Origin of the sequence: Streptococcus sp. 2342, assembly GCF_013276795.1 — a bacterium.
Lineage (GTDB): Bacteria > Bacillota > Bacilli > Lactobacillales > Streptococcaceae > Streptococcus.
Map to the genome: position 1 here is coordinate 518,665 of NZ_VMLR01000003.1, position 115,343 is coordinate 634,007.

91 protein-coding genes and 4 pseudogenes (2 of these 95 only partly in view) are annotated in these 115,343 nt (G+C 41.0%); 82 read left to right on the forward strand and 13 right to left on the reverse strand.

The annotated features are described in order from the left end of the window. Positions 1-862, forward strand: partial view of a sucrose-specific PTS transporter subunit IIBC gene (locus tag HT689_RS05005; RefSeq protein WP_173226837.1) — the 3' portion only. It extends 1,025 nt beyond the left edge of the window; the window shows 862 of its 1,887 coding nt (coding positions 1,026-1,887); its start codon lies beyond the left edge, outside the window; the stop codon is at positions 860-862. A gap of 254 nt (positions 863-1,116) precedes the next feature. Continuing rightward, positions 1,117-2,004, forward strand: coding sequence for a fructokinase ScrK (scrK, locus tag HT689_RS05010; RefSeq protein WP_000164316.1), 888 nt, complete (start codon positions 1,117-1,119; stop codon positions 2,002-2,004). Positions 2,005-2,046: 42 nt separating this feature from the next. On the opposite strand, the gene HT689_RS05015 is transcribed toward scrK, so the two are convergent. Continuing rightward, positions 2,047-2,664, reverse strand: coding sequence for a TVP38/TMEM64 family protein (locus tag HT689_RS05015; protein WP_000076168.1), 618 nt, complete (start codon positions 2,662-2,664; stop codon positions 2,047-2,049). 147 nt (positions 2,665-2,811) lie between these two features. On the opposite strand from HT689_RS05015, the gene HT689_RS05020 reads away from it, so the two are divergent. The 19 genes and pseudogenes from HT689_RS05020 (at position 2,812) to ugpC (ending at position 27,249) form a co-directional block, all read left to right on the forward strand. Beyond that, on the forward strand, positions 2,812-5,802 hold the full coding sequence (locus tag HT689_RS05020; RefSeq protein ID WP_173226835.1) for a type I restriction endonuclease subunit R: 2,991 nt from the start codon (positions 2,812-2,814) through the stop codon (positions 5,800-5,802). 400 nt (positions 5,803-6,202) lie between these two features. Further along, complete coding sequence (locus HT689_RS05025; RefSeq protein ID WP_173226833.1) at positions 6,203-6,964, forward strand: DUF6261 family protein; 762 nt, start codon at positions 6,203-6,205, stop codon at positions 6,962-6,964. Positions 6,965-7,106: 142 nt separating this feature from the next. Further along, on the forward strand, positions 7,107-8,180 hold the full coding sequence (locus HT689_RS05030) for an SIR2 family protein (protein WP_173226831.1): 1,074 nt from the start codon (positions 7,107-7,109) through the stop codon (positions 8,178-8,180). Beyond that, positions 8,180-10,042 (forward strand): ATP-binding protein, encoded by a 1,863-nt coding sequence (locus tag HT689_RS05035; protein ID WP_173226829.1) that lies wholly within the window; start codon positions 8,180-8,182, stop codon positions 10,040-10,042. The genes HT689_RS05030 and HT689_RS05035 overlap by 1 nt, the downstream gene beginning before the upstream one ends. Then, positions 10,026-11,399 (forward strand): SIR2 family protein, encoded by a 1,374-nt coding sequence (locus tag HT689_RS05040; RefSeq protein WP_239683538.1) that lies wholly within the window; start codon positions 10,026-10,028, stop codon positions 11,397-11,399. Before HT689_RS05035 ends, HT689_RS05040 begins: the two co-directional genes overlap by 17 nt. Before the next feature lie 91 nt (positions 11,400-11,490). After that, positions 11,491-12,651 (forward strand): annotated as a pseudogene (locus tag HT689_RS09955) (restriction endonuclease subunit S); the annotation flags it as partial. A 7-nt stretch (positions 12,652-12,658) separates the two neighbouring features. Further along, positions 12,659-13,252 (forward strand): hypothetical protein, encoded by a 594-nt coding sequence (locus HT689_RS05050; RefSeq protein WP_084925704.1) that lies wholly within the window; start codon positions 12,659-12,661, stop codon positions 13,250-13,252. A 37-nt stretch (positions 13,253-13,289) separates the two neighbouring features. After that, on the forward strand, positions 13,290-14,891 hold the full coding sequence (locus HT689_RS05055) for a type I restriction-modification system subunit M (RefSeq protein ID WP_173226827.1): 1,602 nt from the start codon (positions 13,290-13,292) through the stop codon (positions 14,889-14,891). A gap of 94 nt (positions 14,892-14,985) precedes the next feature. Next, the gene (locus HT689_RS05060; protein WP_173226825.1) at positions 14,986-15,390 is read left to right on the forward strand and encodes a YbgA family protein; all 405 of its coding nucleotides are present in this window, start codon (positions 14,986-14,988) and stop codon (positions 15,388-15,390) included. Next, positions 15,374-15,736: a TIGR02328 family protein gene (locus HT689_RS05065; protein WP_173226823.1), complete on the forward strand. Its 363-nt coding sequence runs from the start codon at positions 15,374-15,376 to the stop codon at positions 15,734-15,736. The genes HT689_RS05060 and HT689_RS05065 overlap by 17 nt, the downstream gene beginning before the upstream one ends. 244 nt (positions 15,737-15,980) lie before the next feature. Next, a complete protein-coding gene (gene metE, locus HT689_RS05070; protein WP_173279004.1) occupies positions 15,981-18,230 on the forward strand; it encodes a 5-methyltetrahydropteroyltriglutamate--homocysteine S-methyltransferase in 2,250 nt (749 codons plus the stop codon). A 61-nt stretch (positions 18,231-18,291) separates the two neighbouring features. Next, the gene (gene metF, locus HT689_RS05075) at positions 18,292-19,158 is read left to right on the forward strand and encodes a methylenetetrahydrofolate reductase [NAD(P)H] (protein ID WP_173251329.1); all 867 of its coding nucleotides are present in this window, start codon (positions 18,292-18,294) and stop codon (positions 19,156-19,158) included. A 428-nt stretch (positions 19,159-19,586) separates the two neighbouring features. Then, positions 19,587-21,800: a polyribonucleotide nucleotidyltransferase gene (gene pnp, locus HT689_RS05080; RefSeq protein ID WP_173226820.1), complete on the forward strand. Its 2,214-nt coding sequence runs from the start codon at positions 19,587-19,589 to the stop codon at positions 21,798-21,800. 15 nt (positions 21,801-21,815) lie between these two features. Beyond that, positions 21,816-22,433: a serine O-acetyltransferase gene (gene cysE, locus HT689_RS05085; protein WP_050973752.1), complete on the forward strand. Its 618-nt coding sequence runs from the start codon at positions 21,816-21,818 to the stop codon at positions 22,431-22,433. A gap of 11 nt (positions 22,434-22,444) precedes the next feature. After that, on the forward strand, positions 22,445-23,329 hold the full coding sequence (locus HT689_RS05090) for a GNAT family N-acetyltransferase (protein ID WP_173226818.1): 885 nt from the start codon (positions 22,445-22,447) through the stop codon (positions 23,327-23,329). Between the two features lie 81 nt (positions 23,330-23,410). Beyond that, a complete protein-coding gene (cysS, locus tag HT689_RS05095) occupies positions 23,411-24,754 on the forward strand; it encodes a cysteine--tRNA ligase (protein ID WP_173226816.1) in 1,344 nt (447 codons plus the stop codon). Next, a complete protein-coding gene (locus HT689_RS05100) occupies positions 24,747-25,133 on the forward strand; it encodes a Mini-ribonuclease 3 (protein ID WP_173226814.1) in 387 nt (128 codons plus the stop codon). The genes cysS and HT689_RS05100 overlap by 8 nt, the downstream gene beginning before the upstream one ends. Before the next feature lie 3 nt (positions 25,134-25,136). Further along, positions 25,137-26,006, forward strand: coding sequence for a PucR family transcriptional regulator (locus HT689_RS05105; RefSeq protein WP_173226812.1), 870 nt, complete (start codon positions 25,137-25,139; stop codon positions 26,004-26,006). A gap of 112 nt (positions 26,007-26,118) precedes the next feature. Further along, entirely contained in the window at positions 26,119-27,249 is a 1,131-nt protein-coding gene (ugpC, locus tag HT689_RS05110; protein WP_173226810.1) for a sn-glycerol-3-phosphate ABC transporter ATP-binding protein UgpC, read from the forward strand. A 96-nt stretch (positions 27,250-27,345) separates the two neighbouring features. Here ugpC and HT689_RS05115 read toward each other — a convergent pair whose 3' ends face one another. From HT689_RS05115 to HT689_RS05135, 5 genes are all read right to left on the reverse strand, one after another. Then, positions 27,346-28,536 (reverse strand): ferric reductase-like transmembrane domain-containing protein, encoded by a 1,191-nt coding sequence (locus tag HT689_RS05115; protein ID WP_173226808.1) that lies wholly within the window; start codon positions 28,534-28,536, stop codon positions 27,346-27,348. A 294-nt stretch (positions 28,537-28,830) separates the two neighbouring features. After that, entirely contained in the window at positions 28,831-29,490 is a 660-nt protein-coding gene (locus HT689_RS05120) for an amino acid ABC transporter permease (RefSeq protein WP_000443883.1), read from the reverse strand. A gap of 9 nt (positions 29,491-29,499) precedes the next feature. After that, on the reverse strand, positions 29,500-30,177 hold the full coding sequence (locus HT689_RS05125) for an amino acid ABC transporter permease (protein ID WP_173227252.1): 678 nt from the start codon (positions 30,175-30,177) through the stop codon (positions 29,500-29,502). 12 nt (positions 30,178-30,189) lie between these two features. Continuing rightward, positions 30,190-30,984, reverse strand: a complete 795-nt coding sequence (locus HT689_RS05130) for a transporter substrate-binding domain-containing protein (RefSeq protein ID WP_173227254.1) — start codon at positions 30,982-30,984, stop codon at positions 30,190-30,192. 10 nt (positions 30,985-30,994) lie between these two features. Continuing rightward, a complete protein-coding gene (locus tag HT689_RS05135) occupies positions 30,995-31,753 on the reverse strand; it encodes an amino acid ABC transporter ATP-binding protein (protein WP_173227256.1) in 759 nt (252 codons plus the stop codon). A gap of 175 nt (positions 31,754-31,928) precedes the next feature. On the opposite strand from HT689_RS05135, the gene recJ reads away from it, so the two are divergent. The 8 genes from recJ to HT689_RS05175 all read left to right on the forward strand — a co-directional run bounded on the left by recJ (position 31,929) and on the right by HT689_RS05175 (position 42,901). Further along, positions 31,929-34,151, forward strand: a complete 2,223-nt coding sequence (recJ, locus tag HT689_RS05140; protein WP_173227258.1) for a single-stranded-DNA-specific exonuclease RecJ — start codon at positions 31,929-31,931, stop codon at positions 34,149-34,151. Positions 34,152-34,324: 173 nt separating this feature from the next. After that, positions 34,325-35,986, forward strand: a complete 1,662-nt coding sequence (locus tag HT689_RS05145) for a ribonuclease J (RefSeq protein ID WP_000065626.1) — start codon at positions 34,325-34,327, stop codon at positions 35,984-35,986. A 77-nt stretch (positions 35,987-36,063) separates the two neighbouring features. Beyond that, complete coding sequence (locus HT689_RS05150; RefSeq protein ID WP_173227260.1) at positions 36,064-36,843, forward strand: alpha/beta hydrolase family protein; 780 nt, start codon at positions 36,064-36,066, stop codon at positions 36,841-36,843. Between the two features lie 111 nt (positions 36,844-36,954). Further along, a complete protein-coding gene (gene murM / locus HT689_RS05155; RefSeq protein ID WP_173227262.1) occupies positions 36,955-38,175 on the forward strand; it encodes a peptidoglycan bridge formation alanyltransferase MurM in 1,221 nt (406 codons plus the stop codon). Between the two features lie 4 nt (positions 38,176-38,179). Then, positions 38,180-39,412, forward strand: a complete 1,233-nt coding sequence (murN, locus tag HT689_RS05160) for a peptidoglycan bridge formation alanyltransferase MurN (RefSeq protein ID WP_173227264.1) — start codon at positions 38,180-38,182, stop codon at positions 39,410-39,412. 78 nt (positions 39,413-39,490) lie between these two features. Then, positions 39,491-40,192, forward strand: coding sequence for a M57 family metalloprotease (locus tag HT689_RS05165; protein ID WP_173227266.1), 702 nt, complete (start codon positions 39,491-39,493; stop codon positions 40,190-40,192). Between the two features lie 38 nt (positions 40,193-40,230). After that, the gene (uvrC, locus tag HT689_RS05170; protein ID WP_173227268.1) at positions 40,231-42,078 is read left to right on the forward strand and encodes an excinuclease ABC subunit UvrC; all 1,848 of its coding nucleotides are present in this window, start codon (positions 40,231-40,233) and stop codon (positions 42,076-42,078) included. Continuing rightward, positions 42,068-42,901, forward strand: a complete 834-nt coding sequence (locus tag HT689_RS05175) for a metallophosphoesterase family protein (RefSeq protein ID WP_173227270.1) — start codon at positions 42,068-42,070, stop codon at positions 42,899-42,901. The genes uvrC and HT689_RS05175 overlap by 11 nt, the downstream gene beginning before the upstream one ends. A gap of 179 nt (positions 42,902-43,080) precedes the next feature. Here the strand turns inward: HT689_RS05175 and HT689_RS05180 are convergent, their stop codons facing one another. Beyond that, entirely contained in the window at positions 43,081-43,881 is an 801-nt protein-coding gene (locus tag HT689_RS05180) for an amino acid ABC transporter substrate-binding protein (RefSeq protein ID WP_101781471.1), read from the reverse strand. Positions 43,882-44,051: 170 nt separating this feature from the next. On the opposite strand from HT689_RS05180, the gene HT689_RS05185 reads away from it, so the two are divergent. From HT689_RS05185 to rplA, 11 genes are all read left to right on the forward strand, one after another. After that, entirely contained in the window at positions 44,052-44,657 is a 606-nt protein-coding gene (locus HT689_RS05185; RefSeq protein WP_173227272.1) for a nitroreductase family protein, read from the forward strand. A gap of 13 nt (positions 44,658-44,670) precedes the next feature. Further along, positions 44,671-46,071 (forward strand): dipeptidase PepV, encoded by a 1,401-nt coding sequence (gene pepV, locus HT689_RS05190; RefSeq protein ID WP_173227274.1) that lies wholly within the window; start codon positions 44,671-44,673, stop codon positions 46,069-46,071. Positions 46,072-46,124: 53 nt separating this feature from the next. Then, a complete protein-coding gene (locus tag HT689_RS05195; protein WP_173227276.1) occupies positions 46,125-46,703 on the forward strand; it encodes a uracil-DNA glycosylase family protein in 579 nt (192 codons plus the stop codon). A 3-nt stretch (positions 46,704-46,706) separates the two neighbouring features. Beyond that, positions 46,707-46,988 carry a hypothetical protein gene (locus HT689_RS09730; protein ID WP_240148128.1) on the forward strand — a complete coding sequence of 94 codons (282 nt, stop codon included), beginning with the start codon at positions 46,707-46,709 and terminating at the stop codon, positions 46,986-46,988. Positions 46,989-46,998: 10 nt separating this feature from the next. Continuing rightward, positions 46,999-47,286 carry a rhodanese-like domain-containing protein gene (locus HT689_RS05205; protein WP_173227278.1) on the forward strand — a complete coding sequence of 96 codons (288 nt, stop codon included), beginning with the start codon at positions 46,999-47,001 and terminating at the stop codon, positions 47,284-47,286. 171 nt (positions 47,287-47,457) lie between these two features. Beyond that, positions 47,458-48,783, forward strand: coding sequence for a branched-chain amino acid transport system II carrier protein (gene brnQ / locus HT689_RS05210; protein WP_173280846.1), 1,326 nt, complete (start codon positions 47,458-47,460; stop codon positions 48,781-48,783). Between the two features lie 250 nt (positions 48,784-49,033). Next, a complete protein-coding gene (locus HT689_RS05215) occupies positions 49,034-50,071 on the forward strand; it encodes a M42 family metallopeptidase (protein ID WP_173227281.1) in 1,038 nt (345 codons plus the stop codon). Between the two features lies 1 nt (position 50,072). Next, the gene (locus HT689_RS05220) at positions 50,073-50,543 is read left to right on the forward strand and encodes an HIT family protein (RefSeq protein ID WP_173227283.1); all 471 of its coding nucleotides are present in this window, start codon (positions 50,073-50,075) and stop codon (positions 50,541-50,543) included. 2 nt (positions 50,544-50,545) lie between these two features. Then, a complete protein-coding gene (gene ldcB, locus HT689_RS05225; protein ID WP_173227286.1) occupies positions 50,546-51,262 on the forward strand; it encodes an LD-carboxypeptidase LdcB/DacB in 717 nt (238 codons plus the stop codon). A 122-nt stretch (positions 51,263-51,384) separates the two neighbouring features. Beyond that, on the forward strand, positions 51,385-51,810 hold the full coding sequence (gene rplK, locus HT689_RS05230; RefSeq protein ID WP_001085807.1) for a 50S ribosomal protein L11: 426 nt from the start codon (positions 51,385-51,387) through the stop codon (positions 51,808-51,810). A gap of 97 nt (positions 51,811-51,907) precedes the next feature. After that, complete coding sequence (gene rplA / locus HT689_RS05235; protein WP_001085675.1) at positions 51,908-52,597, forward strand: 50S ribosomal protein L1; 690 nt, start codon at positions 51,908-51,910, stop codon at positions 52,595-52,597. A 125-nt stretch (positions 52,598-52,722) separates the two neighbouring features. Here the strand turns inward: rplA and HT689_RS05240 are convergent. Next, a pseudogene (locus tag HT689_RS05240) lies at positions 52,723-52,947 on the reverse strand (ISL3 family transposase); the annotation flags it as partial. A gap of 384 nt (positions 52,948-53,331) precedes the next feature. Here HT689_RS05240 and HT689_RS05245 point away from each other — a divergent pair. Both HT689_RS05245 and HT689_RS09735 read left to right on the forward strand, forming a co-directional pair. Next, entirely contained in the window at positions 53,332-59,466 is a 6,135-nt protein-coding gene (locus HT689_RS05245) for a ZmpA/ZmpB/ZmpC family metallo-endopeptidase (RefSeq protein ID WP_173280848.1), read from the forward strand. A gap of 198 nt (positions 59,467-59,664) precedes the next feature. Further along, complete coding sequence (locus HT689_RS09735) at positions 59,665-60,045, forward strand: hypothetical protein (protein WP_240146928.1); 381 nt, start codon at positions 59,665-59,667, stop codon at positions 60,043-60,045. 63 nt (positions 60,046-60,108) lie between these two features. On the opposite strand, the pseudogene HT689_RS05255 reads toward HT689_RS09735, so the two are convergent. Then, positions 60,109-60,364, reverse strand: a pseudogene (locus HT689_RS05255) (ISL3 family transposase); the annotation flags it as partial. Positions 60,365-60,894: 530 nt separating this feature from the next. Here HT689_RS05255 and HT689_RS05260 point away from each other — a divergent pair. From HT689_RS05260 to whiA, 16 genes are all read left to right on the forward strand, one after another. Continuing rightward, on the forward strand, positions 60,895-68,577 hold the full coding sequence (locus HT689_RS05260; protein ID WP_173280850.1) for a YSIRK-type signal peptide-containing protein: 7,683 nt from the start codon (positions 60,895-60,897) through the stop codon (positions 68,575-68,577). A 461-nt stretch (positions 68,578-69,038) separates the two neighbouring features. Then, on the forward strand, positions 69,039-69,797 hold the full coding sequence (locus HT689_RS05265; protein ID WP_173280852.1) for a class I SAM-dependent methyltransferase: 759 nt from the start codon (positions 69,039-69,041) through the stop codon (positions 69,795-69,797). 85 nt (positions 69,798-69,882) lie between these two features. Beyond that, entirely contained in the window at positions 69,883-70,395 is a 513-nt protein-coding gene (locus HT689_RS05270; RefSeq protein WP_001049318.1) for an adenine phosphoribosyltransferase, read from the forward strand. 182 nt (positions 70,396-70,577) lie between these two features. Further along, positions 70,578-71,522 carry a homoserine O-succinyltransferase gene (metA, locus tag HT689_RS05275; protein ID WP_049544343.1) on the forward strand — a complete coding sequence of 315 codons (945 nt, stop codon included), beginning with the start codon at positions 70,578-70,580 and terminating at the stop codon, positions 71,520-71,522. Positions 71,523-71,530: 8 nt separating this feature from the next. Next, a complete protein-coding gene (locus HT689_RS05280) occupies positions 71,531-72,208 on the forward strand; it encodes a DnaD domain-containing protein (RefSeq protein ID WP_173226800.1) in 678 nt (225 codons plus the stop codon). Between the two features lie 97 nt (positions 72,209-72,305). Beyond that, complete coding sequence (tpiA, locus tag HT689_RS05285; protein ID WP_138702052.1) at positions 72,306-73,064, forward strand: triose-phosphate isomerase; 759 nt, start codon at positions 72,306-72,308, stop codon at positions 73,062-73,064. Between the two features lie 33 nt (positions 73,065-73,097). Beyond that, a complete protein-coding gene (gene lytC / locus HT689_RS05290) occupies positions 73,098-74,588 on the forward strand; it encodes a choline binding-anchored murein hydrolase LytC (protein WP_138702053.1) in 1,491 nt (496 codons plus the stop codon). A gap of 237 nt (positions 74,589-74,825) precedes the next feature. Further along, a complete protein-coding gene (locus HT689_RS05295; protein WP_050107673.1) occupies positions 74,826-75,344 on the forward strand; it encodes a Dps family protein in 519 nt (172 codons plus the stop codon). A gap of 130 nt (positions 75,345-75,474) precedes the next feature. Continuing rightward, positions 75,475-75,981, forward strand: a complete 507-nt coding sequence (locus HT689_RS05300) for a dihydrofolate reductase (RefSeq protein ID WP_173226798.1) — start codon at positions 75,475-75,477, stop codon at positions 75,979-75,981. Continuing rightward, a complete protein-coding gene (locus HT689_RS05305; RefSeq protein ID WP_000442260.1) occupies positions 75,981-76,151 on the forward strand; it encodes a hypothetical protein in 171 nt (56 codons plus the stop codon). The genes HT689_RS05300 and HT689_RS05305 overlap by 1 nt, the downstream gene beginning before the upstream one ends. Positions 76,152-76,187: 36 nt before the next feature. Then, positions 76,188-77,420: an ATP-dependent Clp protease ATP-binding subunit ClpX gene (gene clpX / locus HT689_RS05310; protein WP_012972566.1), complete on the forward strand. Its 1,233-nt coding sequence runs from the start codon at positions 76,188-76,190 to the stop codon at positions 77,418-77,420. Positions 77,421-77,428: 8 nt separating this feature from the next. Next, positions 77,429-78,016, forward strand: coding sequence for a ribosome biogenesis GTP-binding protein YihA/YsxC (gene yihA / locus HT689_RS05315; protein ID WP_000422605.1), 588 nt, complete (start codon positions 77,429-77,431; stop codon positions 78,014-78,016). Positions 78,017-78,025: 9 nt separating this feature from the next. Then, entirely contained in the window at positions 78,026-78,406 is a 381-nt protein-coding gene (locus HT689_RS05320) for a RidA family protein (protein WP_001140420.1), read from the forward strand. 51 nt (positions 78,407-78,457) lie between these two features. After that, the gene (rapZ, locus tag HT689_RS05325; RefSeq protein WP_173226794.1) at positions 78,458-79,348 is read left to right on the forward strand and encodes an RNase adapter RapZ; all 891 of its coding nucleotides are present in this window, start codon (positions 78,458-78,460) and stop codon (positions 79,346-79,348) included. Next, positions 79,345-80,322, forward strand: a complete 978-nt coding sequence (locus tag HT689_RS05330; RefSeq protein WP_172929042.1) for a YvcK family protein — start codon at positions 79,345-79,347, stop codon at positions 80,320-80,322. The genes rapZ and HT689_RS05330 overlap by 4 nt, the downstream gene beginning before the upstream one ends. Next, positions 80,319-81,230, forward strand: a complete 912-nt coding sequence (gene whiA, locus HT689_RS05335) for a DNA-binding protein WhiA (RefSeq protein WP_172929044.1) — start codon at positions 80,319-80,321, stop codon at positions 81,228-81,230. The genes HT689_RS05330 and whiA overlap by 4 nt, the downstream gene beginning before the upstream one ends. A gap of 207 nt (positions 81,231-81,437) precedes the next feature. Here the strand turns inward: whiA and HT689_RS05340 are convergent, their stop codons facing one another. Next, positions 81,438-81,863, reverse strand: a complete 426-nt coding sequence (locus HT689_RS05340) for a hypothetical protein (protein WP_226373187.1) — start codon at positions 81,861-81,863, stop codon at positions 81,438-81,440. Between the two features lie 699 nt (positions 81,864-82,562). Then, positions 82,563-83,531, reverse strand: a complete 969-nt coding sequence (locus HT689_RS05345; RefSeq protein ID WP_173226792.1) for an NAD(P)/FAD-dependent oxidoreductase — start codon at positions 83,529-83,531, stop codon at positions 82,563-82,565. Positions 83,532-83,666: 135 nt separating this feature from the next. Between HT689_RS05345 and cdaA the strand changes: the two genes are divergently transcribed. From cdaA to HT689_RS05385, 8 genes are all read left to right on the forward strand, one after another. Beyond that, positions 83,667-84,524, forward strand: coding sequence for a diadenylate cyclase CdaA (cdaA, locus tag HT689_RS05350; protein ID WP_050089436.1), 858 nt, complete (start codon positions 83,667-83,669; stop codon positions 84,522-84,524). After that, on the forward strand, positions 84,511-85,290 hold the full coding sequence (locus HT689_RS05355) for a CdaR family protein (RefSeq protein WP_084358166.1): 780 nt from the start codon (positions 84,511-84,513) through the stop codon (positions 85,288-85,290). Before cdaA ends, HT689_RS05355 begins: the two co-directional genes overlap by 14 nt. A gap of 23 nt (positions 85,291-85,313) precedes the next feature. Beyond that, positions 85,314-86,666: a phosphoglucosamine mutase gene (gene glmM / locus HT689_RS05360; protein ID WP_173226790.1), complete on the forward strand. Its 1,353-nt coding sequence runs from the start codon at positions 85,314-85,316 to the stop codon at positions 86,664-86,666. 73 nt (positions 86,667-86,739) lie between these two features. Next, a complete protein-coding gene (locus tag HT689_RS05365) occupies positions 86,740-87,114 on the forward strand; it encodes a DUF1149 family protein (RefSeq protein ID WP_001050088.1) in 375 nt (124 codons plus the stop codon). A 1-nt stretch (position 87,115) separates the two neighbouring features. Next, positions 87,116-87,964 (forward strand): DegV family protein, encoded by an 849-nt coding sequence (locus HT689_RS05370; RefSeq protein ID WP_173226788.1) that lies wholly within the window; start codon positions 87,116-87,118, stop codon positions 87,962-87,964. A 163-nt stretch (positions 87,965-88,127) separates the two neighbouring features. Further along, the gene (gene dapB / locus HT689_RS05375) at positions 88,128-88,895 is read left to right on the forward strand and encodes a 4-hydroxy-tetrahydrodipicolinate reductase (RefSeq protein WP_173226786.1); all 768 of its coding nucleotides are present in this window, start codon (positions 88,128-88,130) and stop codon (positions 88,893-88,895) included. Beyond that, positions 88,892-90,091: a CCA tRNA nucleotidyltransferase gene (locus HT689_RS05380; protein WP_345789541.1), complete on the forward strand. Its 1,200-nt coding sequence runs from the start codon at positions 88,892-88,894 to the stop codon at positions 90,089-90,091. The genes dapB and HT689_RS05380 overlap by 4 nt, the downstream gene beginning before the upstream one ends. Then, entirely contained in the window at positions 90,088-91,959 is a 1,872-nt protein-coding gene (locus HT689_RS05385; RefSeq protein WP_173280855.1) for an ABC-F family ATP-binding cassette domain-containing protein, read from the forward strand. Before HT689_RS05380 ends, HT689_RS05385 begins: the two co-directional genes overlap by 4 nt. A gap of 36 nt (positions 91,960-91,995) precedes the next feature. Here HT689_RS05385 and mntE read toward each other — a convergent pair whose 3' ends face one another. After that, positions 91,996-93,180, reverse strand: a complete 1,185-nt coding sequence (gene mntE / locus HT689_RS05390; RefSeq protein ID WP_173226782.1) for a CDF family manganese efflux transporter MntE — start codon at positions 93,178-93,180, stop codon at positions 91,996-91,998. A gap of 303 nt (positions 93,181-93,483) precedes the next feature. On the opposite strand from mntE, the gene HT689_RS05395 reads away from it, so the two are divergent. The 5 genes from HT689_RS05395 to yaaA all read left to right on the forward strand — a co-directional run bounded on the left by HT689_RS05395 (position 93,484) and on the right by yaaA (position 99,351). Further along, on the forward strand, positions 93,484-96,180 hold the full coding sequence (locus HT689_RS05395; protein WP_173226780.1) for a cation-transporting P-type ATPase: 2,697 nt from the start codon (positions 93,484-93,486) through the stop codon (positions 96,178-96,180). A gap of 117 nt (positions 96,181-96,297) precedes the next feature. Next, the gene (locus HT689_RS05400; RefSeq protein WP_173226779.1) at positions 96,298-96,708 is read left to right on the forward strand and encodes a peptide deformylase; all 411 of its coding nucleotides are present in this window, start codon (positions 96,298-96,300) and stop codon (positions 96,706-96,708) included. A gap of 11 nt (positions 96,709-96,719) precedes the next feature. Continuing rightward, positions 96,720-98,315, forward strand: a complete 1,596-nt coding sequence (locus HT689_RS05405) for a hypothetical protein (RefSeq protein WP_173251765.1) — start codon at positions 96,720-96,722, stop codon at positions 98,313-98,315. Positions 98,316-98,379: 64 nt separating this feature from the next. Continuing rightward, positions 98,380-98,544, forward strand: a complete 165-nt coding sequence (locus HT689_RS05410) for a YczI family protein (RefSeq protein ID WP_057487076.1) — start codon at positions 98,380-98,382, stop codon at positions 98,542-98,544. Positions 98,545-98,622: 78 nt separating this feature from the next. Beyond that, entirely contained in the window at positions 98,623-99,351 is a 729-nt protein-coding gene (yaaA, locus tag HT689_RS05415; RefSeq protein ID WP_173226777.1) for a peroxide stress protein YaaA, read from the forward strand. A 125-nt stretch (positions 99,352-99,476) separates the two neighbouring features. On the opposite strand, the gene HT689_RS05420 is transcribed toward yaaA, so the two are convergent. Further along, the gene (locus tag HT689_RS05420; protein ID WP_173226775.1) at positions 99,477-100,025 is read right to left on the reverse strand and encodes an NADPH-dependent FMN reductase; all 549 of its coding nucleotides are present in this window, start codon (positions 100,023-100,025) and stop codon (positions 99,477-99,479) included. Positions 100,026-100,446: 421 nt separating this feature from the next. Between HT689_RS05420 and HT689_RS05425 the strand changes: the two are divergent. The 11 genes and pseudogenes from HT689_RS05425 to HT689_RS05475 all read left to right on the forward strand — a co-directional run. After that, a pseudogene (locus tag HT689_RS05425) lies at positions 100,447-101,642 on the forward strand (MFS transporter). Between the two features lie 291 nt (positions 101,643-101,933). Continuing rightward, entirely contained in the window at positions 101,934-102,422 is a 489-nt protein-coding gene (locus tag HT689_RS05430) for a DUF5590 domain-containing protein (protein ID WP_049512551.1), read from the forward strand. After that, positions 102,419-103,606 carry a pyridoxal phosphate-dependent aminotransferase gene (locus HT689_RS05435; RefSeq protein WP_173226771.1) on the forward strand — a complete coding sequence of 396 codons (1,188 nt, stop codon included), beginning with the start codon at positions 102,419-102,421 and terminating at the stop codon, positions 103,604-103,606. The genes HT689_RS05430 and HT689_RS05435 overlap by 4 nt, the downstream gene beginning before the upstream one ends. Then, a complete protein-coding gene (locus tag HT689_RS05440; RefSeq protein WP_173226769.1) occupies positions 103,599-103,964 on the forward strand; it encodes a VOC family protein in 366 nt (121 codons plus the stop codon). Before HT689_RS05435 ends, HT689_RS05440 begins: the two co-directional genes overlap by 8 nt. Positions 103,965-103,979: 15 nt before the next feature. Beyond that, positions 103,980-105,326, forward strand: a complete 1,347-nt coding sequence (gene asnS, locus HT689_RS05445) for an asparagine--tRNA ligase (protein ID WP_173226802.1) — start codon at positions 103,980-103,982, stop codon at positions 105,324-105,326. A gap of 595 nt (positions 105,327-105,921) precedes the next feature. Next, on the forward strand, positions 105,922-112,692 hold the full coding sequence (locus HT689_RS05450) for a YSIRK-type signal peptide-containing protein (protein WP_173280857.1): 6,771 nt from the start codon (positions 105,922-105,924) through the stop codon (positions 112,690-112,692). A gap of 163 nt (positions 112,693-112,855) precedes the next feature. Then, positions 112,856-113,146 carry a 30S ribosomal protein S6 gene (gene rpsF, locus HT689_RS05455; RefSeq protein ID WP_166731100.1) on the forward strand — a complete coding sequence of 97 codons (291 nt, stop codon included), beginning with the start codon at positions 112,856-112,858 and terminating at the stop codon, positions 113,144-113,146. Between the two features lie 11 nt (positions 113,147-113,157). After that, the gene (gene ssbA, locus HT689_RS05460) at positions 113,158-113,628 is read left to right on the forward strand and encodes a single-stranded DNA-binding protein SsbA (RefSeq protein ID WP_112444282.1); all 471 of its coding nucleotides are present in this window, start codon (positions 113,158-113,160) and stop codon (positions 113,626-113,628) included. Between the two features lie 31 nt (positions 113,629-113,659). After that, positions 113,660-113,899 carry a 30S ribosomal protein S18 gene (gene rpsR, locus HT689_RS05465; protein ID WP_000068664.1) on the forward strand — a complete coding sequence of 80 codons (240 nt, stop codon included), beginning with the start codon at positions 113,660-113,662 and terminating at the stop codon, positions 113,897-113,899. A 266-nt stretch (positions 113,900-114,165) separates the two neighbouring features. Then, positions 114,166-114,669, forward strand: coding sequence for a GNAT family N-acetyltransferase (locus HT689_RS05470; RefSeq protein ID WP_173225478.1), 504 nt, complete (start codon positions 114,166-114,168; stop codon positions 114,667-114,669). An 81-nt stretch (positions 114,670-114,750) separates the two neighbouring features. Beyond that, a protein-coding gene (locus HT689_RS05475) for a bifunctional Cof-type HAD-IIB family hydrolase/peptidylprolyl isomerase (RefSeq protein WP_100104449.1) crosses the window boundary here: on the forward strand, positions 114,751-115,343 show its 5' portion. The gene runs 808 nt beyond the window's last position; only the first 593 of its 1,401 coding nucleotides appear in the window; the start codon lies at positions 114,751-114,753; its stop codon lies off the right edge, out of view.

The following is a 115,343-nucleotide window of genomic DNA, read 5'->3' on the forward strand; positions in this document are numbered from 1 at the left end:
TGTTGCGGTTGGTGTCAAAACTAAAAATCCAAAACTAAAAACACTTGCTTTCCCAGCTGCTCTTTCTGCCTTCCTCGGTATTACAGAGCCTGCTATCTTCGGGGTGAACTTGCGCTTCCGTAAACCATTCTTCCTTTCATTGATTGCTGGTGCAATCGGTGGTGGATTGGCTTCAATCCTTGGGCTTGCTGGTACTGGTAGTGGTATCACTATCATCCCTGGTACAATGCTTTATGCAGGTAATGGACAACTTCCACTATACCTTCTTATGGTAGCTGTATCATTTGCCCTTGGTTTTGCTCTTACTTACATGTTTGGTTATGAGGATGAAAAAGAAGTTGCTACTGAAGTAGAGACAGAACGTTTGGTCCAAGAAGAAACAACTGGTAACATTCCAGCAGCTCTTCAAAATGAAACACTTGTAACTCCTATCGTCGGTGACGTTGTAGCTCTTGCTGATGTCAATGACCCAGTCTTCTCAAGTGGAGCTATGGGACAAGGTATCGCTGTGAAACCTAGCCAAGGTGTGGTCTATGCACCTGCTGATGCTGAAGTTTCAATTGCATTTCCAACAGGACACGCTTTTGGTTTGAAAACAACTGATGGTGCTGAAGTTTTGATCCACGTTGGTATTGACACTGTATCTATGAATGGTGAAGGTTTTGAAGCAAAAGTTGCTCAAGGTGACAAGGTTAAAGCGGGCGATGTTCTTGGAACATTTGACTCAAACAAAATCGCTGCAGCTGGACTTGATGATACAACAATGGTTATCGTTACAAATACAGCTGACTACGCTTCAGTAGCTCCAGTCGCAACAGGTTCAGTTGCTAAGGGGGATGCTGTGATCGAAGTGAAAATCTAATACTCTTCGAAAATCAAATTCAAACCATGTCAGCTTCGCCTTGCCGTACTCAAGTACAGCCTTCGGCTAGCTTCCTAGTTTGCTCTTTGATTTTCATTGAGTACAATATTCCCTCTCACAATGAAAACGAACAAATGACATGTTTGTTCGTTTTTGCTTGAATGGTAAGATTTACAGAGGAAAATCTAAAAAATAGAGAAATTTAGACTTTCGAAATATGCTATAATAAAGAAAATAAAAACAAGAGGTTTATCATGACAAAATTATATGGAAGCTTGGAAGCGGGCGGTACAAAGTTTGTTTGTGCTGTCGGTGATGAAAACTTTAACGTTGTAGAAAAAACACAATTTCCAACAACAACTCCAATCGAAACAATCGATAAAACCATTGAGTTCTTCTCAAAATTTGACAACCTTGCTGGTCTTGCAGTCGGTTCGTTTGGTCCGATTGATATTGATAAAAACTCAAAAACTTATGGCTTTATCACAACGACTCCAAAACCAAACTGGGCAAATGTGGACTTACTTGGTGCCCTTCGTCGCGCCCTCAACGTGCCAATGTACTTCACTACAGACGTAAACAGCTCTGCTTATGGTGAAGTGGTTGCCCGTAATAATGCTGGTGGCCGTATCGAAAACTTGGTTTACTACACAATCGGTACAGGTATCGGTGCAGGTGTCATCCAACGTGGTGAGTTTATCGGTGGTGTGGGTCACCCTGAAATGGGTCATTATTATGTTGCTAGACACCCAATGGATATTGAAAAAGAATTCAACGGTGTTTGTCCTTTCCATAAGGGATGTCTGGAAGGCTATGCAGCTGGTCCAAGTTTGGAAGCTCGTACAGGTGTACGTGGGGAAAACATTGAACTCAACAACCCTGTTTGGGATGTTCAAGCCTACTATATCGCTCAAGCTGCGGTTAATGCAACAGTGACTTTCCGCCCAGACGTGATTGTCTTTGGTGGAGGGGTCATGGCTCAACAACACATGTTGGACCGTGTCCGTGAGAAATTTACATCTCTTCTTAATGGCTACCTACCAGTACCAGATGTGCGTGACTACATCGTCACTCCAGCAGTCGCAGGAAATGGTTCTGCTACTCTTGGAAACTTTGTCCTTGCAAAAGAAGTTTCAAAATAAAGCACAAAATCCGCTTGGGAAACCAAACGGATTTTTTATGTGTCAAAGCATTTGCCAGAAGAAGTCGATAATATAGGTCAGACCGTAGGTATAAACCACGAGGGTAAAGGGTTTGGTCAGAATGATGATGGTCATATAGCGCTTGAAGCTCATCTTGGTTAAGGCAGCCAGCATACAGAGAAAGTCAGCTGGACTAATGGGCCAAATCATCATAAAAATAAAGAAACGGTCAAAACGATTGCCCTTATCCAACCAGCCGATATACTTGTCATAGGTGCGCTTGCTGACGACGGACTGGACAAAGGCAGCTCCATAGAGGCGCACCAGATAAAAGATAATGGCACAGCCAATCACAATCCCGATATAGTTGTAGATAGTCCCGATGATGTGGCCGTAGATAAAGACCCCAGCCACCGAGGTCAAGGCTCCTGGAATGATAGGGACGACCGTTTGTAAAATCTGTAAAAAGATAAAGAGGGGTGGCCCCCAGATACCTGCCTGCTGGATAAAGGCAGAGAGGGTTTCCTTAGACTGTAAAATCCCAGCCTGATAAGCCCAAATACAGAAAATCAAACTCCCAACCCCACCGACAATCGATGAGATATTGATAACTTGCTGCAGAAGGGGAGAAACAGCTTTCATTTGTTTATCCTGTGACATGTAAACTCCTCATAGATAGTATAACTCTACTATACCATATTTTGGAGGAGAAAGGGGGAATGAGTCTTTTTGATATGGGAAGAGTGATGGAATTTGAGCTTAAACATGCTATAATAAAGGAAGCAGACAAGTAGCAAAGGAGAGAGTATGATGCAGGTAAAACCAGAACTGGAGATAGAAAAACAACTGATCAACCAACTGGTAACTGGGGAAAGTCAATGGACTTACAGAGATGACCTTAAAACTGAAGAACAATTATGGGAAAACTTCTTTGAAAAGCTAGCCCAGAACAACGTGACTCTATTGGCAGATTATCCTCTAACAGAACAGGAAAAACGCCAGATAAAGAATCAACTGAACTTTGTTAGCTACTATGATGCGGCCAAGTGGTTGGTCGGCGAAAATGGCATTGCCAAGGTTGAGGTTCAGAGAGAAGATGCTAGTTTGGGGACTATCCGTTTATCTGTCATTTGGCGAGACAATATCGCAGCTGGTAAGTCCAGTTATGAGGTTGTCAACCAAGTCGAGAGAGATAAGATAAATCCTCAGGATCAAGACCGCAGGCTAGATGTGACCCTCTTGATCAATGGCCTTCCAATGGTTCAGATCGAGCTTAAAAGTCCCAGAGTTGCTTTTCTAGATGCCTTTCATCAAATCAAAAAGTATGACCGTGAAGGCAAGTTCCGTGGCATCTACTCTAGCTTACAGATGTTTGTTGTGACTAATAAGGTAGATACACGCTATATCGCTGCAGCTAGGGAAAATAAACTCAACAAGCAATTTCTAACCAAGTGGGTGGATAAGGACAACCAACCTATAACGAGCTTGACCAGTTTTGCCCACGAAGTCCTTTCCATCCCTCGTGCTCATCAGATGGTCATGCAGTATTCTGTCCTTGATGATAGCAAGAAGACTCTCATCCTCCTGCGTCCCTACCAGATTCACGCCATCGAAGCAGTGCAAGAAGCCTCTCGCCAGCAAGCATCAGGCTATGTCTGGCATACGACAGGTTCAGGGAAGACCCTGACCTCCTATAAGGTAGCTCGGAATCTCCTCCAGATTCCATCTATCCAAAAGACGATTTTTGTCGTTGACCGCAGGGACTTGGACCAACAGACCACTTCATCTTTTCTCTCTTATGCGACCAATGATGTCATTGATATTGATGAGACGGATAATACCCATGATTTGGTCAAGCGACTAGGAAGCAATGATAAGCGTGTGGTGGTAACGACCATCCAGAAAATCACCACCATGATGCGCAAGTTTGAACAAGGTCTTTACCAAAGAGATGCGGACAAAATCAAGGATCTTCGAGTGGCCTTTGTCGTGGATGAATGCCACCGTGCCGTAACACCTCAAACACAAAAAGACATTAAGGCCTTTTTCCCACAGTCTCTCTGGTATGGTTTTACAGGCACACCTATCTTTAAGGAAAATAAACGCCAGCAGGTCGGTGACCTAGCTCAAACCACCCAGCAACAGTACGGTGACCGTCTCCATGAGTATACAGTCAAGGAAGCCATCCATGATGGAGCAGTTTTAGGTTTTAAGGTAGATTATCGCAATACCCTCATCACGGATAAATCTGAAAATGACATACCAGATACTGTCTACGAAGATGAAGAGCATATGCTGGAAGTCTTGGATGCCATTATCAATAAATCCCGTCAACAGCTAGGATTCCAAAAAGGAGTTGGTAAGACCTACAATGCCATCCTAACCGTTAAATCCATCCCTCAAGCCCAAGCCTACTATGACCTCCTCAAACGAGTCAAGGCTGGGGAGACGAGGGTTAAGGTATCGGAAAGGGTCAAGCAGGTCCTTCCTGACTTTCCAAAGGCGACCATCACCTACTCGGTCACAGAAAATGAAGAAGACTCAAGAGCCAATCAAGACCACATGAAGCAGGTCTTAGAGGACTATAACCAAGAGTTTGATACCCATTTTACCATGGCGGATCTGCGTGGTTTTAATACGGATGTCAATAACCGTCTAGCTCGAAAGCATGACAAATACCTCTATCGAAATGAACAGTTGGACTTAGTCATCGTAGTCAATCGTCTCCTAACGGGATTTGATGCCCCTTGTCTATCAACTCTCTTTATTGACCGCAAGCCCATGCAACCGCAGGACTTGATCCAAGCCTTTAGCCGAACCAATCGTATCTTTGATTCTAGTAAGACCTACGGTCATATCATCACCTTCCAAAAGCCCCTAGCCTTTAAGGAAGCAGTGGATAATGCCCTCAAGCTCTACTCAAATGGTGGTGAAAACGAGGTCCTAGCCCCTAGCTGGGAAGAGGAAAAGAGGAACTTTTTACGGAGTTGCAGTGATTTCCAAAATCTCATCACCGATGATCCTGAGGAAGGACTCCAAATCGAGCAAATCTCTACACCTGAGTTGAGGAAACTAGCTAAAACCTATCAAGCCTTTGATAAATATTTAGCCTCTATCCGAGTGTACAAAGAGTATGATGAGGAAGAACTTTACAGTCAGACGGGACTTGATGGAGAGAAGTTGGAAAGGTATCTGGGACTTTATCGAAATGTCCTTGCAGAATTAAAAAGCCGAGTAGAGGATGATGACGATGGAGAGCCACTTGATATCCACTATGAACTGGAGTCTATCCAAGTGGACGAAATTAACTATGCCTATATCTTGACCTTAATCCAAAGCCTGATTGAACAAGGTCAGAGTCAAGAAAAGAACCTAAGCGCTCAAGATAGGGAAGCCGTGGATAACTATATTCAGAGTCTTGAGAAGACCAATCCCAATCTTGCTCAGATCATCACTGAACTTTGGAGAGAGGTACAAGAACATCCGAAAAGCTATCGTGGTCAGTCTATCGCAAATATTTTGGATCAGATGATTGAGGCTGTCATCCAGCAACATATCAAAGTCTTTAGCAAGCGCTGGTATGTCGGTGAGGATGAACTCCGTTACTATGTCGAACACTACCGTAAGGGAGCGAAAAAACAACTAGGAGAAAGTCAGCTGACCAAGAGCCAGCGCTATCAGGACTATAAGCTAGAGGTGGCGGATGCCCTCAATCCTCTCCTCTATAAAAAACAAATCAAGGAAGCCTATACCCAACTAGTGGAGGAAGTCATTGAGCCATTGAGGGTTGGAAGATAGCTCTTCGAGACTTAGAATAGGCCTACTTCCTAAAGTTTACATGTATTCTAAGCCTCGAATGATTGCAATTACATAAATTTACAAGTATTCTACGTTTCGAATTACTTATCTACAAAAGTTTTGAGGTCTTCGAGCTTTCGAATAGTCATATTTACTAAATTTTATATGTATTCTAAAACTCGAAAAGGTAAAATCTAAAAATAGTAAGAGTCTCTATCTGATGGACGGAGTGTATGTCCATCAGATAGGGGTTTTTTAATTTGAAAATGTCTGATTTGTCCTGAAAAGTACGTTTTAGATGGAAATAATGACAGTTGAGCGGAAGCGGAATAAATCTTTTAAAGTAACTGTTAGAATTATTTTAAAAGTTTACATAATGAAAAATAGAAAGAATATCATCATGACAAAAACATACGCTATTCGTCCACTTAGTTATAGTAACTTTACCAATCGTGAGTTTGAAAGCCTGATGATGGATACTCATCAAAGTTTGACCACTTTTTCTAAGGCAAACAAGGACGAGGGCATGTATGCCAAGCATTTGGAGCCCTTCAAGACCAAGCTAGATGATTTTCAAGCTCAACTTGCGGCGGTGGAAACGAAAGAGTCTAGTAATCTGACAGAAGTTGATCGCAATCGTGATAGTGCTTTGGTCGGTCTCTTTACCCTTCATAGAGGATTTGCTAAGATTAAGGACGCCAAGCTCAAAGAAGCTCATGAAACTCTGAAACCAGTCTTTGCTAAGTATAAGGACATCACCAAGCACAGCAATGATGTGGAGACGGCAGAAATCAAGAGTCTTCTCAAAACGCTTAGTGAAACACCCTATCATGAGGCAGTGACCAGTCTAGGACTGACACCTATGCTGACGGCTGTGGTCAATGCTCAAGAGGAATATGACCAAGTGGAAAGTAAGGCGCGTGCTTCTAAGTCTGCCAAGGAAGTTGGCAAGACCAGACAACTCCGTACTGAACTTTCAACCAGCTACGACCTCTTTATGCGCTATACCGCAGCCAGTGCAGAAGCCTATCCTGAAAAGGAACACCTGACTCAACTCCTCAAGGAACTCAATAGCATCCGAGATAGCAAACGCCGTCTTATCACTAGTAGCAAGAAAGATAAAAAGACCAAACCAGCAGAACCAGCCCAAGCAGCAGGATAAAGACAACCCCTTAGAAGCGGATTTCTAAGGGGATTTTTGTAGTTTCGTGGTATAATTTTAATAGAAAGTAATATTAGACTACATTTTGCATTGAAAATGGATATTTATATTTTATCATCAGCTAATAAAAGGAAAAATTATTATGGAGAATTTAAATTTTAAAGTGGAACAATTCAAAAAGAATATACTTACTAAGAAACTGAATATTTTAATTGGCTCGGGTGTATCTTATCCATCAATACCTTTAATGAGTCACTTTGCTAAGGATGAAAATGGTATAATTGTCTCTAAAGATATAGCGAATAAAAATTTAGAAAAACATATATTGAAAGTTAGTTCTTTTTTACCTTTTAATCATAATGATAGAATTAAGTATTTTGTTGAAAAAATGGATAAACAGATTTTGTATTCTGCGAAATATTTTACTAAACTAAAGAATTTTACCACTTTTGAGATTAGTATTGATTTTGTATTAGAACGATATGTAAGGTTCTTAGAAAAAGTAATTACATTGCTTTACATTTCAAATTCCAGAACGGTTTCAAAGAGTGTTAATGTTTTTACAACAAATTATGATTTGTTTATTGAAAGAGCCTTGGATTTATTAATGAAAAACGATAACTTCATATTTAATGATGGTTCCAATGGTTATTTCTATAAAGTGTTAGATAGTTCTAATTATAATAAAAGTGTGGCGTATAGAGGATTAAATGAAAATTATTTAAATGAGCTTCCTTCAGTTTCCTTAATTAAACCTCACGGATCTATGAATTGGGAAAGAGGCGAAAATAATCAGATTCTAATAAGAACGTGTACTGTTAATCACCCAGTTGTTGTTAGACCTACTGGACTTGAAGGACAAGAAACATATCTTAACAATCATTTTCATGATATGTTAAGAATATTCCAACTCGAGTTAGATAAACCTCAATCAGTGTTAATTGTTATAGGATTTTCTTTTCAAGATGATCATATTGCCAAGATGATAAGGAGATCCTTAAAGAATCCAGAGTTAATGATTTATATATTTTGCTATGCTGATAGCGATTTTGATGTTATTAAGAAGAACTTATCTCTTGATAATATTCCTAGGAATCTTCAGATAGTGTTACCATGTGATTTGGAAGTCGAAAATAAGAACATTTTGAGTACAAGTGGGAATTTTGATATAAGTAGTCTGACAAAGTTATTTATCATTGAGGATGATGAAGTATAATGAATCGAGTTGTGAAAAAATTAGGTGTAATCGTAGGTGTTGATGGCGATATTTCTCAAGTTGGAATGTATCATTTATCTAATGATGCTGAATATCTATGGTATGGTGATGTGTTACAAGGTGCAAAAATCGGAGCATATCTGACAATTTTGCAGAATAATGTAAAAATTATCGCTTCTGTTGTTACTGAAAAAGTTGCTGATCAACAAAATACAATTCGAAGTACAGAATTTGACAATCGATTTTCAAAGAATTCTATAAATCGAATTGTTCATTTGAAAACTAAAGGTGTTATTGAAAAAGGTGAATTTCAAGTAACAAGTCAATATGTACCTATGATTGGTAATGAAGTATGTATTACTTCAAAAAAAGACTTAGAATTAATATATGGGATTAATACGTCTGAGCCGACAATTTCTATTGGAAAATCAATCTTAGAAGGTCAAGTTATCCCTTTATCAATTAATAAGATTTTTGCCTCCCATATTGGTGTTTTTGGGAATACTGGTAGCGGTAAATCAAATACATTGCATAAGTTATTTTTAGAATTATTTCGGTCTGACTATAGAGAAAAAATTTTAGAGCTTTCAAAATTCTATGTTATTGATTTTAATGGTGAATATACAAAAGATGATAGTTTTGATGTCATAGAAAATAAGAAGGTGTTTGATATAGATACTAGAAATCAAACCAATAATAAAATTCCAATCACTTCAGATTATTTATTTGATCCTGATATTTTGTCAATCCTATTTGGAGCAACAATAGCTACACAAGTGCCATTTTTGAGAAAAGCGCTTAAAATATGGGAGGAGAATAAATTTGATGGTACTAGTATTGCAAGATTTGTTGTGGGAACATTGAAAAAGATTTTAACTACTGGGAATTCTGCGAGTTTGGATTCTAAAGATAATTGGACATCGATTGCAGAGAAATACATTAACAGTGATTTATTTACTGTCTTAAAAAATAATTTGTATTACAATTCTGCACGTGAATCCTATTTTACAAAGAGGAACGGTGATACTTGCTATATAATTAATGCGAATACTCCAATAGAAAACTCCGAAATACATTATCTACGAATTAATGAAATTGAAGAAGCTTTATGTAATAAATTTGACGCACTCCCAGAAATTGACAAATTGAAGTTTCATCTTGATTTTCAAAAAGTACATCAATCAGCTTGGAAATCAACAAACATTGAGCATATTAATCCTTTATTTCATAGAATTGATACAGCTCTAAATAGTTTGAAAAAAGTTGTTGAAGTTAAAGAGAGTATTGATGGAGATTTTTCCAGTCTAAATATTATTAATCTCGTACATGCTAATCAGGAGATTACCAGACTAATTCCAATGCTTATTTCAAAAATGGTTTATGATAAACAGAAAGAGAATATAAATCGAGAAGATGTTACATGTACTAGTCATTTAATTATTGATGAAGCACATAATATTTTAAATGCTCAAAATCATTCTGTAGGAGATACTTGGCAGGACTACAGATTGAGTATTTTTGAGGAAATCATTAAGGAAGGGCGAAAATTTGGTTTCTACTTAACGTTATCTAGTCAACGACCGGCAGATATTTCACCGACTATTCTTTCACAAGTTCATAATTATTTCATCCATAGATTGGTTAATGATAATGATTTACGAATGTTGGTGAATACTATGCCTACGCTGGATAAAACTTCCTTTAATAAAATTCCTAGTTTAGGTAAAGGAGAGGCTATAATTACTGGTAATGCTATTCAAGTTCCAGTATTTGTGAAAGTAGATAAAGAAGAAATAATTAGACCGAATAGTGATGATGTTATTTTAACAGAATTATGGAGTAGAAATGATGGTAAAAGTTAAAGGAAAACTTATTGAAGGGGGCAGAGAATCTGACAATGAGAATGGTTTTACATTGCCTGAAGATGTCATTCAAGCAACAATTAACGGAGATTTAGTATTGTTCTGTGGTGCAGGTGTAAGTACAGAGTCAAAAAAAGTTATGCCTACTTCATTTTATACGGATATAAAAGATGAGTTGGAATATAAAAATCATATTGAAGTAGATGATAATCTATCCTTTTCTAAGTTGATGAGTTTGTTTTGTGAAAATGTCGTAAATGGTAGAAAAGAACTATTTAAAAGGATAAATAGAAGATTTCAAATGATCGATAATTTTCCGGAACTATATGGTATTGCTTCAGAATTTCACAAAGAAGTTGCTAAAATTCCACAGGTTGGCACTGTGATAACAACTAATTGGGATACTTTGTTTGAAGACAATTGTGATATGTTTCCAATTATTTATAATGAAGATGTTGCTTTGTGGGATACATTTGATAAAAGGGTTTTTAAAATTCATGGTTCTATTAAAAATATAGGTTCAATTATTGCAACTGAGAATGACTATGAAAATTGCTATAAAAAATTGTCAACAAAACCTATTGGGGATAGGTTAAAAACTATCTTATCAACAAAAACAGTAGTATTTGTAGGTTTTTCTTTCGGTGACGAAGATTTGAATAAAATTATTGAAATTCTTTCAGATGATTTGGGACAGTTTGCAAATCAATTTTATTTAGTGACAATTGATGAAAAGTGGTTGGAGAAGCACCCTAAAAATATAATCCCGATTATTACTGATGGAACATTTTTTGTTAAGTCTTTGAAAAATGAACTTATTCAGCAAGGAACTCTGATTGACAGTATGGTATATCGTTTTGCAGAAGATACAAATGAAATTTTGATAAATGCACATTTAAGTTGGATGAATGATGAAAAGTTTCATGAAATTTTGCAAGAGTATCCTGAACTATTATTGACAATTGCCTACCAAGATGGTTTAATACATGCTTTTCAAAGATGCATAGCAGATAAAAAATCAGGGAAAATATTAATTCCAAATTATACTCATGAGGTTATTCATAGTTATTTATATTTATCTAACCTAAGGATGAGTGAAGATGAATATTTACGAGCCTACTATGACATAGGCTATTCTGATGGTTTTTTGGCCTTAGAATTGTTTGCTCGTGGAAAAAATGAAGATGCTTTATTACCACCTATATTTTATTTTAATGGTAAAAATTTTGATGATTTAGAAACATTATTATCCTACTTAAATGATAATAGAATTCCAAAACTTTACCATTATTGTAAAGAGAATGTTATCCCCTATAAGAATGGGGGAATCCCTCATTGTATGCCATGGTATTGTTAGATATATTTTAGTGGAGATTTAAATGATGAAACAGAGTAATCCCAGAATAAGATTTGAAAAGTTTAGTAACAAGTAGGATAATTACAAATTAGGTCAGCTGGGAAGTTTTAAATCAGGTATAGGCTTTCCAGATAGTCAACAAGGTGGTACAGAAGGAATTCCATTTTTTAAGGTTTCTGATATGAATAATATTGGAAATGAAACTGAGATGAGAAATGCAAACAATTATGTTACACAGGAGCAAATTGCGAAAAATAGCTGGAATGTTGTTAAAGACACCCCAGCTATCATCTTTGCCAAAGTCGGTGCTGCATTGATGTTAAATAGAAAACGGTTAGTTACTAAAACTTTTCTGATTGACAATAATACTATGAGTTATTCTCTTAATAAATCATGGGATAAAGATTTTGGTTTGACATTATTTCAAACGATATATTTGCCCAAGTATGCACAAATCGGTGCCCTTCCTTCATACAATGCTAGTGATATAGCGACGATAAAGGTTAATGTGCCTAATATTCAAGAACAAACTGCTATCGGCTCTCTTTTCCGCACCCTCGACGACCTTCTTGCAAGCTACAAGGATAATCTGACCAACTACCAATCTCTCAAGGCGACCATGCTCTCCAAGATGTTTCCCAAGATTGGACAGACAGTCCCTGAGATTCGTTTGGATGGATTTGAAGGTGAGTGGGAGCTTTGTGAAATTAATGATTTAGCTGATGACTTTCAAAGTGGTGGCACTCCAAAAACAAATGTTCAGGAATATTGGGATGGGGATATTCCTTGGATTCAGTCATCTGACTTAGGGATAAATTGTCTATTTGAGATTAAAGTTCAAAAAAGTATTTCTGAGAAAGGTTTGGAAAATTCATCAGCCAAAATAATACCAAAGGATTCAATTGCGGTTGTTACGAGAGTTGGAGTTGGGAAGTTAGCGGTTTTGCGTCATGAATACGCAACAAGTCAGGATTTTTTATCACTCTCAAATCTTAAATCAAATATAGAGTTCACAGCATATTTGCTTTATAGATTACTTCAAAAGGAGGTTACCCAACTTCAAGGAACATCAATAAAGGGTATTACTAAAGGGGAATTACTATCGAAAAAAGTATTTATCCCATCTCTCCCTGAACAACAAGCCATCGGTGCCTACTTCTCAAACCTCGATAACCTCATCAACTCTCACCAAGAAAAAATTTCTCAATTGGAAACACTCAAAAAGAAGCTCTTGCAAGATATGTTTATTTAAGGAGGAAATGAATTTGAATGATTTATTTCAGCACTTTGAGTTTACTTTGTTAGTTTATTCTGCTTTATTTTCGCTCATAGGTTCTTTTATAGGATTTCTATTGCAAGTAATCGTTTCAACTAGTTTATCCAATAGAGGAAAAGTTAAGATTTATATTAAGTCGACTTCCCATAAACTAATAAGCAGAGTTTGGGGATTTGATAATTCAGTAAATGGAATGGTCTTTGGAGTTCCTTTGTCAATTGAGCTTCATAATACAAAGTCTAGAAAGCAAATTATTAGAAATATGAATCTTGTTCTGTACGATAGAGGCGAACAGGTTAGAAAGATGAGACAAGTTACTTTTTCTGAAAAAGCAAATGAGAAATTCTTTTATGGTGAGAATGGAGCGTATTCATTTCTAATTGATGCTTATGAAATAAAAAGATTTGATCTATATTTTGCTATTTCTCAAAAAGAATTTAATAGTGATTTTGATGAGGTTAGAATATCATATTTTGATTCTAAAGATAAATACCATGAGTTTAAAATTTTTGAGATTAGTGAACCATGGATTATATCCAAGAACAAGACCGATGATGATTGGAGAGCTATAAACTAATATCAATCTCCTTGGAAAAAACTTAGAAAGAAACATTATGGAAACAACACAAACGTCCCAGTCGCTCTACCAAGCTCTGTGGAACTCAGCGGATGTTCTCCGCTCTAAGATGGATGCTAATGACTACAAGTCCTATCTTTTGGGCATGGTCTTTTATAAGTATCTGTCAGACAAGATGCTCTTTTTCGTGGCGGAGACTATGGAGGAGGGGAGTGAGAGTCTAGAGGCTGCCCTTGAGGTCTATCGTAACTACTATGAGGATGCGGACACCCACGAGGATCTTCTTGCAGTGATGAAGGACGAACTCAACTATAGTATCAAGCCTGAGTTGACCTTTACGGCTCTAGTAGCACGTGTCAATGAGGGGACTTTCCAGTTGGAAGATTTGGCTCAGGGTTTTCGTGATATTGAGCAGAGTGATGAACTCTATGAAAACCTCTTTGAAGATATTGACCTCTATTCCAAAAAGCTAGGGGCGACTCCGCAAAAGCAAAACCAAACGGTGGCGGCAGTCATGAAAGAATTGGCTGTGCTAGACGTGGCTGGTCATGCTGGTGATATGCAGGGGGATGCTTATGAGTATCTGATCGGTCAGTTTGCGACTGACTCGGGTAAGAAGGCTGGTGAGTTCTATACCCCTCAACCAGTTGCCAAACTCATGACTCAGATTGCCTTTTTGGGTCGTGAGGACCAGCTAGGCTTTACCATCTATGATGCGACTATGGGCTCTGGCTCTCTCTTGCTTAACGCCAAGAAATATTCTCATAAACCGCAAACCGTTGTCTATTTTGGGCAGGAGCTCAATACCTCAACCTATAACTTGGCCCGGATGAACATGATTCTACACGGTGTTCCTGTTGAAAATCAATTTCTCCACAATGCTGATACACTAGACGAAGACTGGCCGACTCAAGAACCGACTAACTTTGATGGTGTTCTGATGAACCCTCCCTACTCTGCCAAGTGGTCAGCAAATTCTGGCTTTATGGCGGATCCTCGTTTCTCTCCATTTGGGAAACTGGCGCCCCAATCCAAGGCTGATTTTGCCTTTCTCTTACATGGTTATTACCATCTTAAGCAGGATAATGGGGTTATGGCTATCGTCCTTCCCCACGGTGTTCTTTTCCGTGGAAATGCAGAGGGAACTATTCGTAAGGCCTTGTTAGAAGAAGGGGCCATTGACACGGTTATCGGTCTACCTGCTAACATTTTCTTTAATACCAGCATTCCGACCACGGTTATCATTCTCAAAAAGAACTGTACCAATCGTGATGTCTACTTTATCGATGCTTCTAAGGAGTTTGATAAGGGCAAAAATCAGAATATCATAACAGATACTCATATCGAGAAGATTCTGGAAGCCTACAAGTCACGTGAGGAGATTGACAAGTTTGCCCATCTGGCAAGTTATGAAGAAATTGTCGAAAATGACTATAACCTCAATATCCCTCGCTATGTAGATACCTTTGAGGAAGAAGAAGTCGAACAACTAACAGATATCGTCAGCAAAATTAACGACACAAATAAAGCTATCGAAAGTCAAACAGCTTCATTGCTTGAAATGCTCGGTCAACTCCACGGAACCACACCAGAAGCCGATGCTGAACTCGAAGAGTTTTTGAAAGAGTTTCAAGGGTAAGATGTAGTTGATTTATTCGCTCATATTCCACTCATTTTTAAGATACAACTTTGTTTCTATATTTCCGGGGAACTAGTAGAAAGTAAGGAGAAATATGGAAAATAACAACAAACGTGCCCTTTGCCAGCAACTCTGGGCGAGAAACAAATACCTCGTTTTGAGTCATTCTAGCAATATTTACAATGAGATTCGTCAGTATCTCAAGAATAAAGAGGTGGAGGCGAGTCTAGTTCAGGAGATGATTGACCGTGCCTGTCAAATCCCAGAACACAGGGGTCAGGTTTGCAATGCCTTTCATCATATTTGGGGCTATTTTAAAAAGAAAGCGACAGATGCCGATCGCAAGGACTATATGCTCTTGCTGGATCGCTACCGCTTTGGTCAGGCTTCTCAGGAAGACTTGATTGCTAAGACTCGAGACTTGCTTGATCGCTATCCCAATACCTATTTGCAACATTCGACATTACTGAAAGGAGACTCCCATGAGACTTTGGTATGAGGCTTTGATTTCACAACTTCCCCGTCCTCAGCTCTTGGGGCAACATCGAGAGTGCTGCGCCCTCCGTGGCAATGGCTGGGGCAGAAAGCATGCGACGGTGGACTATGTCTTTACCCACTCGCCCTATCGTCTCTATGCCTATCATGACTTGATTATGGAAGAGATGGTTAAACGAGGCTTTAAGGTCAGTCCAGAGTGGTTGGATAAAAACTATCGTGGCAAGACCTGCCCTCCTTATCAAGATTTAGCTGAGGAGAAGCTGACCAGTCCAATCTACAGCGAACATGACGATGCCTACTATGAGGAGTGTCTGGACAATCTCCGAGAGAAGGGGATCAACCTATAGTCTTTTCTAATAACAAGCCATAGTCACTTATAAGAATTACTAATAACACGTTTGAAGAGCCTAACTGCAATAGAGCTATAAAACAAGATATACAAAGGATTTGAGGCATTTGTCTCAGGTCTTTTTCTGTTGTCTAAAATAGAGATATAGTTTCAAACTATATCAAAGCCTAATTTTTTACAATTATACAGATGATTTCTTTTCTGTTAAGATAGTTTCAACAACAAATTTTGGAGGACACATCATGTCAACTACAATCATCGGTTTCCCTCGTTTGGGCGAATTCCGCGAATTAAAATTTACAACTGAAAAATACTTTAGAAAAGAAATCTCAGAAGAAGAACTCTTGGCAGCCGCAAAAGAATTGCGTGCTAAACACTGGAACATCGTCAAAGAAAAAGGCATCACTGAAATTCCATCAAATGACTTTTCTCACTATGACAACTTCCTAGATGCAGCTTTCCTTTTCAACGTGGTACCTGCTTCAGTTCAAAACTTGGACTTGTCTGACCTTGAGCGCTACTTCGCTTTGGGTCGTGGTTACCAAGGAGAAAAAGGGGACGTTCGCGCCCTTCCAATGAAGAAATGGTTCAACACTAACTACCACTACATCGTTCCTAAATTTGAAAAAGATACTCAAGTTAAACTTGCAGGTCACAAGATCTTTGATGAGTTCCAAGAAGCCAAAGAACTTGGATTGAACACTCGTCCTGTCCTTGTAGGTCCATTCACTTTCCTTCAATTGTCAGACTTTGAAGAAGGTGTGAAAGCAGAAGACTTCGTAGACAGCTTAGTGGCTGCTTACCAAGAAGTTTTTGCTAAATTGGCAGAACTTGGTGCGACTCGTATCCAACTCGACGAAGCTGCTCTTGTAAAAGATTTGACATCTGAAGAAAAAGCTCTCTTCTTGAACCTCTACAATAAACTTTTGGCTGACAAAAAAGGTCTTGAAGTCTTGCTTCAAACTTACTTCGGAGACGTTCGTGACGTTTACGCTGACCTTGTAAACTTGCCAGTAGATGCTATCGGTCTTGACTTCGTTGAAGGTAAGAAAACTCTTGAATTGGTTAAAGGTGGTTTCCCAGCTGACAAGACTCTCTACGCAGGTATTGTCAATGGTAAAAACATCTGGCGTAACAACTACGAAAAGAGCTTGGCTGTTCTTGATCAAATTACAGCTGAAAACATTGTCTTGACAAGCTCATGCTCACTTCTTCATGTGCCATTTACAACTGCTAATGAAGAATTTGAACCAGCTATCTTGAACCACTTTGCCTTTGCAGTTGAAAAATTAGATGAGATCCGTGATTTGGATGCTATCCGCAATGGTCAAGGTGCAGAAGCACTTGCTGCTAACAAAGAACTCTTTGCGACTGAACGTGTTGGTGAAAATGCTGAACTTCGTGCGCGTATCGCTGGCTTGACAGACGCAGACTACACTCGTTTGCCAGCCTTTGCAGAACGTGAAGCTATCCAAGAAGAAGCTTTCAAACTTCCAGCTCTTCCAACAACAACTATCGGTTCATTCCCTCAAACAAAAGAAGTTCGTGCTAAACGTTTGGCTTACCGTAAAGGTGAATTGTCTCAAGAAGAGTACGACGCTTTCCTTGCTGAAACAATTGACGAATGGATCAAATGGCAAGAAGATATCGACTTTGATGTCCTTGTTCACGGTGAATTTGAGCGTAATGACATGGTTGAGTACTTTGGTCAAAACTTGTCAGGTTACCTCTTCTCTAAAAATGGTTGGGTACAATCATACGGTATGCGTGGGGTGAAACCACCAATCATCTGGGGTGATGTAACTCGTCTTAACCCTATCACTGTTAAATGGTCTAGCTATGCACAAAGCCGTACAAACAAACCTGTTAAAGGTATGTTGACTGGACCTGTTACCATCCTCAACTGGTCATTCCCACGTGAAGACATCTCTATCAAGGATTCTACTCTTCAAATCGCCCTTGCTATCAAGGATGAAGTGCTTGACCTTGAAGCTGCTGGTGTGAAAATCATCCAAATCGACGAGGCTGCTCTTCGTGAGAAATTGCCACTCCGTCGTAGCGACTGGTACGAAGACTACCTTGACTGGGCTATTCCTGCCTTCCGTTTGGTACACTCAACAGTAGCGCCAGATACACAAATCCACACTCACATGTGTTACTCAGAATTTACAGATATCATCCCAGCTATCGATAACATGGATGCGGACGTTATTTCCTTTGAAGCTAGCCGTTCAAACCTCGAAATCTTGGACGAACTTAAAGCGAAAAACTTCCAAACTGAAGTGGGACCTGGGGTTTACGATATCCACTCACCTCGTGTGCCAAATGAAGGCGAAATCGACCATACAATCGAAGCTATCCTTGCTAAAGTGCCAAGCAAGAAAGTTTGGATCAACCCTGACTGTGGTTTGAAAACACGTGGTATTCCAGAAACAAAAGAAAGCTTGATCCGCCTAGTTGAAGCAGCTAAAGCTGCGCGTGAGAAATTGTAAGATTAGATTTCTCCCTACAACGGTTGTTCAAAATGAAATCAAAAAGAAAAGGATAAGGACTATGTCACGCCAAACACCGTCACTCTCATTTGAAGTGTTCCCTCCAAACCCAGCAGTGGGTAATGATAAAATTATTTCATCCTTGCAGGACATGCAGGAGTTGGCTCCTCACTTTATCAGTGTGACTGCCAGCAATAATAAATTTAATATCAAGGAAACGACGGTCCGTTTGGCCGACTTTATCCAAAATGACTTGGCGATTCCGACTATTGCTCACTTGCCAGCTATCTATTTGACTAAGGACAAGGTGGCTGAAACGATTGCTGACTTGGACAAGGTTGGAGTGCAGAAAATCTTGGCTCTTCGTGGGGATATTATTCCAGATGTGGAGCCGCAAAAGGATTTTCGCTACGCAACCGACTTGATTGAGTTCATCAAGGAACAAGCCCCTCACTTTGATATTGTTGGCGCTTGTTATCCGGAAGGACATCCAGATTCACCAAATCAGATTTCAGATATTCAAAATCTTAAGAAGAAAGTGGATGCAGGCTGTTCGAGCCTCGTGACTCAGCTTTTCTTTGACAATGAGCGCTTCTATGATTTCCAAGACAAGTGTATCTTGGCTGGGATTGATGTTCCTATTCATGCAGGAATTATGCCAATTCTGAACCGAAATCAGGCTCTCCGTCTCTTGAAGACTTGTGAGAATATCCATCTTCCACGCAAATTTAAAGCCATTTTAGACAAGTATGAGCATGACCCTGAGTCGCTCAGAGCAGCAGGACTTGCCTATGCAGTGGACCAAATCGTGGACTTGGTAACTCAGGATGTTGCCGGTGTGCATCTCTACACTATGAACAATGCGGATACAGCAAAATACATCCACCAAGCAACCCATGCCTTGTTTAATCACCAGTCTCTAGGATAATAAAAAGCAAACCATTCTTCTCAAGTGAGGGGAATGGTTCCTTTTTAATGGTAAAGACCGCACTTTTTAAGAAAAATATGATAAAATAGACTCTGTACGTACTTGATACAAAGATGAGGGTATAAACAGATTTTTAACTATTCAAATCTGCTATAAAAAGGCAAAATACTAAAGAATAATATTTTTAAACTTTTCAAAGTATCTAATAGTTGAACACGGGCTAAATCCCTATTTTCACACGGGATTCTTCACGCCCTTAGTATCTTGTGTAATTGAACTCGCCTACAACTCTGTGGAAAAAGATAAATCTGCCTAGGAGCAGTCGCTCCGTCGTTCGATTTCCTATTTTCCTTTGGGTTGCTTGACGGCTTAGTATCTTGATCTTTGTAGGCAAGGCGTATAATTTCATCAATCCAAAGGGGATTAAAATGACAAAACAAGTGTTTCAAACGACTTTTGCAGGTCGTGAGTTAATTGTAGAGACTGGTCAGGTTGCTAAGCAGGCAAATGGCTCTGTTGTCGTGCGTTACGGTGAGTCAACTGTCTTGACTGCAGCCGTTATGTCTAAGAAAATGGCAACTGGGGATTTCTTCCCTCTCCAAGTCAACTATGAAGAAAAAATGTATGCAGCTGGGAAGTTTCCTGGTGGCTTTATGAAACGTGAAGGACGTCCTTCAACGGATGCGACTTTGACAGCGCGTTTGATTGACCGTCCAATCCGTCCTATGTTTGCGGAAGGTTTCCGTAATGAAGTGCAAGTTATCAACACCGTGCTTTCTTATGATGAGAATGCCTCTGCACCAATGGCAGCTATGTTTGGTTCATCCTTGTCACTTTCCATTTCAGATATTCCATTTGATGGACCAATCGCTGGGGTGCAAGTGGGCTATGTGGATGGTCAAATCATCATCAACCCTAGCCAAGAACAAGCAGAGCAATCTCTCCTTGAATTGACAGTAGCTGGTACCAAACACGCCATCAACATGGTCGAGTCAGGCGCCAAGGAATTGTCAGAAGAAATCATGCTGGAAGCTCTCCTTAAAGGGCACGAAGCAGTCAAAGAATTGATTGCCTTCCAAGAAGAAATCGTTGCAGCAGTTGGTAAGGAAAAAGCAGAAGTGGAATTGCTTCATGTTGATGCTGACTTGCAAGCTGAAATTATCGCAGCCTACAACAGTGACCTTCAAAAGGCAGTTCAAGTAGAAGAAAAATTGGCACGTGAAGCTGCAACTCAAGCAGTCAAAGACCAAGTAACTGCTGTTTACGAAGAAAAGTATGCAGACCACGAAGAATTTGACCGTATCATGCGTGATGTGGCTGAAATCTTGGAACAGATGGAACACGCTGAAGTGCGCCGTTTGATCACAGAAGACAAGGTACGTCCTGATGGTCGTAAGGTTGATGAAATCCGTCCTTTGGATGCGGTTGTTGACTTCCTTCCTCGTGTGCACGGTTCAGGTCTCTTTACTCGTGGACAAACTCAGGCCCTTTCAGTCTTGACCTTGGCTCCGATGGGTGAAACTCAAATCATTGATGGTTTGGATCCAGAGTACAAGAAACGCTTTATGCACCACTATAACTTCCCTCAATATTCTGTAGGGGAAACTGGCCGCTACGGTGCGCCAGGTCGTCGTGAAATCGGTCACGGGGCTCTCGGTGAGCGTGCTCTTGCTCAAGTTTTGCCAAGCTTGGAAGAATTCCCATACGCTATCCGTCTAGTAGCAGAAGTCTTGGAATCAAATGGTTCTTCTTCTCAAGCTTCTATCTGTGCGGGAACGCTTGCCCTTATGGCTGGTGGTGTGCCAATCAAGGCGCCAGTAGCAGGGATTGCTATGGGTCTCATCTCAGATGGAAATAACTACACAGTCTTGACAGATATCCAAGGTTTGGAAGATCACTTTGGAGACATGGACTTTAAGGTTGCAGGTACTCGTGATGGGATTACAGCCCTTCAAATGGATATCAAGATTCAAGGGATTACTGTAGAAATCTTGACTGAGGCCCTTGCTCAAGCCAAGAAAGCGCGTTTTGAAATCCTTGATGTGATTGAAGCAACGATTCCAGAAGTTCGTCCAGAATTGGCTCCAACTGCTCCGAAAATTGATACCATCAAGATTGATGTGGACAAGATTAAGATTGTCATCGGTAAGGGTGGAGAAACCATCGACAAGATTATCGCTGAAACAGGCGTTAAGATTGATATCGACGAAGAAGGAAATGTGTCTATCTACTCTAGCGACCAAGATGCTATTAACCGTGCTAAAGAAATTATTGCTGGTTTGGTCCGTGAAGCCAAAGTGGATGAAGTTTACCGTGCTAAAGTCGTTCGTATCGAGAAATTTGGTGCCTTTGTCAACCTCTTTGACAAGACGGATGCCCTCGTTCATATCTCTGAGATGGCTTGGACACGTACCAATAATGTCGAAGACTTGGTAGCAATCGGGGATGAAGTTGATGTTAAGGTTATCAAGATTGATGAAAAAGGACGTGTGGATGCTTCTATGAAAGCCCTTCTTCCTCGTCCTCCAAAACCTGAACGTGATGAAAAAGGTGAAAAATCAGAGCGTCCTCACCGCCCACGTCATCACAAGGATCACAAACCTAAGAAAGAAATTACAGAAACACCAAAAGATTCAGAATAAGAAAAGGAGAAATGTATGGGATGGTGGCGCGAAACCATTGATATCGTAAAAGAAAATGATCCAGCGGCCCGCACCACTTTGGAGGTTTTGCTGACTTATCCAGGTGTCAAGGCCTTGGCGGCCCACCGTCTTTCGCATTTTCTCTGGAAGCATGGCTTCAAACTTCTGGCTCGTATGCACAGTCAGTTTTGGCGCTTTTGGACTCAGATTGAGATTCATCCAGGTGCCCAGATTGATTCAGGTGTCTTTATCGACCACGGTTCTGGTCTGGTGATTGGGGAAACAGCGATCGTTGAGACGGGAGTTCTCCTCTATCATGGGGTGACTCTTGGGGGAACAGGGAAAGACTGTGGTAAACGCCATCCTACTGTACGTAAGGGAGCTCTCATATCAGCCCATGCCCAAGTTATCGGACCAGTGGAAATCGGTGAAAATGCTAAGGTCGGTGCTGCAGCAGTTGTCGTGGCAGACGTCCCTAGTGATGTGACGGTTGTCGGTATTCCTGCCAAGATTGTCCGCCTTCATGGTAAGAAGGATGAGCCGGTCATTCACGAAGTCGAAGAAAAACGAGAGTACTACGTTAATAAACTCGAGCAGGCTAAAGAAGCCAGTCACAGATCGTCTGGGTTATAGAGGATACCTATATGATTCAAGCAAGAAACAAGTTAAGCCAAGAGGAGCTATCTGAGGCGAAAAAACTAATTAACTATTGCCAAAACTATGACGGTACCTATCGTGATCCCTATCTCTCTAACATGCTTAATTTTGACCCAAACATGCCCGCTTTTTTCCTTTATTATGAAAAAGGCGAACTTGTTGGTTTATTAACCGTCTCTGCAGATGACCAAGATGTAGAAGTGACGATACTGGTTCATCCAGGTCATCGACGTCAGGGGATTGCGCGTGCATTGTTTACTAGTTTTGAGAGAGAAACAGCTTATTTCTCTATTCGTTCAGTCACTTTTCAGACAGAGCGTGTTTTTCTAGACCGCCATCCTGATTTTGTTAGCAACTGGGGATTGGTCGAGGATGAAGAGACAGAAACTTGGTTAGGTAAGGATAGAAAACCTTATCCGTTAGCAAATATTTCCAATCTTGAAGTTTTGTTAGCAGATAGTTCGTATCAGGATCAAATTAGTCAGTTAAAATTTCAGGCATTCTCAGAGGAACATGAGTCTAGAGAGATTGTGGATAGATATGTCGCTGAAGCTCTGAAGGATCCAGAAAGTCGCTTATATATTTTATTAAAAGACGGTCAGGTTATTGGAACGTGCACGGTAGATTTATCGACTAATACGAATTACTTCTACGGTTTAGCAATATCTGAACCTGAACGTGGGAAAGGCTATGGAAGCTACTTAGCAAAATTCCTTGTCAACCAACTGATTGAGCAAAATGATAAGGAGTTCCAAATTGCAGTAGAGGATAGCAATGTAGGTGCCAAACATTTGTATGAAAAAATTGGCTTTGTCAAACAGACTCAGGTGGTTTATCTGAATGAGAAAGGAGCAAGGGATTCCGAAGTGTAGAGAGATTCGGACTGAAATTCAATTGAACTCTCAGTGATGAGACTAACTGTTCTTGGATTTTAGCTTTCCTGATTATAATTTATGATTAAAATCTACGACACCATGTCTCGTGATTTGCGAGAATTTGTCCCGATTGAGGACGGCAAAGTAAAGATGTATGTTTGTGGGCCAACGGTGTATAACTATATCCACGTGGGGAATGCCCGTTCGACGGTAGCTTTTGATACCATTCGTCGTTATTTTGAGTACCGTGGGTACGAGGTTGCCTATATTTCCAATTTTACGGACGTGGATGATAAGATTATCAACCGTGCCAAGGAAGAGGGTATCACACCTCAGGAGGTTGCGGACAAGTATATCGCTGCCTTTCGTGAGGATGTGACGGCCTTAGGTGTCAAGCCTGCGACTCGCCATCCGCGTGTGGTGGAGTTTATGGCGGACATCATTCGTTTTGTGGAAGATTTGATTGAAAAAGGCTTTGCCTATGAGAGCCAAGGGGATGTTTACTTCCGTGTGGAAAAATCCCACAACTATGCTAAATTAGCCAATAAAACCTTGGAAGATTTGGAGCTAGGTGCTTCAGGTCGTACCGATGAAGAAACGGCACGTAAGGAAAATCCTGTAGACTTTGCCCTCTGGAAAGCTGCCAAGCTAGGCGAGATTTCTTGGGATAGTCCCTGGGGACCTGGTCGTCCGGGATGGCACATCGAGTGTTCAGTCATGTCGACAGAGATTTTAGGTGATACCATTGATATTCATGGTGGTGGAGCCGATCTGGAGTTTCCTCATCATACCAATGAAATTGCCCAGTCGGAAGCCAAGACAGGTAAGACCTTTGCCAACTACTGGATGCACAATGGCTTTGTCAATATCGACAATGTCAAGATGTCTAAGTCCTTGGGCAACTTTATAACCGTACACGATGCCCTTAAAACTCTTGATGGACAAGTGCTTCGTTTCTTCTTTGCGACACAACATTACCGTAAGCCTATCAACTTTACGGAAAAGGCAGTGCGAGACGCTGAGACCAATCTCAAGTATTTGAAGAACACTTATGAGCAACCATTTACAGGAAAAGTGGATGTTAAAGAGTTACAAACCTTTAAAGATAAGTTTGTAGCAGCTATGGATGAAGATTTTAACGCTGCCAACGGTATCACAGTTGTTTTTGAAATGGCTAAATGGATCAATTCTGGCAACTATGATGCATGTGTTAAGGAAGCTCTTGCGGCTATGTTAGAAGTCTTTGGAATTGTCTTTATTGAGGAAGTTTTGGATGCAGAGATTGAAGACTTGATTCAAAAACGCCAAGAGGCGCGTGCCAATCGTGACTTTGCGACAGCGGACCAGATCCGTGACCAATTGGCTGCTCAAGGGATTAAGCTCCTTGACACCAAGGATGGAGTGAGGTGGACACGTGATTGATGTCAATCTCATTAACGGGATTGCGTTAGCTTTTGAAGGGGATGCGGTGTATTCTATGTATATTCGCCGTCACCTCATCCTCAAAGGCATGACCAAACCCAATAAACTCCATCAAGAAGCGACTAAGTATGTATCGGCTAAAGCTCAGGCCAGCCTGATTTCCCTCATGTTAGAGGAGCAAGTCCTAACGGAAAAAGAAGAAGAAATCTACAAACGTGGCCGCAATACCAATAGCCACACAAAGGCTAAAAATGCCGATGTGGTGACCTACCGTATGTCCACAGGTTTTGAAGCAGTGATGGGCTATCTCCATATGACTGAAAATCTGGAACGTCTTGAGAGCTTGATTTCGTGGTGCATCCAAAAAGTGGAGGGATAGGACATGATGGCAAAAGAACTACAAGACTGGTTTCCTGAGGCTCAGATTTCAGACCAACCAGTAGCGAAAGAGGGTTACTTAACTCTTCCTTTAGCTTCTCAGCAGTGGATTTTGCTGGAGGAAGCTGGGCTCAGTGAGCGTGAAAAGCAGTTGATTTCGCTTTTGACCCAGCAGGAGCAGGCTCGTTCGCTCAATCCTTGGTATTCTTTTTTGATTGAGGGGAAGGGACAGGCACCACAAGCTTTTAAAAAGATTCAGCTGGTTTATTGTCATCTTTCCTATTTTCAGCAGGAAAATCTAGCTTCTTGGCTGGATATGATGCGGACCCTTTTTCCTAACTGTCAGACAGTGCTTCAGGTTGGAGCTCAGGATTATGTTTTCGTGCTTCAGCAAGACAAATACACCTCTGTACGAGCTATTTTAAGTGATACGATTGAAGCGGTTGAGTATGACTTTGGACTTCGTCTGTCAATCATGTTGGGTCAGGTTTGGTCTCAGACAGGCTATCAAGCCCTATCAGACTTGATTAAAGCAGAGCGAGATTTGTTTAAGACTTGGTGGCGTCAGGGTCACCAAGGTGTTCATACCTTTTCACAACTCTATCTTTGGAGTATGGGAGAAAGAATTGTGGACCTGAGAGTCATTAAAGAATGCTTGCACCAGATGATTTTGGATCAAGATCAGATTCAGGAAATCATTCTCTCCCTTTGGGAAAATAGTGCTGTCCTAACAAAAACAGCCCAGCAACTCTATCTGCACCGCAATTCTCTCCAATACAAGATTGATAAGTGGGAAGAATTGACAGGGCTACAGTTGAAGGAGTTGACCGACCTGACCTTGTGTTATCAGTTGATTTTACCAGATATTCTATAAAGTTTTGTGCAAGTTGCACAGAACTTTTTTGTTTTTTTGGTCATCTTGCCATAGAAATGTAAAGCGTTTTCATTTATAATAAAACTATCAAAAGACAAAAGGAGTTCACCTCATGGTAGAATTAAATCTTAAAAATATTTACAAAAAATATCCAAACAGCGAACACTATTCAGTTGAAGATTTCAACTTGAACATCAAAGACAAAGAGTTCATCGTTTTCGTAGGACCTTCAGGATGTGGTAAATCAACTACTCTCCGTATGATTGCTGGTCTTGAAGACATCACAGAAGGAACTGCATCTATCGATGGCGTGGTTGTCAACGACGTAGCTCCAAAAGACCGCGACATCGCCATGGTATTCCAAAACTACGCTCTTTACCCACACATGACTGTTTATGACAACATGGCTTTCGGTTTGAAATTGCGTAAATACAGCAAGGAAGACATCGACAAACGTGTGCAAGAAGCAGCTGAAATCCTTGGATTGAAAGAATTTTTGGAACGTAAACCAGCTGACCTTTCAGGTGGTCAACGTCAACGTGTTGCCATGGGGCGTGCCATCGTCCGTGATGCAAAAGTATTCTTGATGGACGAACCTTTGTCAAACTTGGATGCTAAACTTCGTGTATCAATGCGTGCTGAAATCGCTAAAATCCACCGTCGTATCGGGGCTACAACTATCTATGTAACTCACGACCAAACAGAAGCGATGACACTTGCAGACCGTATCGTTATCATGTCAGCAACTAAGAACCCTGCTGGTACAGGTACTATCGGACGTGTGGAACAAATCGGTACTCCTCAAGAAGTTTACAAAAAACCAGTTAATAAATTCGTAGCAGGATTCATCGGAAGCCCAGCAATGAACTTCATCAATGTGAAATTAGTTGGTAGCGAAATTATTTCTGATGGTTTCCGTTTGAAAGTGCCAGAAGGAGCATTGAAAGTTCTTCGTGAAAAAGGCTACGAAGGTAAAGAATTGATCTTCGGTATTCGTCCAGAAGATGTGAATGCAGAACCTGCCTTCCTTGAAACATTCCCAGACTGTGTTGTAAAAGCGACTATCTCTGTATCAGAATTGCTTGGTTCAGAATCTCACCTTTACTGCCAAGTTGGTAAAGATGAATTTGTTGCTAAAGTTGATGCTCGTGACTACTTGCAAACAGGTGCAACAGTTGAACTTGGATTTGACTTGAACAAAGCCCACTTCTTTGATGTAGAAACTGAAAAAACAATCTATTAAAATAAATAAAATTCAAAGCACTGCTAGAAATCTGGCAGTGTTTTTTGCGGTTGTGTAGAAAAAACTCCTGGGAAATTCCCAGGAGAGTATGAGTGGTTATTTGAACTTGAATCCTTCGTAAATAAGCTCTGTTTTTGGATTTTGTTTCTTAATCTGTTTGGCAAGTGACTTCATCATAGAAAGAGGACCACACATATAGACGCTTGCATGTTCGGGCACTTCTTCTTGCTCAAAATTAAGATAGCCGTCTTTCCTACTGTCTACTAGATGGAGTTCAAAATTAGGATTTTTCTGAGCATAGTCACGGAGCAAATCAAGGTAGACTGCATTTTCTTCTCCACGGAAGCTATAGTAGAAGTGAACCTGTTTATCTAAAATAGGATGTTCGCGGATGTAAGAGATGAAGGGGGTGATCCCAATACCTCCAGCAATCCAAACCTGATTTTCTCGTCCTTCTTCTATGATCATGTGTCCGTAAGCTCTGTCTACGCTTACTTTGCTGCCGACTTGAAGATTGTCATAGATATTCTTGGTATGATCGCCTGAATTTTTGACAGTAAAGTAAAGAGTTTGACCATGACCTCCTGAGATAGAAAAGGGATGCGGAGCACTTTCAAAACCTTCTTGGGAAATCTTTAGGAAGGCAAATTGTCCTGCTTGATAATTGAAAGGTCTGCTAAGATGGATTTGAATTTCTCGCGTATCGTGGTTTAAGCGTTTGAGATTGGTAATTCTCCCTAGATAGGGGAAGCCAATCTTTTGATATAGAAAAATGATATAAAAACCAGCTAGTAAGCCTAAAAGGGCATAGCTACCAACAAGAAAACTTAGAAGATTAAATGTGAGGAGACGATTGCCCATCATCATATAGACGTGAAAGAGTCCAAAAATATAGGCTAGGTAAACCAGACGGTGAATCCATCGCCAAGCTTCGTATTGGATGTATTTGCCTAAATAGGCGACAAGGATGATACTGGCAAAGATATAGATGGCAAGATTGCCAAACTGAGCAGCTAAGCGAGAGCCCCACAAACCGCCCATACTTAAGTTATGAAAGATTAGTAGGATGATGGAGAGAAAGGCTGTGAATTTGTGGACAGTATAGACCTTCTCCAAACCGTGAAACCAGCTTTCTAGTAGGGGGAGACGAGTGGCTAGGATAAAAGTCAGAGATAGGCTTGTTAAAGCTAGTCCTGGAATCATGAATTGGGGAGAAGTGTTCATCCAAGTCAAAATAGTCAAGATAAAACTAGCTATGATAAAGAGTAGTCCTTTGATTGATTTCATAGAAAATTTCATTTCATTTAGATTTTGATTTGTTGTAAACAAATTTGTTACATTTTATCATAGAAAAAGTATGGTGTCAAATTGAGGTCTATAAATATCTACTCTCATCAAAAAACTCTCCAATTGAACTGGAGAGTGGCTGTTTATACTCAATGAAAATCAAAGAGCAAACTAGGAAGCTAGCCGCAGGCTGCTCAAAACACCGTTTTGAGGTTGTGGATAGAACTGACGAAGTCAGTAACATATATACGGCAAGGTGAAGCTGACGTGGTTTGAAGAGATTTTCGAAGAGTATTATTCTGCAGCTTGTTGCCAACGTTTGGCTAGCATATGAGACAGGCTAGAAATGGCTAGGTTAAAGCTGAAGTAGATGAGGGCAATCAGGATATAAAGACTGAAGACCTGCTCTGGTTCGAAATAACGGCCCATGAGAATTTGGCTGGCTCCAAAGAGTTCTTGTAGGGCGATAACAGAGTAGAGAAGACTGGTATCCTTAATCACGGTTACAAACTGAGAAATGATGGCTGGCAGCATTTTACGGATTGCTTGTGGGAGAATGATGTGGTAGAGGATTTGGGCTGAGGTAAATCCTTGCGACATTCCTGCTTCGTACTGTCCCTTGTCTACGGCATTGAGACCACCTCGGATAATCTCAGCTAGGGCTGCTGAGGTAAAGAGAGTAAAGGCAGTGATTCCTGCTGGAGTGGACTTCATCTTGAAAACCAAAAAGATAGTAAAAATCCAGAGGAGGTTGGGAACGTTACGCACAAATTCGATATAAATGCTGGAAATAATGCGCAAGATAGGATTTTTGCCATTTCTCATGACGGCTAGCACTGTACCGATAAGGGTAGAGAGGACGATAGCGATCAGAGAAATATAGAGGGTCAAGCCAAATCCTTTAAAGATAAAGACTAGGTTATCTGGGGTCAAAACTTCTAAAATGGATTCCATAGTAACCTCCTAAAGTGAATAGGCTTTTTTGTTTGCTTGCTCCATCTTGCGACCAAACTGGGCAACAGGGAAGCAGAGAGAAAAGTAGAGAAGGGCAGCGCCTAAAAAGGATGGAATGTAGTTTCCGTTAAGTGCTGACCAAGACTTGGTCACAAACATCAAGTCTACTCCAGAGATGATAGCAACTGTCGAGGTATTCTTGATGAGGTTGACGATTTGATTGGTCAAAGGAGGGAGAATGATACGGAAGGCTTGAGGTAAGATAATCAAGCGCATGGCGCTGATATAGGTAAAACCTTGCGACAAGGCGGCCTCCATCTGACCACTAGGAATAGACTGAATCCCTGAGCGAATCACCTCAGCGATATAGGCGCCATGATAGAGTCCCACGCAGAGAACAGCCGTCCAATAAATCGGAATCATGATGATATGGTCACTGATAAGAGGTAGGCCATAAAAAACGATAACAAACTGCACCAAGAGGGGAGTGTTTTGGTAAAATTCCACAAATATACGAGCTAAGATTCGCAAAATTGGACGTTTGCTGGTTGACATGGCTCCGAAGAAGATGCCTAAAACCATGGCTAGGATAAAGGATCCGATAGCTAGGGCAAGAGTGAAGAGGAATCCATTGAAAAATTGTCCAAAATCCTGAAAATAGGCTGTCCAAGATGATAAATCTGTCATAGGGTATCCTCCTTAATCTGCGGTATGGCTAGATGGTTTGAGCTTGTAACGGTCATAAAGTTTCTGCAAACTACCATCCTTGCTCCATTTAGTAACCAAGTTATCAAGATAATTGTTTAGCTCTGTATTTGATTTCTTGGTAACGATACCGTAGTCAGATGGCTTGAAACTATCATCTAGTAGTACTGTGCGTTTACTGATGTAGCCAGACAGAATCGAGCGGTCAACGGAAAAGGCATCAATACGGTGGGCGTGTAGAGAAGTAATCAATTCTGGGTAGGAACCAAGTTCGACGAATTTAAAGGTTAGACCTTTCTTTTTACCCAGTTCAGTAATCAGGCGTTGGGTGATGGAACCTTGGGCAACTCCGATGGTTTTGCCGTTTAGGTCCTCAATCTTTTTGATTTTGGAAGACTTATTGACCAAAAATCCAGATGCGTCCGTGTAGTAGGGACTGGTAAAGTTGTAGAGTTTTTTGCGTTCGTCTGTGATGGTAAAGGTCGCGATATCCATATCGACCTGTTCATTGTCTAGAAGGGGACCACGGGTTTGTGCGGTAACAGGCACATAGCGAACCTTGACCTTGAGCTCATCAGCTACCATCTTGGCCAAGTCCGTTTCGATACCAGAATAGGTCCCTGTCTTGGGATCCTTGTAACCGAAATTGGGAACGTCTTGTTTGACACCGACAACCAGTTCGCCTCTTTTTTGAATATCTGCGACGCTGGTATCAGCCTGAACGGGTTTTGCAGCAGCAAGGCCGAAAAGGCTAATCAATAATGCGGATAAAAAGAATTTCTTTTTCATAGGCGCCTCCTTATTTGACTTTGTCACTTTCGTGGTTGATGATTTTGCTGAGGAATTGTTGGGCACGAGGTTCGCTTGGATTGTCGAAAAAGTCATCAACATCTGTCGTATCCACCAAAACTTCTCCGTCAGCCATAAAGATGATGCGGTCGGCAACTTCACGGGCAAAGCCCATTTCATGGGTGACGACAATCATATTCATACCATCGTGGACCAATTTTTGCATAACTGCCAGAACATCACCGATGGTTTCAGGGTCAAGGGCAGATGTTGGTTCATCAAAGAGGAGGAGTTCAGGATGCATAGCGAGTCCACGTGCGATGGCAATCCGTTGCTTTTGTCCACCAGAAAGCATGGCTGGATAAGAATCTTTCTTGTCCCACATATTTACAAATTCCAGATATTTTTGGGCTATTTTTTCAGCTTCTTTTTTATCAATTCCTAGAACTTTTATGGGTGCGAGTGTTACGTTTTCTAACACTGTTTTGTGAGGGTAGAGGTTAAAATGCTGGAAAACCATGCCGACTTCCTTGCGAAGAGGTACCAAATCTTTCTGGCTGGCACCAGCAACTTGGTGACCATTTACTAGAAGACTTCCTTTGTCTACAGCCTCCAAACCATTGATGGTGCGGATAAGAGTTGATTTTCCAGAACCAGAAGGGCCTAGGAGGACAACGACTTGCCCTTTTTCAAAACGGAGATTGATGTCGTGGAGTGCATGGTAGTCTCCGTAATATTTTTCGACGTGTTCAAATTCTACTAAAGCCATAAGGAATCTCCTTTGTGTTATATTTTATAACACGATTCTACACCAAAAGAATTGCCTTGTCAAATCATATCTTAAAAATTCACTAAAATTTTATAAAAAAGCAATCTGGATAGAGAAAAAGCCTAAATCATGTTATAATGAAGCAATAGAATTCTTAGAAAGAGTGGATGTCTTTTTGATAACACCTACTTATGAATGGCAGTTTGCCCCGCAGGTTGAAGATGCGGATTTTACAAAGATAGCCAAGAAGGCTGGACTGGGTCCTGAGGTGGCTCGGTTATTATTTGAAAGAGGGATTCAGAACCAAGAAAGTCTGAAGAAGTTTTTAGAACCTTCCTTGGAGAATTTGCATGACCCTTATCTGCTCCATGATATGGACAAGGCAGTGGCTCGTATTCGTCAGGCCATTGAAGAAGGGGAAAATATTCTCATCTATGGAGACTATGATGCGGATGGTATGACTTCGGCTTCGATTGTGAAGGAAAGTTTGGAACAGCTTGGCGCCGAATGCCGTGTTTACTTGCCTAATCGTTTTACCGATGGCTATGGACCTAATGCAAGTGTCTATAAATACTTTATCGAGCAAGAAGGGATTTCCTTGATTGTGACGGTGGATAATGGGGTTGCCGGTCATGAGGCTATTGAATTGGCCCAGTCTATGGGAGTGGATGTCATTGTGACTGACCATCATTCCATGCCTGAAACCTTACCAGATGCCTATGCTATTGTCCATCCTGAACATCCGGATGCGAACTATCCTTTCAAATATTTGGCTGGTTGTGGAGTTGCTTTCAAGCTGGCTTGTGCCCTTTTAGAAGAAGTACAAGTGGAATTGCTTGATTTGGTCGCTATTGGTACCATTGCTGATATGGTTAGTTTGACAGATGAGAACCGTATCTTGGTTCAGTATGGTCTGGAAATGTTGGGACACACTCAGCGTATTGGTCTACAAGAAATGCTAGACATGGCTGGGATTGCTGCCAACGAAGTAACAGAAGAAACGGTTGGTTTCCAGATTGCCCCTCGTTTGAATGCCTTGGGCCGCTTGGATGATCCTAATCCAGCCATTGATTTGTTGACTGGCTTTGATGATGAGGAGGCTCACGAGATTGCCCTTATGATTCATCAGAAAAATGAAGAGCGCAAGGAAATCGTCCAGTCTATCTATGAAGAAGCTAAGACCATGGTGGACCCTGAGAAGAAGGTTCAAGTCTTGGCCAAGGAAGGCTGGAATCCTGGGGTTCTAGGAATCGTGGCTGGTCGTTTGCTGGAAAAACTAGGACAGACAGTCATCGTTCTCAATATAGAAGACGGTCGTGCCAAGGGTAGTGCTCGTAGTGTGGAAGCGGTCGATATTTTTGAGGCTCTGGATCCTCATCGAGACCTCTTCATCGCCTTTGGCGGTCATGCTGGTGCGGCTGGCATGACGCTGGAAGTTGAGAAACTCTCAGATTTATCTCAGGTCTTGGAAGATTATGTCCGTGAAAAAGGCGCAGATGCTGCTGGCAAGAACAAGTTAAATTTAGATGAAGAACTGGATTTGGAGACTTTGAGTCTTGAAACAGTCAAGAACTTTGAACGTTTGGCACCTTTTGGAATGGATAATCAGAAACCTGTCTTTTATATCAAGGATTTTCAGGTCGAAAGTGCTCGTACTATGGGAGCAGGCAATGCCCATCTCAAGCTGAAAATTTCCAAGGGTGAGGCGAGTTTTGAAGTGGTAGCCTTTGGACAAGGCAGATGGGCAACAGAATTTGCTCAAACCAAGAATCTAGAGCTGGCAGTCAAATTGTCTGTCAACCAATGGAATGGCCAAACTGCTCTCCAGTTGATGATGGTGGATGCGCGTGTGGAAGGTGTTCAACTTTTTAACATTCGTGGGAAGAATGCAGCCTTGCCAGAAGGAGTTCCAGTCTTGGATTTTTCTGGAGAACTGCCAAATCTTGCGGATAGTGAAGCTATTGTCGTGAAAACCATACCTGAGGATATTACTCTGTTGAAGACCATTTTTCAGAAACAGAATTTTTCCGCTGTCTATTTCAAAAATGATATTGACAAGGCCTACTATCTGACAGGCTATGGGACTAGAGAGCAGTTTGCCAAATTGTACAAGACTATCTACCAGTTTCCAGAGTTTGATATTCGCTACAAGCTCAAGGATTTGGCTGCTTATCTCAATATCCAACAAATCTTGCTGGTTAAGATGATTCAAGTCTTTAAAGAACTAGGCTTTGTGACGATCAAAGATGGGGTTATGACAGTCAATAAAGAAGCGCCAAAGAGAGAAATCGGAGAAAGTCAGATTTACCAAAATCTCAAACAAACCGTCAAAGACCAAGAAATGATGGCGCTGGGTACCGTGCAAGAAATTTATGACTTTTTAATGGAAAAAGAGTAGATCATAGGAAAGAGTTGGGAAACCAGCTCTTTTTTGAAAACAAATCTTCATTTTGAAAATCATCAAAAAAATGGTATAATGGTAGGAAAAGATTCGGCTAACAGTAATAGTGCTTTTAGAATAAGAGGGTAAGCAACCCTATAATCAAGATAAACTAAGATTTTGGAGGAAAAATGAGTAATATTAGTTTAACAACACTTGGTGGTGTACGTGAAAATGGGAAAAATATGTACATTGCTGAAATTGGAGAGTCCATTTTTGTTTTGAATGCAGGGTTAAAATATCCCGAAAATGAACAATTAGGGGTCGATGTGGTGATTCCAAAGATGGACTACCTTTTTGAAAATAAAGATCGAATTGCTGGGGTATTTTTAACTCACGGACATGCAGATGCTATTGGTGCTCTGCCTTATCTCTTGGCTGAAGCCAAGGTACCTGTATTTGGCTCTGAGTTGACCATTGAGTTGGCAAAACTCTTTGTCAAAGGAAATGACGCAGTCAAGAAATTTAATGATTTTCATGTTATTGATGAAGATACGGAGATTGATTTTGGTGGGACAGTGGTTTCCTTCTTCCCTACGACTTACTCCGTTCCAGAGAGCCTGGGAATTGTCTTGAAGACAGCTGAAGGGAGCATCGTTTATACAGGTGACTTCAAATTTGACCAGACAGCTAGTGAATCCTATGCGACAGACTTCGCTCGTTTGGCAGAAATCGGTCGTGACGGCGTCCTGGCTCTCCTCAGTGATTCGGCCAATGCGGACAGCAATATTCAGGTGGCTAGTGAAAGTGAAGTTAGAGATGAAATTACCCAAACCATTGCTGACTGGGAAGGTCGTATCATCGTTGCAGCTGTTTCCAGTAACCTTTCTCGTATCCAGCAGATTTTTGACGCTGCGGATAAAACAGGTCGACGTATCGTCTTGACAGGATTTGATATTGAAAATATCGTCCGCACAGCGATTCGTCTCAAGAAGTTGTCTTTAGCCAACGAAATTCTCTTGATTAAGCCGAAAGATATGTCTCGCTTTGAAGACCATGAGTTGATTATTCTTGAGACAGGTCGTATGGGTGAACCTATCAATGGACTTCGTAAGATGTCGATTGGTCGCCATCGTTATGTAGAAATCAAGGATGGGGACCTGGTCTATATTGCTACGGCTCCGTCTATTGCTAAAGAAGCCTTCGTTGCGCGTGTGGAAAATATGATTTATCAGGCAGGAGGGGTTGTCAAATTGATTACCCAAAGTTTACATGTATCAGGGCACGGAAATGCGCGTGATTTGCAGTTGATGATCAATCTCTTGCAACCCAAGTATCTCTTCCCAATTCAAGGGGAATACCGTGAGTTGGATGCCCATGCTAAGGCAGCTATGGCAGTTGGGATGTTGCCAGAACGCATTTTCATCCCTAAAAAGGGAACCAGCATGGCTTATGAGAATGGGGACTTTGTCCCAGCTGGCGCAGTTTCAGCAGGCGATGTCTTGATTGACGGAAATGCTATTGGTGATGTTGGAAATGTGGTTCTTCGTGACCGTAAGGTCTTGTCAGAGGACGGTATTTTCATCGTAGCAATCACAGTTAACCGTCGTGAGAAGAAAATTGTGGCCAAGGCTCGTGTGCACACGCGTGGATTCGTTTATCTCAAGAAGAGCCGTGATATTCTCCGTGAAAGTTCAGAATTGATTAATCAGACGGTAGAAGACTATCTTCAAGGAGATGACTTTGACTGGGCAGATCTTAAAGGGAAGGTTCGTGATAATCTGACCAAGTACCTCTTTGATCAAACTAAGCGTCGTCCAGCTATTTTACCAGTAGTCATGGAAGCAAAATAATCGTTGAAATAGTTGAAATAAACAGAGAGAAAGTCGAATTTCGGCTTTTTCTTATCGGAAAATAGAAGGAGAAAATCATGGCAGTAATGAAAATCGAGTATTACTCACAAGTTTTGGATATGGAGTGGGGAGTGAATGTCCTCTATCCTGATGCTAATCGAGTGGAAGAACCAGATTGTAAAGATATTCCCGTCTTGTACCTCTTGCACGGGATGTCTGGCAATCATAATAGTTGGCTCAAGCGAACCAATGTAGAACGCTTGCTTCGAGGAACCAATCTAATCGTTGTCCTGCCCAATACCAGCAACGGTTGGTATACCGATACCCAGTATGGTTTTGACTATTACACAGCTCTAGCAGAGGAATTGCCAGAGGTTTTGAAACGCTTCTTCCCTAACATGACCAGCAAGCGTGAAAAGACCTTTATCGCTGGTCTCTCTATGGGAGGCTACGGCTGTTTCAAATTGGCTCTTGCTACAAATCGTTTTTCTCATGCAGCTAGTTTTTCAGGTGCCCTTAGTTTTCAAGATTTTTCTCCTGAGAGCCAAAATTTGGGGACACCGGCTTATTGGAGAGGTGTTTTTGGGGAGATTAAAGACTGGACAACTAGTCCCTATTCACTTGAAAGTCTGGCTAAAAAATCGGACAAAAAGACCAAGCTGTGGGCTTGGTGTGGTGAGCAGGATTTCTTGTATGAAGCCAATAATCTAGCAGTGAAAAATCTCAAAAAACTGGGATTTGATGTGATCTATAGCCATAGTGCTGGAACTCACGAATGGTACTACTGGGAAAAACAATTGGAACGTTTTTTAGCAACCCTACCAATTGATTTCAAATTAGAAGAGAGATTGAGTTAGTTTGAACTCCAGCATAGGGGTAGTAGAACTAAAATAAAATATGTTTTCACTAGACTTTTCAAACGAAAGTAGTAGAATAGTAATAAGATACTGGAGGAAAGAGAGTAGGAAATGTACCGTTATCAAATTGGCATTCCCACATTAGAATATGATCAGTTTGTCAAAGAACATGAATTAGCTAATGTATTACAAAGTAGTGCTTGGGAAGAAGTTAAGTCTGATTGGCAACATGAGAGGTTTGGTGTCTACAGGGAAGAAAAATTACTGGCTACAGCTAGTATTTTGATTAGAACTCTTCCGCTAGGCTATAAAATGTTTTACGTCCCAAGAGGACCCATATTGGATTATGGGGATACGGAACTCTTGAGTTTTGTCATTCAGTCCATTAAGTCTTATGCTCGTAGTAAGAGAGCTATTTTTGTGACTTTTGATCCAAGTATTTGCCTGTCTCAAAGTTTAATCAATCAGGAAAAGACAGAATTTCCTGAAAATCTGGCTATTATTGATAGTTTGCAACAAATGGGAGTAAGGTGGTCAGGAAAAACAGAGGAAATGGGAGACACCATTCAACCTCGTATTCAGGCGAAAATATACAAGGAAAATTTTGAAGAAGATAAACTTTCTAAGTCAACGAGGCAAGCTATCCGAACAGCACGGAATAAGGGGGTAGAGATTCAATTTGGTGGAACTGAATTATTGGAGTCTTTTTCCTTTTTGATGAAAAAAACCGAGAAGCGGAAAGAGATTCATTTGAGGAATGAAGCCTATTATAAAAAGTTGTTAGATAATTTTAAGGACAAGGCCTATATCACCTTGGCCACCTTGGATGTCTCTAAACGTTCGCAAGAATTAGAAGAACAGTTAGCGAAAAATAGAGCCTTGGAAGAGACCTTTACTGAGTCGACTCGCACTTCAAAAGTAGAAGCGCAGAAGAAGGAAAAAGAACGTTTGTTAGAGGAATTGACTTTCCTGCAGGAATATATGGATGCAGGTCAAGCGAGAGTTCCTTTAGCGGCTACTTTGAGTTTGGAATTTGGTACTACCTCTGTCAATCTATATGCTGGTATGGATGATGATTTTAAACGTTACAATGCACCAATTTTAACTTGGTATGAAACGGCTCGCTATGCCTTTGAGCGAGGTATGTTGTGGCAAAATTTAGGTGGTGTTGAAAACTCTCTCAATGGTGGACTTTATCATTTTAAGGAAAAATTTAATCCAACGATTGAAGAATATTTGGGTGAATTTACAATGCCTACCCATCCTCTCTATCCTCTGTTAAGACTTGCTCTTGATTTCCGTAAAACATTAAGAAAAAAACATAGAAAGTAAGTATATGGCACTAATTACACTCACGAAAGAAGAGTTTCAGGCTTATTCTGGTCAGGTTTCTTCTCGTTCCTTTATGCAGTCGGTCCAGATGGGGGACTTATTAGAAAAAAGAGGGGCTCGAATTGTTTATCTTGCTTTGAAACAAGAAGGAGAAATTCAAGTTGCAGCTCTGGTTTATAGCTTGCCCATGCTAGGTGGTCTGCATATGGAGCTCAATTCGGGGCCGATTTATACCCAACAAGATGCTCTTCCAGTTTTTTATGCGGAGTTAAAAGAATATGCTAAGCAAAATGGTGTATTAGAGTTGCTTGTAAAACCTTATGAAACTTATCAAACTTTTGATAGTGAAGGTAATCCGATAAATGCTGAGAAAAAAAGTATTATTCAAGGTTTAACTGATTTAGGTTATCAATTTGATGGATTGACGACAGGGTATCCAGGTGGAGAACCAGATTGGTTATACTATAAGGATTTGACTGAATTAACTGAAAAGAATTTGCTTAAAAGTTTTAGCAAAAAAGGGAAACCCTTGGTTAAAAAGGCTGAAACCTTTGGCATTCGGTTGAAAAAGTTAAAACGTGAAGAACTATCGATTTTTAAGAATATCACAAAAGAAACCTCTGAACGTAGAGAATATAGTGATAAAACTTTAGAATACTATGAGCATTTTTATGATGCTTTTGGAGAACAAGCGGAGTTTCTCATAGCAAGCTTAAATTTTTCGGACTATATGAGCAAATTGCAAGGTGAACAAAGTAAACTAGAAGAAATCTTGGACAAGTTGCGACTTGATTTGAGTAAAAAGCCTCATTCTGAGAAAAAACAAAATCAACTGAGAGAATATTCTAGTCAATTTGAAACGTTTGAAGTTCGAAAAGCAGAAGCGCGAGACTTGATTGAAAAATATGGGGAAGAAGATATTGTTTTAGCTGGGAGTTTATTTGTTTATATGCCTCAGGAAACGACTTATCTCTTTAGTGGTTCCTACACTGAGTTTAATAAATTCTATGCCCCTGCGCTACTTCAAAAATATATTATGTTGGAAAGTATAAAACGTGGAATACCTAAATACAACTTCCTAGGGATTCAAGGGATTTTTGATGGAAGTGATGGTGTTTTGCGTTTTAAACAGAATTTTAATGGCTATATTGTACGCAAAGCAGGTACTTTCCGGTACCATCCATCGCCTTTAAAATACAAAGCTATCCAGTTACTCAAAAAAATAGTAGGACGTTAAGATGAAAAAGTCAGTATTTAGCTTTCTTTCAGCTTCTTTTAGTAAAATAGACTTTATTTACTAGAAAGGTGGAAGGATATGCGCTGGCTTTTTCGTTTGATAGGGGCTTTCTTTTCTTTTGTTTGGCGTTTGTTTTGGCGTCTGGTTTGGATAGTTGTACTCTTATGTGCTCTTGCTTTTGGATTTCTCTGGTATCTGAACGGGGATTTTCAAGGAGCACTAAAGCAAGTAGAGCGGTCGGTAAAAATTGGTCAACAAAGTATTGACCAATGGGGAAAAACAGGGCAACTGCCTAAGTTAAGTCAGACAGATAGTCACCAGCATTCTGAAGGAAGGTGGCCACAGGCCTCTGCTCGTATTTACTTGGATCCGCAAATGGATTCACGTTTTCAAGAGGCATATTTAGAAGCGATTCAGAACTGGAATCAAACAGGTGCTTTTAACTTTGAACTCGTGACTGAGGCCGGCAAGGCAGATATTATGGCTACGGAGATGAACGATGGAAGCACTCCTGTGGCAGGAGAGGCGGAAAGTCAGACCAATCTCTTAACGGGACAATTCTTGTCTGTAACGGTGCGGTTGAATCATTATTATTTGTCCAATCCAGACTATGGCTATTCCTATGAGCGTATTGTCCATACGGCAGAACATGAGTTGGGGCATGCGATTGGCTTAGACCATACAGATGAGAAGTCTGTCATGCAACCAGCAGGTTCTTTTTATGGTATCCAGGAAGAGGATGTTGAAAGACTTCGAAAATTATATGAGACTAATGAGTAGGGGACTATCTTTCCCTACTTTTTTGCTATAATGGAATTATGAACAACTTGATTAAATCAAAACTAGAGCTTTTGCCGACCAGCCCTGGTTGTTACATTCACAAGGATAAAAACGGCACCATTATCTATGTAGGAAAGGCAAAAAATCTGCGTAACCGCGTGCGGTCCTATTTCCGTGGAAGTCATGATACTAAAACAGAGGCCTTGGTGTCTGAAATTGTGGATTTTGAATTTATTGTTACGGAGTCTAATATTGAGGCACTTCTCCTAGAAATCAACCTGATTAAGGAAAACAAGCCCAAGTACAATATCATGCTCAAGGATGATAAGTCTTATCCTTTCATCAAAATCACCAATGAACGCTATCCTCGTTTGATTATCACTCGTCAGGTCAAAAAAGATGGAGGTCTTTATTTCGGACCTTATCCAGATGTGGGGGCGGCCAATGAAATCAAGCGGTTGCTAGATCGGATTTTCCCTTTTCGTAAGTGTACCAATCCACCGTCTAAGGTCTGTTTTTACTACCATATCGGTCAATGTATGGCCCATACCATCTGTAAGAAGGATGAGGTCTACTTCAAGTCTATGGCTCAGGAGGTTTCTGATTTTCTGAAAGGGCAAGATGACAAAATCATTGATGACCTAAAGGGCAAGATGGCAACGGCAGCCCAGACTATGGAATTTGAACGTGCAGCGGAATATCGTGACCTGATTCAGGCCATTGGAACGCTTCGAACCAAGCAACGGGTTATGGCCAAGGATCTCCAAAATCGCGATGTCTTCGGCTACTATGTGGACAAGGGCTGGATGTGTGTTCAGGTTTTCTTTGTTCGTCAGGGCAAGCTTATTGAGCGCGATGTCAATCTTTTTCCCTACTACAACGATCCGGATGAGGACTTCTTGACTTATGTGGGACAATTTTATCAAGAAAAATCTCACCTGGTTCCCAATGAGGTACTGATTCCGCAGGATGTCGATGAAGAAGCAGTCAAGGCCTTGGTGAATACCAAGATTCTCAAACCCCAGCGTGGAGAGAAAAAGCAGCTGGTCAATCTGGCTATAAAGAATGCTCGAGTTAGTCTGGAGCAGAAGTTCAATCTGCTAGAGAAATCTGTCGAAAAGACCCAAGGGGCTATTGAAAATCTAGGACGCTTGCTTCAAATCCCAACCCCAGTTCGTATCGAATCTTTCGATAACTCCAACATCATGGGGACCAGTCCTGTTTCAGCCATGGTGGTCTTTGTCAACGGCAAACCAAGTAAGAAGGATTATCGTAAGTATAAAATCAAGACTGTCGTTGGGCCAGACGACTATGCCAGTATGAGAGAAGTCATTCGCAGGCGCTATGGTCGAGTTCAGCGCGAGGGTTTAACCCCGCCAGATTTGATTGTCATTGATGGAGGACAAGGTCAAGTCAATATCGCCAAGCAAGTCATCCAAGAAGAGCTGGGTTTGGACATTCCTATTGCAGGTCTGCAAAAGAATGATAAGCACCAAACCCATGAATTGCTCTTTGGAGATCCGCTGGAGGTGGTGGAGTTGTCTCGCAATTCTCAGGAATTTTTCCTCCTCCAACGCATCCAAGATGAGGTGCACCGCTTTGCCATCACCTTCCATCGCCAACTGCGCTCCAAAAATTCTTTTTCATCACAACTGGATGGCATTGACGGTCTGGGACCTAAACGTAAGCAAAATCTCATGAAGCATTTCAAGTCTTTGACCAAAATCAAGGAAGCCAGTGTGGATGAGATTGTCGAAGTTGGAGTACCGAGACTTGTTGCAGAAGCTGTGCAAACCAAGTTGAACCCGCAAGAGGCAGAAGCTTTACCTCAAGTGGCGGAAGAAAGAGTAGATTATCAAACGGAAGGAAACCACAATGAAACATAAAATCGCAATTTTATCAGATATTCATGGCAATGCGACGGCCCTAGAAGCAGTGATTGCAGATGCTAAAAATCAAGGAGTCAGTGAATACTGGCTTCTGGGAGATATTTTTCTTCCTGGTCCAGGCGCAAATGACTTAGTCGCCCTGCTAAAGGACCTTCCTATCACAACCAGTGTTCGAGGCAATTGGGATGATCGTGTCCTTGAGGCCTTGGATGGCGAATATGGTTTGGAACATCCGAAAGAAATCCAGTCAATGCGCATGACCCAGTTTTTGATGGAGCAAATGGATCCTGCAACGATTGTCTGGCTACGAAGCTTGCCTTTGCTGGAAAAGAAAGAAATTGACGGATTGCGCTTTTCTATCTCTCATAATTTGCCAAATAAGAACTATGGTGGTGACTTGCTAGTTGAGAATGATACAGAGAAATTTGACCAACTGCTAGATGAGGAAACGGACGTGGCAGTCTATGGTCATGTTCACAAGCAGTTGCTTCGTTATGGAAGTCAGGGGCAACAAATCATCAATCCAGGTTCTATTGGTATGCCCTATTTTGATTGGGAGGCGTTAAAAAATCACCGTGCCCAGTATGCTATAATAGAAGTTGAAGATGGGGAATTGGTAAATATCCTATTTCGTAAAGTCGCTTATGATTATGAGGCGGAGTTGGAATTGGCCAAGTCCAAGGGTCTTCCCTTTATCGAAATGTATGAAGAGCTACGAAGAGAAGACAACTATCAGGGGCACAATCTGGAACTCTTAGCTAGCTTAATAGAAAAGCATGGGTATGTAGAAGATGTGAAGAATTTTTTTGATTTTTTGTAAAAGTTTCCTAAAATAACCAATGCAAACTAAAAACGATTGGCTCGTCCAATCGTTTTTAATATATCTTATACTCAATGAAAATCAAAGAGCAAACTAGGAAGCTAGACGTAGGTTGCTCAAAGCACAGCTTTGAGGTTGCAGATAAAGCTGACGTGGTTTGAAGAGATTTTCGAAGAGTATTATTGTAACTGAGATTTATCTGGGAGATAAGAGCCACCTAGATAGGTATTGCTGAGTTTTTCAAGTGTTCCATCTTGGTAGAGTTCTTTGAGTGCTTTATCAAATTGCTCTTTAAACTCTTTTTGGTCGCTTGAGAAAACGATATAGTTGCTGGGGCTATCGGCAGAAGGCAAGTCAACCACAGAAAGGTCTAAGCCACGGTCCTTGATAATCTTTTGAACAGATACTTTGTCAAAAACTAGGAAATCAAACTCTCCGTTAGCAAGGTCTAGGATTCGTTTGCCGATATCTTCACCAGAAAAATCGATAGTAGCAGGATTATCAGTGTGTTTTTGATTCCAGTTATTGATGAATTGAGCGTTTGAAGTTCCGATATCTTCTTGCGTTGTTTTACCAGCAATTTGGTCAAGTGAAGTCAAAGGATTTTTCTTGTTGCTGACAAGGACGAGGGGATTGTTTGAAATTGGAAGTGAGTAGAGGTATTTTTCAGCACGCTCTTTTGTGTAACTCAAGTTATTTGCCGCAGCCTGATAGTGACCAGAATCAAGTCCTGGGAAGATACTCTCCCAGGCGGTTCTTTGAAATTGAATCTCGTAGTCGCTGAGTTTTTCATCTACTGCTTTTAGAACTTCAATATCGAAGCCTGTCAGATTGCCTTTATCTTCGTAGTCAAATGGTGGCACATCGCCAGCTGTAGCAACGACGATTGTCTTCTGAGAGCTGGTTTCTTTAGGTGTAGCTTGATTTCCACAGGCAACCAAAAAGGGGATGATGGCTAGTAATAGGCTGAATTTTTTCATAATATCTCCATTCAAATGTAAAGTACTTGCTAGTTTATCAGAAACTTTCTTGATGAACCAATATATATTTTTTATGGCTGTAATAAAAAATCTTAATCATGAAAAATCCCTGCAAGCTCTTTCAAATTATGGTAGAATGGAAGCAGTAGAATTAGAAAAGGAAATCGATTATGAAATTTCTTGAATTAAATAAAAAACGTCATGCGACTAAGCATTTCACTGATAAGCCAGTTGATCCAAAAGATGTGCGTACGGCTATCGAAATTGCAACCTTGGCACCAAGTGCCCACAACAGCCAGCCTTGGAAATTTGTGGTGGTACGTGAGAAAAATGCTGAACTGGCAAAATTGGCTTACGGTTCAAACTTTGAACAGGTATCATCAGCTCCTGTAACTATTGCCTTATTTACAGACACAGATTTGGCTAAACGTGCTCGTAAGATTGCCCGTGTCGGCGGTGCTAATAACTTTTCTGAAGAGCAACTTCAATACTTTATGAAAAATTTACCTGCGGAATTTGCCCGTTACAATGAACAACAGGTCAGCGACTACCTAGCCCTCAATGCAGGTCTGGTTGCTATGAACTTGGTTTTGGCTCTTACAGATCAGGGAATCGGATCAAATCTGATTCTTGGTTTTGACAAATCAAAAGTCAACGAAGTTTTGGATATCGAAGACCGCTTCCGCCCGGAACTCTTGGTTACAGTGGGTTACACGGACGACAAATTGGAACCAAGCTACCGCTTGCCAGTAGATGAAATCATTGAGAAAAGATAGAAAGAAGAAAAAAATGACAGTAATTGATTTTACAGCAGAAGTAGAAAAACGCAAAGAAGACCTCTTGGCTGACTTGTTTAGCCTTTTGGAAATCAACTCAGAACGTGATGACAGCAAGGTTGATGCTGAACATCCATTTGGGCCTGGTCCAGTAAAAGCCTTGGAGAAATTCCTTGAAATCGCAGACCGTGATGGCTATCCAACTAAGAATGTTGATAACTATGCAGGGCATTTCGAGTTTGGTGATGGAGAAGAAGTTCTCGGAATCTTTGCCCACATGGACGTGGTGCCAGCTGGTAGCGGTTGGGACACAGACCCTTACACACCAACTATCAAAGATGGTCGCCTATATGCGCGTGGGGCTTCGGACGACAAGGGACCTACAACAGCTTGTTACTATGGTTTGAAAATCATCAAAGAATTGGGTCTTCCAACTTCTAAGAAAGTTCGTTTCATCGTTGGAACAGACGAAGAATCAGGTTGGGCAGACATGGACTACTACTTCGAGCATGTAGGACTTGCAAAACCAGACTTCGGTTTCTCTCCAGACGCTGAATTCCCTATCATCAATGGTGAAAAAGGAAATATCACGGAATACCTTCACTTTGCAGGTGAAAATGCAGGTGGTGCCCGTCTTCACAGCTTCACAGGTGGTTTGCGTGAAAATATGGTACCTGAATCAGCAACAGCAGTCGTTTCAGGTGACTTGGCTGACTTGCAAGCTAAACTAGATGCCTTTGTTGCAGAACACAAACTTAGAGGAGAACTCCAAGAAGAAGCCGGCCAATACAAGGTGACGATCATTGGTAAATCAGCCCACGGTGCTATGCCTGCTTCAGGTGTCAATGGTGCGACTTACCTAGCCCTCTTCCTTAGCCAGTTTGACTTTGCTGGTCCAGCCAAAGACTACCTTGACATCGCTGGTAAAATTCTCTTGAACGACCATGAGGGTGAAAGTCTCAAGATTGCTCATGTGGATGAAAAGATGGGTGCCCTTTCTATGAATGCAGGCGTCTTCCGCTTTGATGAAACGAGCGCTGATAATACCATTGCCCTTAATATCCGCTATCCAAAAGGAACAAGTCCAGAACAAATCAAGTCAATCCTTGAAAACTTGCCAGTTGCTTCTGTTAGCCTTTCTGAGCACGGTCACACCCCTCACTATGTGCCAATGGAAGATCCACTTGTTCAAACCTTGTTGAGTGTCTATGAAAAACAAACTGGTCTTAAAGGTCACGAGCAAGTCATCGGTGGTGGTACCTTTGGTCGTTTGCTTGAGCGTGGTGTTGCCTACGGTGCTATGTTCCCAGACTCAATTGACACCATGCACCAAGCTAATGAATTTATCGCCTTGGATGATCTCTTCCGAGCAGCAGCAATTTATGCCGAAGCTATTTACGAATTGATCAAATAAAACGATAGAAGTCTGAGATCTTATGCTTAGACTTCTTTTTGGAGGGAAAGTAGATGTCTCAAATCGAAAGAATCAAACAGGCTATCATGTCAGATCCGCAGAATGCCAGCTATACAGAGCGTGGCATTGAGCCTCTCTTTGCAGCGCCAAAGACTGCTCGCATCAATATCATCGGTCAGGCACCTGGACTTAAAACCCAAGAAGCAGGCCTTTACTGGAAAGATAAGAGTGGTGACCGTCTGAGAGACTGGCTAGGTGTGGATGAAGATACTTTTTACAATTCAGGATATTTTGCTGTTTTGCCTATGGATTTCTACTTTCCAGGACATGGCAAGTCAGGTGATCTGCCACCGAGAACTGGTTTTGCTGAAAAATGGCATCCACAGCTCTTGCAAGAATTACCAGATATTCAGTTGACCCTCTTGATTGGCCAGTATGCCCAAGCCTACTATTTGCAGGAGAAAGTCAGTGGCAAGGTGACGGAGAGGGTGAAACATTACCAGAACTACTTGCCAGAGTATTTTCCTTTAGTTCACCCCTCACCGCGAAATCAAATCTGGATGGCCAAAAATCCATGGTTTGAGACAGAAGTGGTGCCAGATTTGAAAAAAAGAATTAAAACCATTTTATAGTCAATGAAAATCAAAGAGCAAACTAGGAAGCTAGCCGCAGGCTGCTCAAAGTACAGCTTTGAGGTTGCAGATAAAACTGACGAAGTCAGCTCAAAACACTGTTTTGAGGTTGTGGATAGAACTGACGAAGTCAGCTCAAAACACAGTTTTGAGGTTGTGGATAGAACTGACGAAGTCAGCTCAAAACACTGTTTTGAGGTTGTGGATAGAACTGACGAAGTCAGTAACTATACGCACGGTAAGGCGACGCTGACGTGGTTTGAAGAGATTTTCGAAGAGTATTAGGAGAAAAAGAATGAAAGAAATTACCTTTGACGCATTTTACCAGCTTTACCAAAACGACCAACTTTCTTTAGTGGACGTGAGAGAAGTGGATGAGTTTGAAGCTCTTCATTTAGAAGGTGCTCAGAATCTTCCTCTGAGTCAATTAGCCGATATCTATGATCAGTTGGACAAGGACCAGTTACATTATGTTATTTGTAAATCTGGAATGAGATCGGCGCATGCTTGCCAATTCTTATCAGAACAAGGTTATGAGGTTATCAATGTACAAGGTGGTATGACTGCCTTTGAAGAACTGTAAACATTATAATTTTCTCCTACTTGGTGTGGACTGGGTAGGGGAATTTTATTTTTAGATAATTCTCATTTTTAAGAATCTTGAAAACATTCAATATTTACTTCGTGAAGCTTTTTTCATACTCCTATTCATGATATACTAGGTCAGTATTTTATAAATATAAAGGAGATTTTCATGGCTAAAAAAGGTGCCCTAACAGGTTTGCTTCTGTTTGGAATATTTTTTGGTGCGGGGAACTTGATTTTTCCGCCTTCTCTAGGTGCTCTATCTGGAGAACATTTTCTTCCTGCCATCGCAGGTTTTGTCTTTTCAGGTGTCGGTATCGCCGTCTTGACCCTTATTATTGGAACGCTAAATCCTAAAGGATATATCTACGAGATTTCTACAAAGATAGCGCCTTGGTTTGCGACTCTTTACCTCTCAGTTCTTTACTTGTCAATCGGTCCATTCTTTGCTATCCCACGTACTGCTACAACAGCTTACGAAGTAGGGATTAGCCCCCTTTTGTCGGATGCAAATAAAGGTCTTGGTTTGATTGTCTTTACGGTTCTGTATTTTGCAGCAGCCTATTTGATTTCGCTTAATCCATCAAAAATCTTAGACCGTATCGGCCGTATTTTAACGCCAGTTTTTGCGATTTTGATCGTTATCTTGGTTGTTCTGGGAGCTTTCAAATACGGTGGAACAAGTCCTCAAGTTGCTTCAGCCGCTTATCAAGCTTCTGCCTTTGGGACAGGTTTCCTAGAAGGATATAATACCTTGGATGCTCTTGCTTCAGTTGCCTTTAGCGTAATCGCAGTTCAAACCTTGAAACAACTTGGCTTCTCAAGTAAGAAAGAGTACATTTCGACTATTTGGGTTGTTGGTATCGTTGTAGCCCTTGCCTTCAGCGCTCTTTACATCGGCTTAGGTTTCCTTGGGAACCATTTCCCGGTACCAGCTGAGGCGATGAAGGGTGGAACACCAGGTGTTTACATCTTGTCACAAGCCACTCAAGAAATCTTTGGCTCAACAGCTCAACTCTTCCTTGCAGCTATGGTTACCGTAACCTGTTTCACAACAACAGTTGGTCTGATTGTGTCAACAGCTGAGTTCTTTAATGAAGGCTTCCCACAAATCAGCTACAAGGTTTATGCGACAGCCTTTACCTTGATTGGATTTGCCATTGCCAATTTGGGTCTTGATGCGATTATCAAGTACTCAATTCCAGTACTGGTTATCTTGTACCCAATCACCATTGCCATCGTTATGATTGTCATTGTCAACAAATTTGTGGCACTTTCAAAACCAGGTATGCAGTTGACAATTGCTATGGTTACAGCTATTGCCATTGCAAGCGTACTAGGAAGCTCGTTTAAGGTTGAGTTTCTTGCAAATCTTGTCAGCGCTCTTCCTTTTGCCAAGGCATCTCTCCCATGGTTAGTACCAGCCGTTGTCGGAATCTTGCTCTCATTGGTTCTGCCAAACAAGCAAGAAAGTGATGTTTTTGAAATGGAATAATCACTAATACTCTTCGAAAATCTCTTCAAACCGCGTCAACGTCGCCTTGTCGTATGTATAGGATACTGACTACGTCAGTTCCATCTACAACCTCAAAACAGTGTTTTGAGCAACCTGCGGCTAGTTTCCTAGTTTGCTCTTTGATTTTCATTGAGTATAAAATCACTTTTGTAGCCAAGTCTACAGGAGTGATTTTCTTTTTTTATCCGATGATAAATGTGTTATAATAGGTAGCAAAAGAGGTAAATAAATGAATCAAACAGTAGAATATATCAAAGAACTAACAGCTATTGCATCGCCAACAGGCTTCACTCGTGAGATTTCGGACTATTTGGTCAAGACTTTAGAAGATTTTGGTTACCAGCCGGCTCGCACAGCCAAGGGTGGTGTCAATGTGACCATCAAAGGTCAAAATGATGAACAACATCGCTATGTGACTGCCCATGTAGATACGCTGGGTGCTATTGTCCGTGCTGTCAAACCAGACGGCCGTCTCAAAATGGATCGTATCGGTGGTTTTCCTTGGAACATGATTGAAGGAGAAAACTGTACCGTTCATGTGGCTAGCACAGGTCAAAAGGTATCCGGAACCATCCTTATCCACCAAACTTCTTGCCATGTCTACAAGGATGCAGGAACTGCAGAACGCACGCAGGACAATATGGAAGTGCGTTTGGATGCAAAAGTGACCAATGAAAAAGAAACTCGTGCCTTGGGGATTGAGGTCGGTGATTTTATCAGCTTTGATCCACGAACTGTCGTGACAGAGACAGGGTTCATCAAGTCTCGTCATTTGGATGATAAGGTCAGCGCAGCGATTTTGCTTAACCTGCTTCGTATTTATAAGGAAGAGAAGATTGCATTGCCCGTAACAACTCATTTTGCTTTTTCAGTCTTTGAAGAAGTAGGCCATGGTGCTAACTCTAATATTCCTGATCAGGTAGTAGAATATCTGGCTGTGGATATGGGAGCTATGGGGGATGACCAGCAGACAGATGAGTACACAGTATCCATCTGTGTCAAGGATGCTTCAGGCCCGTATCACTATGACTTCCGTCAACACTTGGTTGCCTTGGCGAAAGAGCAAGATATTCCATTTAAGCTGGATATCTATCCATTTTATGGTTCGGATGCTTCAGCGGCTATGTCCGCAGGTGCAGAAGTCAAACACGCTCTGCTTGGTGCTGGTATTGAATCAAGTCACTCTTACGAACGAACACACATTGACTCGGTGGTTGCAACGGAGCGTATGGTTGATGCTTATCTTAAGAGTGGGTTGGTAGACTAATATGTGTCTGATTTGCCAGAGAATTGAGCTCATCAAGAAGGGAGAAAATCCCTACTTTGTCAAAGAGTTGGAAACAGGCTATGTGGTCATTGGAGATCACCAGTATTTTGCAGGCTATAGTCTCTTTCTAGCCAAGGAACACGTCACGGAATTGCACCATTTGAAAAAGGAAACAAGATTCCGTTTTCTCGAAGAAATGAGTCTAGTCCAAGAGGCGGTTGCCAAGGCCTTTGCTGCTGAGAAAATGAATATCGAACTGCTAGGAAATGGCGATGCCCATCTCCACTGGCACCTTTTCCCTAGACGAAGAGGTGATATGAATGGTCACGGTCTCAAGGGACGTGGTCCAGTCTGGTGGGTTCCCTTTGAAGAAATGACAGCAGAAACTTGCCAAGTAAAACCGGAAGAGATTAAAAGATTAGTCGAATGTTTATCGTCAGAAGTAGATAAACTATTAGAAATAAAGGAGTAGAAATGAAAAAAAGATACCTTGTCTTGACAGCTTTGCTAGCCTTGAGTCTAGCAGCTTGTTCACAAGAAAAAGCAAAAAATGAAGACGGAGAAGCTAAGACAGAACAGACAGCCAAAGCTGATGGAACAGTAGGAAGTAAGTCTCAAGGAGCTGCCCAGAAGAAAGCAGAAGTGGTTAATAAAGGTGACTACTACAGCATCCAAGGGAAATACGATGAAATCATCGTAGCCAACAAACACTATCCATTGTCTAAAGACTACAATCCGGGGGAAAATCCAACAGCCAAGGCTGAGTTAGTCAAACTCATCAAAGCCATGCAAGATGCAGGTTTCCCAATCAGTGACCATTACAGTGGCTTTAGAAGTTATGAAACTCAGACCAAGCTCTACCAAGATTATGTCAATCAAGACGGGAAAGCAGCAGCTGACCGTTACTCTGCCCGTCCTGGCTATAGCGAACACCAGACAGGCTTGGCCTTTGATGTGATTGGGACTGATGGTGATTTGGTAACAGAAGAAAAAGCAGCCCAATGGCTCTTGGACCATGCGGCTGATTATGGCTTTGTTGTCCGTTATCTCAAAGGCAAGGAAAAGGAAACAGGCTATATGGCTGAAGAATGGCACCTGCGTTATGTAGGAAAAGAAGCTAAAGAAATTGCTGAGAGTGGTCTCAGTTTGGAAGAATACTACGGCTTTGAAGGCGGAGATTATGTCGATTAAAAAATAAACTTTTCTCTTGCAATTCCAGATAAATAGTGTATAATAGATGGGTATGTGAAAAACATACTTGTGGGAGGTAAAAATCTCTAATTACCGCCAAAACCACAAAGGAGGATTTAAAAATGGCTAAAAAAGTCGAAAAACTTGTAAAATTGCAAATCCCTGCTGGTAAAGCTACACCAGCTCCACCGGTTGGACCTGCTCTTGGTCAAGCTGGTATCAACATCATGGGATTCACAAAAGAGTTCAACGCTCGTACAGCTGACCAAGCTGGTATGATCATTCCAGTTGTTATCTCAGTTTACGAAGATAAATCATTTACTTTCATCACTAAAACACCACCAGCTGCTGTTCTTTTGAAAAAAGCTGCAGGTGTTGAAAAAGGATCAGGTACACCTAACAAAACTAAAGTTGCTACAGTTACTCGTGCGCAAGTACAAGAAATTGCAGAAACTAAGATGCCAGATTTGAACGCAGCAAACGTAGAGTCTGCAATGCGTATGATCGAAGGTACTGCTCGTTCTATGGGATTCACTGTTGTTGACTAATCAATAACACCCCCAATATAACCCGCAAGACTTCATCATTTCGAGAAGTGACGTGGGAGATGAAAATCGATTGAACCACTTACAAGGAGAATAGAAAATGGCTAAAAAAAGCAAACAACTTCGTGCTGCTCTTGAGAAAATTGACAGCACAAAAGCATACAGCGTAGAAGAAGCTGTAGCACTTGCAAAAGAAACTAACTTTGCAAAATTTGACGCAACTGTAGAAGTTGCTTACAACTTGAACATCGACGTTAAAAAAGCTGACCAACAAATCCGTGGAGCAATGGTATTGCCAAACGGTACTGGTAAAACTTCACGCGTTCTTGTTTTCGCACGTGGTGCAAAAGCTGAAGAAGCAAAAGCTGCTGGTGCAGACTTTGTTGGTGAAGATGACCTTGTTGCTAAAATCAACGACGGTTGGTTGGACTTCGACGTAGTTATCGCTACACCTGACATGATGGCTCTTGTTGGACGTCTTGGACGTGTCCTTGGACCACGTAACTTGATGCCAAACCCTAAAACTGGTACTGTAACTATGGATGTTGCTAAAGCAGTTGAAGAGTCTAAAGGTGGTAAAATCACTTACCGTGCTGACCGTGCAGGTAACGTTCAAGCAATCATCGGTAAAGTATCATTTGAAGCTGAAAAATTGGTTGAAAACTTCAAAGCTTTCAACGAAACAATCCAAAAAGCAAAACCAGCTACAGCTAAAGGAACTTACGTAACAAACTTGACTATCACAACTACTCAAGGTGTTGGTATCAAAGTTGACGTAAACTCACTTTAATCAGTAGTTTATATCAGAGAACGAGTACGAAAGTGCTCGTTTTTTTGATTATGTGACTTTCATTCTAGGAAACTATTCCAGCCTAAGACAAGAAATCTGAAAGCGAAGGTGTTTATTTAAATAATAATAAGGATTTTGGTAGGCCTACCAGTCGTTTCAAGGCAAGGAATCTTAGATGATTTTTGAAAGTCATATTTCTTCATTAGACTTCCACAATCAGGGCAAGATGGGGCATCGTAGTCCAGTTTAGAGATTATTTCCTTATGTGTATCCATATTGATGATATCTACAATCTTGATGTGAGGGTCTTTAATGTCTAGTAATGTTGTGATAAAATGTAATTGTTCCATATGAATCTTTCTAATGAGTTGTTTTGTTGCTTTTCATTATAGATCTTATGGGACTTTTTTTCTACAACAAAATAGGCTCCATAATATCCATAGGGGATTTACCCACTACAAATAGTATAGAGCCTTTTAAAGACGGAGAGAAGTAATAGTGCTTCTCTTCATTTTTGTTGACAGTTTATTTCTGAAAAATTTTGAGAAAAGTGTGGTGGGAACTTTGGCTCAGCTTCTTTCAAATCAGTTAATTACTTAGTTACTTGATTTTCCATATCCATTCAATTGCATATCAATTCCTAGAATCTTTTAAAAAGTTTATGTATAATGGGAAGAGTTGTATGTTTTACTATAAATGAATACACTAATTTAAAAATGCAAAAAGAGGGGAATATGAATTTCAAAACTAGTGGAGAAGAAAGACAGAACTTCTCGTTAAGAAAATTGGCAGTTGGCCTTGTATCTGTAGCTGTTGCGTGTTTCTTTTTGATGGGAACTGCCCTACAAACTGTATCTGCCCAGGAATCTCATACCGTTAGCTATAATTACGTTTTAGAGTCGGATTTAACTGATGAAGAGAAGACTCTCTTGGTTACATCCCTACCACAAGTAGCGGAAGAAACAGACGCTACCTACTATCTGGTTTATCGAGCAAATCAAGTATTGCCCAATACGGGGACTAGCTCTCCATTAGGGACTGTTGCCTTGGTGGCAGGTCTTAGTTTATTGGTCGTAGTAGTTCTTAAGGGGCGTGATGGCAAGAGCAAGATTAGTCGATTCTTGTTAGTAAGCGGTCTAGGCAGTCAGTTGCTGTCTCCAACTGCTCTTGCTTTGACTAGCGAGACACTAGCTGCCTATAACACCCAACTATCGGTCCAGGCAGGAGATGCCTTGCCAGCTCCGGTTGATATTCCTGGTTATACTTATCTAGGATATGTGGAAAATAAGCCAGCTCTTTCTGTACCGATAACTAGCAAACCAGCAGAATCTACTGGAAAGGAAGAATTTAAATCAGAAAACATTCAATCTCAAGAAGTGGCTACTACTCATTCAGCAGCTTTGACTATTAGAACTGAATTTGTCAAGCAGTCAAATGACAGCAAGTCTAACATAAAAAATGAAGATAGCTCAGCAGTAACGACTGTGTATCCTAAAAATAAGGCTACTAGTCAGCAAGCGAAAGTTATTCAGAGTCAGGATAGTAAGGATAGTCATGCTGTAAAAGATGAGAAACCAGACCAAAAACAAGGACTGGATCCAGAATCTGTAACAAATTCAAGCCAAACTGGTGGGAATCAAGAACAGACAAATCCAGTCCAGCCAGCTCCGACAAGACCAAAAACAGAGGGAGAACAAGAGGGAACGCATTCTCATGTAGAGTCTCAGTCGCAAGAGAGTAATGGAACTGTAGTGCAAGCAAAGGGAACTCAAGAACCCGGTCACGAGGGCGAAGCCCTCGTTCAACCAGCGCAACCAGCGTACACAGATCCAATCAGCACTCAAGGTACACAAGAGTCAGGTCATGAAGGCGAGGCTCTAGTCCAAACAGAACCACCGACTTATACAGGTCCAATCAGTACCCAAGGTACACAAGAGTCAGGTCATGAAGGGGAGGCTCTAGTCCAAGCAGAACCACCGACTTATACAGACCCAATCAGCACTCAAGGTACACAAGAGCCAGATCATGAAGGCGAGGTTCTAGTCCAAGCAGAACCACCGACTTATACAGACCCAATCAGCACTCAAGGTACACAAGAGTCAGGTCATGAAGGCGAATCTCTAGTCCAAGCAGAACCACCGACTTATACAGAACCTATCAGCACTCAAGGTACGCAAGAGTTGGGGCACGAGGGAGAAGCACTGGTTCAACCAGCACAACCAGCGTACACAGGCCCAATCAGTACCCAAGGCACGCAAGAGCTAGGTCATGAAGGCGAGGCTCTAGTCCAAGCAGAACCACCGACTTATACAGGCCCCATCAGTACCCAAGGTACGCAAGAGTCAGGTCACGAGGGAGAAGCACTGGTTCAAGCAGAACCACCGACTTATACAGACCCAATCAGCACTCAAGGTACACAAGAGTCAGGTCATGAAGGGGAGGCTCTAGTCCAAGCAGAACCACCGACTTATACAGGCCCCATCAGTACCCAAGGCACGCAAGAGTCAGGTCACGAAGGTGAGGCTGCTGTAGCAGAGGCCCTCCCTGAACTGCCTTTGACAAGTAGTCATCGTACAGTAACAGAAACTATTCCTCATGAAACTGAAGAAATCGAAGATGCGACTATCTTAAAAAATCGCCGAGAAATTGCTCAGAAAGGGAAAGACGGTTTACGTACAATCGAGTATGAAGATTATCTCGTAGATGGTAAGGTAGAAGCTAGTAAGGAAATCTCACGTACAGAACTAGAGCCAACCAAAGAGATTGTCAAGGTTGGTAGTCTTGTTAAAACCAAACCAACAGTTGAAATCACTAATCTTGTTAAAGAGGAGAGCAAAAAAGCAGTAGCAGTCAACTATCACTTAGATGATCCAACGTCTGCTTTTGTTAAGGCTAAGGCCCAAATTTACCAAAATGGAACATTGGTCAAAGAGGTGAATTTGAAAGATCCATCAGTCCAGCAAACGATTGATGGCTTGGACTACTATACTCCTTATACAATTAAGACTTATCTAACCTATAATCTAGGTCAATCTGATCAGGAAAGTACAGAAGTATCGACGAAAGATTTTCAGTTAGACTATAAGAAAATTGAAATCAAAGATATAGATGAAGTCGGTCTCTATGGTAAGGAAGATGGTCACTACCGTCGTTATTTGAATTTATCAGAAATACCAAGTGATTTGTCCCCTTATTTTGTCAAAGTCAAATCAGACAAGATGAAGGAAATGCTGCTACCAGTTAGCTCTATTAAGGAAACAACTGACGGGAAATACAAGATAACCGTTGCCTTTAATGAACTAGTTCAAGAAGAAGGTTCAACATACAAGGATAACTATAGTTTCACAGTTGATAAGCAAAAACAGTCCAAGGATGGAGTTTATACTTCCTTCAAGAAACTGATTGCTGCCATGCAGGACAATCTCGCTGGAACCTTTAAACTTGGAACTGATATGACAGCTGATGAGGTTTCTTTAGCTAAGGGACAAACCAGCTATGTGACAGGAACTTTCACTGGTAATCTTATCGGTGCGAGTGATGGAAAACCGTTTGCGATTTATGACCTTAAAACAGCCTTGTTTGATAACTTGACCAAGGCTACTGTGAAAGATATTGATCTTAAAGCGGTAGCGATTAAGAGTCAAGAAGACACAGCCAGCCTAGCAAAATTGGCTACTAACAGCCAGATTAGTAATGTAGCTGTAGAAGGTCAATTGACAGGTAGCAAGTCAGTTGCAGGTTTGGTAGCCAAGGCTCAAGATACAGAAATAACCAATAGTTCCTTTACAGGTAGCATTCAGGCTAAACATGCGGATTCTTCTCCTTACTATGTGGGAGGTATAGCAGGACTCTTATCTGGTAATAAGGCTAAGATTGATAATGTAGCTGTTGATGCAAGTATTTCTAGCAATGCCCGCAACAATGACCAACTTGCTGGAGGTATTGTAGGGAAAGTTCAAGGTGGTGCTTTGGTCTCTCATGCGCTAGCAAATGGAACCATTCTCAATACGACAACCTACCCACGCGTCGGAGGTATAGCAGGTTCTACATGGCAAAATGGCCGTATCCATCATGTCGTTAGCATGGTCAATACTGGAGATGGCTATGCCATCACAGGAGACCAATATAAGGGAGCGGACATCGAAGACGCTAGCACTACCGTTGATAACAAGAAGGTAGATCTCTATGCGACCCCAATCACCCAAGATCAGGCTAGAGAAAAGGTTCAGTCATATGGTATGACAGTGACGCTAGACGATACAGGTCAAACACTCAAGCCCAATCAGCACAGTGTGGACTATACTCGGTTAAGCCAAGGCCAAGCTAGTCGAAAAGTTGCTTATCACAATATTGAGAAATTGATGCCTTTCTACAACAAAGAGTTAGTGGTTCACTATGGAAATCAAGTCGATCCTACTGATAAGCTCTACTCCACAGAGCTGCTGGATGTTGTACCAATGAAGAACAATGATATCATCACAGATATTCAGGCCAATAAAGCAGCTATCAATAAGCTTATGTTGCATTTTGCTGATAATACAATCAGCTATCTGGATGTCACCTACAAAGAAGATTTCAAAAATACACAGATTGCAGAATACAGCGTAGCAAGTAAAAACTTTATCTTTACACCGGAGGTCTTTTTATCTGACTATACGAAAGTGACCGATCAAGTTCTAGCAGATTTGCAAGGAGTCGAATATGACTCAGTAGCTATGAGAAGAGTTCTTGGCATTGAGGCAGATACTTCACTTGATCCGCTATATTTGGACAAAGAGTTTGAAAAAGTTAAGGCCAATATCGGTGAACATCTCCGGAAAGTGCTAGCCATGGACAAGTCTATCAATACGATGGGAGATAGTGTAGCAACCTACATCAGCGAAAAAATCGAGAATAACAAGGAAGCTTTCTTGCTTGGTTTGACCTACCTCAATCGCTGGTACAATATCAACTATGATCACATCAATACGAAGGATCTCAATACCTATAAGTTTGACTTTGATGGCAATAGCACAGCTTCAACCCTGGATACCATCATTGCCCTAGGTCAGAGTGGTATGGAAAATCTTAAGGCATCAAATAATCCAAGTGCCTATGAAACAACCCTGGCTGCTGCAAAAGGTCGCAAGACAGTGACTGATTTACTAGAGTCTTACAGAAAACTTTTCCTACCAACTAAAACAAATAATGAATGGTTGAAGACAAATACTAAGGCCTATATCGTAGAGAGTAAGTCGGCTATTCCAGAAGTGCGTACCAAACAAGAGTCAGCTACACCAGATAGTAACTATAGGCTGGGAGTCTATGACCGTATTACGGCACCAAGTTGGAAATTAAAAAATATGCTCCTACCGCTATTGACATTGCCAGAAGAGGATGTTTATGTGATTTCAAACCTTTCTACCTTGGCCTTTGGTGGCTACGAACGCTACCGTGACCGTGTCAATAATACAGTCTTATCCGGAGAAGAACTCCGTCAGTATGTTCGTGGTAAGGTAGACCAGTCAGCTGAATGGCAACGAGACCACTATGATATCTGGTATCATCTTCTTTCACCAGAATACAAAGAAAAACTCTTCCGTTCAGTTATGGTTTCAGATGGCTTTGGTATGAAAGATAGCAATAGCAAGTATTACTGGGCTACCCTGTCTGATAAGGCAATTGCTTCTATTTACAATTTCTTTGGACCTACTGGTAAGTGGTATGGGGAGAGTAAAGGCGCCGGAGCCTATGCCAATGGTTCAGAGGTTCACTATGTCAGCGACCGCTTGTTGGATAAGTACGGAACATCTGTCTATACCCATGAAATGGTTCATAATTCTGACGGACATATTTACTTTGAAGGAAAAGGTCGTCGTGAAGGATTGGGAGCAGAGTTGTATGCCTTAGGACTGTTGCAATCTGCTGACAACCTAGATAAGGATGCTATTGTCTTGAATACTCTCTATAAAGGGGATAAGGATTCCCTAACTCGCTTGCATACTTATGACCCGACAAGTCGCTTCACATCAGCTGCAGCCTTGCAAGAGTATGTTCACGGTATGTACGATGTCTTGTACACCTTGGATGCTATGGAAGCCAATGCCATTCTAACTAAGTCTAATGATGTTAAGAAAAAATGGTTTAGAAAAATAGAGAATTTCTACATTGAGGACAAGTACCATAAACAAACGCATGCTGGAAACTCTGTTCGCCCATTGACAGATGCTGAAGTAAGTAAGCTAACTAGTCTTGATGCCTTGATTGACAATGATATCATCAACCGTCGAGCTTACCGTGATAAGAGTGACTATACTCGTAATGGCTATCATCTTATCAACATGTTCTCACCGATTTATGCTGCCCTCAGCAATCCAAAGGGTGCGCCTGGTGACATCATGTTTAGAAAGACGGCCTATGAATTGTTAGCAGAAAAAGGTTACCAAGATGGGTTCTTACCATATGTATCCAACCAATATGCAGAAGAAGCTAAACGAAATGGTGATATCACCTATTCAGATTGGCACCGAAAAGATGTTGGCCTCATCACTGATAGCCTCGTCTTGAAAAATGTCTTTGACAACCAATACGCTTCATGGGCTGATTTCAAGAAGGATATGTTTCATCAACGTATTCGTAAGCAAGAACAGTTGAAACCAATTACCATTCAGTACGAACTTGGTGTGCCAAACAGTAGCAAGGAGATTACAATCCGTTCAGCTGCCCAAATGCAAGAACTGATCGATCAAGCAGTGGCAAAAGATGTGGCTAACATTGATCGTACGACAAGCCATGCTCCTGCAAGTTGGGTACACTTGTTAAAACAAAAAATCTACAATGCCTACCTACGTAGCACAGATGATTTCAGAGAATCGATTTACAAACAATAAGAAAACTCCCTCAAGCTATCCTGTCTAAGTCAGTCTATCTTGCAGATGGTCAGTCTTTGTGATAGCATAACATAAAGTCCTTTTGATGGGGAACTTGCTAGGAAATCCCCAAGCATTGTAACGGATGAACCACCCTCGCCTTTTTGTGAGGGTGGTTTTCCTTTGTAAGCAGAAAATAAGAGAGAAAGAGTCTATAGCATGTCGAGAATTGTCACCATTCATCCAGCCAAGGAAATCCATCGCTATGGCTTTGAGAGCCCCCAGGTCTATCGAGCACGTATCGCACGACATCTGGGTTTGGAATATGTTTACCTTGTATCGAGTCCTCAGCTTCGTCCTGATTGGAAGAAAGACTTGATTAAGTTAGGGTTTTTAGAAAAAGAACTGATTTTCGTCCCTCATATTTTTTCGGATATGGAGCAGGCGGACTATGGTCAGTCAAAGGCAGAAAATATCGTCCTAGCGGCTCACTATTCACTAGGGAAAGTGGCCCAAAGCTACCGCAAACTATTAGATAGAACTTATAGGATATTGGGAATTCTAGTCACCCTATTGCTCTACTTCTGCTTGGTTTCCTGAATTGCCTATCGGAAAAAAAGAAGAGAAGAGGCCTTAGCTCAGATTTATCCGGAGACTATGACACATCATTTTTAAGCAATGATAGTGCTTAAATTTGAAGGATTCGGCTAAGCATAGAAGTCGTTTCAAGGTAAAGAAACTTAGAAAGTTTTTGAAAGTCAGATTTCTTCATTTTCCATCCGCAATCAGGGAAAGATGGGGCGTCGTAGTCCAGTTTAGCAATGATTTCTTTATGTAAAACTCTATTAACAACATCCATCATTTTGATATTAGGGTCTTTAATGTCCAGTAATTTTGTGATAAAAAGTATTTGTTCCATTTGATTCTTTCTAATGAGTTGTTTAGTTGCTTTTCGTGATAGCTCCTATGGGGCTTTTTTTCTACAACAAAATAGGCTCTATAATCTCTATAGGGGATTTAGCTGCTATAAATATTATGGAGCCAAAAGTTGAAGACACTATGTCTTAACTTTTTTTGATTTCGAAACATCTCCTTATAAGGTAAATTTAAGTTACTGCTGTTATTCTTAGGGGCACGTGTTTCAATACAATACTCTTTAAGCGTATTTAAATTGGTTTTATACTAAAGCATTGATCATCGTTAATGAAAAATAGAAAGATTTCTAATAAAATTAAAAAACACTCATTCAAACTCAATAATTACCAGCTATAATACTTGAACGGAACAAGTGTTAATGTTATAATGAGCTATAGTGTTTAGAATCATATAGCAATCTTTTTTAAGATGTTCTCCTCTTAATATTACTAAAAAATTTAAGGGGGGGGGCTTTTTATTTGCCCTAATGCTTTAAATCAACACGAATAAAATAAATCAAGGAGGTTGAATCTCATGAAGAGAGGTCAACAAGATTTTCGAACGGAGAAATATATTCGTTATGGTATCCGGAAGTATAGCTTTGGAGCAGCATCGGTAGCAATTGCAGCTGGTTTGATGTTTCTTGGAGCTGGTGCGGTATCAGCAACGGAAGTTCAAGGTGCAGAAGCATCAGTAGCTGCAACGTCTCCAGCTGGAAAAACTGATCAAGATACTGCAGAAGCGAAACCTGAGACTACAAAAGCTGCAGAAGTTAAACCAGAAACTAAAGCAGAAGAAGCTCCGAAAGAAGTAGTAGCTCCGAAATTGGATAAGACTCAATTAGAATCTTATGTTAACCAGGTAGCAGAAAATATAGCTGCAGGCAAATATGCAAACAAGACAGACGAAAGTTTGGCTCTTTTGAATGCAGATTTGGAAGCGGCAAAAGCAGCTCTTTCAAGTGCTAATAGTCAAGATGAGTTAAAAGCTGCTTACAACAAACTTGTAACAACTGTAAACTCAAAACTACAAAACAAACCAGTTGAGAAAAAAGCAGCTCCAGCAGTTGATACTACAAATGGTAAAGAAACTGTAGGGAAGAAAGCGGAAAATACTGAGAAAAAATCTGACTCAAACGCAATTGAAAACACTGGTTCTAAAGATGAACGTAATGGTAAAAAACTAGTCCAAGGTTCACACTTACGTTCAGCTAATGAAGGGTACACAGCTGCATCTAAAGAGTTAAGAAAAAAAAATGGTGAATTTCTTGGTTCTACAGGTAAATCTTATCAAGTATTAGATGGGAATAATCAATATAGAATTTATGTTCATGGATATCAATCTGATAACACTGATGTGCGTGCAGCTGCTAATGGAAAAGCTGGGACTAGTGGACGTACAGATATTCCTCTGTCAAAAACAGAAGCTCAGAAACTTGGACGAGAAGCAGAATTATGGAAAGATAAAATTCGTCCTACAGGAAAAGCTAATGGGCCTACAACATGGGGAGCTGGGGGAGCGTATGAATACATAGCTACAGAAATCTATGGTTATACTTATGAACAAGGAAATCATTATGTATATATTACAAATGCTAAAAATCGTTTTAGGTTATCACCGGAAGCAGAAGCAGCAGGATATAGTATTACAGACATAAAACTTACAAATATGGTTCCTGGTACTGTGTATAATGCAAACTCAGATACAGTTGAGGGATATGTAGCATCAAGTCTTCAAAATGGTGTTTATGATATGCGTTACCAAGTTACTGTTACTAAACCAGATAAGTCTACTCAAGTAATTGATTTTCGTAACTTAACAGCAGGATGGGTTGGATGGCAAGATTCATCTGCACCGGTTATTCAAGGGTCTTCTAAGTTAGTTACAATTGGGGATAACGTTAGCCATGATATTAAATATATTGATAACGATGGTGTGACTAGAGATAATCGAACAAACTATACTCGAAATGGTGAAAGGCTAAAAGCAGGATCACAAACAGCTCCGTCAAATAACCGACAAGCATCATTCACCGCAATAGATGGAACTGTACTTACTACAGAATATAGTAAAGAAACTAAAAATTCACCACAAACATTCACAGCGCATACATCCCTAAACGGTGACTATACAGGAAGACAAACTTCGATAAATGATGTTGTACCAGGATTAAATTATGATCCTAAGACAGGGCTGATTACTGGAACAGCAAATGAAGCTGGTATTTTCACAGCAGCTGTTTATGCCAAAGACTACAATAATACAACCAATGCAACAAATCAGGATTGGAATATGTATGGTCAAGAAGCTCATGAAAATATTACAATTGCAGTAGCACCTAAGATTACGGTTAAGAATGTTGAAGCTTACGCAACAAATGTTTCTGTGACAATTTCAAAAAGTGCTAACAAAGCGGAAATTACAATGCCGGATGGAACAGTTACAAAACTTGTAGTTAAAGATGGCAACTGGACAGTAGATGCAGGTACTACTAATACAGCAGTACAAGAAGGTACGGTATTAGGAGTAGCATCTACAACAGAAGATTCAACTCTTAACTTAACTGTAAGACCAGAATCTACAAAATACGTTGGTGTTGATAGTATTGCAGCAAAAGCTACTACAGATAAAGTACGTGCAAATTTACAGCGTGAAGTTGTTAAAGTAAAAGATAAAGATAATAATGAATATACAGCTACTTTCAATAGTGCAACAGGTAAATACAATCTTCCAAATGAAAATGCATATGTACTAAAAGAGAATGTAGATAGAACTACAACATTAACAGAACGTCGTGTCTATACAGATGCAAAAGCAGATGGTAGTGTGGATTACATCGTTTACGAATTTACTCGTACATGGACTACAACTTCAAATGCAGCTACTTTAACAGAAAAAGTTGCAGAAATCCGTAAAAACGGAGAAGTAAAATCGGTGGATGATGTAAGGCGTACAGTTACTACTTTACCAAAAGCTCAGACAGCTGATACAACAGGTGTTACTGTAACTGTGAATTATGATTCAGTAACAGATAAATGGACTGCTTCTGATGGTTCGGCTGTTACTGCAGAAAAATCAAATGCAGGATGGAAGATTTCTACAGATTCTGGATTTAAAGGGTATATTGCATACCGTGAAGCATCTTCCACAGATGTAGCATCAATTCAAAATGCTAAACCAACAGGGACTTCAGCAAGTTATTCAGAAGCAAAAGGTACATCAGTAGACTTAATTAAATCTACTAAAGCAAATGTAGCATTTGCAGATACAATCGATGATAAAACATCAGCAACAGATTCTGATACTATCAAAACAAAAGTAACAGTAACTGCACCAGATGGAAGTGAAAAGGAATTTAATACAGCGCAAACTGAAGAAGCTGCTTACATCCAGGCTCAACGTACTGCTGCTGAAAAAACAAAAGCAGCAACTGCAGCAATTGAGAATTATCAAACTTCAGAAAATGAGCTTGCTCGTCTTCAAGAGTTAGTAGATCGTCAAGTGAAAATCTTAGCGGATGCTGAATCAGCATTAGCTAACTTAAAACTACGCACTATTTCACAAACAGCGCAAGATTTAGCGGAGAAGAAAGTCCAATTAGTAAAAGAATATAAAGCATCATTAGAAGAAAAACTAAATGAAGCGAAAACATCACTACCTATAGCAAAAGCTAAAGTGACTACAGCGCGCCAAGAAGTTTTAGAAGCTGAAAAAACAGTAGAAATAGCACGTGCAGCCCTTAAAACAGCTGCAGAAGCAAACCTAGCTAAAGCTAACGCTTATGTATTATCTCAAAAAGGACGCTACAAAGTAACAGTAAGTGCAGTAGATTCAAACGGTGTTGTAACAACTCCAACAGTAGATGGAACAGATGCAGGTGCAGTAACAGAAGACGCAGTAGCAGAAACAACTTACTACATCGTAGTAACAGATCCAGAGAAATCATCAGGAGCTCAAGGTCAAAAACAAACTGACTCAATGGAAGATAATTTCAATGATGGAAAAGAAGGGACTACAGTATCAGATTACAAATTAGTCAATCCAAAAACAGGAGCTAAAGTTGAATCTGTAACAACTGATCAAGGAACTTACACTGTAGATCCAACGACAGGTGAAGTATCATTTACACCAGTTGAAGGATTTGTTGGAACAGCTACACCGATGAAAGTTTCAGCGAATGTAACATTCAACGATGAATCAGGAACTCCAGTAACAGTAGCGGTAGAAAATGCATATACACCAACTGTATACGGAATTGCACCATCTTCAGATGAGACTACAGGAAAACAAGGACAAACTCAAACTTCTAAATCAGGAAAAGATCGCTTCTCTGAATTAAATACAACAGCTAACACTCCAGATAGAACTAATGTAGACTGGGCAACAGCGGCATACTCACTAGAAGGTGCTAATGAAAAAGGTGAAGTTGAAGTCGAAGGAGAAGGAACGTATTCAATCGATTCAACAACAGGTGTAGTAACATTTAAACCACTTCCAACATTTAAAGGAGAGGGTAGAGGTGTTAATGTACAGGTATCCGTAATGGCAACTGACTCAGAAGGAAATCAAGTTCCAGTTACATCAAAAGGGAAATACACACCAACAGTAACAGGCGTAACGCCAACAGCTAAAGAAGCTACTTCAACAGGAATCCAAGGTGAAACACAAAAAGGAATACCAACATTCACAGCAGGAGATGTAGAAGTACCTATTAAAGATAATTCAGCAGTTCTTCTTGATAAACAAGGCAATCCAGTAGCTGCAGGAACTGCAGTAAATGCTGAAGATGCAAATGGAAACAAAGTCGGAGAATATACAATTGATCCAACATCAAATACTGTAACATTTACACCAACGGATAAGGCTTATGTGGGTAAAGTATTACCAGCAAATGTACAAGCAGAAGATGTAAATGGAACAACCGTTAAAACAACTTACACTCCAACAATCGTAGGAGTTAAACCAACAGCAACACCTGCAGAATCAACAAACATTCAAGGTGAAGTACAATCAGGAGTTGTAGCCTTTGCTCCAGGTAAAGCAACAATTTCAGGTACAGAAAAAACAGTAGCGCTTAAAGAAAATTCAGCTAAGTTATTAAATGCTGATGGAAGCGTACCGACTGAAGCGACAGTACCAGCTTATAAAGAGGACGGAGTTACTCAAGTAGGAACATACTCAATCGACCCAGCAACAAACACAGTAACATTCACACCGACTGATAAAACTTATACAGGTAAGGTATTACCAGCAAATGTACAAGCGGAAGATGTAAATGGCTCAACTGTTAAAACAACTTACACACCACATATCGTAGGTGTAGCACCGACAGCAGATCCAGCTACATCAACAGATGTACAAGGTGTAGAACAATCTAAAGAAGTAACATTCGTACCAGGTAAAGCGGATGTTAATGGAACTGAAAAAACAGCAGCAATCGATCCTTTATCATATAAGGTACTAGGAGAAAATGGACAACCAGCTGATGAAGTAGAAGCAAAAGATCCAAATGGAAAAGTAGTAGGTAAATTTACAGTTAAGAATGTAGATGGAAAAGCAGTGGCTGTATTTACACCAACTGACAAAACTTATGTAGGAGCTGTTAAACCAGTAACTGTTCAAGCGGCAGATACAAATGGAACGACAGTTACAACAACTTACACACCAACTATTACGCCAATCAGACCAACAGGAACACCTGTAGCAACAGAAGGAATTCAAGGTGCTGAGCAAAGCGGAACACCAACATTCACTCAAGGTAGTGACAAAGTTCCAATGAAGATTGATGCAGACCAACCAGCGAAATTAGTAGATCCAGAAACTGGAAATCCAACAGATAAAACAACAATTCCAGCAAAAGACGCTAAAGGAAATACAGTTGGAACATACGCAATCAAACCAACCACTGGAGAAGTAACATTCACACCAAATAAAGATTTCGCAGGAACACCAGTACCAGCGACAGTTGAAGCAAAAGATGCGAATGGAACACCAGCGACAGCTAAGTACACACCAACAGTTAAACCTGCGACACCAACAGCAACAGACGCTGTGACAGAAGATGTCCAAGGTGCAACGCAAGAAGCAACTCCAGTATTCATAACAGGGAAAGCAACTGTTAACGGTACAGAAGTAGAAGTTCCATTAGATAACAACGTACCAGCTAAATTAATCGATCCTGCGACTAAACAACCTACAGACGAAAAATCTGTTAAAGTACCAAACGAAGGAACATACACAATTGATGAGAATGGAAAAGTAACATTCACACCAGAAAAAACATTCACAGGTAAAACTGCAGGAATTGATGTACGTCGTGTAGATACAAATGGAACACCAGCAACAGCTAAGTACACACCAGTTGTAAGACCAGCAACACCAACAAGCTCAGATGTAGTAACAACAAATGTTCAAGGTGCAACTCAAGAAGGAACGCCAACATTTAAAGGTGGAAAAGTAACGATTAACGGTCAAGAAAAAACTGTTGAAATCGATGAAGCTGTAAAACCAAAATTCGATGATGAAACAACAACGAAGACAGTTCCAAACGAAGGAACATACACAATCGATGAGACTGGAAAAGTAACATTCACACCAGAAAAAACATTTACAGGACAAGCTACAGGAGTAACAGTTAAACGTGTTGATACGAACGGAACACCAGTAACAGCTAAATACACACCAGTAGTAATCCCAGTGTCACCAACTTCTAAAGATGCTGAATCAGAAGGTCCAAAAGGACAATCTCAAGAAGGAACACCAACATTTACAGGTGGAAAAGTAACACTTAACGGAAAAGAAGTACCAGTAGAAATCGATGAAGCTGTAAAACCAAAATTCGATGATGAAACAACAACGAAGACAGTTTCAGGAGAAGGAACGTACAAAATCGATGAAAAGGGAAAAGTAACGTTTACGCCAGAACCAAACTTTGTAGGAAAAGCTACAGGAGTAACGGTTAAACGTGTTGATAAGAACGGAACGCCAGTGACAGCTAAATATATTCCAACTGTTCGCCCAGATACTAGATATGTAGTTATCGAAAAAGATGGCAAAGAAACAGATTTACTTCCACCTAAAGATGGAACTAAACCTTCAGAACAAATTCCAGGCTATAATGTTGTTAGAACTGAAATTGATGAAAAAGGAAATACAAAACACATCTACGAAAAAGTAAGTACCTTCTTCAAAGACAAAGAAGGTAAGGAAATTCCTAACTATCCAAGTGAACCAGGAACAGTCGATAAGAAAGACATTCCAGAATACAGATTCGTAGAGACTAAGAAATTACCAAATGGTGATACAGAACACATCTACGAAAAAGTAAGTACCTTCTTCAAAGATAAAGAAGGAAAGGAAATTCCTAACTATCCAAGTGAGCCAGGCACAGTAGATAAGAAAGACATTCCAGAATACCGCTTCGTAGAGACTAAGAAATTACCAAATGGTGATACAGAACACATCTACGAAAAAGTAAGTACCTTCTTCAAAGATAAAGAAGGAAAGGAAATTCCAAACTATCCAAGTGAACCAGGCACAGTAGATAAGAAAGATATCCCAGGTTACCGCTTCGTAGAAACGAAGAAATTACCAAATGGTGATACAGAACACATCTACGAAAAAGTAACAACTTCATTCAAAGATAAAGAAGGCAAAGAGATTCCAAACTATCCAAGTGAACCAGGAACAGTCGATAAAAAAGATATTCCAGAATACCGCTTCGTAGAGACTAAGAAACTGTCAAATGGAGATACTGTTCATGTTTATGAAAAAGTAACACCACCAGCTCCAACACCTTCACCTGTTCCTCAACCAAATCCAGGTAAGCAAAATACAACTACTTGGACTGATGAGGGTGGAAATCCATTGAAACCAACTGAGCCAGGATCTAAAGAACCAGGAACAATTCCAGGTTACGAATATGTGAAGACTGTGACAGATTCAAATGGAAATATCAGACATATCTTCCGCAAAGTTGAGATGCCAATTCCAACACCGGTTGAACCGACTCAACCAGCACAACCGGTAGAGCCAGCAACTCCAGCAATACCTGAACAGCCAGCTAAACCTCAAATGCCAGCAACACCTAAATATGTTGATGGTCAAAAAGAATTGCCTAACACAGGTACAGAAGCTAACGCTAGTCTCGCAGCGCTTGGACTTCTTGGAGTATTGAGTGGATTTGGACTTGTGACTCGCAAGAAGAAAGAAGACTAATCTTTTTAATTGATATGATTTGTTTGGAATGAACAGATTATCCTTAAAGCTGATGAATCGATGATTCATCAGCTTTTTGCGGTACGACGGGCATGTCGTGCATCTGAGGTGTAAGTCCTCCGTGGGCACCTGCTACCGGTGAACCTGTTAGCGATTCTCAGTCTGACGCTGGAAATAAGAATCAGCAGAGGAAGGGATAGCGAAATCGTGGCTCTACGAACAGAAAGGTGGAGGTTCGTAGAGCTGATGAAGATGAGAGTAATTCCAAAGTACAAAAATAGTCGTAACCTATATGCGTAAACTACGTGAGGAATTGAATTCGAACTAGAGAGGCAATAATAAATTTATGCTATAGTTATGGTGGTTTGTATGCGTTTGATTCTAGTTTATCAAACAATAGATTAGAATTGTCAGATAATATCATTTTATGTTATAATGAAGAAAAAAACAGAGGTGTTCAAATGTCAGAAGCAGGTCATAAGTTTTTAGCAAAACTGGGGAAAAAACGCTTACGCCCAGGTGGAAAACGTGCCACAGATTGGTTAATTGCGGAAGGAGGATTTTCAAAAGAAAAGAGAATACTAGAGGTTGCGTGTAATAGGGGAACTACAGCAATTGAGTTGGCACAGCGTTTTGGTTGTAAGATAACTGCTGTTGATATGGATGCTCAAGCTTTAGAAGTGGCTAAAAAATCTGCTGAAACGGCAGGTGTTGCTCATTTAATCAGTTTTGAAAGAGCTAATGCAATGAAACTTCCTTATGAAGATGCTAGTTTTGATATTGTTATAAACGAAGCTATGCTGACTATGCAAGCCGATCAAGCTAAGAAAAAATGTGTAATGGAATATCTAAGGGTTTTAAAACCTGAAGGTCTTCTCCTGACACATGATGTGCTTCTTAAGGAAGCTAAAGAGTCTGTCAGACAGGAATTGTCGCAAGCAATTCATGTAAATGTAGGTCCTTTAACTCAAGATGGTTGGGAAGAGGTGATGATAGAATCAGGTTATTGTGATGTGAAAGTATTGACTGGTGAAATGACATTAATGAAATTATCGGGTATGATTTATGACGAAGGTTGGCTAGGAACCTTGAAAATTTGTGTAAATGCTTGTAAAAAGGAGAATAGAAAGCAGTTTTTAACTATGTATAAAATGTTTGCTAAGAATAAACAGGAATTGGGCTTTATTGCTATGGCTAGTCATAAATCGTCAAATCGTTAGATAATTATTGAAGTTAACTTTTCCTTTTTTCTTTCTTAAAAAATATGCTATAATAGGGAGTAAAAACTTTGAAAGAAAGAAAAAGATGAATTTAAAAGATTACATTGCAACAATTGAAAATTATCCTAAGGAAGGAATTACCTTCCGTGATATCAGTCCTTTGATGGCTGATGGGAATGCTTATAGCTATGCTGTTCGTGAAATTGTTCAGTATGCCACTGACAAGAAAATAGACATGATTGTAGGTCCTGAGGCTCGTGGTTTTATCGTGGGCTGTCCAGTTGCCTTTGAGTTGGGAATTGGTTTTGCGCCTGTTCGTAAGCCAGGAAAATTGCCACGCGAAGTCATTTCTGCTGACTATGAAAAAGAGTACGGTGTTGATACCTTGACTATGCACGCTGACGCCATTAAGCCAGGTCAACGTGTTCTTATCGTAGATGACCTCTTGGCTACAGGTGGAACTGTTAAGGCAACCATCGAGATGATTGAAAAACTTGGTGGTGTTGTAGCAGGTTGTGCCTTCCTTGTTGAATTGGATGAATTGAACGGCCGTGAAAAAATCGGTGACTACGATTACAAAGTTCTCATGCATTATTAATCAAAAACAGTCCCTAGGGCTGTTTTCTCTACATTAGGATATAAAAATAGACTATAGCTAGTTAGAGAAAAACTATAATTGAAAACTATATCTTCTTGCAGTATAATAAAAGGACTAGATGTTTGAGATTTGGCTTCAAACATATGCAATGATTCCTGAAAGAATACAGTTAGGAGAGGGTTATGCCGATTCGAATTGATAAAAAATTACCAGCTGTTGAGATTTTACGGACAGAGAATATCTTTGTCATGGATGATCAACGTGCTGCCCACCAAGATATTCGCCCGTTGAAGATTTTAATTTTAAATCTCATGCCACAGAAAATGGTCACAGAAACCCAGTTGTTACGCCATTTGGCCAATACACCTCTACAACTGGATATTGATTTTCTCTATATGGAGAGCCATCGTTCTAAAACAACTCGTTCAGAGCACATGGAGACCTTTTATAAAACTTTTCCTGAAGTCAAGGATGAGTATTTTGATGGGATGATTATCACGGGTGCTCCAGTTGAGCATTTACCATTTGAGGAAGTGGATTATTGGGAAGAATTTAGCCAGGTGCTTGAGTGGTCTAAGACCCATGTCTATTCGACCCTTCATATCTGTTGGGGTGCTCAGGCTGGTCTTTATCTGCGTTATGGAGTGGAAAAATACCAGATGGACAGTAAGCTATCAGGTATTTATCCTCAGGACACCCTAAAAGAGGGTCACCTTCTCTTTAGAGGTTTTGACGATAGCTATGTATCTCCTCATTCACGGCACACGGAGATCTCTAAGGAAGAAGTCTTAAATAAGACAAATCTCGAGATTTTATCAGAAGGGCCGCAGGTTGGGGTTTCTATTTTGGCCAGTCGTGACTTACGAGAAATTTATAGTTTTGGGCATTTGGAGTATGATCGTGATACCTTGGCAAAAGAGTATTTCCGAGATCGTGATGCAGGTTTGGATCCTCATATTCCAGAAAATTACTTTAAGGATGATGATGTCAACCAGACACCTTGTCTTTGTTGGTCTTCATCAGCAGCCCTCTTTTTCAGTAACTGGGTGAATTATGCGGTCTATCAGGAGACGCCTTTTGACTGGAGAAAGATAGAAGATGATGCATCCGCATTTGGGTATTTATAAGAGGAATTATGACATATTTAGACGCTTTTAAATCAGGGAACTTGGTTTTACCGAGTGCCCTGCTCTTGCATTTTAAGGAACTCTTTCCTTCTAGCGACGATTTTCTGGTCTGGCAATTTTTCTATTTGCAAAATACGACAGGCTTGGAAGAAATGTCGCCAAGCCAGATTGCTGAAAGGATTGGCAAGGAAATTTCGGATGTCAACCAGTCTATCTCTAATCTGACGGAGAGGGGACTTCTCCAGTATCGTACTATCGAATTAAATGGTGAAATCGAATTGCTTTTTGATGCTAGTTTGGCTTTGGAACGCTTGGACGACTTGCTTGGAGTCGCTGATTCAAGTTCAGACCAGTTGACACCTCAGAATCAGCTCAAGGATTTGGTGGAAACCTTCCAGCAGGAATTGGGACGCTTGTTGACACCTTTTGAGATTGAAGATTTGACCAAGACACTAAAGGAAGATGGAACCAGTGCTGACTTGATTAAGGAGGCTCTTCGTGAAGCTGTTTTAAATGGAAAAGCAAACTGGAAGTACATTCAGGCGATTTTGAGAAACTGGCGCCATGAAGGTATCAAAAGTGTGGCTCAAATTGAGGCTAAGCGGGCAGAAAGAGAAGCCAGCAATCCTCAGTTGACACAGGTATCTGTGGATTTTAGAAATGCCATGGATCTCTGGAAGGATTAATCGTTGGAAGCAGGCTTGAAATCCGAGTAAGATTTGCAAGCTGTGTCTAATTGTGATAAAATAAGTAGAAAATAAATTGAAAAAAGAGGTATGTGAAATGTCACGTAAACCATTTATCGCTGGTAACTGGAAAATGAACAAAAATCCAGAAGAAGCTAAAGCATTCGTTGAAGCTGTTGCATCAAAACTTCCTTCATCAGATCTTGTTGAAGCAGGTATCGCAGCTCCTGCAGTTGATTTGACAACTGTTCTTGCTGCTGCAAAAGGTTCAAACCTTAAAGTTGCTGCTCAAAACTGCTACTTTGAAAATGCAGGTGCCTTCACTGGTGAAACTAGCCCACAAGTTTTGAAAGAAATCGGTACTGACTACGTTGTTATCGGTCACTCAGAACGCCGTGACTACTTCCATGAAACTGACGAAGATATCAACAAAAAAGCAAAAGCAATCTTTGCAAACGGTATGCTTCCAATCATCTGTTGTGGTGAGTCACTTGAAACTTACGAAGCTGGTAAAGCTGCTGAATTCGTAGGTGCTCAAGTATCTGCTGCATTGGCTGGATTGACTGCTGAACAAGTTGCTGCATCAGTTATCGCTTATGAGCCAATCTGGGCTATCGGTACTGGTAAATCAGCTTCACAAGACGATGCACAAAAAATGTGTAAAGTTGTTCGTGACGTTGTAGCTGCTGACTTCGGTCAAGAAGTTGCGGACAAAGTTCGTGTTCAATACGGTGGTTCTGTTAAACCTGAGAACGTTACTTCATACATGGCTTGTCCAGACGTTGACGGTGCCCTTGTAGGTGGTGCGTCACTTGAAGCTGAAAGCTTCTTGGCTTTGCTTGACTTTGTAAAATAATCAGTAGCAAAAGCTAGGTGGAACAGCATTCAGGTGCCTGTTCCATTTTTTATAGGAGAGGAAAGATTGAAAACAAAAATTGTATGTATAGGGCTAGCAAGTCTCTGCTTACTTGGCGCAAGAGTTTCAGGAATTGCGGCAGATGAAACAAGTGGAAGCACAGTTTCAGAAAAATCTAGTCTATCAACAGGGACTTCATCAACTAGTAGCAATGAACAGAGAAACAGTGTCTCTGCCCACTGGGATGGGGATTATTATGTAAAGGCTGATGGTTCTAAAGCTCAAAGTGAATGGATTTTTGACAACTACTACAAGGCTTGGTTTTATATTAATTCAGATGGTCGTTACACGCAGAATGAATGGCATGGAAATTACTACCTGAAATCAGGTGGCTATATGGCCCAAAACGAGTGGATCTATGACAGTAATTACAAGAGTTGGTTTTATCTTAAGTCAGATGGGGCTTATGCTCATCAAGAATGGCAATTGATTGGAAATAAGTGGTATTACTTCAAGAAGTGGGGTTACATGGCTAAAAGCCAATGGCAAGGAAGTTATTTCTTGAATGGTCAAGGTGCCATGATGCAAAATGAATGGCTTTATGATCCGGCTTATTCTGCTTATTTTTATCTAAAATCCGATGGAACTTATGCCAACCAAGAGTGGCAAAAAGTGGGCGGCAAATGGTACTATTTCAAGAAGTGGGGCTATATGGCGCGGAATGAGTGGCAAGGCAACTACTATTTGACTGGAAGTGGTGCCATGGCGACTGATGAAGTGATTATGGATGGTGCTCGCTATATCTTTGCGGCTTCTGGTGAGCTCAAAGAAAAGAAAGATTTGAATGTCGGCTGGGTTCACAGAGATGGTAAACGCTATTTCTTTAATAATAGAGAAGAGCAAGTGGGAACCGAACATGCTAAGAAAGTTATTGATATTAGTGAGCACAATGGTCGTATCAATGATTGGAAAAAGGTTATTGATGAGAACGAGGTGGATGGTGTCATTGTTCGTCTAGGTTATAGCGGTAAAGAAGACAAGGAATTGGCGCATAACATTAAGGAGTTAAACCGTCTGGGAATTCCTTATGGTGTCTATCTCTATACCTATGCTGAAAATGAGACCGATGCTGAGAATGACGCTGAACAGACCATTGAACTTCTGAAGAAATACAATATGAACTTGTCTTACCCTATCTACTATGATGTTGAGAACTGGGAGTATGTGAATAAAAGTAAGCGTGCTCCGAGTGATACAGGTACTTGGGTTAAGATTATCAACAAGTACATGGAGACGATGAAGCAGGCGGGCTATCAAAATGTGTATGTCTATAGCTATCGTAGTTTATTACAGACGCGTTTAAAACACCCAGATATTTTAAAACATGTAAACTGGGTAGCGGCCTATACCAATGCTTTAGAATGGGAAAATCCTCATTATTCAGGAGAAAAAGGTTGGCAGTATACCTCTTCTGAATACATGAAAGGAATTCGTGGTCGTGTGGACGTCAGCGTTTGGTATTAAGATATAAGTTTGAAAAAGGAGTGTGCAAGAAAATTGCATCCTCTTTTTCTTTATTTTGTCGCAGTTAAGAGATGTGTAAGGGGACTGTGTTTTATTCTAAAGAATTCTTAAATTATCAGTCTATTGCAACTTTTCTCATGTGGGTCATTTGGCTTGCTATTGTCTTTCCTTAGTAGTATACTAAGGTAGTAATCATTAAGAAGTGGTTACAAAAAATAATGAACGAGGTAAAATAAAATGGTAGAATTGAAAAAAGAAGCAGCAAAAGATGTCGCAACATTAACAAAAGCAGCGCCAGTAGCATTGGCAAAAACAAAGGAAGTTTTGAATCAAGCTGTTGCAGATTTGTATGTAGCGCATATTGCTCTTCATCAAGTGCACTGGTACATGCGTGGACGCGGTTTTATGGTATGGCATCCAAAAATGGATGAGTACATGGATGCTCTTGATGGTCATTTAGATGAAATCAGCGAACGCTTGATCACACTTGGTGGAAGCCCATTCTCTACTTTGACAGAGTTCCTTCAAAACAGTGAAATCGAAGAAGAAGCTGGTGAATACCGTAATGTTGAAGAAAGCTTGGAACGTGTTCTAGATATTTATCGCTACCTCATCACTCTTTTCCAAAAAGCGTTGGATGTGACTGACGAAGAAGGCGATGATGTTACAAACGATATTTTTGTTGGTGCTAAGGCTGAACTTGAGAAAACAGTTTGGATGCTTGCCGCAGAACTTGGACAAGCACCTGGTTTGTAAGAAACAAGGAAACATAGATAAATCTGTAGGAAATTTCTTACGGATTTTTTTCTATTCTGCAAGCTATTCCAAACCAGTCTTTTTTTGAGTTTTTTGATAAAATAGTACTATCAGTGAAAAGGATGGAAGCATGACTAAGAAAATTGTAGCTATTTGGGCCCAGGATGAAGAGGGTGTGATTGGTAAGGACAATCGTCTGCCTTGGTATTTACCAGCAGAACTGCAACACTTCAAAGAAACAACTCTGAATCATGCTATCTTGATGGGGCGCGTGACCTTTGATGGGATGGGGCGTCGCTTGCTTCCAAAACGGGAGACCTTGATTTTGACACGTAACTCGGAAGAAAAGATAGATGGGGTTACTACTTTTTATGATATCCAGTCTGTTCTCGACTGGTATCAGGCTCAAGAAAAGAATCTCTATATTATCGGTGGGAAGCAGATTTATCAGGCTTTTGAGCCCTACCTTGACGAAGTGATTGTGACTCAAATTCATGCTCGGGTGGAGGGAGATACCTATTTCCCTGAGGAGTTTGACTTGTCTCTTTTTGAGACAGTTTCAAGCAAATCCTATACCAAAGATGAGAAGAATCCTTATGATTTTACCATCCAATACCGCAAGAGAAAGGAAGTCTAATGGAACGTAGTATATTTGGTTTTTTTACAGCCATGCTGTGTTTGGTCTGCTTGCTTGCTGGAGCACAGGCTTTTCGTAAAAAGCGCTATGGACTTTCTGTCCTGCTCTGGTTAAATGCCTTTACCAATTTGGTCAATAGTATCCATGCTTTTTACATGACCTTATTTTAGATAGAATGACAGTATAGAATAGAACGGAAGGAAATCATGCCTACAAATAGGAATAATGATATGATGGTTTATTGCTCATTTTGTGGCAAAAGCCAAGAAGAAGTACAAAAAATAATCGCAGGTAACAACGCCTTTATCTGTAATGAATGTGTGGAGTTAGCCCAGGAAATCATTCGTGAGGAGTTGGCGGAAGAAGTCTTGGCAGACTTGTCTGAAGTTCCAAAACCAATCGAACTCCTCCATATCTTGAACCACTATGTAATTGGTCAAGATCGTGCCAAACGTGCCTTGGCAGTGGCAGTTTACAACCACTACAAACGTATCAATTTCCACGATACGCGTGAAGAGTCGGAAGATGTGGATTTGCAGAAGTCAAATATCTTGATGATTGGCCCAACTGGTTCGGGGAAAACTTTCCTTGCTCAGACCTTGGCTAAGAGTTTGAATGTACCTTTTGCGATTGCAGATGCGACAGCTCTGACGGAGGCTGGTTATGTGGGTGAGGACGTGGAAAATATCCTCCTCAAACTCCTGCAGGCTGCTGACTTTAATATTGAACGTGCAGAGCGTGGGATTATCTACGTGGATGAAATTGACAAGATTGCCAAGAAGAGTGAGAACGTGTCTATCACACGTGATGTTTCTGGTGAAGGGGTGCAACAAGCCCTTCTCAAGATTATTGAGGGAACTGTTGCTAGCGTTCCGCCTCAAGGTGGACGCAAACATCCACAACAAGAGATGATTCAAGTGGATACCAAAAATATCCTCTTCATCGTGGGTGGTGCCTTTGATGGCATTGAAGAAATCGTCAAACAACGTCTTGGAGAAAAAGTCATCGGATTTGGTCAAAATAACAAGGCGATTGATGAAAACAGCTCATACATGCAAGAAATCATCGCAGAAGATATTCAAAAATTTGGTATTATCCCTGAGTTGATTGGACGCTTGCCAGTCTTTGCTGCTCTTGAACAGTTGACAGTAGATGATTTGGTTCGTATCTTGAAAGAGCCAAGAAATGCCTTGGTCAAACAGTACCAAACCTTGCTTTCTTATGATGATGTCGAGTTGGAATTTGACGATGAAGCCCTTCAGGAAATTGCCAATAAGGCTATCGAACGCAAGACAGGGGCGCGTGGTCTTCGCTCGATTATTGAAGAAACCATGCTAGATGTCATGTTTGAAGTACCGAGTCAGGAAAATGTGAAATTGGTCCGCATCACAAAAGAAGCTGTCGATGGAACGGATAAACCAATCCTAGAAACAGCCTAGAGGTGACTATGGAACTTAATACACATAATGCTGAAATCTTGCTCAGTGCGGCTAACAAGTCCCACTATCCGCAGGATGAACTACCAGAGATTGCCCTAGCAGGGCGTTCAAATGTTGGCAAGTCTAGCTTTATCAATACTATGCTGAATCGTAAGAATCTGGCTCGTACGTCAGGGAAACCTGGGAAAACCCAGCTTCTCAACTTTTTTAACATTGACGACAAGATGCGCTTTGTGGATGTGCCTGGTTATGGCTATGCCCGTGTTTCTAAAAAGGAACGTGAAAAGTGGGGGCGCATGATTGAGGAGTACCTAACGACTCGGGAAAATCTTCGTGCAGTTGTTAGTCTAGTTGACCTCCGTCATGACCCATCAGCAGATGATGTACAGATGTACGAATTTCTTAAGTATTATGAGATTCCAGTCATCATTGTGGCGACCAAGGCAGACAAGATTCCACGTGGTAAATGGAACAAGCACGAATCAGCAATCAAAAAGAAATTAAACTTTGACCCAAGTGACGACTTTATCCTCTTTTCATCTGTCAGCAAGGCAGGGATGGATGAGGCTTGGGATGCAATTTTAGAAAAATTATGAGGTAAAGAAATGGCAAAAACAATTCATACAGACAAAGCTCCAAAGGCTATCGGACCATATGTTCAAGGAAAAATCGTTGGCAATCTTCTGTTTGCTAGCGGTCAAGTTCCCCTATCTCCTGAAACTGGGGAAATCGTAGGAGAGACTATCCAAGAACAGACAGAACAAGTCTTGAAAAACATCGGTGCTATTTTGGCAGAGGCAGGAACTGACTTTGACCATGTTGTCAAAACAACTTGTTTCTTGAGCGATATGAACGACTTTGTTCCTTTTAACGAGGTTTACCAAACGGCCTTTAAAGAGGAATTTCCAGCTCGTTCAGCAGTAGAGGTAGCTCGTCTTCCTCGTGATGTAAAAGTCGAAATTGAAGTCATCGCAGAGATTGGATAAACTAGTTGAAGTTTGGTGTTGCCAAACTTCTTTTGATATAAGGAGAAAAAGATGACAAAGAAACAACTTCACTTGGTGATTGTGACAGGGATGAGTGGTGCGGGAAAAACTGTAGCCATTCAGTCCTTCGAGGATCTAGGTTATTTTACCATTGATAATATGCCACCAGCTCTCTTGCCTAAGTTTTTGCAGTTGGTGGAAACAAAGGAAGACGACCATAAGTTGGCCTTGGTGGTGGATATGCGCAGCCGTTCTTTCTTTTCAGAAATTCAAACTGTTTTGGATGAGTTGGAAAACAAGGAAGAACTGGACTTTAAAATCCTCTTCTTGGACGCAGCAGATAAGGAATTGGTCGCGCGCTACAAGGAAACCAGACGAAGTCATCCATTAGCAGCAGACGGTCGTATTTTAGATGGAATTAAGCTGGAACGTGAACTCTTGGCACCTTTGAAAAATATGAGCCAAAATGTGGTGGATACAACTGAACTTACTCCTCGTGAACTGCGTAAAACCCTTGCAGAGCAGTTTTCAGATCAAGAACAAGCCCAGTCTTTCCGTATCGAAGTCATGTCTTTTGGCTTTAAATATGGAATCCCGATTGATGCAGATTTAGTCTTTGATGTGCGCTTTTTGCCAAATCCATATTATCTTCCAGAACTGAGAAACCAAACGGGTGTAGATGAACCAGTTTATGACTATGTCATGAATCATCCTGAGTCAGAAGACTTCTATCAACATTTGTTGGCCTTGATTGAGCCGATTTTGCCAAGTTACCAAAAGGAAGGTAAGTCCGTTTTGACCATTGCCATGGGTTGTACAGGGGGACAACACCGTAGTGTGGCCTTTGCCAAACACTTGGCGCAGGACTTATCCAAGAATTGGCCTGTCAATGAAGGGCATCGTGACAAAGACCGAAGAAAGGAAACGGTAAACCGTTCATGAGAAAACCAAAGATAACGGTGATTGGTGGAGGGACTGGGATCCCCGTCATTCTTAAAAGTCTGCGTGAAAAAGATGTGGAAATCGCTGCTATCGTAACGGTAGCGGATGACGGTGGTTCATCAGGTGAACTCCGAAAAAATATGCAGCAATTGACACCGCCAGGTGATCTTCGTAATGTCCTTGTGGCCATGTCGGATATGCCTAAGTTTTATGAGAAGGTCTTTCAGTACCGCTTTTCTGAGGATGCGGGAGCCTTTGCTGGCCACCCATTGGGAAATCTCATTATCGCTGGCCTGTCAGAAATGCAGGGTTCGACCTATAATGCCATGCAGTTATTGAGCAAATTTTTCCATACAACAGGGAAAATTTATCCTTCCAGTGACCATCCTTTGACCCTGCATGCAGTCTTTCAGGATGGGACAGAAGTGGCTGGAGAGAGTCATATTGCAGACCATCCAGGCATGATTGACCATGTCTATGTGACCAATACCCTCAACGATGATACGCCTCTGGCCAGTCGTCGAGTAGTGCAGACCATTCTTGAAAGTGACATGATTGTCCTAGGGCCTGGCTCTCTCTTTACCTCTATTTTGCCCAATATTGTCATTAAGGAAATTGGGCAGGCGCTTTTGGAAACTAAGGCAGAAATCGCCTATGTCTGCAATATCATGACCCAACGTGGGGAGACAGAACACTTTACAGATAGTGATCATGTGGAGGTCTTGCATCGTCATCTTGGTCGCCCTTTTATCGATACTGTCTTGGTAAATATCGAAAAAGTGCCTCAGGAATACATGAATTCCAACCGGTTTGATGAATACTTGGTGCAGGTGGAACATGATTTTGCAAGTCTTTGTAAGCAAGTTCCGCGCGTGATTTCATCCAACTTCCTCCGTCTGGAAAATGGTGGTGCCTTCCACGATGGGAATTTGATAGTGGATGAGTTGATGCGGATTATACAGGTGAGAAAATGAGTTTCACAGTAGCAGTAAAAGAAGAAATCCTAGGTCAGCACCATCTAAGCCGGCATGAATTATCTGCCATTATCAAGATGTCTGGTAGCATCGGTCTCTCGACCTCGGGCCTGACCTTGTCCGTCGTGACAGAAAATGCCAAACTGGCTCGTCACCTCTATGAGTCCTTTCTCCATTTCTATGAAATCAAATCGGAAATACGTCACCACCAAAGAAGCAATCTCCGCAAGAATCGGGTCTATACCGTTTTTACAGATGAAAAGGTGCAGGATTTGTTAAGTGATTTGCACTTGGCAGACTCCTTCTTTGGTCTGGAAACAGGTATTGATGAGGCGATTTTATCGGATGAGGAAGCAGGTCGTGCCTATCTCTGTGGTGCTTTCTTGGCAAATGGAAGCATTCGTGACCCTGAGTCAGGCAAGTATCAGTTGGAAATCAGTTCTGTTTATCTGGACCACGCGCAAGGGATTGCCTCCCTTCTCCAGCAGTTTTTACTGGATGCCAAGGTGCTTGAACGCAAGAAGGGAGCTGTGACCTATCTCCAGCGTGCCGAAGATATTATGGACTTTCTTATAGTAATCGGAGCCATGAAGGCGCGTGATGATTTTGAGCGGGTTAAGATTTTGCGGGAAACTCGTAACGATCTTAATCGAGCCAATAATGCCGAGACAGCTAATATTGCTCGGACAGTTTCTGCCAGCATGAAGACTATCAACAATATCAGCAAAATCAAAGATATTATAGGCTTAGAAAATCTGCCAGTGGATTTGCAGGAAGTAGCGCAGTTGCGGATTCAGCACCCAGACTACTCTATCCAACAGTTGGCAGATAGCCTCAGCACCCCTCTGACCAAAAGTGGTGTCAACCACAGACTCAGAAAAATAAATAAATTAGCTGATGAACTATAAAACCAGGCTCTTGTTTTGCGAGGTTCTTTTTTGAAATAAAAAGAGGTTGGGCAAAAAGCAATGTCATTAAGTTAAGAAATTTGGCTCTTTAAAATCAAAAACGCATAATATCCGGTGTTGACTTGAACCGTAATACTATGCGTTTTATTGTGAGAAAATTTATTTCATTTTCTCCTGAAATTGAGTTTTTACCCAGTCTCTAATGAGTTATTTCCAAGTGACCAGTTCGCTCCAAACGCTAACATTCGATATAGTAGAGGTTTCACCAGCTGGAACCCATTTGTTGGTGCCTAAGTATCTAACTTCTAGTTTACGAACGTTTACTGTGTAAGATGCTTTTAGTCTAATATAACCATAAGTGTAGGGTGGTACGTTATGGGAGACTGAGTGATTTAAACTAAGTCCAGCTCCAGACTCCGGAGCAGAAAAGCTAACACCTGCACCTACAGTCAGAGTAGCTCCAGCTTTTCCACCATAGGCAGTTGAACTTACAGGACCTGATGTGGTGCTTTTCTTGTAAGAGTGAGAGTATTTAGTTCTATAGTCTGCAACACCAGTTGCATTAGAACGAGTCTGATACGTAGATTTAGACTCTAAATAGGCGTCTCTAAGTTCAGTCGTATAAAATGACAATAACTCTCCTGTGTTGATATCTTTTACAATACGATTAGATACAATTTCATAATTTGTACCAGGATAGACATCAGCAAAAACCGTAGATGTTGTGACTAAGAATAATAGACTTGATAGTAGAGAGAAAAACAATAGTTTCAGTTTAATCATAACAAATTTCCTTTCTTCATGAGTAAAAGATTATTTTTTCAATCCTTTGAAAGTTATAATGCAACCCGAAATAATACTGAGAGTTCCTACAGGTCTCCAATATAGTTGCCAAAAGAATAAATTTATTCTTTCTTTCAGTGTCGCATAGGGTTCGGCATAATAGGGGTTGATGTGAAATAATAAAAAACCAAAACATAAAACTATGATTCCAGTTAAGAATAAAATGTCCTTATTTACTTTCCTCATAAAACCTCCTTTTATTTTATTTAAAGCGCTTTCTATTATTAGTATACGTCAAAAAAAGAAAAAAACAAGTCTATTTATTTATTTTTTTATATGGTATAATAGAATAGTTGGAGAGTTTTTATATAGCTTTAAAAGGCTGATATGAATACTTTGTATAATCTAATGATTCTTCAAAAAATTTCTTATTCAAACAAGAGCAAAGAGAAGGTGGGCTGCATATCAGAAGTTAGATGTATTTCTGTCTAACTTTTGAGGTGTAGTTCATTTTAAAACCACGAATCCTATGTGACTCGTGGTTCTTTTTTATAAACTAGTAGAGTGTTTTGGTTGTACTTTTTGCTCAGGGTCGATGTAGTTGATAGCATTATTGACAGCAGTTGGAGCTTCTCCGAGACCTGTCGCAATCAAGTCAATTTTTCCGTCATAGTAGCAGCAGTCACCGATAGCATAGATACCTGCTTGGCTAGATTCTTGTTTGCTGTTGACGATAATCTTGTGGCGGTTGAGGTCGAGCCCCCAGTTTTTAAGATTACCGACCGAAGATTTGAAACCATAGTTGACAAAGAGGTGGTCTAGGTCAATCGTTTCGGTTTCATCAGATTTGACTTTTGTGATTTCAAGTTTATCGAGTGCTTTTCCATCTCCAAGGAGTTGGCTAGGAACGAATGGTGTCTTGATGGATACAGATGATTCTTGCAGGGCTTGAACACTGTGTTCCAAGGCACGGAAATTATCTCTGCGGTGAACAAGGGTGGTTGGTGCAATTTTTTCAAAAGCCAAAGCCCAATCCACTGCTGAGTCTCCCCCACCAAGAATCGTCACTTTCTTACCAGCGTATTGCTGGATGTTGGAAACGTGGTAATGGATATTTTCATAGCCCTCAACGCCTTCTAGTTCCAAAGGACGTGGTTTGAAGGCACCGCCACCCATAGCGATGATAACTGTTTTAGTCAGGTGACTTCCTTTAGAAGTCGTGATGGTAAATCCTTCTTCTTGTTTTTCAATCTCAAGAACCGTTTCATTAAGATGAATAGGGGTATCGAAGCTGTTTAGCTGTTCAATCAAGCGGTTAGTCAACTCTTCTCCAGTCAGATTTGGGAAGCCTGGGACGTCTAGGATTTCCTTTTCAGGGTAGAGAATAGCAGGTTGTCCACCCAGTTGGGGAAGAGAGTCGATGATTTGAACCTTGGCTTGGCGTAGGTGGGCATAAAAGGCTGCAAAAAGCCCGACAGGACCACCACCTACAATGGTAATATCATAGAGTTGAGACATGGTTTCTCCTTTGTTTTTTCTAGTCAGTTTATTGTATCATATTTTTGCTCAATGTAAAATGGACTAGGATAGGGAAAAAAATGCCAGAAAATGGTATAATAGGACGAAAGTGTTTTGATAGGGAGGATATCAGGGATGAATTTTCAACAATTATCCAATCTGCAATATTGGACCAGTTTGTTTGCAAGTCCATGGACGATAGCTATCAATCTGATTGATATTTTGATTGTTGCTTATATTTTATATCATTTTACAAAAGCTATTGCAGGAACCAAGATTATGATTTTGGTACGTGGAGTTTTGGTGTTTATTTTAGCTCAAATCCTTGCAAATATGATTGGCTTGACTACGATTTCTTGGTTGATCAATCAAATTATTACTTATGGGGTTATTGCGGCGGTTGTTATCTTCTCTCCAGAGATTCGGACTGGTTTGGAACGTTTGGGAAGAGCGACAGATTTCTTTTCCAATGCCCCTATTAGTGCTGAGGAACAGATGATTCGTGCCTTTGTTAAGTCTGTTGAATACATGAGTCCTCGTAAAATCGGGGCCTTGGTTGCTATTCAGCGTGTACGTACCTTGCAGGAGTATATTTCGACAGGAATTCCCTTAGATGCTAAGATTTCTGCAGAACTTCTCATTAACATTTTTATTCCCAACACTCCCCTACATGATGGTGCGGTGATTATCAGAGAAGAACGTATCGCTGTGACGTCTGCCTATCTGCCCTTGACAGAAAGTACAGGAATTTCCAAGGAATTTGGAACCAGACATCGGGCGGCTATTGGTTTATCAGAAGTCTCAGATGCCTTGACTTTTGTCGTATCAGAGGAAACGGGAGGAATTTCGATAACCTATAATGGAAGCTTTAAGCACAACCTAACACTTGATGAATTTGAAACAGAATTACGTGAAATCTTACTTCCAAAAGAGGAAGCAGGTCTTAGTTTTAAAGAACGATTGCTAGGAGGATGGAAACATGAGAAAAAATAGTTTATATATCATATCCTCACTCTTTTTTGCTTGTGTCTTATTTGTCTATGCTACGGCGACGAATTTTCAAAACAGTACCAGTGCTAGGCAGGTAAAAACGGAAACCTATACGAATACAGTAACAAATGTCCCTATTGACATACGCTATAATAGTGATGAGTATTTTATTAGCGGTTTTGCTTCAGAAGTATCAGTGGTCTTGACTGGTGCAAATCGCCTATCGCTAGCTAGTGAAATGCAAGAAAGCACACGTAAATTCAAGGTTACTGCTGACCTAACAGATGCCAGTGTTGGAACGATTGAAGTTCCTTTGAGCATTGAAGATTTACCCAATGGGCTGACCGCTGTGGCGACTCCGCAAAAAATTACAGTCAAGATTGGTAAGAAGGCTCAGAAGAATAAGGTAAAGGTTGTACCAGAGATTGACCCTAGTCAAATTGATAGTCGGGTACAGATTGAAAATGTCACGCTGTCAGATGAAGAAGTGTCGATTACGAGTGACCAAGAGACATTGGATAGAATTGATAAGATTATCGCTGTCTTGCCAACTAGTGAACGGATTACAGGTAATTACAGTGGTTCAGTACCTTTGCAGGCAATCGACCGCAATGGTGTTGTCTTACCAGCAGTTATCACTCCCTTTGATACAATAATGAAGGTGACTACAAAACCAGTAGCACCAAGTTCAAGCACATCAAATTCAACAACAAGCAGTTCATCGGAGACATCTTCGTCAACGAAAGCAACTAGTTCAAAAACGAATTAAAAATAGGAAAAGGATTTTATAAAATGGGTAAATATTTTGGGACTGATGGAGTCCGTGGAGAAGCTAACGTAGAACTTACTCCGGAATTAGCCTTTAAACTAGGACGTTTTGGAGGCTATGTTCTCAGTCAACATGAAACGGAAGCACCGAAAGTCTTTGTAGGACGTGACACACGTATTTCAGGGGAAATGCTAGAATCTGCCCTAGTAGCAGGTCTCCTTTCAGTTGGTATTCACGTATACAAACTAGGTGTTCTGGCAACACCAGCAGTAGCTTACTTGGTAAAAACTGAGGGAGCTAGTGCGGGTGTCATGATTTCTGCTAGCCACAACCCAGCCCTTGATAACGGAATCAAGTTCTTTGGCGGTGATGGCTTCAAACTAGATGATGAAAAGGAAGCAGAAATTGAAGCCTTGCTAGATGCTGCAGAAGACACTCTGCCACGTCCAAGTGCAGAAGGCTTAGGAACCTTGGTAGATTATCCAGAAGGCTTGCGTAAGTATGAAGGCTACCTTGTTTCAACTGGAACTCCTCTTGAAGGAATGAAGGTTGCCTTGGACACAGCAAACGGTGCAGCTTCTACAAGTGCCCGTCAAATCTTTGCAGACCTTGGTGCCCAATTGACGGTTATCGGGGAAACACCAGACGGTCTTAACATCAATCTTAATGTTGGTTCAACTCACCCAGAAGCCCTTCAAGAAGTGGTCAAAGAAAGCGGATCAGCTATTGGTTTGGCCTTTGACGGAGACAGTGACCGTTTGATTGCTGTCGATGAGAATGGGGACATCGTCGATGGTGATAAGATTATGTACATCATCGGGAAATACCTTTCTGAAAAAGGACAATTGGCTCAAAATACAATCGTGACAACTGTTATGTCCAACCTTGGCTTCCACAAGGCCTTGGACCGCGAAGGTATTAACAAGGTAGTAACTGCAGTTGGCGACCGCTACGTTGTTGAAGAAATGAGAAAATCAGGCTACAACCTCGGTGGTGAACAGTCTGGCCACGTGATCTTGATGGATTACAATACAACAGGTGATGGTCAATTATCCGCTGTCCAATTGACTAAAATCATGAAGGAAACTGGTAAGAGCTTGTCAGAGTTGGCAGGAGAAGTAACCATTTACCCACAAAAATTAGTTAATATCCGAGTGGAAAATGCCATGAAGGAAAAGGCTATGGAAGTGCCAGCTATCAAGGTTATCATCGAGAAGATGGAAGCTGAAATGGCGGGGAATGGACGTATCCTTGTTCGCCCAAGTGGAACAGAGCCCCTCTTGCGTGTTATGGCAGAAGCGCCTACAACAGAAGAAGTGGACTACTATGTTGATACCATCGCTGACGTAGTGCGAGCTGAAATCGGGATTGACTAAATCCTAGAAAACTAGATGAAAATAAAAAATTATGGTACAATAGCTTATAATATTGTAGCCGAGGGAGAAAGACATGAATCTTAAACGTGAACAAGAATTTGTTAGTCAGTATCATTTTGATGCGCGTAATTTTGAATGGGAAAATGAAAATGGAGCTCCTGAAACTAAGGTGGATGTGAACTTCCAATTGCTCCAACATGATCAAGAAAATCAAGTGACTTCCTTGATTGTTATCTTGACATTTATGATTGTATTTGATAAGTTTGTCATTAGTGGAACTATTTCACAAGTAAACCATATCGATGGCCGTATTGTCAATGAACCAAGTGAATTGAGCCAAGAAGAAGTGGAAACTTTGGCTCGTCCAAGTTTGAACATGCTTAACCGTTTGACTTACGAAGTAACTGAAATTGCATTAGACTTACCAGGAATCAATTTGGAGTTCTAATATGAAACTAGCTGTTATTACAGATTCCTCTGCCTATCTCAGTGCAGAGACCTTGCAAAGAGAAGACTTGTTTGTCTTGGATATTCCTGTCAATATTGATGGTGAGGAGTATGTCGAAGGTATCAATCTGACTGCTGAGGAATTTTACCAAAAAATGGCTCAGGCTTCTGAATTGCCTAAGACCAGTCAACCAAGCATTGCCAAGTTAGATGAAATCTTAACTTCGCTCAAAGAACAAGGCTATACCCATGCCTTGGGGCTTTTCCTATCTTCTGGAATTTCAGGTTTTTACCAAAATATCCAGTATATGGTGGATGACTATGAAGGTTTAACTATTGCCTTTCCAGACACTTTGATTACAAGTGCTCCTCTGGGTATCATGGTTGAAAGCGTCTTTAACTGGCGAGACCAGGGCGATGATTTTGCCAGCATTCAGGATAAGCTAGCCATTCAAATCAGTCGTACGTCAGCCTTTATCATGGTAGATGATTTGGACCACTTGGTCAAAGGTGGACGTCTTTCAAATGGTGCTGCTATTTTGGGCAATTTGCTTAGCATTAAGCCAATCCTCTATTTCAATGACCAAGGTGTGATTGAAGTTTACGAAAAAGTTCGTACGGAAAAGAAAGCAACCAAGCGCTTAATTGAGATTATCAAGGAAGAAACAGCTTCAGGGCAATATCGTGTCATTGTCATTCATGGGAATGCTCCTGAAAAGGCTGAGGAATTGCGTCAGCACTTGATTGAATCTGGATTGAGTTCAGATGTTTCACTTGCTACATTTGGTAGTGTCATTGGAACCCACCTAGGAGCAGGAAGTATTGCCTTGGGTTATATTCCAGTGATTTAGTTGGCACTTCTAGACTAGTTAAGATGGCTTGTATTTTAGCAATTGAACACGGACTACCTGCCTCTTGAAAAAAGATGCCTGTCTTGCCTTTCGTGGAAAGTCAGCGCCATTCCCTATTTTTCATGGGCAGCCAACGTCCTTTGTATCTTAGACAGGAGTAGAGATGAGTATTCGAGTAATTATTGCTGGTTTTAAGGGAAAGATGGGCCAAGCTGCTTGTCAGATGGTCTTGGCTGATCCAGAATTGGACTTGGTAGCAGTTTTGGATCCTTTTGAGTCTGAGTCAGAATGGCAGGGTATTCCTGTTTTCAAGGATAAGGTTGATTTAGCAGACTTTGAAGCGGATGTCTGGGTAGATTTTACTACTCCAATTGTTGCCTACGAAAATACACGTTTTGCTCTTGAAAATGGCTTTGCTCCAGTAGTTGGAACGACAGGCTTTACTAGTGAAGAAATTGCAGAGCTAAAAGAAATTTCTCGTGCCCAAGACTTGGGTGGCTTGATCGCCCCTAACTTTGCCTTGGGTGCTGTCTTGCTCATGCAATTTGCGACGCAGGCAGCTAAATATTTCCCACATGTGGAGATTATCGAGCTCCATCATGACAAGAAAAAGGATGCTCCGAGTGGAACAGCCATTAAAACAGCTGAGTTGATGGCAGAGGTTCGAGAGTCTATTCAGCAAGGCGCGCCTGATGAGGAAGAATTGATTGCAGGTGCCCGTGGTGCTGACTTTGATGGCATGCGTATTCACTCAGTGCGTTTGCCAGGCTTGGTAGCTCATCAGGAAGTCATCTTTGGCAATCAAGGAGAAGGATTGACCCTCCGTCATGACTCCTATGATCGCAGCTCCTTCATGACAGGGGTCAATTTGGGAATTAAAGAAGTTGTCAAGCGTCATGAGCTTGTCTATGGATTAGAACACTTATTATGAGATTAACGCAAATGCCTTCTGAATTTCAGAAGGCTTTACCAGTATTAGAAAAAATTAAAGAAGCAGGCTTTGAAGCCTATTTTGTTGGGGGTTCTGTTCGAGATGCCCTTCTCAATCGCCCTATCCATGATGTGGATATTGCGACGTCTTCTTATCCAGAAGAAACCAAGCAGATTTTTCCGCGAACAGCCGATATCGGAATCGATCATGGAACTGTCTTGGTTTTAGATGGGGATGAGGAGTATGAGGTAACCACCTTTCGGACAGAGGATGTCTATGTGGACTATCGTAGACCAAGTGCGGTTTCCTTTGTGCGTTCGTTAGAGGAAGACCTCCAGCGTCGTGATTTCACAGTCAACGCCTTTGCCTTGGATGAGACAGGAGAAATCATAGACTTGTTCCATGGCTTAGACGATTTGGAAAAGCAAGTCTTGCGGGCAGTTGGAGTGGCTAGTGAGCGTTTCAACGAAGATGCTCTGCGCATTATGCGTGGTTTCCGTTTTCAGGCCAGCCTTGGCTTTGAACTTGAGTCAGAAACATTTAAAGCTATGAAGACCTTGACACCGCTTTTGGAGAAAATTTCTGTAGAGCGTACCTTCGTTGAGTTTGATAAACTCTTGCTGTCTCCGTTTTGGAGAAGGGGCTTGGCTTCCATGATTGAGAGTCAAGCTTATGATTATCTCCCTGATATGGCAGCTAGCCAGGACAAGATCAACAGACTATTTGAATTAGAGACCGATTTTACCTTTGAATCCTCTGAACAAGCTTGGTCGGCTCTACTGTCGGCTTTGGAGATTGAAAATGCGCAGCCATTTTTGAAAGCTTGGAAGACCTCACGTCAGTTTGCCAAGCAAGTACAGGATTTGCTGACTATTTTGGCCTTGCGTGAAAAGGGAGAGTTGAGCAAGCGCGATTGTTATCGCTTTGACTTGGATTTACTTTTACAGGCTGAAAATCTTCGTCAGGCCCAAGGAAAAGAAGTCAACCCACAAGCCATCACAGAAACCTATCAGAGTTTGACCATTCATGACAAGAAAGAAATCCAAATCAACGGTGGTATTTTGATCAAGGAATATGGCTATCAGCCGGGACCAGACTTGGGAGAGATTTTAACAGAGATTGAGTATGCCATTGTCGATGGAGAATTGGAAAATGACCGTCAAGCCATCCATGCTTATCTGAGGGAGAAAAAATGAGTGATTTTATCGTTGAAAAACTAAGTAAATCCGTTGGTGACAAGACCGTTTTTAAGGATATTTCCTTTATTATCCATGACCTAGACAGAATTGGTCTGATTGGTGTCAATGGAACGGGGAAGACCACCCTTTTAGATGTTCTTTCTGGTGTTTCTGGCTTTGATGGTGACGTCAGTCCCTTTTCGGCTAAGAATGATTACCAGATTGGTTACTTGACCCAAGATCCTGATTTTGATGATAGAAAGACAGTCTTGGATACGGTCCTCTCCAGCGATCTCAAGGAAATCCAGCTCATTCGTGAGTATGAGTTGATTATGCTCAACTATAGTGAGGACAAGCAGGCCCGTTTGGAACGTGTCATGGCAGAAATGGACTCTCTTCAAGCTTGGGAAATTGAGAGTCAGGTCAAGACGGTTCTTAGCAAGCTGGGGATTCAAGACTTATCCACTCCAGTTGGAGAATTGTCAGGTGGTCTAAGAAGACGGGTCCAGTTGGCGCAAGTTTTACTTGGCAATCACGACCTCTTGCTTTTGGATGAGCCGACCAACCATCTGGACATTGCGACCATCGAGTGGCTGACCCTCTTTTTGAAAAATTCCAAGAAGACCGTCCTTTTTATTACCCACGATCGTTATTTCCTAGACGCTTTGTCAACACGGATTTTCGAGTTGGACCGAGCAGGCTTGACCGAATATCAGGGAAATTATCAGGACTATGTTCGCCTTAAGGCAGAACAGGACGAGCGCGATGCGGCTCTTCTCCACAAAAAGGAACAACTTTATAAGCAAGAATTGGCCTGGATGCGCAGACAACCGCAGGCGCGTGCGACCAAGCAGCAGGCTCGTATCAATCGCTTCCATGACTTGAAAAAGGAAGTTTCAGGCAGTAGTGCTGAGACAGACTTGACCATGAACTTTGAAACCAGTCGGATTGGGAAGAAAGTCATCGAGTTTCAGGATGTTTCCTTTGCCTATGAAAACAAGCCCATTTTGCAAGATTTTAATCTCTTGGTACAGGCTAAAGACCGTATCGGAATCGTTGGGGACAACGGTGTTGGGAAATCAACTCTCCTTAACTTGATTGCAGGCATTCTTGAGCCGACAGCAGGACAAGTTGTGATTGGGGAAACTGTTCGCATCGCCTATTTCTCTCAACAAATTGAGGGCTTGGATGAAAGCAAGCGTGTGATCAATTACCTGCAGGAAGTGGCAGAAGAGGTCAGGACCAGCGGTGGTTCTACGACTTCGATTGCAGAGTTGCTGGAGCAGTTCCTCTTCCCACGTTCGACACATGGAACCTTGATTGAGAAATTGTCTGGGGGAGAGAAAAAACGTCTTTATCTCCTCAAATTGCTCTTGGAAAAACCAAATGTTCTTCTCTTGGACGAGCCGACCAATGATTTGGATATTGCTACTCTTACAGTTTTGGAGAATTTCTTACAAGGCTTTGCTGGTCCAGTTTTGACTGTTAGTCACGACCGCTATTTCTTGGATAAGGTAGCGACTAAGATTCTCGCTTTTGAGGATGGCAAGATTCGTCCTTTCTTTGGTCATTACACCGACTATCTTGATGAAAAAGTCTTTGAAACAGAGATGGCCAATCAAGTGCAAAAGGCCGAAAAGGAAAAAGTGGTCAAGGTTCGTGAAGACAAGAAACGCATGACCTACCAAGAAAAGCAGGAGTGGGCAAGCATTGAAGGTGATATTGAAGCCTTGGAAAATCGTATCGCTGCGATTGAAGAGGAGATGCAGACCAATGGCTCTGATTTTGGCAAACTAGCTACTCTTCAAAAAGAACTAGATGAGAAAAACGAAGCACTCCTTGAAAAATACGAACGCTATGACTATCTAAGTGACTTTGATAGCTAAAAGAATAGAAAAATCCCGTCTCATGACAGGATGTCTCTATTCTTTTTTGGTTTCTTGATGAAAGATATTTTGCCAGGTTTCGTGGCGGCGCCAGATACTGGTATGGACGATACCATCTAACTCATAGCAGATGAGTTTGGTCTTTTGACTGATGGAAGTGATTTGGATGTCCTTGATAGCTGAATTCAAGTCTTTTTCTGCTTTATAGACCTCTTTATTCAACTGTTCTCCATCTTGACGAATATAGACAAAATCGTCAGCCAAGAGTTCTTCCAGTTGATTTCCCTGATCAATCAATTGTTCACGCATAAGCAATTTTTTATAGACATTGTCTAAAATTTCATCTTCAGGGATAGGTGCTGGCTCGATATGGACATCGGTATCAAAGACGCCAAAACGTTCCTCCAGCATAGACTCGACCTGATCCGCAATTTCATGGCTTTCAAAAACAGACAGGTCAGGGTTCATCTCTAGCGTAATATCCAGGTAGATGTTGCTACCGTAGGTGCGACCTCTTTGCGACTTAACCTTGCTGATTTTGGGAATTTCCATGATGGCCTTTTGATAATCCTCAAGCAAACGGTCGTCAAAACCATCTGAAAGACTAAAGGAAGACTCGATGAAGATATCATAGGCAGTCTTCAAGATAAAGAAAGTGATGATGATAGCAACCAGTTTATCCACAATGGGATAATTGAAACTGCTAGCTAGGATAGCAATAGTAGTACCAAGTGAAGTAACAGCGTCAGAAAGATTGTCCTTAGCAGCAGCCTTTAGCGCCTTGGAGTTGGATTTCTTACTGAGGCGAGTATTGTAGAGATAAACTAGAAACATAATCGCTGCAGAAATGATTCCTAGAGTTGCACCCAGAGGGTCAATGACTGTTTCTTCACGACTGAGAATCTTTTGAATGGTATCCCTTAGTACATCAAAGCCAACATAAAACATGATGATAGAAGTGACCAAGCTAGCCAAATCTTCAATCTTCCAGTGGCCAAAACGGTGGTCTCGGTCAGCAGGCTGGCGTGCCATCCGGATTCCAATCAAGAGGGCCACATTTCCAATGATGTCCGACACGTTGTTAAAACCATCAGCCACCAAACTGGATGAATGGAGGAGGTGCCCAGTTGCTAATTTGGCTGCAGACAAGATCAAATAGGTTGAAATGCTGATAATGGCCCCACGCTCAGCTAACTTGAGATTTGAGATAGATTGCTTCATTCAACTTCCTTTCTAGTCACATAGCATTCTACCATTATACTGGTTTTCAAGGGAAAATTCAAATAAGGCAGTTTTTACTCTTTGAAAACTTTTCAAAATTTGGTATAATAGTACTACTCAAGGGAGTAGCTGGCAGAAACCTGTGATAGTGTCGTCATTCCGAATTTTATACTGAAAAGTATGCTTTCCGGCACTATCTTAAACAGCGAGACTTGTTATGATTAACAGGTCTCTTTTTGTTTGTCGTGAAAAGATATGACAGAAAGAGAGTCTGTTTTGCACACAATGTCAAGGAGGAGACACATGTCAAAAGAACAAAAACGCCAAGCGTTTTACACTCAGAGTCCTGAAGAGGTCTTGAATGCTGTAGATGCGACCGAGAAAGGTTTGTCATCAAGTGAGGCGGAAAAGCGCCTTGCAGAATTTGGCCACAATGAACTCGAAGAAGGCGAGAAACGATCAATACTGGTCAAATTTATCGAGCAGTTTAAGGATTTGATGATTATCATTTTAGTTGCGGCAGCTATTTTGTCAGTCGTGACTTCTGGTGGGGAAGATATCGCAGATGCCATTATCATTCTAGCCGTGGTTATCATCAATGCTGCCTTTGGTGTTTACCAAGAAGGAAAAGCAGAAGAAGCTATCGAAGCCCTCAAATCCATGTCTAGTCCAGCAGCCCGTGTTCTTCGTGATGGGCACATGGCTGAGATTGACTCTAAAGAATTGGTTCCAGGAGATATTGTTGCTCTTGAAGCAGGTGATGTGGTACCAGCAGATTTACGTTTGCTAGAAGCTAACTCTCTTAAAATTGAAGAAGCAGCTCTTACAGGTGAGTCTGTGCCAGTCGAAAAAGACTTGACAGTTGAACTTGCTGCAGATGCTGGTATTGGTGACCGTGTCAACATGGCCTTCCAAAACTCTAACGTGACCTATGGTCGTGGGATGGGTATTGTTGTCAATACAGGGATGTATACTGAGGTTGGTCATATCGCGGGTATGCTTCAAGACGCTGATGAGACAGATACACCACTCAAACAAAACTTGAACAATCTTTCTAAGGTCTTGACCTATGCTATCTTGGTTATTGCCCTTGTTACTTTTGTAGTGGGTGTCTTCATTCAAGGGAAAAGTCCACTTGGTGAGTTGATGACCTCTGTTGCCCTTGCCGTTGCAGCTATCCCAGAAGGGCTTCCTGCTATCGTAACTATCGTTCTTGCCCTTGGTACTCAAGTTTTGGCTAAACGAAACTCTATCGTTCGTAAGTTGCCAGCTGTAGAAACTCTTGGTTCAACAGAAATCATCGCTTCTGACAAGACTGGTACGCTTACTATGAACAAGATGACCGTCGAAAAAGTCTTCTACGATGCGGTTCTACATGACTCAGCTGATGACATTGAACTAGGTCTTGAAATGCCCCTGCTTCGTTCAGTTGTCTTGGCAAATGATACTAAAATTGATGTAGAAGGAAACTTGATTGGTGACCCTACTGAAACAGCCTTCATCCAGTATGTCTTGGACAAGGGCTACGATGTCAAAGGTTTCTTAGAGAAATATCCTCGTGTGGCTGAGTTGCCATTTGATTCTGAACGTAAGCTCATGTCAACAGTTCATCCACTTGCAGATGGACGCTTCCTCGTAGCTGTTAAAGGTGCGCCAGACCAACTCTTGAAACGTTGTCTTCTTCGTGATAAGGCTGGGGATATTGCTCCGATTGATGAGAAGGTTACAAACCTCATTCACACAAACAACTCTGAAATGGCCCACCAAGCCTTGCGTGTCCTAGCAGGTGCCTATAAGATTATCGATAGCATTCCAGAAAATCTCACTTCTGAAGAGCTTGAAAATGATTTAATCTTTACTGGTTTGATTGGGATGATTGACCCTGAACGTCCTGAAGCTGCTGAGGCTGTTCGTGTGGCTAAGGAAGCGGGAATTCGTCCAATCATGATTACGGGTGACCATCAAGACACTGCAGAAGCTATTGCTAAACGTTTGGGAATTATTGACGCAAACGATACCGAAGACCACGTTTTAACTGGTGCTGAGCTCAACGAACTATCTGATGAAGACTTTGAAAAAGTAGTTGGTCAATACTCTGTTTATGCCCGTGTGTCTCCAGAACACAAGGTTCGTATCGTCAAGGCTTGGCAAAAACAAGGTAAAGTCGTTGCCATGACAGGTGACGGTGTCAATGATGCTCCGGCTTTGAAAACAGCAGACATCGGTATCGGTATGGGAATCACAGGTACAGAGGTTTCTAAAGGGGCTTCAGACATGATTCTTGCTGACGACAACTTTGCGACTATCATCGTCGCAGTGGAAGAAGGACGTAAGGTCTTCTCAAACATTCAAAAGACTATTCAGTACCTACTTTCTGCCAATACTGCTGAAGTACTAACTATCTTCCTATCAACCTTGTTTGGTTGGGATGTCTTGCAGCCAGTTCATCTCTTGTGGATCAACCTGGTAACCGATACCTTCCCAGCTATCGCTCTAGGTGTTGAACCTGCGGAGCCAGGTGTTATGACCCATAAACCACGTGGACGCAAGGCAAGCTTCTTCTCAGGTGGTGTTTTGAGTTCTATCATCTATCAAGGTGTACTCCAAGCAGCCCTTGTTATGAGTGTTTATGGCCTTGCCCTTGCTTATCCAGTACATGTGGGTGATAATCATGCCATTCATGCTGATGCCCTTACTATGGCATTTGCAACCCTTGGCTTGATTCAGCTCTTCCATGCCTACAATGTGAAATCTGTTTACCAATCCATCTTGACAGTTGGTCCATTCAAGTCTAAGACCTTCAACTGGTCCATCTTGGTATCCTTCATCCTTCTTATGGCAACAATCGTCGTAGAACCGCTTGAAGGAATCTTCCACGTAACCAAACTAGACTTGTCACAATGGGGAATCGTCATGGCTGGAAGCTTCTCAATGATTATCATCGTCGAAATTGTTAAGTTTATCCAACGTAAACTCGGCTTTGACAAGAATGCGATTTAAAAAGAAAAAGTCATCTTCGGATGGCTTTTTGCTACAGTTGAGGGAAAGGGCTTGCAGTTGCTGTCTTTTGTGCTATAATTGCTATAATATAGTAAAAAGCAAGAGGAGTGTGAGGAAGTGGAAAAGAAAATTGTAAAAGATATTTTGTTTTTATCTCAGGTATCTCAACCGGCAAGTCAGGATGATCTGTATCTTGCCAGAGATTTGCAGGATACACTCTTAGCAAATCGTGAGACCTGTGTCGGTCTGGCTGCCAATATGATTGGGGTGAAGAAGCGCGTGATTATCTTTAATCTGGGCTTGGTTCCTGTGGTCATGTTTAACCCAGTGCTCCTGTCCTTTGAAGGACCTTATGAGACAGAGGAAGGATGTTTGTCCTTGGCTGGGGTTCGACCGACGACCCGCTATGAAACCATAAGGGTTGCCTATCGTGACAGCAAGTGGCAGGAACAGACTATTACTTTAACAGGTTTCCCAGCACAGATCTGCCAGCATGAACTGGATCACTTGGAAGGACGAATCATTTAGGAGGAAAGCAAATGAAACGGATAATCTTTGAACTTATTTTTATCGCAACGACCTGGTATATCTTTTTACCGCCCCTTAACCTGACCAGCTGGGAATTTCTCTTCTTCCTCTGTGGGCATTTGTTAGTTGTGGCAATCTTATTTGGCTTTGGTAAGGGGATAAACCTTGTCAAAACGGTTCATGTGCGCCACGGCAAGGCGGAAGCTGCCTTAAATCTTGAGGGTTTCAAAATCAATCGGTTAGGGAAAGTTCTTTTAGCTTCGATTGGAGGAATTCTTCTCTTAGCAGGTTTGGTTTCTTTGGTGACTTCCAGCATGTTTCAGGCTAAAAATTATGCCAATGTAGTCACGGTTACGGAAAAAGACTTTACTGAATTTCCTAAGACTGACACCAGTAAGGTTCCTATCTTAGATAGAAGTACTGCTGAAAAAATTGGCGACCGCTACTTGGGTTCCCTAACGGATAAGGTGTCGCAGTACGTAGCGGCAGACACCTATACTCAATTGACGATTGATGGGAAACCTTATCGAGTTACACCATTAGAATACGCAGATCCTATCAAGTGGTTTAATAATCAAGCCAAGGGAATCGGCGAGTATATCAAGGTGGACATGGTAACCGGGAATGCAGACTTGGTAGACTTGAAGACACCAATCAAGTATTCAGATTCAGAGTATTTTAACCGCGATGTCAAACGTCACCTGCGCTTGAAGTACCCAACTAAAATCTTCAAGACTCCATCTTTCGAGGTAGACGATGAGGGCAACCCTTTCTATGTAGCAACGGTTTACCAAAAGCAATTTGGACTTGCAGTTCCTCGTCCCGTTTCAGTCATTATCTTGGATGCCACAAATGGAGACACCAAGGAATACAGCTTGGCAGATGTTCCAGAATGGGTGGATAGGGTCTATCCAGCTGAGGAAACTATTGAGCAAATTAACTACAACGGCAAGTACAAGGACGGCTTCTGGAATGCTATGATTTCCAAGAAAAACGTGACCCAGACTACCAAGGGCTATAATTACTTATCTATCGGCAATGACATCTATCTCTACACAGGTGTGACATCGGCCAATGCAGATGAGAGTAATCTTGGTTTCATCCTTGAAAATATGCGGACAGGGGAAATAACTAAGTACAGCTTGGCTTCTGCGACAGAAGAATCAGCCCGTGAATCAGCAGAAGGTGCTGTTCAGGAGAAATCCTACAAGGCAACCTTCCCAATCCTCATCAACCTCAATGACAAGCCTCTCTACATCATGGGCTTGAAGGACAATGCTGGCTTGGTCAAAGAGTATGCCCTGGTAGATGCAGTCGAGTACCAAAACGTTATCGTAGCTACGACAGTGGAAGAGCTGCTCAGCAAGTACGCCAATAAAAACGACCTTGAGATTGATAATGCAACAATAGAAAGCATCAAGGGTGTGGTAGCAGACCTCAAATCAGCTGTTATCAAGGGAGACACCGTCTACTTCTTTAAAGTTGACGGCAAGATTTACAAGGTCAAGGCTTCTGTATCTGATGACCTTCCTTATCTTGAAAATGGTAAAACCTTCGAAGGTCAAGTAGGAAAAGACAATTATCTCAAGACCTTTAAAGTACAGTAAAAAAGGTTTATTTAAGAAATATATGTTATAATAAAATAAATTAAGCCTAATGGAGGACAAAGAAATGGGTTTTTATTTGATGCTTGCTTCAATGCTACTCGGACTGCTTGCTTTGAAGATAGGTTTTTCTCAGTTCAAGGAGAACAAAGATAAATTCTTATCTATCTTAACAAGCTTAGCTGGGCTAGCCCTTGTTCTCGTGGCTGTCTGGTTAGGATGGCCAAAATAAATAGAGAAGCCTCGGTCAAACCGAGGTTTTTCAGATGAATTTCTTGGTTGTGGTTAAAAAATATGCTACACTATCAATATGAAAATTTTAATCCCAACAGCAAAAGAAATGAATGCAGATTTGCCAAGTATTGAAGCCACTCCTTTAAAACCAGAAAGTCAGGCTGTGCTTGATTCCTTGGCCCTCTATTCTGCTAGTCAATTGGAGAGTTTTTACAAGGTATCAGCTGAGAAGGCTGCGGAAGAATTTCAACATATCCAAACTTTGAAAAGGCAAACTGCTCAACACTACCCAGCCTTGAAACTTTTTGATGGGCTTATGTACCGTCACATCAAGAGAGACAAACTGACCGAGGCAGAACAAGCCTATCTTGAAAATCATGTCTTCATTACCTCGGCCTTGTACGGTGTTGTTCCAGCCTTGTCACCTATGGCACCTCACCGTTTGGACTTTTTGATGAAATTAAAAGTCGCTGGTAAGACTTTGAAGAGCCATTGGAAGGCAGCTTATGATGAAGCTCTGAAGAAGGAAGAAGTGATTTTCTCTCTCTTGTCATCAGAATTTGAGACTGTATTTTCTAAGGAAATTAGAGAAAAGATGGTGACCTTCAAATTTATGGAGGACAAGGGTGGTCAGCTGAAGATTCACTCAACCATTTCCAAGAAGGCGCGTGGTGCTTTCCTGACAACCTTGATAGAAAATCAAGTACAAACGGTGGAAGAAGCTCGTCGCTTAAGATTTGCAGGATTTAACTACCGAGAAGATTTGTCACAGCCACAGGAATTGGTTTTTGTTAAGGAAGTATAGAAATCAGATATTTTGTATTGGACAATATGTATCATCAGCTATTTTAGTTTATAAATGAGAAAAAAGCGAACAAGCTAGTCTTCTGAGTGTCAGAAAAGTAGTCTTGTTCGCTTTTATTATGTTAGTTACTTGATCGCATTAACCAAGTCTTGAGCTTGTTTTTTAAGTGAGTTTAGGACTGTTTCTTCAAGAACCAATTTTCCGTCTGCCCAAGCAGAGTCATTAACACGTGCAGCGGTGAAATCACCAACGACTTGTGTACGGATAAATGGCAAGAGGTCTTTGTAGATAGCGAAGAGTTGATCGTGACCTGCATTGGCTACAGATGATACTGTGACAAACTTGTCTTGAAGGGCAGAAGCGCCGCGTGTATCAGACAAGTCAAGGGCACGAGATAGCCAGTCAAGCAAGTTCTTCACTGTTCCAGGGATAGAGAAGTTGTAGACTGGAGAGAAAATCCAGATGGCATCAGCAGCGAGAACCGCTTCACGAGCAGCCGCTACAGCTGGATGAGTTGGAACTTCCAAATCTTGGCTGAAGAGAGGAAGGGCTGAATAATCAAGGTAGCTAACTTCCGCTTTACCAGCAAGTGCTTTCTCAGCTTCGAGGGCCATTTGGTGGTTGAAAGAACCTTGGCGTAGTGATCCGACGATAAATAATACTTTTTTAGACATGATGTGTCTCCTTTTTCTTAAATTTCCGAGAATTCTCTCGTTGTTATAAAATATATTACAACAAAACAAAAGGACTTGCAAGAAATTTGCTCAGAGTTTATTTGAAAATTATAAAATTGCTGAAATTCTAGTCATTTGTGATTGAAAAAGTAAGAACTGTTTCACTTAGGTTTCGGTTTACTTTGATCTTATAGAAGTATTCCTATATTCTCTTGTAATATGATGGCATAAGTGCTAAAATAAACAAGAAAACTAGCAATAGAAAGCGCAGAAGGGCTATTTTCCGGTATCATTTCATAAATTATTAAAGGAACAATAATGGCATTGAAGAATGCTTCTAAAAAGGGGTGGAGATCATGTAAGGAACAGATTAACAAGTGACGGACAAAAGAAATAATAATACACTTGTTAAGGAGAAAAGATGTTAATAAGAAATTATCGGAAAAATATTGGCCTGATGGCCGGAGTTGAGTTTTTTGCATTTTTAGGGATTACCAGTTTTTGGATTCTCTTTCTCAGTCAAAACGGAATGTCTCTTTGGCAGATTGGACTTCTGGAGAGTATCTTTCATGCGACCAGTCTTCTCTGTGAAATTCCATCTGGAATGTTGGCTGATCGTTATTCCTATAAGACCAACCTTTATTTAAGCCGAATAGCAGGGATTGTGTCTTCTATTCTTATGTTGGTTGGGCAGGGAAATTTTTGGATTTATGCACTAGCAATGGCGGTGAGTGCCTTGTCTTATAATTTTGATTCGGGAACAAGCGCAGCAATGGTCTATGACTCGGCTGTAGAGGCTGGACTAAAGGAGCGTTACTTATCTATTTCAAGTTTTATGTCAGGAGTAGCAGAAGGAACTCGGTCTTTGGGGACAGTGTTGGCGGGATTTTTTGTCCATGGTCAATTGCACCTGACCTACTATATCATGATTGCGACTTCTATCATAGTTCTTTTCCTGATTTGGATGCTGAAAGAACCTAGGTCAAGCTAGAAAAAGCTGATAGTGTGACTATGAGACAGATTATTTGGACTGTTAAGGAAGAGTTGGAGCGAAATCCCATGCTGTTCAACTGGATGATTTTGTCTCAGATTGTCGGAGTACTCATGTGCATGTTTTATTTTTACTATCAAAATCAGTTACCAGATTTAAGTAGTTGGCAAATTTCAACAGTTATGCTACTTGGTAGTCTCTTGAATATCGTCGCAGTCTATCTAGCGAGTAAGATTGGAAAGAACTATGCTGCCTTGAAACTTTTCCCTGTCCTCGTCCTGCTGACTGGAGTTACCTACCTGCTGTCCTACTTTGGAACACCTCTAATCTATATTTTGGTCTATTTGATTAGTAATGCTCTATATGCTCTTTTTCAGCCTATTTTTGACAATGATTTGCAAGAGCGGCTCCCAAGTGAAGTAAGGGCAACCATGCTGAGTGTTTACTCTATGATGTTTAGCCTTAGTATGATTGTCTTCTTCCCACTGACAGGGTGGTTGATTGACCATTTAGGCTTTGTAGTAACATTTCTTTATCTAGGATTCTTTTTAGTCATGATTAGTCTTCTACTGGCTATCTTTTTAGGAAAATTGGCTAAAAGAATGGATGAAAAAATTATTTCCTAGATTAAAATAATTTCTGAAAACTTGAGTGCCAAGCTCAGGTTTTTTAATAGGTTGATTTTGGAGCTGTCTTTACTTTTCTTACTCGATTTTAACTAAGAAAAATCAGTTTGCTTTGAAGGAAGAAATAGAATTGGTTGCTTATACTCAATGAAAATCAAAGAGCAAACTAGGAAGCTAGCCGTAAGCTGTACTTGAGTACGGTAAGGCGACGCTGACGTGGTTTGAAGAGGTTTTCGAAGAGTATTCTTGCATTCACTTGTAATAAAGCTTAATAGATGGTAAAATAGACGAGTGAAAAAAAGACAAAACAAAGCAAAAAATAATCTACTGTGGCAGTATGGTCTAGGGATGACGATTTTGTTTGTGGTTATCAGTGCTTCCTTTCTGTATCTAGTGTTTCTGAGTATGAAACCTTATCAAACAGCTAAAAGTGAAGGAGAAAAATTAGCTCAGCAGTATGCAGGATTAGAGCAGGCTGATCAGGTTGACTTATACAATGGCTTGGAATCCTATTATAGCGTTCTTGGTCGTAATAAAAAACAAGAAGCACTTGCTGTCCTGATTGGAAAAGATGACCATAAGATTTACGTTTATCAGCTAAATCAAGGTGTTTCACAAGAAAAAGCGGAAGCCGTTTCTAAGGAAAAAGGAGCTGGCGAGATTGACAAAATTACCTTTGGCCGTTATCAAGACAAACCAATCTGGGAAGTCAAGTCAGGATCTGATTTTTATCTAGTAGATTTTGAAACAGGAGCATTGGTCAATAAGGAGGGCCTATGAAACTATCCAATCGTGTTTTAGAAATGGAAGAAAGTGTGACTCTGGCTAGTGATGCAAGAGCAAAGAAGTTAAAGGCTGAAGGAAAAGATGTACTTTTCTTAACTTTAGGTCAGCCCGATTTCCATACTCCCAAAAATATTCAAGATGCAGCTGTTGCAGCCATTCGAGATGGACGTGCTTCTTTCTATACGGTAGCTTCAGGTTTGCCTGAGTTAAAAGCAGCAGTCAATACCTATTTTGAGCGTTATTATGGTTATTCCGTAGCGGCCAACGAAATCACATTTGCTACCGGTGCTAAGTTCTCACTCTATACTTTCTTTATGGCTGTGGTCAATCCAGGTGATGAAGTCATCATCCCAACTCCATATTGGGTCAGCTATGGAGATCAGGTCAAGATGGCAGAAGGGATTCCAGTTTTTGTTCAAGCTAAGGAAGACAATCACTTTAAGGTGACCGTAGAGCAGTTGGAAGCAGCTCGCACAGACAAAACCAAGGTTTTGGTGCTAAATTCGCCATCTAATCCGACTGGTATGATTTACACTCGCGAGGAACTCTTGGCTATCGGAAATTGGGCAGTTGAGCATGACATTCTGATTTTAGCAGATGATATTTATGGTCGTTTGGTCTATAACGGGAATGAGTTCGTACCAATATCTAGTCTATCAGAAGCCATTCGCAAGCAAACCATTGTCATTAACGGTGTATCAAAAGCTTATGCCATGACAGGTTGGCGGGTAGGTTATGCAGTGGGTGATCCAGAAATCATTGCTGCTATGAGCAAATTGACAGGTCAAACAACTTCTAACCTAACTGCTGTTTCACAATATGCAACTATCGAAGCCCTAACTGGACCACAGGATTCTGTTGAAGTTATGCGTCAAGCATTTGAAGAACGTCTCAATACCATTTATCCGCTATTATGTGAGGTCCCTGGTTTTGAAGTAGTTAAGCCACAAGGAGCCTTCTATCTCTTTCCAAATGTTAAAAAAGCCATGGAGATGAAAGGCTATACGGATGTGACAGACTTTACAACAGCTATTCTTGAAGAAGTTGGTCTGGCCTTGATTACAGGAGCAGGATTTGGAGCACCAGAAAATGTCCGCCTCAGCTATGCGACAGACCTAGACACGCTTAAAGAAGCAGTTAAACGCTTGAAAGCATTTATGGGTAGTGAGAATGATTGATCATTTTGAAATTAAGGTAAAGGATTTACAAATTTCAGAAGGATTTTATAGGAGTTTTCTCGCTCCTTTGGGTTATAAATTAGCTTTTAAGACTAGTTCTCTAATCAGTTTTTATGCCCCAAATAGCCCTCATCCTGGTGGTGATTTTTGGCTGGCTCAGGGGACACAAGATCCTATTCACTTTGCTTTTTTAGCAGAAAATAAGGAAGAGGTTCAGGCTTGTTATGAGGCTGGCATAGAGGCAGGTGGGCGAGACAATGGGGCTCCTGGTTATCGCAGTGAGCATCCGATTTACTATGCTGCTTTTATGATTGACCCAGATGGGAACAATATAGAAGTGGTTTGCCATAAAGAATAAAAAAGAAAAGGAAAAATAATGACAAAACGTGTAACGATTATTGATGTAAAAGACTATGTTGGTCAAGAAGTGACGATTGGCGCTTGGGTTGCCAACAAATCAGGAAAAGGGAAAATCGCCTTCTTGCAATTACGTGATGGAACAGCCTTCTTTCAAGGTGTAGCCTTTAAACCAAACTTTGTAGAAAAATATGGTGAAGAAGTGGGACTTGAGAAGTTTGATGTCATCAAACGCTTGAGCCAAGAAACTTCTGTTTATGTGACAGGTATTGTCAAAGAGGACGAACGTTCTAAATTTGGTTATGAGTTGGACATTACAGACATCGAAGTGATCGGTGAATCTCAAGACTACCCAATCACACCAAAAGAACACGGAACAGACTTCTTGATGGACAACCGTCACTTGTGGCTACGCTCTCGTAAGCAAGTGGCTGTGATGCAAATCCGTAACGCTATTATCTATGCAACTTATGAGTTCTTTGACAAGAACGGTTTCATGAAGTTTGACAGCCCAATTCTTTCAGGAAATGCAGCAGAAGATTCAACAGAACTCTTTGAAACTGACTACTTCGGAACGCCAGCCTACTTGAGCCAATCAGGTCAACTTTACCTAGAAGCTGGTGCTATGGCACTTGGTCGTGTCTTTGACTTTGGTCCAGTATTCCGTGCTGAAAAATCAAAAACGCGCCGTCACTTGACTGAGTTCTGGATGATGGACGCAGAGTACTCATACTTGACACATGATGAGTCGCTTGACTTGCAAGAAGCTTATGTAAAAGCTCTTCTACAAGGTGTTCTTGACCGTGCGCCTCAAGCCTTGGAAACCTTGGAACGTGATACAGAACTCTTGAAACGCTACATTGCAGAGCCATTCAAACGTATCACTTACGATCAAGCTATTGACCTCTTGCAAGAGCATGAAAATGATGAAGACGCTGATTACGAGCATCTTGAGCATGGAGATGACTTTGGTTCACCACATGAAACTTGGATTTCAAACCACTTTGGTGTGCCAACATTTGTCATGAACTACCCAGCAGCCATCAAGGCCTTCTACATGAAACCAGTTCCTGGAAATCCAGAGCGCGTGCTTTGTGCAGACTTGCTTGCTCCAGAAGGTTACGGAGAAATCATCGGTGGTTCTATGCGTGAGGAAGACTACGATGCATTAGTTGCTAAGATGGATGAACTTGGCATGGATCGTACAGAGTATGAATTCTACCTTGACCTTCGTAAATACGGTACAGTTCCACACGGTGGATTTGGTATCGGTATCGAGCGTATGGTAACCTTTGCAGCAGGAACAAAACATATCCGTGAAGCTATCCCATTCCCACGTATGTTGCACCGTATCAAACCGTAAGAACAGGAAAACGCCCATGTGGCGTTTTTTTTCATAGAAATCTCTGGAAGCGAAAGGAAATATTATCAGCTTTTATAAAAGGAGTTAAGTTTCTACGGTATGATTATGGCAATGCATTTTTGTTAATAGATAGAAACAAGCTATAAAGAAAACGGAATGAGTTAGTCTGAATACAAAGTATTAAAAATTAGAAAATCGCATACTATTGGGTATTTAAAATCTTGATTATATGCGCTTTTCGTGAAAATATTTACTTCCTTTTCTTATAAAATTGAGTCTTTTACTAGACTCATACTAATAGTTGTTCAGAATGGAGTTTCGTATCCTAGTACATTTATGTTAGTGTTTAGAAACTTGTGCACGTTCTATTGTATCGAAGGCAACATTGGATTGAAACGATAAATATATGGAGATGAAACTTGAATTAATAATAGTCGTATGATACAATATTAAACGATATTGATAATTATTAGGCAACCCTTTTTAAAATGATAACCTCTTAATATTGCTAAAAAATTTAAGGGGGGGGGGCTTTTTGTTTGTCTGTATATTTCAATTCAATATTAAAAAACATGCATAAAGGAGGTTGAATCTCATGAAGAGAGGTCAACAAGATTTTAGAACGGAGAAGTACATTCGTTACGGTATTCGTAAGTACAGCTTTGGTGCAGCATCAGTGGCGATTGCGGCTGGTTTGATGTTTCTCGGAGCTGGCGCGGTATCAGCAACAGAAGTAGAAGGAGTTAATGAAACATCTTCAACAGCTACTCCAACATCGACCATAGGCGATGAGGGTGCTAATCAAGGTGCTAGCTCATCTAAACCCAATACTTATGGTGCAGAGCCAGTACTAACTAGGGACGGTGGTGAAGATACTGCCTCATCTCAACCTAGCGCTGAGAATACCGAAGCAGTGGCAACTAGCTCCTCTGCAGAAACAGTTGCAGATAAGGCTGGTCTTAAGGATATAGTCTCTGAGTTGGAATTACGTTTGTCCAAGATCAATCGTACTAAAGTTCCGGTATCTACTATTGCAAATGCAGAGAAGGTACTGGAAGAAGCGAAAAGAATCCTTGCCAAAGAAAATGCAAGTCAATTAGAAGTGAACAAAATCGCTAAAGCCAGTCGTTCACAAGCTTCAATCATTGCAAGTATGCCTAAAGTTCTTGGAGAAACACCAGCTGCAGTGGAAAATAAGGTAGAAGCAACACCAGCTACCCCAACAGCAACTGAAGCTGAAAAACGAGTTGAGGCAGCAAATGCAGAGTTGGCAACAGTGCAAGAAGACCTTGCTCGCTACTTACCGCAAGCAGAGAAGTTGGCTACAGATTCTGTAGTGATAGAAAGTGCAAAAGCAACTCTTCAACTGATTAAATCAAGCCTTGTGGATGCAAATATCACAATCCCTGAACTTGAAAAACGTGTGCAAGAAGCAAAACGTGTACGCAACAGCCTTGTAAATCTTGTAACAGGTTCCAACTCAGGTAGTCGTGACAGTCGCAATGGTCAAGCGATGAAAGAGGGAAGTCAGCTTCTGGCAGCTAGCGACTATATTTCAACTCCAAATGAGAATGGAACTTACACAACTATAGCTCACTCTCCAACAAAAGAGCATCATACTGGTGCAGATATTTATACATTTACCTCTACTGTAGCTAAGCAGGGAGATGTTTCTACCGAAGCAAGAAGTGGGGATATCAGCACTTTAGAAACTATTGTTTATTCTAATCAACGTTCGGAGACCAAAAAAGATGAGGGGAATGCAGGTCAAGGTGTTAATAATGCTGGACGTATGGATTATCCCTTAAGCAAGGAACAAGCAGAAGACTTGGCAGTAGAGGCGGATTTTTGGAAAAATAAAAAACGTATAGACGGTTCGACGATTTCGGGTGGTAACAATTCAAAATATCAAGCTAACGGTGGATATGAGTATCTAGCTACCCACATTTATCACTATGTCTATGAGCAAGGTCAAGACCGCGTTTATATCAATAAAATTAAGGATCGTTTTGACCTAACAGATAAAGCTAAGGCAGATGGTTGGACTATCTCAAATGTTTCACCGACAAACTTACCTAAAGGGTTAAAATATAATGCCGCCACTGACACAATTGAAGGCAAGATTCTCGAAGGTAGTTCCAACGGGGTATATGATACACGAACCTATGTAACTTATACTAATACCAAAACCAAGGCAAGTGTACGTGCATTTTATCGGAACTTACGTGGGGGTTGGATTGGCTGGCAAGATACGACAGCTCCGATTATCGAAAGTAATAATAAAGTCTATAAGGGAACCGTCGGAGAAGCGATTGCACCTGTAGATATCCATTACAAAGATGAATCTGCTTCCCGTATAACCACTGAAAGAGCCAATGTTTCCTATACTTTGGCTAATGGTACGGATACTCAAGTTCGTAATGAATATAATAATAATGCGACTTCTGGAATTTCAGGAAATATCTCAACAAATGGGGCAACGGTGGATACTGCCATTCCTGGTTTGACTTATAGACCAAACGCAGGGGCTACTCCTATTGCTGAAGATGGTAAAACTGTTGGCTATGATGGGAAGGGACTGATTTCTGGAACACCAACAAAGGCAGGGATTTACCATGTGACTGCCTACGCTAAAGATTACAACCTTACAGAACAAGCAAGTGGTTTTACTCAAAGTTGGAATTATGATACACAAGAAGGTCGTGGAGAATTGACCTTTGTCATCGCACCTAAGGTAACGGTAAAGAATATAAGCACTTATGACAGCACCGTACAGGTTGAGATTTCAAATGGGGCAACCTATGCAGAAATTACAACACCAGATGGTTCCAAGACTATTTTAAAAACCAATAAAGCAGGCAAGTGGGTTGTACAAGAGGGAACAACGAATACCGCGGTTTCTGTTGGGGCTGAAGTTGGAACGGTAGGGACTGAATTTTCTCTATCAGTAAAACCAGAAGCGACGGCAACAGCAGGGGTTTCTAAGATTTCTGCATATGCTAAAACTGAAGATGTAACGGCTAATCTCATGAGAACCAAGGTGGAGTTGAACTCTGCAACAAACGGTACGAAATATACAGCAACTCTCAATCCAACATCAGGTCGTTATGAATTAGCAGCCTCTGATGCAGAGGTGCGAACAGAGTCAAATGATGGCAATGGTAATTATACAATTACCAAACGAGAAGTTTCAGTCCGTGCCCAAACAGATGGCTCCATGAAGTTTGACTTGTACGAATATAAGAGAACATACAACAATGCGAACAAAGTGACGGCTGTTAATGATGTTACTCTAACTGAGACAGCTTATAGCAAGGATGACACAGCGAACACTGAGATAGGTAATGGTATGTACATTACTGTTACCTATGATAAAAATAGTAATGAATGGACAGCAAGTGATAAGTCTACAGTAACAGCAAATAAGACTGGTGATGACACATGGAAGATTACAACTAGTACGGGTTATACTGGCACTGTTAAGGGAGTTATGGCAGAAAACACTAGTACGTCTACTATCATCAACTCGAAACCAACTGCTACTTCGAATTCTTACGAGAGTACCTTGAATACAACTGTTAACCTAATCGACCGCCCTGCGGTAGTTACTGGTGCAAAAGTTAGTGTCAGAGATACTGAAGATGATAAGTTAGCTACAAGTACTGCAGAGTCTACATTCAAGGGAAGTCATAAAACAAAAGTAACAAGCATTACTGTTACAGATCCAGATGGCAACACTGTGTTTGCAGAGACTACATCTGGAGATGCAGCCAACTATCCAACTGCAACTGAACTTAAACTGACAAAAGTTGGTAAATATAGTGTTACCATCAATGTCATAGATAGTAATACAAACTTGGTTGATGGAACAACTGTAGGAGATACGACTGCTGGTACTGATCACGGAGTGAACACTTCTACAGCGACTACAACTTACACTATTACTGTTAAAGCTGGTATTGTAGGAACGCCTGCAACTACTAGCGATATTCAAGGAGCGGTTCAGAAAGGAACTCCAAGCTTCAATTTTGATGACGCAGAGAAAACTAAGATTTCTGCTACCACAAATGGTACAAAAGTTTATAGCTTAGAGTCAACAAATGCTACAGATAATACAGGAGCTACTGTAGGTACTTATGCTATCGATAAGGATACAGGTGAAGTAACCTTTACTCCTAATCCAACATTTGTTGGAACACCAAATCCAGCCAAGGTGACTTTGACCTTGACAGTAGACGGAGTTGACCCATTAACATCTACGGCAGATTACACACCAACTGTTATTGGAGTGAAACCAGAAGGAACTAAGGTATCTTCAACAGATATTCAAGGGGAAATTCAAACAGGTAAACCAACCTTTACCCCAGGTTCTGCAGAAGTAAACGGAGCTAGAAAAACAGTCCCATTGAAGGCTGATAGCTATAAACTTCTTGATAATACAGGTACAGAAGTAGCGGATGGCGCAACAACTCCAGCTTATGCTGCGGCAGATAATGGTAATGTTAAAGCTGGTGATGAGATTGGAACTTTCGGTATTGACAAGTCAACAGGTCTTGTGACATTCACACCAACCAATAAAGCTTATGTTGGAGCGGTAAAAGCTGTCCAAGTAGTTGTTTCAGATAACAATGGTACGCAACCAGAAAATGATAAACGTGGTGAATACACACCAAACATTCTAGGTGTTACCCCAACTGCTAGCGAAGCTTCAACTACAGGTATTCAGGGAGCTGTTCAAAAATCTGAAGTTGTTCTTAACGCCAAAGATGAAAATGTAAACACCTTGAACTTTAGCAAAGGTAGTGAGATTGTAAATGGAACTGAAAAATCTGTTGATTTAAATGAAGCTACTTTGACTCTAGTAGGAGCTGATGGTGAAGGTAAAGTATCGGTAGCTGGTCAAGGAACATACTCTATCGTAAAAGAAGACGGTAAGTCTTATGTTCAATTCACCCCGGTAGCCACTTATACAGGAAATGTAACTCCAGTAACCGTGAAAATTGCTGATGCTAATGGAACTGAAGTAACAACAATCTATACTCCTAAGATTGTTGGAGTGAAACCAAGTGCAGAATCTTCTAAGACAACTGGAATTCAAGGCGAAACTCAAACTTCTGCTATTAAATTTGACGCAGCAGACACAGATGATACAACTGTAAACTTTGCAAAAGGAACTGCGATTATAAATAGTGAGTCTAAATCAGTCGAACTAGATAAAACATCTGTGAAGCTAGTAGGTGCAGAAAACGGAACTGTTAATGGTGACGGTAGTGTTACTGTAGCGAATCAGGGTACTTATAAGCTTGTTAAAGATGAAACTGGAGCCATTGCTGTTACCTTTACTCCGCTGGCTACATTTACTGGAGAAGCCCATGCTGTAACAGTAAGTATTACTGATGCTAATGGAACTGAAGCAACAACAACCTACACTCCAAGCGTCACGCCTGTTAAAGCTTCAGCTGAACCTGCAACGTCTACTGGAACTCAAGGTTCAACTCAAAGTGGTACGCCAATTTACACAGCTCCAGAAGCTGGTACGGGTGTTACCGTCACTCCAACTTATACTTTGGATAACGATTCAACTACTAAAACTGTAGATGGTGTTGGTACTTATACAATTGATACAACTGGTAAAGTAACCTTTGTTCCCGTAGCTAGCTATGTATCAAGTGATGCCAATAAGACAAGTGTAGGAGTAAAAGTTACTTATAGATTAGAGACTGCAGATCAATCGCAGGCGACAATCACCTCTGAAACAACCTATACTCCAACAGTAAATCCTGTAACCTCTGCAGGAAATGATGTTGCAACGACAAACATCCAAGGTCATACCCAAAAATCAACAGATGAAGGGAAAGCTCTGACTTATACTATTTCTGATACTAGTCATATCACAGCACGCACTTATGCATTGGAAGGTGCAGATAATGATGGTAAAGTAGTGGTAGAGAATGTTGGAACCTACACAGTAGACGATAAAGGTCAGGTAACCTTTGTACCAGTCCCATCTTATGTAGGAACGCCGGCGCCTGTGACAGTTGTTGAATCAGCGATTTTAACTTCTGATGATAAGACTACAGCAATTATCACAACTAAGTCAATGTACACCCCAACGGTAACAGATGTGACCCCAACAGGTGCTTCATCGGCTACTGAAGGAGCTCGTGGAACTGTTCAAACATCTCCTGTAGTATTTGATACGCCAGATCAGGATAATACAACAGTAAACTTTAATAAAGGTAATGAAGAAGTTGAGCTTGATAAATCTACTCTGACATTAGTTGATAAAACTGGTAAAGAAGTGAAAGAAGTTGTAGTTCCAGGAGAAGGAACATATGTACTTAAGGATGGAGTCGTTGAATTTACACCAGAAAAAGATTTCGTAGGGAAAACTTCTGGAGTAACAGTTCAAGTGAAAGACGTCAATGGCAAAGTAGTTTCTGAAACTTATACTCCAACTGTTCGCCCAGATACTAGATATGTAGTTATTGAAAAAGATGGCAAAGAAACAGATTTACTTCCACCTAAAGATGGAACTAAACCTTCGGAACAAATTCCAGGATACAATGTTGTTAGAACTGAAATTGATGAAAAAGGAAATACAAAACACATCTACGAAAAAGTAAGTACCTTCTTCAAAGACAAAGAAGGTAAGGAAATTCCAAACTATCCAAGTGAACCAGGCACAGTCGATAAGAAAGATATTCCAGAATACAGATTCGTAGAAACTAAGAAACTGTCAAATGGAGACACAGAACACATCTACGAAAAAGTAAGTACCTTCTTCAAAGATAAAGAAGGCAAAGAGATTCCAAACTATCCAAGTGAACCGGGAACAGTCGATAAGAAAGACATTCCAGGCTACCGCTTCGTAGAGACTAAGAAACTGTCAAATGGAGATACTGTTCATGTTTATGAAAAAGTAACACCACCAGCTCCAACACCTTCACCTGTTCCTCAACCAAATCCAAGTAAGCAAAATACAACTACTTGGACTGATGAGAATGGAAATCCATTGAAACCAACTGAGCCAGGTTCTAAAGAACCGGGAACAATTCCAGGTTACGAATATGTGAAGACTGTCACAGATTCAAATGGAAATATCAGACATATCTTCCGCAAAGTTGAGATGCCAACTCCAACACCGGTTGAACCGACTCAACCAGCACAACCGGTAGAGCCAGCAACTCCAGCAATACCTGAACAGCCAGCTAAACCTCAAATGCCAGCAACACCTAAATACGTTGATGGTAAAAAAGAATTGCCTAACACAGGTACAGAAGCTAACGCTAGCCTCGCAGCGCTTGGACTTCTTGGATCCCTAAGTGGATTTGGACTTCTTGCTCGCAAGAAAAAAGAGGACTAAAAACGCATAGTTTTTGAGAAGATGATTCGTCATCTTCTTTTTTTATTTCGGTGTTTTTACTTGCGTAAAAAAATTTTTTCTAGTATAATAGTTTATTGTGAGCGAACCTCACTTACCCCTTGCAAAGTCTTGGGGTCATTAGACCAAAAGGAGGAACATATCAATGGCTAAATACGAAATTCTTTATATCATTCGTCCAAACATTGAAGAAGAAGCTAAAAACGCTTTGGTAGCACGTTTTGACTCTATTTTGACTGACAACGGTGCAACTGTTGTTGAATCAAAATCTTGGGAAAAACGTCGTCTTGCATACGAAATCCAAGATTTCCGTGAAGGACTTTACCACATCGTTAACGTTGAAGCAAACGACGATGCAGCTCTTAAAGAGTTTGACCGTCTTTCAAAAATCAACGCTGACATTCTTCGTCACATGATCGTCAAAATTGACGCGTAAGAAGGTAAACTATGATTAACAATGTTGTACTTGTAGGGCGTATGACACGTGACGCTGAGTTGCGTTATACCCCATCGAATGTAGCAGTTGCGACTTTTACTCTTGCAGTAAACCGTACATTTAAGAGTCAAAATGGCGAACGTGAGGCTGATTTTATCAATGTCGTTATGTGGCGCCAACAGGCTGAAAACCTTGCTAACTGGGCTAAAAAAGGCTCACTTATCGGGGTGACAGGTCGTATCCAGACTCGTAGTTACGATAACCAGCAAGGACAACGTGTCTACGTGACAGAGGTCGTGGCTGAGAATTTCCAAATGTTGGAAAGCCGTAGTGTGCGTGAGGGTCATACAGGTGGAGCTTACTCTGCACCAACTGCAAACTATTCAGTGCCTACAAATTCAGTACCAGACTTTTCACGTGATGAAAATCCATTTGGAGCAACAAATCCATTGGATATTTCAGATGATGATTTACCATTCTAATGGACAACTAAAATTATAAAGGAGAAAAAACATGGCTCAACAACGTCGTGGCGGATTCAAACGCCGTAAAAAAGTTGATTACATCGCAGCAAACAAAATTGAATATGTTGATTACAAAGATACTGAGCTTCTTAGCCGTTTCGTTTCAGAACGTGGGAAAATCCTTCCTCGTCGTGTAACAGGAACTTCAGCTAAAAACCAACGTAAAGTAACAACAGCTATCAAACGCGCTCGCGTAATGGCTTTGATGCCTTTCGTAAACGAAGATTAAAGAAAAGACCCGGTTGGGTCTTTTTTTCAGGTCCGGGTGGACCTCTTTTTCAGACCCCGACGGGTCTTTTTTTCACGAGCCTTGAAATGAGAATGCGAGTTGGGTCCAGTGGACCTCTTTTTCATGAGCCTTGAAATGAGAGAGCGAGTTGAGGTCCAGTGGACCTCTTTTTCAGACCCGGTTGGGTCTTTTTTCACTAGATAGTTTTTTTCTGACCTTGGCGTGCTATAATGGTAATAGAAAGAGTAAAGGTGGGTGAGTCAAAGATGAATTGTACGATTAGAAATATGATTAAGTCTGATATTGAATCCTTATCTCATGGATTTATGAATCAAGGTTGGCCTGGTAGAGAGGAGATTTTAACTCGATACTTCAAGGAGCAGGAAAGTGGAGAGAGAGAAGTCTTAGTTGCAGAGATTGATGGTGCTGTAGCGGGCTACGTTACCATTTTGCCCTCTGCTAAACATGGTCCTTTTGCAGAAGTCTATCCAGAATTATCAGATTTTAATGTGTTTGAGCCTTTTAGAAATCAAGGGATTGGGAATCAATTGCTAGAAGAAGCAGAAAAACGAGTCAAGTTTGTTTCGAGTAAGGTCACTCTTGGTGTAGGTTTGCACTTAGGCTATGGCCCTGCCCAGAGATTGTATATCAGACGGGGCTACATTCCAGATGGGACAGGTGTCTGGTATCGAAATCAACCCTTGGAAATGAATGCAACTAGCCAAAATAATGATGATTTGGTTTTGTATCTAGTAAAAGAATTCGGATAAGAGACAAGGATTTTATTGGGGATGTGGGATTTCTCTACTTTATGGTATAATGGAAAGAGTTAGATTGAAAGAGGTAGTGAGATGGATGCCAAATTAAGATATAAGGCAAAGAAGATCAAGATTGTCTTTTTTGATATTGATGATACATTGCGGAATTCCAAGACAGGTTTTATTCCGGCTTCAATCCCAGCTGTTTTTAAGCAATTACGTGAGAAAGGAATTTTGACAGGTATTGCTTCTGGACGAGGGATTTTTGGTGTCGTGTCAGAAATTCGTGAACTGAATCCTGACTTTTTTGTGACCTTAAATGGGGCTTATATCGAAGATAAAAAAGGTCAGGTTATTTATCAACATCAGATTGAGAAGTCAGATGTTGAGGAGTATATCTCTTGGGCCAAGCAAGAGGAAATAGAGTATGGCTTGGTTGGGAGTCATGATGCCAAGTTGTCTATTCGTACAGATATGATTAGTGAGGCTATCAATCCAATTTATCCTGATTTAGATGTGGATCCAGATTTCCATGAGAAAGAAGAAATCTATCAGATGTGGACTTTTGAAGATAAGGGAGATGACTTGCACTTGCCTGACAGTCTCTCAGACAAACTTCGCATGGTTCGTTGGCATGAGCATTCGTCTGATATTGTGCCAATTTCAGGCTCCAAAGCGACGGGTGT

What these genes read in the sequence shown, in the direction of transcription:
- HT689_RS05265 (WP_173280852.1), top strand. Translation starts at nt 69,039, where the DNA reads ATGTCAGAAGCAGGTCATAAGTTTTTAGCAAAACTGGGGAAAAAACGC.
- dapB (WP_173226786.1), top strand. Translation starts at nt 88,128, where the DNA reads ATGAGTATTCGAGTAATTATTGCTGGTTTTAAGGGAAAGATGGGCCAA.
- HT689_RS05150 (WP_173227260.1), top strand. Translation starts at nt 36,064, where the DNA reads ATGGCAGTAATGAAAATCGAGTATTACTCACAAGTTTTGGATATGGAG.
- HT689_RS05205 (WP_173227278.1), top strand. Translation starts at nt 46,999, where the DNA reads ATGAAAGAAATTACCTTTGACGCATTTTACCAGCTTTACCAAAACGAC.
- murM (WP_173227262.1), top strand. Translation starts at nt 36,955, where the DNA reads ATGTACCGTTATCAAATTGGCATTCCCACATTAGAATATGATCAGTTT.
- cdaA (WP_050089436.1), top strand. Translation starts at nt 83,667, where the DNA reads ATGAATTTTCAACAATTATCCAATCTGCAATATTGGACCAGTTTGTTT.
- whiA (WP_172929044.1), top strand. Translation starts at nt 80,319, where the DNA reads ATGAGTTTCACAGTAGCAGTAAAAGAAGAAATCCTAGGTCAGCACCAT.
- HT689_RS05125 (WP_173227252.1), bottom strand. Translation starts at nt 30,177, where the DNA reads ATGACAGATTTATCATCTTGGACAGCCTATTTTCAGGATTTTGGACAA.
- uvrC (WP_173227268.1), top strand. Translation starts at nt 40,231, where the DNA reads ATGAACAACTTGATTAAATCAAAACTAGAGCTTTTGCCGACCAGCCCT.
- HT689_RS05220 (WP_173227283.1), top strand. Translation starts at nt 50,073, where the DNA reads ATGTGTCTGATTTGCCAGAGAATTGAGCTCATCAAGAAGGGAGAAAAT.
- HT689_RS05450 (WP_173280857.1), top strand. Translation starts at nt 105,922, where the DNA reads ATGAAGAGAGGTCAACAAGATTTTAGAACGGAGAAGTACATTCGTTAC.
- HT689_RS05180 (WP_101781471.1), bottom strand. Translation starts at nt 43,881, where the DNA reads ATGAAAAAATTCAGCCTATTACTAGCCATCATCCCCTTTTTGGTTGCC.
- HT689_RS05405 (WP_173251765.1), top strand. Translation starts at nt 96,720, where the DNA reads ATGAAACGGATAATCTTTGAACTTATTTTTATCGCAACGACCTGGTAT.
- HT689_RS05395 (WP_173226780.1), top strand. Translation starts at nt 93,484, where the DNA reads ATGTCAAAAGAACAAAAACGCCAAGCGTTTTACACTCAGAGTCCTGAA.
- murN (WP_173227264.1), top strand. Translation starts at nt 38,180, where the DNA reads ATGGCACTAATTACACTCACGAAAGAAGAGTTTCAGGCTTATTCTGGT.
- pnp (WP_173226820.1), top strand. Translation starts at nt 19,587, where the DNA reads ATGACAAAACAAGTGTTTCAAACGACTTTTGCAGGTCGTGAGTTAATT.
- HT689_RS05435 (WP_173226771.1), top strand. Translation starts at nt 102,419, where the DNA reads ATGAAACTATCCAATCGTGTTTTAGAAATGGAAGAAAGTGTGACTCTG.
- HT689_RS05355 (WP_084358166.1), top strand. Translation starts at nt 84,511, where the DNA reads ATGAGAAAAAATAGTTTATATATCATATCCTCACTCTTTTTTGCTTGT.
- HT689_RS05305 (WP_000442260.1), top strand. Translation starts at nt 75,981, where the DNA reads ATGGAACGTAGTATATTTGGTTTTTTTACAGCCATGCTGTGTTTGGTC.
- rplA (WP_001085675.1), top strand. Translation starts at nt 51,908, where the DNA reads ATGGCTAAAAAAAGCAAACAACTTCGTGCTGCTCTTGAGAAAATTGAC.
- HT689_RS05295 (WP_050107673.1), top strand. Translation starts at nt 74,826, where the DNA reads ATGGTAGAATTGAAAAAAGAAGCAGCAAAAGATGTCGCAACATTAACA.
- cysS (WP_173226816.1), top strand. Translation starts at nt 23,411, where the DNA reads ATGATTAAAATCTACGACACCATGTCTCGTGATTTGCGAGAATTTGTC.
- scrK (WP_000164316.1), top strand. Translation starts at nt 1,117, where the DNA reads ATGACAAAATTATATGGAAGCTTGGAAGCGGGCGGTACAAAGTTTGTT.
- HT689_RS05055 (WP_173226827.1), top strand. Translation starts at nt 13,290, where the DNA reads ATGGAAACAACACAAACGTCCCAGTCGCTCTACCAAGCTCTGTGGAAC.
- HT689_RS05365 (WP_001050088.1), top strand. Translation starts at nt 86,740, where the DNA reads ATGAATCTTAAACGTGAACAAGAATTTGTTAGTCAGTATCATTTTGAT.
- HT689_RS05145 (WP_000065626.1), top strand. Translation starts at nt 34,325, where the DNA reads ATGAGTAATATTAGTTTAACAACACTTGGTGGTGTACGTGAAAATGGG.
- HT689_RS05300 (WP_173226798.1), top strand. Translation starts at nt 75,475, where the DNA reads ATGACTAAGAAAATTGTAGCTATTTGGGCCCAGGATGAAGAGGGTGTG.
- HT689_RS09735 (WP_240146928.1), top strand. Translation starts at nt 59,665, where the DNA reads ATGTCGAGAATTGTCACCATTCATCCAGCCAAGGAAATCCATCGCTAT.
- HT689_RS05440 (WP_173226769.1), top strand. Translation starts at nt 103,599, where the DNA reads ATGATTGATCATTTTGAAATTAAGGTAAAGGATTTACAAATTTCAGAA.
- HT689_RS05090 (WP_173226818.1), top strand. Translation starts at nt 22,445, where the DNA reads ATGATTCAAGCAAGAAACAAGTTAAGCCAAGAGGAGCTATCTGAGGCG.
- yihA (WP_000422605.1), top strand. Translation starts at nt 77,429, where the DNA reads ATGGAACTTAATACACATAATGCTGAAATCTTGCTCAGTGCGGCTAAC.
- cysE (WP_050973752.1), top strand. Translation starts at nt 21,816, where the DNA reads ATGGGATGGTGGCGCGAAACCATTGATATCGTAAAAGAAAATGATCCA.
- HT689_RS05385 (WP_173280855.1), top strand. Translation starts at nt 90,088, where the DNA reads ATGAGTGATTTTATCGTTGAAAAACTAAGTAAATCCGTTGGTGACAAG.
- HT689_RS05215 (WP_173227281.1), top strand. Translation starts at nt 49,034, where the DNA reads ATGAATCAAACAGTAGAATATATCAAAGAACTAACAGCTATTGCATCG.
- HT689_RS05035 (WP_173226829.1), top strand. Translation starts at nt 8,180, where the DNA reads ATGAATCGAGTTGTGAAAAAATTAGGTGTAATCGTAGGTGTTGATGGC.
- metF (WP_173251329.1), top strand. Translation starts at nt 18,292, where the DNA reads ATGTCACGCCAAACACCGTCACTCTCATTTGAAGTGTTCCCTCCAAAC.
- metA (WP_049544343.1), top strand. Translation starts at nt 70,578, where the DNA reads ATGCCGATTCGAATTGATAAAAAATTACCAGCTGTTGAGATTTTACGG.
- rplK (WP_001085807.1), top strand. Translation starts at nt 51,385, where the DNA reads ATGGCTAAAAAAGTCGAAAAACTTGTAAAATTGCAAATCCCTGCTGGT.
- yaaA (WP_173226777.1), top strand. Translation starts at nt 98,623, where the DNA reads ATGAAAATTTTAATCCCAACAGCAAAAGAAATGAATGCAGATTTGCCA.
- HT689_RS05050 (WP_084925704.1), top strand. Translation starts at nt 12,659, where the DNA reads ATGAATTTGAATGATTTATTTCAGCACTTTGAGTTTACTTTGTTAGTT.
- rpsF (WP_166731100.1), top strand. Translation starts at nt 112,856, where the DNA reads ATGGCTAAATACGAAATTCTTTATATCATTCGTCCAAACATTGAAGAA.
- HT689_RS05015 (WP_000076168.1), bottom strand. Translation starts at nt 2,664, where the DNA reads ATGTCACAGGATAAACAAATGAAAGCTGTTTCTCCCCTTCTGCAGCAA.
- HT689_RS05105 (WP_173226812.1), top strand. Translation starts at nt 25,137, where the DNA reads ATGATGGCAAAAGAACTACAAGACTGGTTTCCTGAGGCTCAGATTTCA.
- HT689_RS05060 (WP_173226825.1), top strand. Translation starts at nt 14,986, where the DNA reads ATGGAAAATAACAACAAACGTGCCCTTTGCCAGCAACTCTGGGCGAGA.
- rpsR (WP_000068664.1), top strand. Translation starts at nt 113,660, where the DNA reads ATGGCTCAACAACGTCGTGGCGGATTCAAACGCCGTAAAAAAGTTGAT.
- pepV (WP_173227274.1), top strand. Translation starts at nt 44,671, where the DNA reads ATGACAGTAATTGATTTTACAGCAGAAGTAGAAAAACGCAAAGAAGAC.
- HT689_RS05245 (WP_173280848.1), top strand. Translation starts at nt 53,332, where the DNA reads ATGAATTTCAAAACTAGTGGAGAAGAAAGACAGAACTTCTCGTTAAGA.
- ldcB (WP_173227286.1), top strand. Translation starts at nt 50,546, where the DNA reads ATGAAAAAAAGATACCTTGTCTTGACAGCTTTGCTAGCCTTGAGTCTA.
- HT689_RS05370 (WP_173226788.1), top strand. Translation starts at nt 87,116, where the DNA reads ATGAAACTAGCTGTTATTACAGATTCCTCTGCCTATCTCAGTGCAGAG.
- HT689_RS05280 (WP_173226800.1), top strand. Translation starts at nt 71,531, where the DNA reads ATGACATATTTAGACGCTTTTAAATCAGGGAACTTGGTTTTACCGAGT.
- ugpC (WP_173226810.1), top strand. Translation starts at nt 26,119, where the DNA reads ATGGTAGAATTAAATCTTAAAAATATTTACAAAAAATATCCAAACAGC.
- glmM (WP_173226790.1), top strand. Translation starts at nt 85,314, where the DNA reads ATGGGTAAATATTTTGGGACTGATGGAGTCCGTGGAGAAGCTAACGTA.
- HT689_RS05195 (WP_173227276.1), top strand. Translation starts at nt 46,125, where the DNA reads ATGTCTCAAATCGAAAGAATCAAACAGGCTATCATGTCAGATCCGCAG.
- HT689_RS05165 (WP_173227266.1), top strand. Translation starts at nt 39,491, where the DNA reads ATGCGCTGGCTTTTTCGTTTGATAGGGGCTTTCTTTTCTTTTGTTTGG.
- HT689_RS05030 (WP_173226831.1), top strand. Translation starts at nt 7,107, where the DNA reads ATGGAGAATTTAAATTTTAAAGTGGAACAATTCAAAAAGAATATACTT.
- ssbA (WP_112444282.1), top strand. Translation starts at nt 113,158, where the DNA reads ATGATTAACAATGTTGTACTTGTAGGGCGTATGACACGTGACGCTGAG.
- clpX (WP_012972566.1), top strand. Translation starts at nt 76,188, where the DNA reads ATGCCTACAAATAGGAATAATGATATGATGGTTTATTGCTCATTTTGT.
- HT689_RS05065 (WP_173226823.1), top strand. Translation starts at nt 15,374, where the DNA reads ATGAGACTTTGGTATGAGGCTTTGATTTCACAACTTCCCCGTCCTCAG.
- HT689_RS05130 (WP_173227254.1), bottom strand. Translation starts at nt 30,984, where the DNA reads ATGAAAAAGAAATTCTTTTTATCCGCATTATTGATTAGCCTTTTCGGC.
- HT689_RS05345 (WP_173226792.1), bottom strand. Translation starts at nt 83,531, where the DNA reads ATGTCTCAACTCTATGATATTACCATTGTAGGTGGTGGTCCTGTCGGG.
- HT689_RS05135 (WP_173227256.1), bottom strand. Translation starts at nt 31,753, where the DNA reads ATGGCTTTAGTAGAATTTGAACACGTCGAAAAATATTACGGAGACTAC.
- HT689_RS05330 (WP_172929042.1), top strand. Translation starts at nt 79,345, where the DNA reads ATGAGAAAACCAAAGATAACGGTGATTGGTGGAGGGACTGGGATCCCC.
- brnQ (WP_173280846.1), top strand. Translation starts at nt 47,458, where the DNA reads ATGGCTAAAAAAGGTGCCCTAACAGGTTTGCTTCTGTTTGGAATATTT.
- HT689_RS05420 (WP_173226775.1), bottom strand. Translation starts at nt 100,025, where the DNA reads ATGTCTAAAAAAGTATTATTTATCGTCGGATCACTACGCCAAGGTTCT.
- mntE (WP_173226782.1), bottom strand. Translation starts at nt 93,180, where the DNA reads ATGAAGCAATCTATCTCAAATCTCAAGTTAGCTGAGCGTGGGGCCATT.
- HT689_RS05270 (WP_001049318.1), top strand. Translation starts at nt 69,883, where the DNA reads ATGAATTTAAAAGATTACATTGCAACAATTGAAAATTATCCTAAGGAA.
- HT689_RS09730 (WP_240148128.1), top strand. Translation starts at nt 46,707, where the DNA reads ATGAAAATCAAAGAGCAAACTAGGAAGCTAGCCGCAGGCTGCTCAAAG.
- HT689_RS05185 (WP_173227272.1), top strand. Translation starts at nt 44,052, where the DNA reads ATGAAATTTCTTGAATTAAATAAAAAACGTCATGCGACTAAGCATTTC.
- metE (WP_173279004.1), top strand. Translation starts at nt 15,981, where the DNA reads ATGTCAACTACAATCATCGGTTTCCCTCGTTTGGGCGAATTCCGCGAA.
- HT689_RS05260 (WP_173280850.1), top strand. Translation starts at nt 60,895, where the DNA reads ATGAAGAGAGGTCAACAAGATTTTCGAACGGAGAAATATATTCGTTAT.
- HT689_RS05470 (WP_173225478.1), top strand. Translation starts at nt 114,166, where the DNA reads ATGAATTGTACGATTAGAAATATGATTAAGTCTGATATTGAATCCTTA.
- HT689_RS05025 (WP_173226833.1), top strand. Translation starts at nt 6,203, where the DNA reads ATGACAAAAACATACGCTATTCGTCCACTTAGTTATAGTAACTTTACC.
- HT689_RS05380 (WP_345789541.1), top strand. Translation starts at nt 88,892, where the DNA reads ATGAGATTAACGCAAATGCCTTCTGAATTTCAGAAGGCTTTACCAGTA.
- HT689_RS05410 (WP_057487076.1), top strand. Translation starts at nt 98,380, where the DNA reads ATGGGTTTTTATTTGATGCTTGCTTCAATGCTACTCGGACTGCTTGCT.
- HT689_RS05320 (WP_001140420.1), top strand. Translation starts at nt 78,026, where the DNA reads ATGGCAAAAACAATTCATACAGACAAAGCTCCAAAGGCTATCGGACCA.
- HT689_RS05040 (WP_239683538.1), top strand. Translation starts at nt 10,026, where the DNA reads ATGATGGTAAAAGTTAAAGGAAAACTTATTGAAGGGGGCAGAGAATCT.
- rapZ (WP_173226794.1), top strand. Translation starts at nt 78,458, where the DNA reads ATGACAAAGAAACAACTTCACTTGGTGATTGTGACAGGGATGAGTGGT.
- HT689_RS05175 (WP_173227270.1), top strand. Translation starts at nt 42,068, where the DNA reads ATGAAACATAAAATCGCAATTTTATCAGATATTCATGGCAATGCGACG.
- HT689_RS05115 (WP_173226808.1), bottom strand. Translation starts at nt 28,536, where the DNA reads ATGAAATCAATCAAAGGACTACTCTTTATCATAGCTAGTTTTATCTTG.
- HT689_RS05020 (WP_173226835.1), top strand. Translation starts at nt 2,812, where the DNA reads ATGATGCAGGTAAAACCAGAACTGGAGATAGAAAAACAACTGATCAAC.
- HT689_RS05120 (WP_000443883.1), bottom strand. Translation starts at nt 29,490, where the DNA reads ATGGAATCCATTTTAGAAGTTTTGACCCCAGATAACCTAGTCTTTATC.
- tpiA (WP_138702052.1), top strand. Translation starts at nt 72,306, where the DNA reads ATGTCACGTAAACCATTTATCGCTGGTAACTGGAAAATGAACAAAAAT.